General features: G+C 47.6%; 112 protein-coding genes, 1 tRNA gene, 1 other RNA gene and 1 other annotated feature (1 of these 115 only partly in view). Of the genes, 28 read left to right on the plus strand and 86 right to left on the minus strand.

The genetic code is table 11. From position 1 onward, the window contains the following. Positions 1 to 156 (plus strand): LPXTG cell wall anchor domain-containing protein (locus IV45_RS08080; RefSeq protein ID WP_202813211.1); only part of this gene is annotated, 156 nt, incomplete at its 5' end. 193 nt (positions 157 to 349) lie between these two features. On the opposite strand, the gene IV45_RS02285 is transcribed toward IV45_RS08080, so the two are convergent. Then, positions 350 to 712, minus strand: coding sequence for a type II toxin-antitoxin system PemK/MazF family toxin (locus IV45_RS02285; RefSeq protein ID WP_057740316.1), 363 nt, complete (start codon positions 710 to 712; stop codon positions 350 to 352). Beyond that, positions 696 to 926: a type II toxin-antitoxin system PemI/MazE family antitoxin gene (gene mazE, locus IV45_RS02290; protein ID WP_057740318.1), complete on the minus strand. Its 231-nt coding sequence runs from the start codon at positions 924 to 926 to the stop codon at positions 696 to 698. The genes IV45_RS02285 and mazE overlap by 17 nt, the downstream gene beginning before the upstream one ends. 171 nt (positions 927 to 1,097) lie before the next feature. On the opposite strand from mazE, the gene IV45_RS02295 reads away from it, so the two are divergent. From IV45_RS02295 to IV45_RS07750, 3 genes are all read left to right on the plus strand, one after another. After that, entirely contained in the window at positions 1,098 to 2,426 is a 1,329-nt protein-coding gene (locus IV45_RS02295) for a KxYKxGKxW signal peptide domain-containing protein (RefSeq protein WP_162257107.1), read from the plus strand. After that, positions 2,404 to 3,363, plus strand: a complete 960-nt coding sequence (locus tag IV45_RS02300) for an LPXTG cell wall anchor domain-containing protein (RefSeq protein ID WP_162257108.1) — start codon at positions 2,404 to 2,406, stop codon at positions 3,361 to 3,363. The genes IV45_RS02295 and IV45_RS02300 overlap by 23 nt, the downstream gene beginning before the upstream one ends. Before the next feature lie 94 nt (positions 3,364 to 3,457). After that, entirely contained in the window at positions 3,458 to 5,707 is a 2,250-nt protein-coding gene (locus tag IV45_RS07750) for a KxYKxGKxW signal peptide domain-containing protein (protein WP_083487243.1), read from the plus strand. Here the strand turns inward: IV45_RS07750 and IV45_RS02305 are convergent. The 5 genes from IV45_RS02305 to IV45_RS02325 form a co-directional block, all read right to left on the minus strand. After that, positions 5,593 to 7,794: a KxYKxGKxW signal peptide domain-containing protein gene (locus IV45_RS02305; protein ID WP_057740325.1), complete on the minus strand. Its 2,202-nt coding sequence runs from the start codon at positions 7,792 to 7,794 to the stop codon at positions 5,593 to 5,595. The two genes, IV45_RS07750 and IV45_RS02305, sit on opposite strands and share 115 nt — an antisense overlap. A 370-nt stretch (positions 7,795 to 8,164) precedes the next feature. Further along, positions 8,165 to 9,058, minus strand: coding sequence for an alpha/beta hydrolase (locus IV45_RS02310; RefSeq protein WP_057740327.1), 894 nt, complete (start codon positions 9,056 to 9,058; stop codon positions 8,165 to 8,167). Beyond that, positions 9,039 to 10,346 (minus strand): PTS transporter subunit EIIC, encoded by a 1,308-nt coding sequence (locus IV45_RS02315; RefSeq protein WP_057740330.1) that lies wholly within the window; start codon positions 10,344 to 10,346, stop codon positions 9,039 to 9,041. Before IV45_RS02315 ends, IV45_RS02310 begins: the two co-directional genes overlap by 20 nt. 99 nt (positions 10,347 to 10,445) lie before the next feature. Continuing rightward, a complete protein-coding gene (rpsN, locus tag IV45_RS02320; RefSeq protein ID WP_057740333.1) occupies positions 10,446 to 10,715 on the minus strand; it encodes a 30S ribosomal protein S14 in 270 nt (89 codons plus the stop codon). Between the two features lie 111 nt (positions 10,716 to 10,826). Next, on the minus strand, positions 10,827 to 11,678 hold the full coding sequence (locus IV45_RS02325) for a metallophosphoesterase family protein (protein WP_057740339.1): 852 nt from the start codon (positions 11,676 to 11,678) through the stop codon (positions 10,827 to 10,829). A 220-nt stretch (positions 11,679 to 11,898) separates the two neighbouring features. Between IV45_RS02325 and IV45_RS02330 the strand changes: the two genes are divergently transcribed. Then, positions 11,899 to 13,266, plus strand: a complete 1,368-nt coding sequence (locus tag IV45_RS02330; RefSeq protein ID WP_057740716.1) for an MFS transporter — start codon at positions 11,899 to 11,901, stop codon at positions 13,264 to 13,266. 8 nt (positions 13,267 to 13,274) lie between these two features. Then, positions 13,275 to 14,495 (plus strand): MFS transporter, encoded by a 1,221-nt coding sequence (locus IV45_RS02335; RefSeq protein ID WP_057740342.1) that lies wholly within the window; start codon positions 13,275 to 13,277, stop codon positions 14,493 to 14,495. A gap of 113 nt (positions 14,496 to 14,608) precedes the next feature. Here IV45_RS02335 and IV45_RS02340 read toward each other — a convergent pair whose 3' ends face one another. The 3 genes from IV45_RS02340 to IV45_RS02350 all read right to left on the minus strand — a co-directional run bounded on the left by IV45_RS02340 (position 14,609) and on the right by IV45_RS02350 (position 19,132). After that, positions 14,609 to 16,627 (minus strand): KUP/HAK/KT family potassium transporter, encoded by a 2,019-nt coding sequence (locus IV45_RS02340; protein WP_057740344.1) that lies wholly within the window; start codon positions 16,625 to 16,627, stop codon positions 14,609 to 14,611. 166 nt (positions 16,628 to 16,793) lie between these two features. Then, positions 16,794 to 18,167, minus strand: coding sequence for a hemolysin family protein (locus IV45_RS02345; RefSeq protein ID WP_057740346.1), 1,374 nt, complete (start codon positions 18,165 to 18,167; stop codon positions 16,794 to 16,796). 59 nt (positions 18,168 to 18,226) lie between these two features. Continuing rightward, on the minus strand, positions 18,227 to 19,132 hold the full coding sequence (locus IV45_RS02350; RefSeq protein ID WP_057740348.1) for a LysR family transcriptional regulator: 906 nt from the start codon (positions 19,130 to 19,132) through the stop codon (positions 18,227 to 18,229). A gap of 148 nt (positions 19,133 to 19,280) precedes the next feature. Here IV45_RS02350 and IV45_RS02355 point away from each other — a divergent pair, with 148 nt between their 5' ends. Further along, positions 19,281 to 19,697, plus strand: a complete 417-nt coding sequence (locus IV45_RS02355; protein WP_057740350.1) for a cupin domain-containing protein — start codon at positions 19,281 to 19,283, stop codon at positions 19,695 to 19,697. A 73-nt stretch (positions 19,698 to 19,770) separates the two neighbouring features. Here IV45_RS02355 and IV45_RS02360 read toward each other — a convergent pair whose 3' ends face one another. Further along, positions 19,771 to 20,196, minus strand: coding sequence for a winged helix-turn-helix transcriptional regulator (locus IV45_RS02360; RefSeq protein WP_057740359.1), 426 nt, complete (start codon positions 20,194 to 20,196; stop codon positions 19,771 to 19,773). A gap of 115 nt (positions 20,197 to 20,311) precedes the next feature. Here IV45_RS02360 and IV45_RS02365 point away from each other — a divergent pair, with 115 nt between their 5' ends. After that, positions 20,312 to 20,836 carry a YbaK/EbsC family protein gene (locus IV45_RS02365; RefSeq protein ID WP_057740367.1) on the plus strand — a complete coding sequence of 175 codons (525 nt, stop codon included), beginning with the start codon at positions 20,312 to 20,314 and terminating at the stop codon, positions 20,834 to 20,836. Between the two features lie 131 nt (positions 20,837 to 20,967). Beyond that, positions 20,968 to 21,624: an SDR family oxidoreductase gene (locus IV45_RS02370; protein WP_057740370.1), complete on the plus strand. Its 657-nt coding sequence runs from the start codon at positions 20,968 to 20,970 to the stop codon at positions 21,622 to 21,624. A gap of 80 nt (positions 21,625 to 21,704) precedes the next feature. Here the strand turns inward: IV45_RS02370 and IV45_RS02375 are convergent, their stop codons facing one another. Beyond that, a complete protein-coding gene (locus tag IV45_RS02375; protein WP_057740373.1) occupies positions 21,705 to 22,229 on the minus strand; it encodes a GNAT family N-acetyltransferase in 525 nt (174 codons plus the stop codon). A 124-nt stretch (positions 22,230 to 22,353) separates the two neighbouring features. Between IV45_RS02375 and IV45_RS02380 the strand changes: the two genes are divergently transcribed. Both IV45_RS02380 and IV45_RS02385 read left to right on the plus strand, forming a co-directional pair. After that, on the plus strand, positions 22,354 to 23,211 hold the full coding sequence (locus tag IV45_RS02380; RefSeq protein WP_057740376.1) for an alpha/beta hydrolase: 858 nt from the start codon (positions 22,354 to 22,356) through the stop codon (positions 23,209 to 23,211). Continuing rightward, positions 23,211 to 23,852 carry an endonuclease III domain-containing protein gene (locus IV45_RS02385; RefSeq protein ID WP_057740378.1) on the plus strand — a complete coding sequence of 214 codons (642 nt, stop codon included), beginning with the start codon at positions 23,211 to 23,213 and terminating at the stop codon, positions 23,850 to 23,852. The genes IV45_RS02380 and IV45_RS02385 overlap by 1 nt, the downstream gene beginning before the upstream one ends. Here IV45_RS02385 and IV45_RS02390 read toward each other — a convergent pair. Beyond that, entirely contained in the window at positions 23,841 to 24,659 is an 819-nt protein-coding gene (locus tag IV45_RS02390; RefSeq protein ID WP_057740380.1) for a glycosyltransferase family 8 protein, read from the minus strand. The two genes, IV45_RS02385 and IV45_RS02390, sit on opposite strands and share 12 nt — an antisense overlap. A gap of 79 nt (positions 24,660 to 24,738) precedes the next feature. Here IV45_RS02390 and IV45_RS02395 point away from each other — a divergent pair, with 79 nt between their 5' ends. Next, on the plus strand, positions 24,739 to 25,395 hold the full coding sequence (locus IV45_RS02395) for an HD domain-containing protein (RefSeq protein ID WP_057740382.1): 657 nt from the start codon (positions 24,739 to 24,741) through the stop codon (positions 25,393 to 25,395). A gap of 49 nt (positions 25,396 to 25,444) precedes the next feature. On the opposite strand, the gene IV45_RS02400 is transcribed toward IV45_RS02395, so the two are convergent. Genes IV45_RS02400 through IV45_RS02410 form a run of 3 tightly spaced genes read right to left on the minus strand, consistent with a single transcriptional unit; the run spans position 25,445 to position 27,419 of the window. Continuing rightward, positions 25,445 to 25,933, minus strand: a complete 489-nt coding sequence (locus IV45_RS02400) for a prolyl-tRNA synthetase associated domain-containing protein (RefSeq protein WP_057740385.1) — start codon at positions 25,931 to 25,933, stop codon at positions 25,445 to 25,447. Continuing rightward, positions 25,930 to 26,547, minus strand: a complete 618-nt coding sequence (locus IV45_RS02405) for a hypothetical protein (protein WP_157051194.1) — start codon at positions 26,545 to 26,547, stop codon at positions 25,930 to 25,932. Before IV45_RS02405 ends, IV45_RS02400 begins: the two co-directional genes overlap by 4 nt. Then, on the minus strand, positions 26,544 to 27,419 hold the full coding sequence (locus IV45_RS02410; protein WP_057740391.1) for a DegV family protein: 876 nt from the start codon (positions 27,417 to 27,419) through the stop codon (positions 26,544 to 26,546). Before IV45_RS02410 ends, IV45_RS02405 begins: the two co-directional genes overlap by 4 nt. Positions 27,420 to 27,629: 210 nt before the next feature. Here IV45_RS02410 and IV45_RS02415 point away from each other — a divergent pair, with 210 nt between their 5' ends. The 4 genes from IV45_RS02415 to IV45_RS02430 all read left to right on the plus strand — a co-directional run bounded on the left by IV45_RS02415 (position 27,630) and on the right by IV45_RS02430 (position 34,894). Continuing rightward, positions 27,630 to 29,315 carry an Rqc2 family fibronectin-binding protein gene (locus IV45_RS02415; protein WP_057740393.1) on the plus strand — a complete coding sequence of 562 codons (1,686 nt, stop codon included), beginning with the start codon at positions 27,630 to 27,632 and terminating at the stop codon, positions 29,313 to 29,315. A 27-nt stretch (positions 29,316 to 29,342) separates the two neighbouring features. Further along, the gene (locus IV45_RS02420) at positions 29,343 to 30,842 is read left to right on the plus strand and encodes a DUF2325 domain-containing protein (protein WP_057740395.1); all 1,500 of its coding nucleotides are present in this window, start codon (positions 29,343 to 29,345) and stop codon (positions 30,840 to 30,842) included. Between the two features lie 173 nt (positions 30,843 to 31,015). Beyond that, entirely contained in the window at positions 31,016 to 32,917 is a 1,902-nt protein-coding gene (locus IV45_RS02425) for a glycosyltransferase (RefSeq protein ID WP_057740398.1), read from the plus strand. 66 nt (positions 32,918 to 32,983) lie between these two features. Next, on the plus strand, positions 32,984 to 34,894 hold the full coding sequence (locus IV45_RS02430; protein WP_057740401.1) for a glycosyltransferase: 1,911 nt from the start codon (positions 32,984 to 32,986) through the stop codon (positions 34,892 to 34,894). Positions 34,895 to 35,082: 188 nt separating this feature from the next. Here IV45_RS02430 and IV45_RS02435 read toward each other — a convergent pair whose 3' ends face one another. The 5 genes from IV45_RS02435 to IV45_RS02455 are packed head-to-tail and all read right to left on the minus strand — an operon-like array spanning position 35,083 to position 40,495. Beyond that, positions 35,083 to 37,587: an ATP-binding protein gene (locus IV45_RS02435; RefSeq protein WP_057740406.1), complete on the minus strand. Its 2,505-nt coding sequence runs from the start codon at positions 37,585 to 37,587 to the stop codon at positions 35,083 to 35,085. Continuing rightward, a complete protein-coding gene (locus IV45_RS02440; RefSeq protein ID WP_057740409.1) occupies positions 37,577 to 38,668 on the minus strand; it encodes a carbamoyl phosphate synthase small subunit in 1,092 nt (363 codons plus the stop codon). Before IV45_RS02440 ends, IV45_RS02435 begins: the two co-directional genes overlap by 11 nt. 54 nt (positions 38,669 to 38,722) lie before the next feature. Then, on the minus strand, positions 38,723 to 39,637 hold the full coding sequence (locus IV45_RS02445) for an RluA family pseudouridine synthase (protein WP_057740412.1): 915 nt from the start codon (positions 39,635 to 39,637) through the stop codon (positions 38,723 to 38,725). Beyond that, the gene (gene lspA / locus IV45_RS02450) at positions 39,603 to 40,079 is read right to left on the minus strand and encodes a signal peptidase II (protein ID WP_057740414.1); all 477 of its coding nucleotides are present in this window, start codon (positions 40,077 to 40,079) and stop codon (positions 39,603 to 39,605) included. Before lspA ends, IV45_RS02445 begins: the two co-directional genes overlap by 35 nt. 14 nt (positions 40,080 to 40,093) lie before the next feature. Then, positions 40,094 to 40,495, minus strand: a complete 402-nt coding sequence (locus tag IV45_RS02455; protein WP_057740417.1) for an EbsA family protein — start codon at positions 40,493 to 40,495, stop codon at positions 40,094 to 40,096. A 36-nt stretch (positions 40,496 to 40,531) separates the two neighbouring features. Here IV45_RS02455 and IV45_RS02460 point away from each other — a divergent pair, with 36 nt between their 5' ends. After that, positions 40,532 to 40,921: a ribonuclease HI family protein gene (locus IV45_RS02460; protein ID WP_057740419.1), complete on the plus strand. Its 390-nt coding sequence runs from the start codon at positions 40,532 to 40,534 to the stop codon at positions 40,919 to 40,921. Positions 40,922 to 41,018: 97 nt separating this feature from the next. On the opposite strand, the gene pnuC is transcribed toward IV45_RS02460, so the two are convergent. From pnuC to IV45_RS02500, 9 genes are all read right to left on the minus strand, one after another. Then, on the minus strand, positions 41,019 to 41,756 hold the full coding sequence (gene pnuC, locus IV45_RS02465; RefSeq protein WP_057740422.1) for a nicotinamide riboside transporter PnuC: 738 nt from the start codon (positions 41,754 to 41,756) through the stop codon (positions 41,019 to 41,021). A gap of 235 nt (positions 41,757 to 41,991) precedes the next feature. Beyond that, positions 41,992 to 43,125: a THUMP domain-containing class I SAM-dependent RNA methyltransferase gene (locus IV45_RS02470; RefSeq protein ID WP_057740424.1), complete on the minus strand. Its 1,134-nt coding sequence runs from the start codon at positions 43,123 to 43,125 to the stop codon at positions 41,992 to 41,994. A gap of 30 nt (positions 43,126 to 43,155) precedes the next feature. Beyond that, complete coding sequence (locus IV45_RS02475) at positions 43,156 to 43,629, minus strand: NUDIX hydrolase (RefSeq protein ID WP_057740427.1); 474 nt, start codon at positions 43,627 to 43,629, stop codon at positions 43,156 to 43,158. A gap of 1 nt (position 43,630) precedes the next feature. Then, on the minus strand, positions 43,631 to 44,794 hold the full coding sequence (locus tag IV45_RS02480) for an ATP-binding protein (protein WP_057740428.1): 1,164 nt from the start codon (positions 44,792 to 44,794) through the stop codon (positions 43,631 to 43,633). Between the two features lie 107 nt (positions 44,795 to 44,901). Next, the gene (locus IV45_RS02485) at positions 44,902 to 45,366 is read right to left on the minus strand and encodes a hypothetical protein (protein ID WP_057740430.1); all 465 of its coding nucleotides are present in this window, start codon (positions 45,364 to 45,366) and stop codon (positions 44,902 to 44,904) included. A 17-nt stretch (positions 45,367 to 45,383) separates the two neighbouring features. Further along, positions 45,384 to 46,382, minus strand: coding sequence for a LysM peptidoglycan-binding domain-containing protein (locus IV45_RS02490; protein ID WP_057740432.1), 999 nt, complete (start codon positions 46,380 to 46,382; stop codon positions 45,384 to 45,386). A 146-nt stretch (positions 46,383 to 46,528) separates the two neighbouring features. Beyond that, positions 46,529 to 46,905: RNase P RNA component class B (rnpB, locus tag IV45_RS07755), an RNA gene on the minus strand. A gap of 24 nt (positions 46,906 to 46,929) precedes the next feature. Next, complete coding sequence (gpsB, locus tag IV45_RS02495) at positions 46,930 to 47,304, minus strand: cell division regulator GpsB (RefSeq protein ID WP_057740434.1); 375 nt, start codon at positions 47,302 to 47,304, stop codon at positions 46,930 to 46,932. A gap of 98 nt (positions 47,305 to 47,402) precedes the next feature. Further along, a complete protein-coding gene (locus IV45_RS02500; RefSeq protein ID WP_057740435.1) occupies positions 47,403 to 48,005 on the minus strand; it encodes an SLOG family protein in 603 nt (200 codons plus the stop codon). 80 nt (positions 48,006 to 48,085) lie between these two features. Between IV45_RS02500 and recU the strand changes: the two genes are divergently transcribed. Beyond that, positions 48,086 to 48,718 carry a Holliday junction resolvase RecU gene (gene recU, locus IV45_RS02505; RefSeq protein ID WP_057740437.1) on the plus strand — a complete coding sequence of 211 codons (633 nt, stop codon included), beginning with the start codon at positions 48,086 to 48,088 and terminating at the stop codon, positions 48,716 to 48,718. After that, entirely contained in the window at positions 48,711 to 50,936 is a 2,226-nt protein-coding gene (locus IV45_RS02510; RefSeq protein WP_057740438.1) for a transglycosylase domain-containing protein, read from the plus strand. Before recU ends, IV45_RS02510 begins: the two co-directional genes overlap by 8 nt. 52 nt (positions 50,937 to 50,988) lie before the next feature. On the opposite strand, the gene IV45_RS02515 is transcribed toward IV45_RS02510, so the two are convergent. From IV45_RS02515 to IV45_RS02540, 6 genes are all read right to left on the minus strand, one after another. Further along, positions 50,989 to 51,306 carry a DMT family transporter gene (locus IV45_RS02515; RefSeq protein WP_057740440.1) on the minus strand — a complete coding sequence of 106 codons (318 nt, stop codon included), beginning with the start codon at positions 51,304 to 51,306 and terminating at the stop codon, positions 50,989 to 50,991. A gap of 153 nt (positions 51,307 to 51,459) precedes the next feature. Further along, positions 51,460 to 52,410, minus strand: a complete 951-nt coding sequence (locus tag IV45_RS02520; RefSeq protein WP_057740442.1) for a DMT family transporter — start codon at positions 52,408 to 52,410, stop codon at positions 51,460 to 51,462. A gap of 130 nt (positions 52,411 to 52,540) precedes the next feature. Beyond that, the gene (locus IV45_RS02525; protein ID WP_057740443.1) at positions 52,541 to 53,539 is read right to left on the minus strand and encodes a DUF1002 domain-containing protein; all 999 of its coding nucleotides are present in this window, start codon (positions 53,537 to 53,539) and stop codon (positions 52,541 to 52,543) included. Positions 53,540 to 53,631: 92 nt separating this feature from the next. Then, on the minus strand, positions 53,632 to 54,348 hold the full coding sequence (locus tag IV45_RS02530) for a DnaD domain-containing protein (protein WP_057740444.1): 717 nt from the start codon (positions 54,346 to 54,348) through the stop codon (positions 53,632 to 53,634). 57 nt (positions 54,349 to 54,405) lie between these two features. Beyond that, positions 54,406 to 54,924: a cell wall elongation regulator TseB-like domain-containing protein gene (locus tag IV45_RS02535; RefSeq protein ID WP_057740445.1), complete on the minus strand. Its 519-nt coding sequence runs from the start codon at positions 54,922 to 54,924 to the stop codon at positions 54,406 to 54,408. A 42-nt stretch (positions 54,925 to 54,966) separates the two neighbouring features. After that, a complete protein-coding gene (locus IV45_RS02540; RefSeq protein WP_057740718.1) occupies positions 54,967 to 57,843 on the minus strand; it encodes a helicase C-terminal domain-containing protein in 2,877 nt (958 codons plus the stop codon). A 102-nt stretch (positions 57,844 to 57,945) separates the two neighbouring features. Here IV45_RS02540 and mvk point away from each other — a divergent pair, with 102 nt between their 5' ends. The 4 genes from mvk to fni all read left to right on the plus strand — a co-directional run bounded on the left by mvk (position 57,946) and on the right by fni (position 62,121). Next, positions 57,946 to 58,896 (plus strand): mevalonate kinase, encoded by a 951-nt coding sequence (gene mvk, locus IV45_RS02545; protein WP_057740446.1) that lies wholly within the window; start codon positions 57,946 to 57,948, stop codon positions 58,894 to 58,896. Beyond that, entirely contained in the window at positions 58,893 to 59,861 is a 969-nt protein-coding gene (gene mvaD / locus IV45_RS02550) for a diphosphomevalonate decarboxylase (RefSeq protein ID WP_057740448.1), read from the plus strand. Before mvk ends, mvaD begins: the two co-directional genes overlap by 4 nt. Before the next feature lie 26 nt (positions 59,862 to 59,887). After that, entirely contained in the window at positions 59,888 to 60,991 is a 1,104-nt protein-coding gene (locus tag IV45_RS02555; RefSeq protein ID WP_057740449.1) for a phosphomevalonate kinase, read from the plus strand. Positions 60,992 to 61,092: 101 nt separating this feature from the next. Beyond that, a complete protein-coding gene (fni, locus tag IV45_RS02560; protein ID WP_057740450.1) occupies positions 61,093 to 62,121 on the plus strand; it encodes a type 2 isopentenyl-diphosphate Delta-isomerase in 1,029 nt (342 codons plus the stop codon). Between the two features lie 101 nt (positions 62,122 to 62,222). Here fni and IV45_RS02565 read toward each other — a convergent pair whose 3' ends face one another. Continuing rightward, positions 62,223 to 64,499, minus strand: a complete 2,277-nt coding sequence (locus IV45_RS02565; RefSeq protein ID WP_057740452.1) for an HAD-IC family P-type ATPase — start codon at positions 64,497 to 64,499, stop codon at positions 62,223 to 62,225. Between the two features lie 200 nt (positions 64,500 to 64,699). Then, positions 64,700 to 65,620 (minus strand): LCP family protein, encoded by a 921-nt coding sequence (locus IV45_RS02570; RefSeq protein WP_235807656.1) that lies wholly within the window; start codon positions 65,618 to 65,620, stop codon positions 64,700 to 64,702. Positions 65,621 to 65,885: 265 nt separating this feature from the next. Here IV45_RS02570 and IV45_RS02575 point away from each other — a divergent pair, with 265 nt between their 5' ends. Further along, positions 65,886 to 66,740, plus strand: a complete 855-nt coding sequence (locus IV45_RS02575; RefSeq protein WP_057740455.1) for a LysR family transcriptional regulator — start codon at positions 65,886 to 65,888, stop codon at positions 66,738 to 66,740. A 92-nt stretch (positions 66,741 to 66,832) separates the two neighbouring features. Here the strand turns inward: IV45_RS02575 and IV45_RS02580 are convergent, their stop codons facing one another. The 3 genes from IV45_RS02580 to IV45_RS02590 are packed head-to-tail and all read right to left on the minus strand — an operon-like array spanning position 66,833 to position 69,584. Then, the gene (locus tag IV45_RS02580; RefSeq protein WP_057740457.1) at positions 66,833 to 67,246 is read right to left on the minus strand and encodes an OsmC family protein; all 414 of its coding nucleotides are present in this window, start codon (positions 67,244 to 67,246) and stop codon (positions 66,833 to 66,835) included. Positions 67,247 to 67,257: 11 nt separating this feature from the next. Beyond that, on the minus strand, positions 67,258 to 68,628 hold the full coding sequence (locus IV45_RS02585) for an RsmF rRNA methyltransferase first C-terminal domain-containing protein (RefSeq protein WP_057740720.1): 1,371 nt from the start codon (positions 68,626 to 68,628) through the stop codon (positions 67,258 to 67,260). Positions 68,629 to 68,666: 38 nt separating this feature from the next. Then, a complete protein-coding gene (locus IV45_RS02590; protein WP_057740459.1) occupies positions 68,667 to 69,584 on the minus strand; it encodes a DNA/RNA non-specific endonuclease in 918 nt (305 codons plus the stop codon). A gap of 1,752 nt (positions 69,585 to 71,336) precedes the next feature. On the opposite strand from IV45_RS02590, the gene IV45_RS08005 reads away from it, so the two are divergent. Then, on the plus strand, positions 71,337 to 71,540 hold the full coding sequence (locus IV45_RS08005) for a hypothetical protein (RefSeq protein WP_057740461.1): 204 nt from the start codon (positions 71,337 to 71,339) through the stop codon (positions 71,538 to 71,540). A gap of 122 nt (positions 71,541 to 71,662) precedes the next feature. On the opposite strand, the gene rplS is transcribed toward IV45_RS08005, so the two are convergent. The 27 genes from rplS to gmk all read right to left on the minus strand — a co-directional run bounded on the left by rplS (position 71,663) and on the right by gmk (position 99,812). After that, positions 71,663 to 72,028, minus strand: a complete 366-nt coding sequence (rplS, locus tag IV45_RS02600) for a 50S ribosomal protein L19 (protein ID WP_057740463.1) — start codon at positions 72,026 to 72,028, stop codon at positions 71,663 to 71,665. 113 nt (positions 72,029 to 72,141) lie between these two features. After that, positions 72,142 to 72,909 carry a tRNA (guanosine(37)-N1)-methyltransferase TrmD gene (trmD, locus tag IV45_RS02605; RefSeq protein ID WP_057740464.1) on the minus strand — a complete coding sequence of 256 codons (768 nt, stop codon included), beginning with the start codon at positions 72,907 to 72,909 and terminating at the stop codon, positions 72,142 to 72,144. Then, a complete protein-coding gene (rimM, locus tag IV45_RS02610; protein WP_057740466.1) occupies positions 72,909 to 73,424 on the minus strand; it encodes a ribosome maturation factor RimM in 516 nt (171 codons plus the stop codon). Before rimM ends, trmD begins: the two co-directional genes overlap by 1 nt. A 124-nt stretch (positions 73,425 to 73,548) precedes the next feature. Then, the gene (locus IV45_RS02615; protein ID WP_057740722.1) at positions 73,549 to 73,809 is read right to left on the minus strand and encodes a KH domain-containing protein; all 261 of its coding nucleotides are present in this window, start codon (positions 73,807 to 73,809) and stop codon (positions 73,549 to 73,551) included. Between the two features lie 12 nt (positions 73,810 to 73,821). Continuing rightward, positions 73,822 to 74,097, minus strand: coding sequence for a 30S ribosomal protein S16 (gene rpsP / locus IV45_RS02620; RefSeq protein ID WP_057740468.1), 276 nt, complete (start codon positions 74,095 to 74,097; stop codon positions 73,822 to 73,824). Positions 74,098 to 74,230: 133 nt separating this feature from the next. After that, the gene (gene ffh / locus IV45_RS02625; RefSeq protein WP_057740470.1) at positions 74,231 to 75,676 is read right to left on the minus strand and encodes a signal recognition particle protein; all 1,446 of its coding nucleotides are present in this window, start codon (positions 75,674 to 75,676) and stop codon (positions 74,231 to 74,233) included. Between the two features lie 6 nt (positions 75,677 to 75,682). After that, the gene (locus tag IV45_RS07975) at positions 75,683 to 76,024 is read right to left on the minus strand and encodes a putative DNA-binding protein (RefSeq protein WP_057740471.1); all 342 of its coding nucleotides are present in this window, start codon (positions 76,022 to 76,024) and stop codon (positions 75,683 to 75,685) included. A 15-nt stretch (positions 76,025 to 76,039) separates the two neighbouring features. Continuing rightward, complete coding sequence (gene ftsY / locus IV45_RS02635; protein WP_057740472.1) at positions 76,040 to 77,497, minus strand: signal recognition particle-docking protein FtsY; 1,458 nt, start codon at positions 77,495 to 77,497, stop codon at positions 76,040 to 76,042. Positions 77,498 to 77,513: 16 nt separating this feature from the next. Continuing rightward, the gene (gene smc / locus IV45_RS02640; RefSeq protein ID WP_057740474.1) at positions 77,514 to 81,074 is read right to left on the minus strand and encodes a chromosome segregation protein SMC; all 3,561 of its coding nucleotides are present in this window, start codon (positions 81,072 to 81,074) and stop codon (positions 77,514 to 77,516) included. A 15-nt stretch (positions 81,075 to 81,089) separates the two neighbouring features. Continuing rightward, entirely contained in the window at positions 81,090 to 81,791 is a 702-nt protein-coding gene (gene rnc / locus IV45_RS02645; protein WP_057740475.1) for a ribonuclease III, read from the minus strand. A gap of 69 nt (positions 81,792 to 81,860) precedes the next feature. Next, complete coding sequence (gene acpP / locus IV45_RS02650; protein ID WP_057740477.1) at positions 81,861 to 82,106, minus strand: acyl carrier protein; 246 nt, start codon at positions 82,104 to 82,106, stop codon at positions 81,861 to 81,863. Between the two features lie 44 nt (positions 82,107 to 82,150). Continuing rightward, positions 82,151 to 83,176, minus strand: a complete 1,026-nt coding sequence (plsX, locus tag IV45_RS02655) for a phosphate acyltransferase PlsX (protein WP_057740479.1) — start codon at positions 83,174 to 83,176, stop codon at positions 82,151 to 82,153. 18 nt (positions 83,177 to 83,194) lie between these two features. Then, positions 83,195 to 85,225: an ATP-dependent DNA helicase RecG gene (gene recG / locus IV45_RS02660; RefSeq protein ID WP_057740480.1), complete on the minus strand. Its 2,031-nt coding sequence runs from the start codon at positions 85,223 to 85,225 to the stop codon at positions 83,195 to 83,197. 124 nt (positions 85,226 to 85,349) lie between these two features. Then, the gene (locus tag IV45_RS02665) at positions 85,350 to 87,071 is read right to left on the minus strand and encodes a DAK2 domain-containing protein (protein ID WP_057740482.1); all 1,722 of its coding nucleotides are present in this window, start codon (positions 87,069 to 87,071) and stop codon (positions 85,350 to 85,352) included. Positions 87,072 to 87,093: 22 nt separating this feature from the next. Further along, the gene (locus IV45_RS02670; protein WP_057740484.1) at positions 87,094 to 87,456 is read right to left on the minus strand and encodes an Asp23/Gls24 family envelope stress response protein; all 363 of its coding nucleotides are present in this window, start codon (positions 87,454 to 87,456) and stop codon (positions 87,094 to 87,096) included. A gap of 141 nt (positions 87,457 to 87,597) precedes the next feature. Beyond that, positions 87,598 to 87,786 carry a 50S ribosomal protein L28 gene (rpmB, locus tag IV45_RS02675; protein ID WP_057740485.1) on the minus strand — a complete coding sequence of 63 codons (189 nt, stop codon included), beginning with the start codon at positions 87,784 to 87,786 and terminating at the stop codon, positions 87,598 to 87,600. 122 nt (positions 87,787 to 87,908) lie between these two features. After that, entirely contained in the window at positions 87,909 to 88,574 is a 666-nt protein-coding gene (locus tag IV45_RS02680) for a thiamine diphosphokinase (RefSeq protein ID WP_057740487.1), read from the minus strand. Positions 88,575 to 88,641: 67 nt separating this feature from the next. Further along, positions 88,642 to 89,295, minus strand: a complete 654-nt coding sequence (rpe, locus tag IV45_RS02685; RefSeq protein ID WP_057740489.1) for a ribulose-phosphate 3-epimerase — start codon at positions 89,293 to 89,295, stop codon at positions 88,642 to 88,644. 16 nt (positions 89,296 to 89,311) lie between these two features. After that, positions 89,312 to 90,181 (minus strand): ribosome small subunit-dependent GTPase A, encoded by an 870-nt coding sequence (rsgA, locus tag IV45_RS02690; protein WP_057740490.1) that lies wholly within the window; start codon positions 90,179 to 90,181, stop codon positions 89,312 to 89,314. Between the two features lie 12 nt (positions 90,182 to 90,193). Further along, positions 90,194 to 92,122, minus strand: coding sequence for a Stk1 family PASTA domain-containing Ser/Thr kinase (gene pknB, locus IV45_RS02695; protein ID WP_057740491.1), 1,929 nt, complete (start codon positions 92,120 to 92,122; stop codon positions 90,194 to 90,196). A gap of 3 nt (positions 92,123 to 92,125) precedes the next feature. Further along, positions 92,126 to 92,869: a Stp1/IreP family PP2C-type Ser/Thr phosphatase gene (locus IV45_RS02700; protein WP_057740492.1), complete on the minus strand. Its 744-nt coding sequence runs from the start codon at positions 92,867 to 92,869 to the stop codon at positions 92,126 to 92,128. A gap of 20 nt (positions 92,870 to 92,889) precedes the next feature. Then, positions 92,890 to 94,227 carry a 16S rRNA (cytosine(967)-C(5))-methyltransferase RsmB gene (rsmB, locus tag IV45_RS02705; protein ID WP_057740493.1) on the minus strand — a complete coding sequence of 446 codons (1,338 nt, stop codon included), beginning with the start codon at positions 94,225 to 94,227 and terminating at the stop codon, positions 92,890 to 92,892. Further along, positions 94,220 to 95,170 carry a methionyl-tRNA formyltransferase gene (gene fmt, locus IV45_RS02710; RefSeq protein ID WP_191980006.1) on the minus strand — a complete coding sequence of 317 codons (951 nt, stop codon included), beginning with the start codon at positions 95,168 to 95,170 and terminating at the stop codon, positions 94,220 to 94,222. The genes rsmB and fmt overlap by 8 nt, the downstream gene beginning before the upstream one ends. Positions 95,171 to 95,198: 28 nt before the next feature. Continuing rightward, positions 95,199 to 97,622, minus strand: a complete 2,424-nt coding sequence (priA, locus tag IV45_RS02715; RefSeq protein WP_057740496.1) for a primosomal protein N' — start codon at positions 97,620 to 97,622, stop codon at positions 95,199 to 95,201. A gap of 13 nt (positions 97,623 to 97,635) precedes the next feature. Then, a complete protein-coding gene (coaBC, locus tag IV45_RS02720) occupies positions 97,636 to 98,835 on the minus strand; it encodes a bifunctional phosphopantothenoylcysteine decarboxylase/phosphopantothenate--cysteine ligase CoaBC (protein WP_057740497.1) in 1,200 nt (399 codons plus the stop codon). 84 nt (positions 98,836 to 98,919) lie between these two features. Beyond that, a complete protein-coding gene (rpoZ, locus tag IV45_RS02725; RefSeq protein ID WP_057740498.1) occupies positions 98,920 to 99,195 on the minus strand; it encodes a DNA-directed RNA polymerase subunit omega in 276 nt (91 codons plus the stop codon). Further along, the gene (gmk, locus tag IV45_RS02730) at positions 99,192 to 99,812 is read right to left on the minus strand and encodes a guanylate kinase (RefSeq protein WP_057740500.1); all 621 of its coding nucleotides are present in this window, start codon (positions 99,810 to 99,812) and stop codon (positions 99,192 to 99,194) included. The genes rpoZ and gmk overlap by 4 nt, the downstream gene beginning before the upstream one ends. Positions 99,813 to 100,001: 189 nt before the next feature. Between gmk and IV45_RS02735 the strand changes: the two genes are divergently transcribed. Continuing rightward, positions 100,002 to 100,325 (plus strand): hypothetical protein, encoded by a 324-nt coding sequence (locus tag IV45_RS02735; RefSeq protein WP_057740502.1) that lies wholly within the window; start codon positions 100,002 to 100,004, stop codon positions 100,323 to 100,325. Positions 100,326 to 100,436: 111 nt separating this feature from the next. Here the strand turns inward: IV45_RS02735 and recN are convergent, their stop codons facing one another. The 14 genes from recN to IV45_RS02805 form a co-directional block, all read right to left on the minus strand. Then, the gene (gene recN / locus IV45_RS02740; RefSeq protein ID WP_057740503.1) at positions 100,437 to 102,116 is read right to left on the minus strand and encodes a DNA repair protein RecN; all 1,680 of its coding nucleotides are present in this window, start codon (positions 102,114 to 102,116) and stop codon (positions 100,437 to 100,439) included. Between the two features lie 18 nt (positions 102,117 to 102,134). Beyond that, complete coding sequence (locus tag IV45_RS02745; protein WP_057740505.1) at positions 102,135 to 102,584, minus strand: arginine repressor; 450 nt, start codon at positions 102,582 to 102,584, stop codon at positions 102,135 to 102,137. Continuing rightward, positions 102,581 to 103,411, minus strand: coding sequence for a TlyA family RNA methyltransferase (locus IV45_RS02750; RefSeq protein WP_057740506.1), 831 nt, complete (start codon positions 103,409 to 103,411; stop codon positions 102,581 to 102,583). Before IV45_RS02750 ends, IV45_RS02745 begins: the two co-directional genes overlap by 4 nt. Positions 103,412 to 103,431: 20 nt before the next feature. Further along, positions 103,432 to 104,304, minus strand: coding sequence for a polyprenyl synthetase family protein (locus tag IV45_RS02755; protein WP_057740508.1), 873 nt, complete (start codon positions 104,302 to 104,304; stop codon positions 103,432 to 103,434). A 9-nt stretch (positions 104,305 to 104,313) separates the two neighbouring features. Beyond that, positions 104,314 to 104,649, minus strand: coding sequence for an exodeoxyribonuclease VII small subunit (locus IV45_RS02760; protein WP_057740509.1), 336 nt, complete (start codon positions 104,647 to 104,649; stop codon positions 104,314 to 104,316). Further along, on the minus strand, positions 104,636 to 106,024 hold the full coding sequence (xseA, locus tag IV45_RS02765) for an exodeoxyribonuclease VII large subunit (RefSeq protein ID WP_057740510.1): 1,389 nt from the start codon (positions 106,022 to 106,024) through the stop codon (positions 104,636 to 104,638). Before xseA ends, IV45_RS02760 begins: the two co-directional genes overlap by 14 nt. Before the next feature lies 1 nt (position 106,025). Further along, positions 106,026 to 106,877 carry a bifunctional 5,10-methylenetetrahydrofolate dehydrogenase/5,10-methenyltetrahydrofolate cyclohydrolase gene (locus tag IV45_RS02770; protein ID WP_057740511.1) on the minus strand — a complete coding sequence of 284 codons (852 nt, stop codon included), beginning with the start codon at positions 106,875 to 106,877 and terminating at the stop codon, positions 106,026 to 106,028. Between the two features lie 58 nt (positions 106,878 to 106,935). Then, positions 106,936 to 107,349: a transcription antitermination factor NusB gene (gene nusB / locus IV45_RS02775; RefSeq protein WP_057740513.1), complete on the minus strand. Its 414-nt coding sequence runs from the start codon at positions 107,347 to 107,349 to the stop codon at positions 106,936 to 106,938. Beyond that, positions 107,346 to 107,789, minus strand: a complete 444-nt coding sequence (locus IV45_RS02780; protein WP_057740514.1) for an Asp23/Gls24 family envelope stress response protein — start codon at positions 107,787 to 107,789, stop codon at positions 107,346 to 107,348. The genes nusB and IV45_RS02780 overlap by 4 nt, the downstream gene beginning before the upstream one ends. Positions 107,790 to 107,903: 114 nt before the next feature. Next, entirely contained in the window at positions 107,904 to 108,977 is a 1,074-nt protein-coding gene (locus IV45_RS02785) for a M24 family metallopeptidase (protein WP_057740515.1), read from the minus strand. Between the two features lie 118 nt (positions 108,978 to 109,095). After that, positions 109,096 to 109,389, minus strand: a complete 294-nt coding sequence (gene rpmA / locus IV45_RS02790; RefSeq protein ID WP_057740516.1) for a 50S ribosomal protein L27 — start codon at positions 109,387 to 109,389, stop codon at positions 109,096 to 109,098. Continuing rightward, entirely contained in the window at positions 109,386 to 109,733 is a 348-nt protein-coding gene (locus IV45_RS02795; RefSeq protein ID WP_057740518.1) for a ribosomal-processing cysteine protease Prp, read from the minus strand. The genes rpmA and IV45_RS02795 overlap by 4 nt, the downstream gene beginning before the upstream one ends. Before the next feature lie 9 nt (positions 109,734 to 109,742). Next, on the minus strand, positions 109,743 to 110,051 hold the full coding sequence (rplU, locus tag IV45_RS02800; protein ID WP_057740519.1) for a 50S ribosomal protein L21: 309 nt from the start codon (positions 110,049 to 110,051) through the stop codon (positions 109,743 to 109,745). 12 nt (positions 110,052 to 110,063) lie between these two features. Then, positions 110,064 to 110,133, minus strand: a sequence feature (ribosomal protein L21 leader region). 54 nt (positions 110,134 to 110,187) lie between these two features. Then, positions 110,188 to 110,826 (minus strand): TetR/AcrR family transcriptional regulator, encoded by a 639-nt coding sequence (locus IV45_RS02805; RefSeq protein WP_057740520.1) that lies wholly within the window; start codon positions 110,824 to 110,826, stop codon positions 110,188 to 110,190. 172 nt (positions 110,827 to 110,998) lie between these two features. On the opposite strand from IV45_RS02805, the gene IV45_RS02810 reads away from it, so the two are divergent. Further along, positions 110,999 to 111,072 (plus strand) — tRNA-Arg (locus IV45_RS02810). Positions 111,073 to 111,658: 586 nt separating this feature from the next. Here IV45_RS02810 and IV45_RS02815 read toward each other — a convergent pair. Genes IV45_RS02815 through IV45_RS02825 form a run of 3 tightly spaced genes read right to left on the minus strand, consistent with a single transcriptional unit; the run spans position 111,659 to position 114,026 of the window. Beyond that, the gene (locus IV45_RS02815; protein WP_057740521.1) at positions 111,659 to 112,180 is read right to left on the minus strand and encodes a hypothetical protein; all 522 of its coding nucleotides are present in this window, start codon (positions 112,178 to 112,180) and stop codon (positions 111,659 to 111,661) included. Positions 112,181 to 112,192: 12 nt separating this feature from the next. Next, the gene (locus IV45_RS02820; protein ID WP_057740523.1) at positions 112,193 to 113,122 is read right to left on the minus strand and encodes a hypothetical protein; all 930 of its coding nucleotides are present in this window, start codon (positions 113,120 to 113,122) and stop codon (positions 112,193 to 112,195) included. Continuing rightward, on the minus strand, positions 113,115 to 114,026 hold the full coding sequence (locus IV45_RS02825) for a hypothetical protein (protein WP_057740524.1): 912 nt from the start codon (positions 114,024 to 114,026) through the stop codon (positions 113,115 to 113,117). Before IV45_RS02825 ends, IV45_RS02820 begins: the two co-directional genes overlap by 8 nt. A gap of 203 nt (positions 114,027 to 114,229) precedes the next feature. Here IV45_RS02825 and IV45_RS08050 point away from each other — a divergent pair, with 203 nt between their 5' ends. Beyond that, positions 114,230 to 114,355 carry a hypothetical protein gene (locus IV45_RS08050; RefSeq protein ID WP_268872319.1) on the plus strand — a complete coding sequence of 42 codons (126 nt, stop codon included), beginning with the start codon at positions 114,230 to 114,232 and terminating at the stop codon, positions 114,353 to 114,355. A 141-nt stretch (positions 114,356 to 114,496) separates the two neighbouring features. On the opposite strand, the gene glnA is transcribed toward IV45_RS08050, so the two are convergent. After that, a protein-coding gene (gene glnA, locus IV45_RS02830) for a type I glutamate--ammonia ligase (RefSeq protein ID WP_057740525.1) crosses the window boundary here: on the minus strand, positions 114,497 to 115,343 show its 3' portion. It continues 491 nt past the right edge of the window; only the last 847 of its 1,338 coding nucleotides appear in the window; its start codon lies off the right edge, out of view; the stop codon is at positions 114,497 to 114,499.

Below are 115,343 nucleotides of genomic sequence, written 5' to 3' on the forward strand. Positions count from 1 at the left end.
AACGCTGCTAAGAAGAGCACTGTTAAGGCTGCTGCTAAGAATACCAAGAAGAGCGCTTTACCACAAACTGGTAACAACTCTGCTGCCGTTGTAGCATTAGGTGCTCTGTCTGGCATGCTTGGCTTAGGCTTAGCTGCTAAGAAGCGTGAATTCTAATTTGAACCATTTAAATTAGGAATTACCGCCTAATATAGAAAGACGTCATGGTGAAAACCATGGCGTCTTTTGTTGTTTAAAGAGAATGTAAATTTGCAAGCACATCAGGTCTATTATATGGGCATCATAACGCAGAAAAGCCTAGTTGCTAGATAGCTACTTATCTAGCAATTAGGCTTTTTTATGTGAAATTTTAATCAATGCCTAGGATTTGTTGATGAACCTGGAGAGCGGCTGCCCAGTCCTGATCACTACAAATCTCGCCGCTAAATTCAGCTTGCCGTCCCTTTATGCTAAAAGTAAACACCTGCAAAGGATTGATATATCCCTCTAGCTTTTGGGCATGCAGCGGTATAAAGAAGTCACGCAAACGATTGTTGGATGCGTGCGTAATTGGCATGACCATTACTAAACCAGTCATTTCGCTATAGCCTGGAGAACTCAGCACCAGTGCAGGATGGCGCCCACGAATTTCAGAGCCAACTGATGGGCGAAAGTTGATCCAAATTAAGTCTTGTCGCTGTGGCAAATACTGATTGTTAAAGGAGTTCGTCATTGGCTACGTCTCCTTCAACAAAACCAGTTTGATCACCGTTAAAACGATGCTGCTTGATGTATTCATTATCTTCAAAAGGATTCTTCCGCTTTGGCATGTAAACAATCGCACCATTGCGGCCAGAATAAACATTATATTCTTGGTCCGTCGGCTTAATTGATTTTGGAACCGTCAAAACATTTGAAGTCCCAACTTTGCGAATTTTAACTGCCATGAAAGCCGCCTCCTTATATATTTTAAATATATATTATATTAAAAATTAATCATTAACAACCATTTAGCGTTTCAACTTAATGAACACTTTTCGCAAAAAATAAGTTGTCAAATTTATACAACTATTCAAAATTCCAGATAAGCCACAATTTTAATTGACATATACATCAATTTGACTCATTTTTCTCTGGAAAATAGTACATTACATTTTAAGATGTACAAGTCCGGCAAAAACTGGATGGTTGCTGGTTTGATGACCACTGCCGTTCTGGCCGGCTTGACCTTAGGTAACGTCAATACTACTGAAGCACACGCTGCTGTTAACAACACGCCAGTAGCTGCTGCACAAAAGACTTCTGCAACTTCTGCTGAAGTACAGTCTCAACAAACTGTTGTTAATAGTGCTGCAACTGCTGTTAATTCACAAACAGCAGTTGTAGCTTCAGCAAGCTCCGCTCTCGCAAGTGCACAAAACTTGAATTCAGCATCAGCTGCTGTTTCAGGTGCTGAGGCTCAATGGTCTGCAGCTGAAAAGAACGCAGAAAGTGCTCGACAGGCTATGGGTTCTGCTTCACAAAACTCTCAAAAAGCAGCTAAAGAATTGAAGGGTGCTACTAACCTTCAGCATGGTTTCTGGAAGAGTAAAGGGTCAGCAGCTTATGACTACTTAACTAATCTGGTTGCAAACACTCAAAAGGAATTAGACGAAGCTCAAGCTCAATTACCTGATGCTGAGACTGCTTGGAATCTTGCCCATGATGCATACGAAAAAGCTCTTCATAGCACTATTGATCATCATAGTGAAGAATACAAGGCTCTCAAGCTTAATTCCGAAAAGGCTTTCAATGACCTTGACGCTATTCAGAAGACAATTAGTACTGATAAAGGCATTATTAGTTCAGCAAATGCTAAATTGAACGGTAAGGCTAATTTAGCTGATGGCACCCCACACAATTTAATCAAGAACAAGGCATTGGTCGACTCAATTCCTGCTCTGCAAGAAGCTGCTCAAAAAGCTCATAATGCATATGTTGCTGCTTCCGATGCTGCTTCTGATGCTAGCGTCATTGCTTACAATGCACTGGACAATATTTCTGCTGTACGTGACGCATACAACTTACCAGATTCTAATGGCTTAAAGAAGATGCGTCATGACGCAATGGGTGCACCACGTAAGATTAACAGTGACAAGACCGAAATTAATGCATTACGCACTGCAGATCAAACTTATTACGGCGATGCAGTTAAATATGCTTCTGAAGCTGCTATTAAGGAAGGCCAAGCTCAAAGCGCTGTAGCTAAAGCTGAGTCAGATGTTGCTGTTGCTGCTGATCAATTAGACCAGGCTGAAACACAGCAAAAGGCAGCCCAAGCTAAATACGATGCCAACAAGACTTCTCTTAATTTAACTCTTCTTAACAATGCAAAATCATTAACTGGCAGTTGGCAACGCAATTTGCATGCTGCAAACACTGCTCTTGAAACTGCTAAAAACTGCTAAGCAAAATCTTGCTAAGGAACAGGAGCAAGTTGAATACTGGAATGGTCAGGTCAAGTCTACACAAACTACTGATCGTTACCAGAAGCTGAGTGCTGATATTGTCTACCGTCAAGGACTTATTGACGCTTACAAAGAAGCTAAGCAAAACTTCGAGGACGCTAAATCAGCTGCTGCTTTAGTTGCACCTCTTCAAGCTGCCTACGATAATGCAAATAATGTCCTTACCGCATTAAAGAACACTTTGGCTCGTGAACAAGCTAAGTTAGCAGCTATGGAAGGCGAACAACCAGCTGCTAGTTACACGGTTACTCCAGGCGGTGAAACTGTTCAGCCAGATCACACGATTGGCAAGAACCCATCTACTAATGTGACAGTTCAGCCAAAGGGTAACGCTGCTGCTGTTAGTGTTGTAAATGGGAAAGCCATTGCTGCCGTTGAAGGCAACACTCAAAAGGTTAGTGTTGTATCCAGCGAATGGACCAATGGTTACGACGCTGCTCAAGCACAAGTTGCTAAGGCACAGGCTGAACTGAAGGCTGCTAACCAAGCATCTAAGGTTATTTACATCAGTGCTACTTACACGCTTTCTGATGGTTCAACTGTCAAGGCTGATGTTCCTGTAACGGTTCTGAACAACGTTACTACTAACCCTGACGAAGGTCAGACCACTGACAACAACGAGGGTCAAGGCAGCTTCACTGGCGAAAAGGATGGCAAGTACTTTGTAAAGGGTCAACAGGTATCTGCTTACCAATACAAGGAATACGTTGCTGCTCACCCAAGTGCTGTTAAGGCAACCGCTAAGAAGAACGCCGCTACTAAGGCTACTGCTAAGAAGTTACCACAAACTGGTAACAACTCTGCTGCCGTTGTAGCATTAGGTGCTCTGTCTGGCATGCTCGGCTTAGGCTTAGCTGCTAAGAAGCGTGAATTCTAATTTAAATAAACTTAAATTAGGAATTACCGCCTAATATAGAAAGACGTCATGGTGAAAACCATGGCGTTTTTCTTATACACTGGAAAATAGTAAAATGCATTTCAAAATGTATAAGTCTGGTAAGAACTGGATGGTAGCTGGTTTGATGACTACCGCCGTTCTGGCCGGCTTAACATTAGGCAACGTGAATGCTACTGAAGCTCACGCCGATGTTAATACACCTGTTGCAGCTGCTGCTCAAAAGACTCCTGCAACTTCTGCACAAATCAGTGCTGCTTCAGATAACGTTGTTGCTAAGAGCGCTGCTTTAAGCAATGCAAATGCTGCTTTGAACAGTGCACAAAATGATGTTGCTAAGGCTGCTAGTGCTAACTCAAACGTTGCTGTAATCGCTCAAGATTCTGCTAACGTTGATTCAGCATTTAACGCTGTGACTAGTGCTTCTAACGTCCTTAGTAATGCAACTAGTGCTACTACTAAGGCTCGTCGTGCTCATCGTGGTGCGGTTTCTGATGCTTCAAGTGCTGGTATCACTGCTTCTGCTGTAGCACATGAAAACAGTTTAGCTAGTCAACAAGCTGCTTCTGCAACTGCTGCTTCTGAAGCAATGGCTAGTGCATCTGCTGCTGTTGATGCTGCTACTGCAACTGTCAACAGTATCAAGGATCAAATTAACGCATTACAGAAGCGTATTGATAACATGTACCACCAGTTCATTGCTGCCGGTGGTACTGATGCCATGATTACAGGTGCTGCTACTACTCCTGCAAATCTGAAAGGGCAACTTGGTGTCTACAAGCAGCTTTGGGCTGGTAAGCGCAGCTTGAAAAAATCACTTGGCCACGCATCTACTCCAAGTAGAAATTACGCTACTGGTGCATACCGTACATTAGAAGTAGCTGAATCCAACTACAAGACTGCTAAAAAGCAATTATCATTCTACAAGCATGACGCTAAGGCTCATGCTGATAATGCTGCAGCAGGTCAAAAGTACTTAGACAAGATTAACGAAACCGCTGCTGCTCTTGAAGCTGCACGTACTGCTGAAAGTGCTGCACAGACCAACTTCCAGAATGCACTTACTGCATTAAATAGTGCCAAGAGTACACTTCGTGCTGACCGTGATCTTTATGGTGTTCCTACTCATGATCAAGTAAATGCTGCTTCTGCTGTTGCACAAAATGATGAGAACCAGATGCATGCTAATACTAATTGGACTGCCTACAGTGCTGCTTCTGCACAGGCTCAGACTTCTCAAAAGCATGTTGCTGATTTGACCGCTGCACGTCCAGCTGCTGTTGAAGCATTGGCCAATGCTAAGAAGACTTTAACGGATGCTCAAGAAGTATTGAGCAAGACTACTGCAGGTACAGCTGAAGCTGCTGCTGCTAATGCAAAGGTTGCTGAAGCTCAAACTGCTGTTGACGACGCACAAGCTGACCTTGACAGTCTTGATTCTACTTTGCGTGCCGCTCAGACGAACTTGGAGAATGCTCAAAGCACTATGGCTGCTAAATTAGCTGCTACTACCAGTAACGGTACACTTCAACAATGGGTTGACAAGTACAACGCTGATGAAAGTGCTTACCAAGAATTGTTGAAGGAATTCAACAACAACAAGAATCCTATGTTAGCTGCAGCCGTTGCTCAAAACGCACTGACTGAAGCAAAGGCTAACCAAGCCGCTGCTCAAGAAGCTTACAACAAGGCAGTTGCTTACTACAACAGTCTGACTGGTGAGAAGCCTGCTACGCCTAGTTACACGGTTAACCCATCTGCTGTTGAAGTTAAATACGGTCATCAATTAATTGTTACCCCAGGTGGCGATGTTGCTAGTCTGAGTGCTACTGTTAGCTTCGTAAACGGTCACGTAAACGCCGCTTCTGAAGGTACTACTGATGGAGTTACCATCGTATCCAGCAAGTGGACTGACGGCTACGACGCTGCTCAAGCACAAGCTGAACTGAAGGCTGCTAACCAAGCATCCAAGGTTATCTACATCAGCGCTACTTACAAGCTTTCCAATGGCCAGACGGTTGTTAAGGAAGTTCCTGTAACGGTTCTGAACAACGTTACTACTAACCCTGACCAACCTGCCCAAGGCAACCAAGGTTCAACCACTGAAAACACTAACAAGGGTGAAGCTAGCTTTACTGGTGAAAAGGGTGGCAAGTACTTTGTAAAGGGTCAACAAGTATCTGCTGCTCAATACAAGGCATACGTTGCCGCTCACCCAAGTGCTGCTAAGGCTGCTACTAAGAACGTCAAGAAGAACGCCTTACCACAAACTGGTAACTTCTTGGCAGCAGCCTTAGCAGCACTCTTCTTAACAGCGCCCTTGTGAGCGGCAACGTATGCGTTGTATTGAGCAGCGGATACCTTCTTGCCGTTTACAAAGTGTTCACCATTCTTAACACCAGTGAAGCTGCCTTCGATCTTGTTGGTATTTTCAGTGGTTGAACCTTGGTTGTTGTCAGATGGCTGATCAGTGTTAGGGTTCGTAACATCTGGCAGAACCGTAACCTTAACAGTACCATGGAAGTCATTGTAGTGAGCAGGAATGTTAACTACAACAGCGTGACCAGTCTTGTTAGCTTCTGCACGTGCATCAGCAACCATCTGTTGAGCTTCAGCGTAGTTGTCCCATTCAGCTTTAACACCAGTGGTGCCTTCAGTGGCGGCAACAACCTTGGAGCCTAAAACAGCAACCGTAGCAGCGTGATGTTCAGGGTTGAAGGTTGGGTTAGCTGGTAACTGTTCACCATGACCCAGGGTTACATTACCAAAGGTACCGTTTTCAACAACTGGAGTCTGGCCATTTACAACCATGTTGTCAAGAACACCCTTGTCACGATTGTAAATGTCAGTCAATGCAGAAAGACTTTGATTTGCAGCGTTTAATCTGTTCTGCAATTCAGTCAGGTTTGCTTTGCTTTCTTGGAAGTCAGCGTAGTTTTGCTGTGCGATGTGGGCATCTTCAACTACTTGGTTAAGTTCAGCAATCTTAGCTTCAGTAGCGATGTAGTCAGGATCTGCCTTAGCCTTAGCTAACTTGTCTTGGTGATATTGGATACCTTCTTCAGCCTTCTTAACTTCGGCCTTGTCGCCATTAACAAAACGTTGGTATTCACCCTGTTTTCTAGTCCAGAAATCAACGTCGCCTTGTGCTAATGTCTTTTCTGCATCAGTAGTTGCAGCAGCCAGTGCTGCCTTAGCAGCATCTAACTTAGCAGTAGCGTTATCCAAGTAAGCTTGGTTCTTCTTCAAGTCAGCTTGTTTACGACTTAACCAGCTTTGGTCACCCTTGACATCACGTTCTTCAGTAGCAACAGCTTGTACTGATGGCTTACGATTCAAGCGGGTAATCTGAGCTTGTGCAGCATGTGCTTTAGCATTGAATGCATCAACTTCAGCACGACTAGCAGGCATCAGGTTATCAACCCGAGCGTCGGAGTATGCGTTAAATGCAGTTTCAGCAACTTGTTTTGCATCATCACGAAGCCGAAGAGCATCTTGGTATGCGGCCTTTGCTTGGTCAAGAGTAGCTAATAACTTAGCGTAACGGTCATGAGCAGTCTTGTGGCCTTCAAGGTTCTTCAGTTGATCTAAAAGACCATTAGTGCTGTGCAGAGCATTGTAAGCAAAGAAAGCAGCTTGATCAGCATCAGTGTGAGCCTTACGTGCATGACGTAACGTTACATCATAAAGGTTACGTGCACGACGAGCATGGTCTAATGCATAGTTATCATCGTCAAGTACTGAGTGACTTGCATTAGCGCGGGTATCAGCTTGTAACTTTTCTTGAGCTGACTTTACATTAGCCTGTAATTCCTTGTAGTGGAGGCTTGCAGACTTAACAGCAGCTTCAGTAGTTGCTTGATCCTTCTGAGCCTGAGCTAACTTAGCTTGTTCATCAGCAACACTTTGCTGTAACTTAGCGTAAGCTGCGGAATCAGCTCTGTTCCACTGATCGTACATGTTCTTGTCAGTTGGACGACCACCACGACTGACTGCTGCGTTATCAACAGCATTAGAAGCACTGTGGTATGCACGGTAAGCTACACCAGCATTGCTAGATGCAACTACATAGTCGGAGTGAGCGTTGGAGAATGCAGTAGAAGCAGAGTTAACAGCTTTGGCAGCAGAAGTGTTACCCATAGCGGTATCAAGAGCGTTTTGAGCAGCATTAACATTCTTTTGTTGGTTAGCAACTGCAGCAGCGTCTTCAGCAACCTTTTGACTTTGAGCATTGTATTCTGCTTGAGAAACTTTTTGTGGTTGAGCAGCAGTACTAGTAGCAACAGGTGTATTAACATCGGCGTGAGCTTCAGTAGCATTCACGTTGCCTAATGTTAAGCCGGCCAGAACGGCGGTAGTCATCAAACCAGCTACCATCCAGTTCTTACCAGACTTATACATTTTGAAATGCATTTTACTATTTGCCGTGGTAAAAAAACTCCAAATAATAAAGAAATAATTAGTCAAACATGTTTAACATTTGAACTGACATTATAGTAATGCACTTCGGTCAAATTTTCAAGATTTCTTAACAATTACCACTGACATCCCGTCAAATCTTAATAGATCGATCACAATTTTTATTGTTTTCTGAATGATGGAACGTATTGTTCGAAAAAAATCAAGCAATTTCTCAGATCCTTGCCAGGAGTGCATTCTCACCTCGCCCATCCGAAATTTTTACCACGCTCTGTGGCCTACAGATTTTGTGAAGATGAGATGTTCATTAAGAAAAAATAATTTAACAAATATTTTCATTTATCGCCTGCTATCACGCGTCCTACTAGTTTTTAGGCTTGTTTTGCGGGTTGTTACGTTTGCCGTTTTGGTAGTCCATTATATATTGCTCTATCAAGTTTACAATCTGTTTGTTCTGCGGAAGGTCGGAATGTTCCGCATCCTCACCGGTGACCGTCATCGTGGTGAAGTGCTTAACTTGCTTCTGATAGATGTACTTACCTGCCTGCACACTAGCTTCGGGTACCAGTCCGTCAGAATCATAGGTTTCAGTACCGATCACTGAAATAACACTCAAGTTAGAAGGTATCTTGCTTCGGTTATCAACAAAATCAGAGAACATCTGGGTCTTATTGTTGGTCGACGTTTCATTGAAGTTATACGGCGACCCAACTGTCATTAAACGCTTAATGGTTATGTGTTCCTTATAATCGCTGTAATAGTGTTCGAGCCAGTAAGTCCAAATCAAACCTCCGTTGGAATGGCCAAACGCCTTGAAGTTGTTGAACTTATACTCTTCACTCAGCTCGTTGAAGGCACTATCAAACATCTTCGCCTGCTTCTTGATGTTATTGTAGCCATCGTGATTATTTTCAAAGCCAACAACGATGATGGGTTCACGATCACCTCTCCGGATCTTGCCTGAGTAGGTAATCTTCCCGGAGTTCTTCACTTCCAACTTCAAGAGACTATGCTTGTTCTTCGTATCTTCGTTCAGCATTTTGACTAAGGTATTGAAACGTTCCTTGGTCGCTGAACTACCAGGCACCATAATCACTGGTGACATCCGCGACTTCTTGAACTGCTCTGCCCGCCGTGTTGACGATTGCATCCAGAAATAAGCCGGAATGGCCAGCAAAACCAGAAAGATAGTGGTAAAAATCAGCAGACGATAGGTTTTCTTCTGTTGAGCATTCGCTTTATGCTTCAGCATGTTCATCCGCCTCCTGATCTAAGCGTTGTGCTTCGTTTTCAACCTTCAGTGATAACTTAACAAATGGCAAATAGCAGCAAACGTCAATAATTAATAAGAGTAACGAGAAGATTAACGACATCCAATTACCGTTGGTACCTAAGAAAGCAACTAACGGTCCTGGGGTCCCAATCGGCACTTGATAAGCCGGCGTTGGAATAATATGCAAAGCAATGGCCCCAACCGCCAGCATCATGTTAACGACTGGCAACAGAACAAATGGGATAAAGAAGAACAGGTTCAGGAGAACTGGGGCACCAAAAAGCAAACCGCTGTTGCTGTTAAACAGGATTGGCAAAATGTTCCAGCGTACCAGCTTATGGTCTTCAATGGCACGGGCTTCAATGGCTACCGCCAAAAGCAATGCCAAGCACAGACCTGATCCACCAAAGGTCCAAAAACTGTTATAAATAGTGGTCCCCAAGAATGGATACGGCACATGCCAATTATTATGGGTCAATACATAGGATAGGTTGGCGTTAATGGCACTCGAAGATGTTGCATTCATGATGTTATACGGGCCACTCATTCCTAACCATTCCAGGAAAGTGGCAGCAAACGACAACCCAGCTTTGATCCAGGCCGGTTGGTCACCGTTGCTTAAATCCTGCAAGGAACCATAGGCAACGTCGATAATATTGAAGTAGGACATCAGGTTAAACAGACCGTTAATGATCAAGGCAAGCATGATAACTAGTAGCATGATCTTTAATGCCCGGTACATCCGCCGCCGAATGGTAATAACGTGTTCATGAACGGTGAACTTAACTGGCTTGCCTAACCAACGAAAGGCCAGGCCCACCAGATAGCCCACAAGCAAACCAATGAAGAGCAGGTCGCCACTGAACAGGCTCCATACGAATGGCACGGTATTACCACTACGCGGAAAGCGGAAGGCCAGCATTAACATGGCCGCAATACCCGTCAACTCTGCCATCTGGTCATCCCGGTGGTACAGGCGAGCCGTGTACTTGGCCGCCACCATTGCCGCATAGAGACCTAACATGCCAAAAGTGATCCGTGACAAACCGGTAAAGACCATCCGGAAAGCACTCGCCACTTTATCCGGCATCCAGTTGTAAAAATAGGCAATGTTGTAAATAAAGCCTTCCTCACTAAAAAAAGCCTGTTGGAAGACCCGCGAGCAGGCTCCAATCAGTGCAATCGGAAATAGTGTGGCTAGCGTCCGTCTGACAATCCGGATAAAGGTCAAATGGCGAAAAGCCAGACCATATCGGGTTAGCCTCTTATACATATCATCATCTTCTTTAATAAACTTATTTACCTATTATATGGACCCCAAAATGAAAAAGGAAGGCCCCACCAAAAATGGAAACCTTCCTTAAATAAATATTTACCAACTAGCCTTGCGAACACCTGGCAGTTTGCCCTCGTGTGCCAGTTTCCGGAAAGTCAGCCGCGACATACCAAACTTGCGCATGTATGCATGTGGCCGACCGTCATAGTGGTCCCGGTTATGCAAACGAACTGGCGATGAATTTGCGGGTAGTTTCGATAAACCGATGTAGTCGCCGGCTGCCTTTAAAGCCGCACGCTTCTTGGCGTATTTAGCGACCATCGCTTCTTGGTGTTTCAACTTAGCAATTTTGGATTTTTTAGCCATGCAATTCTCCTCTACTATTAAAACCATTAGTTAATAGGAAGCAAAGTGCACTTGCTGGTCAATTCACCCTTTATTATGCCGAACTTCGGATCGGATAACAAGTATTTTGACTTACTTTTTGTCAGCTAAATGGCGGCAGTAGTTGCGGTATTCCTCTGCATAGCCATACTTCTTGTTCTGGGAATCAACCAGTTCCTGATTATGCGTGTCAACCCGGCCGGTCGCCATTGTCCGTTGATAGAGGTAGATGTACGGAACCCCAAATTGTTTAGCCAAATCAAGTTCTGCCTGCCGGTCATAAGGGACGTGACGGAAATTCAGGTTGGCAATGCCCTGCGAATCGATGTCCAAGATCAAATAATGGGCACGGGTGTCTTTCTGCAGCCGGTCCCAGCCATTGAACGGCTCGCCAACTGAACCAGGATTGAGAATCACCCGTTCATCGCTGGCATAACGCAACAAGGCATGATGAACATGGGCGTAGATGGCAACATCCGGCATTTCTCTTTCAAACAACTGGTCAAAATTCTCTGTTGGCTGGGTTGGGAAGAGCGCCTGCCCCATATCTAAGTCCGGCAGGTTGTGCGACAGGCCAAAAGTCAGACTGCCGACTTTCAAGACCCGGTGCAGTGGCCAGGCCGCAAGACGGTCAATCAAATCCTTCGAGGTATGTTCAGCGACATACTGAGCTAGCCGAGCAAAATAGACTCGCGATGGTTTAACTAGTGGCATCTTGCCCCGGGCACCGTTGACGACCAGGTCATCCCAGTTACCACGAACGACGACGGAAGGATTCAATTCGTCAAAGATCTGCCAAATTGTCTTGACGCCCGGTCCTGGCATTAACAGGTCACCGACAAACCAGCTGTCATCGATCCCCTGCTTTTTAGCATCCGCCAGCATGGCCTCAAACGCGTGCACATTGCCATGCACATCCGAAAAAACCGCGATTCGTTTCACCATTATCCCGTCCTCTCTTTTCTCTAACTCCAATTTTACGAAAGCCTGTCCAGAAATTCAAAGAAATCTGGTTAAAGCTTGTGTTAGACTAGTTTGGTATACTTTTTTGGTTGCCCGTTGTCAGTTGATTGACAAATAAATAGAAAGGTCAGGGGAAAAGGTGCAAGAGTACCACGCGGGTTAACCACCAATGGCACCGCCATGCGTTATCACCCTTTTATCTATGGAACAAACAAATAATATCGATACTCATACCCGGCGCATTGTGACGATCATCCTTTTGGTCACCTGTTTCATCAGCTTGATGAGTCAGACGATGATGGTCACGGCCCTCCCAGTTATTCAAAAGGACCTGCATGTCTCGATGAATGCGGCCCAGTGGCTCACGACCGGCTACACTCTCATCATCGGCGTGGTGACGCCACTGTCTTCGAATATGTACGAAAAATTCACTAACCGCCACGTCTTCTTGACCACGCTAGGCATTTTCATTGTCGGCACTGTGATGGGCTGCTTTGCCACTAACTTTTTGACCCTACTGGCCGCCCGGTTGGTGCAAGCCTGTGCTGGTGGAATGCTGATGTCCTTTCAAATGACCACCATGATCTCCATCTACCCGCCGGAAAAACGGGGATCGATCCTCGGTCTGTCCAGCCTGGTCATCTCGGTCGGTCCCGCCATCGGCCCCACCATTTCTGGTTTGATCCTGCAAGTCATGAGCTGGCGTTACCTCTTCATTCTGGTGCTGCCGTTCATGGTTCTAGCTTGGATTTGCGGTTACTTCAAGCTCGCAAACTACAGCCAGCCTCGTGACATCAATATCGATATCTTATCAGTGGTGATCTCTCTGCTGGGGACGGCCTTGACTTTAGGCAGTATGACCGCGTTGACCATTAATCTTTGGCTGGGACTTGGCATGCTGATCAGCGGTCTTCTGGTCCTGACGATCTTTGTCCGCCGTCAACTCAAGCTGGTCAACCCCATGCTCAAAGTCCAGATCTTTCTTAAACCTTCCTTCCGTTTGATGACCATCGTGACCATTTGCGCCTTCATGATCATGTTAGGAACGGAACAGATGATCCCGATCTTCACCGAAAACGTGCAGGGAGTCTCATCCTTCATGTCCGGGATGATCCTGCTGCCGGGCGCCTTATGTAACGCGGTTGTCGCCCCGATCGCTGGTCATTTCTATGATGAACACGGTCCGGTGATCCCCTTGTTTGCTGGCTTTACGGTGATTCTGCTGGCTTCGATCCCATTAGTCACCGTCAACGCTCACACGCCACTTTGGCTATTGACCTCTGCTTATGCTTTACGGATGGTGGGCAACGGCATGATTTTTGGCCCGGCTCTATCAGAAGCCTTCACCAAGTTGTCCCTGGCTGAAAACAGTCATGGCACGGCTTTGAATAACTCGCTACGGCAATGTTTCGGTGCCGTGTCAGTCACCATGCTGGTGGTCATCTCCAACCTGCCTGCGAAACTAATTGTTGGTATTCGGACGTCACTATGGGTTACGGTAGGTTTAACGTTCCTGATGATCATAACCTTCATTTACTATCTCTCAGTTAAAAATCATCTAAAGGAGTGACGCATTTAATGAACGACCTTGCAGACGATAATGAACAGTTGCCCAAAGGCTGGCATCAAACCTTCATCACCCTATGGCTAGGCTGTTTCATCACGGGAATGGGATATTCAATGACGATGCCTTTCATTTCCTTATTCATCAACGAACTTGGTGATTTCACCCGCTTTGAATTAAACATTTATTCCGGCTTAGCCTTTGCGATGACTTTCATCAGTCAAGCAATTGTCTCGCCATACTGGGGCAGTTTGGCCGACCGGAAAGGACGTAAATTGATGTGCATGCGCGCTGCCGGCGTGATGGCCTTCACCATTTTCATCACCGGTTTATCGACCAGCGTCTGGATGATCATTGGTATGCGCTTCTTGCAAGGAGCCTTCTCCGGTTACATTAATAACGCCACAGCTTTGATGGCGGGTGAAACGCCCCATCGCCGGTCCGGCTGGGTAATGTCAGCCATGATGACGGCGGGTGTTTCCGGCAACTTGGTCGGTCCTCTCTTAGGTGGTGCCTTATCCGGCGTCTTCGGCTACCGGATTCCATTCTTCATCACCGGGGGCCTGATGTTCCTGGTCTTTCTGGGTACCTGGTTCTTAACGAAGGAACACTTCGAACCGATTGAGAAGACCAAGATGAAGCCGATGAAGGAAATCATCCACATGATCCCCAACGTCAAACTGATCTTTGCCATGTTCATCACCACATTGATCGTTCAGGCCTCCGTCATGAGTATCGACCCGATCGTCTCCCTGTACGTGCGGGAAATGATGCATAACCGTGGCAACATCGCCTTTGTGGCCGGTGTCGTCGCTGCCACACCTGGACTGGGGAACCTCTTGTCGGCCTCGAAAGTTGGTCATATCATGGACCATATTGGGCCGGAAAAAGTCCTCATGGTCGGTTTAGTCATTGCCACCCTCCTTTTCGTGCCAATGACCTTAACTCGTTCGCCATGGAGCCTGGCATTCTGGCGCTTCCTATTGGGCCTGACCAACGCTGGTCTGATGCCGGCAGCTCAGACCATCCTGACTTTGGACGTACCCCAAGAGGCGTTCGGCCGGATCTTCTCCTATAACCAATCATTCCAAGCCGGTGGTTCCGTGCTTGGTGCGCTGATGGGTTCCGGAATTTCTGGCCTGTCCTCCTACGCAGCGGTCTTCGCCGTCACGGGTGCGAGTCTGTTCATCAACTTCTTCATCGTCCTAGCAACGCGGACCAAGAAAGCTGCCTAGTCGTTAGGAATTGACATTGACTATCAATATTAAAAATGGTGTCGACGTTCAAACTGAACGTTGGCACCATTTTTTCTGTCTCGCTGATGGCAATAATTGTCATCGGCGCTTTTTTATTTCTTGGCTTTAATCGTGTGTTCGACCGACTCTTGATGTAATGGCGTAGTCCGTTGGTCATTCAAGAAGATCGGCACCATTTCCTCACGCGTCTCGGAGAATTGCAGACCGTAGAACTGAACCGGCGACAAGGTATGGTTCTGCAAGAAGAGCCGCAGTTGGACCAGCATCCGCCGCCAGCCATGGATCATGGACGTTGGGGACAGATGTTCTTTGAAGAAGATGAACTCGAAGTCACCAACTTTACGTCCCGGTGTTGTCGTGTATTTTTGTGGTTGTTCGTCAATCACGCCTTGATTCATCAATTCGTTAACGACTTGACGCAGGTAGAGGTTGACGCTCGTTGCCATCTTGAAGCCCAAGTACAGCTGCAGGTTGACGATATTGCGCGTGCCCATCATGTCCACGCGGTAGTAGCAGGTGTAAGGCTGGTCGGTATTGTTAACCGTAACGAACCAGTAGACCCGCGCCCGCTTTGGATTCTTGTCCAAAATCGAATACAAAGTTTCCCGTTTGACCAGGTGGTTGCGGTTAATCCGGGCCATCATGACCAGGTTGCTGACATACATTGGCACGGTATCATCAGCCGACAGCTGCATTAACTTGTCACGGAAGTCAGCCAGACTCAGGTACTTGCTTTCGTCACTCATCTCGTCACGCAGGTTGTCGCCGTAGTACCAGCCTACCATCGTAATCAGGATCAAGGCGGTAATCAGAACGGTGACGTAACCACCGCGGGCAAACTTAACCAAGCTGGAGGCCAAGAAGATACTCTCAATCGCCACATAGAGGATGACGAAGCTCGTCGCCCAAATTTTTGCCCAGTGTTCACGCATGTATTCGTGCAAAAGCAAAGTTGTCATCAGCATCGTTGCCGTGATGGACAGACCATAAGCGGCCTCCATGTGGGCTGAAGTTCTGAACCAGAACAGGATGCTGGAGGTAACGAAACAAAGGATCCAGTTAACCGCCGGAATATAAATCTGTCCCTTTGACAGTGACGGGTGGTGCACCTTGAGTCGTGGCAACATCTTCAACCCGATCGCTTCCTCAACCAATGTGTAGGAACCCGTAATCAACGCTTGCGAGGCAATGATCGCAGCCAGTGTTGCAATGGCCACACCGAACAGGTAGACCCCGTGCGGCAGCATTTGGTAGAAAGGATTGTAACCCGAACCATGCTGGGTCATCGGCAGGTTATGGATCAAGAAAGCCCCCTGCCCCAGATAATTGAGGACCAAAGATATGAAAACAAATGGCCAAGTCAGATAGATGCTGCGCCGGCCGACGTGCCCCATGTCGGAGTAAAGGGCTTCTGCACCAGTAGTCGCCAAGAAGACGGCTCCGAGGATGAAGACACCCATGTGGTTGGATGGGGAGAACAGCAATTCAATCCCATAAACCGGCGATAAGGCCTTCAGGATCCATGGTGCCTTGATCAGGTTGACCAAACCGAAGAGGGCCAAAAATGTAAACCAGATGACCATGATTGGACCGAAGCCACGGCCAATGGTGCTGGTCCCAAAACGTTGAATAAGGAAGAGGACCAGCAAAATCGCGAAGGTGATGATGACCACTTCCTCCTGGTCATGTACCAGCACATTCGAGCCGAAGCTGATCCCCTTCAACCCTTCAACGGCGGTGGTAACCGTCACGGCCGGTGTCAACGTACCATCGGCCAGCAAGGCGGCCCCACCGATTAACGCTGGCACGATCAGCCACTTGGCATGCGAACGGACCAAGGCATATAAAGCGAAGATCCCACCTTCACCACGGTTATCAGCCCGCAGTGCCAATAAGACATACTTGATCGTCGTCATCAGCATCAAAGTCCAGATCACCAGGGAGACCGACCCAATAATATATTCACTGCTGAGCGCATGTGTCCCGCCAGCGTCGTTGATTAAGGCATTCATGACATACAACGGGGACGTGCCGATGTCGCCATAGACAACCCCCAAAGCAACCAGGCTATAAGCAATCAATGCTCTGCCTTTAGCTGGCCCGTTCATCATTTTTTATCCCTCCCCTTTTATACATGGAAGCAATACTAGTCGTTTATTGATAATTGTCAAGCAAGAAAAGCTAGTCAATTGGTCTAACATACAGAAAAACTCCCAATTCAGCGAGAATTGAGAGTTTCAAATGCTTAGCTTTAATTTAAAAACTAAGCCATGCTCTTCATTTGTTAGTCTTATTATCCGCTTCTGACTTGGCAGCGGAATCTTTGCCCGTCTTCTTGTCAGGCTGGGTTGCAATTTGGACTACCCGGAACTGACTAACATAGCTGTTTTGCATCTTAATCGGCGTGAATGAGAAGTTGCCTAAGCGCATCGGCCGGTTAAGCTTCATTGGGTATTCCTCTTCCAGGAAGAAGCCCGTCAGTGTTGCCACATCAGTCTTGTCGAATTGCGGAATTTCAACGTGGAAGTAACGTTCAAAGTCGGACAATGGCGTCTTTCCAGAGATTTGGTAAACTTGGTTGCCCTTGTTGTCCTTATCCAGCATTTGGATCTTGTCGGATGAAACATGGTCAATTTCTTCACGGACGTTACCAAACATTTCTTCGTAGATATCCTTGTCGGTCACGATACCAGAAGTACCACCGTATTCGTCCTGAACCACGGCGATTGGGGCTTCTTTGCGCCGCATCTGCCGCAAAATTTCAACCAATGATTCGCTTTCGTAAACAACGGGGATCTTCCGAATGATCTCACGAATGGAAGATTCAGGGTTGATCCGGTTCTGCCGCATAATGTCGTAAGCGAAAATGTAGCCTAAGATATGGTCCTTGTCACCATTTTGAACAACTGGGTAACGGCTAAACCGCTTCTGGAAGTACAGGTTGGCCGCTTCGGCGATCGTGGCGTCACGGTCAATTACGACCAGCTGGGTCCGGTCAACCATGATGTCCCCCGCGGTCCGGTCGTTCATTTCAAAGGCCCGCCGCATGTAGAGCACGTCTTCCTTATCCATTTCACCGGCCTTTTCAGACTGCCGTGACAAGGTCAGAATTTCATTTTGCGAGTAAGTATCCTCTTCCGGACGCACGTTGTAACCCAACAGCTTGGTGAAGCCAGCCGCTGCGACAGCGAACAGCCAAACGAATGGGTAGAAGATGGTATGGAAGAATTGGATTGGGTGAACAATGGCCAACAGAATCGGCACTGGCCGGTCAATGGCCATGTTCTTTGGTACCAAGTCAGTGAAGACGGCATGGAAGAAGGTGAAGATCAGCACACCGATCACTGGTGCCAACGGCTTTAAAACGTCAGCCGGGATAAACCTCAGCTTCAAGAGCAAGTTGGTAATGTATTCGTCACCAATCCACCCTAAAATCAGGGAAGTCATCGTGACCCCAACTTGGGCCGTTGACAGATATTCGTTCAGGTTGGCCACCATGTGCTCAGCCCGCTTGACTTTCCGGGTCTGTTTCAGTTCCTGAAGTTCGCTCGGCCGCACCTTGACAACAGAATATTCAAGCAAGGTGAATAGGGCCGCCAGCAGTAAAATTAAGATAATTACAACTAAACTAACTAAATTATTACTTAGCAACTTTCTTCAACATCCTTTATTGTTCTTTAAACCTATTGTAGCAAGCTTTCAGTGAGTGGTTAATTTTTTGGCGATCTTTTTTCAGCGACTGCCATTTGCGCCGTGATGAACTGCAAAAAGATCTGGGCAACCGTCCCTAATTGGCGATTCTTGCGCCAAGCCAACACGTGGCCGGCAACCTTTTCGGGACTGAACGGGACAAAGGCTAATTTACTATCATCATATTGATCAAAGACCCCCTTAATTCCTAAATGATAGTAGTGACCACTCTCAATTAGCGATTTGGCGTTCTCGGGCAAGTTAACCATTACCTTGATGTTCAACCGTTCCGGATCCAGTTTCAGCACGTCGGTCAAGTCATCGCGAACAATATTACGCCGCCCGATAATTAACGGCAGCTGATAGATATCCTTGGCCGTCACCGCTTTTTTCTTTGCTAACGGATCGTCCTTCTGCATGATCAAGCCCCAGCAATCGTTGACCGGCAGTTGCAAGTAGTTGTACTTAGCAACTTCCACTGGCTGGATTAACGCGGCCATATCGCAAACGCCCTGGTCAATCCGCTGGCGCAGCGTATCACCATCGCCGTCAAACAGGCGGAAGCTGACTTGCGGATACTTTTCCTGGAACTTTTGAACGATCGCCATCATATAAGGGGCAACGCTGGATTCAACACAGCCTAGATTGATCGTTCCTGACAAGCGGTCACGGCCCTGCTGTAATTCATCTTCCGTATGATCAATTAAAGCCAGAATCGTTTGGGCCCGTTGCTGGAACAACACACCCGCGTCATTCAAGTGCAGCTGGTGTTTTTCCCGGTCAAACAGCTTGACACCAACTTCCTGCTCCAATTCCATGATCTGCCGCGATAAAGTCGGCTGGGTCACATGCAACTGTTGCGCAGCTTTCGTGAGATTATTGAGTTCAGCCACTTTAATGAAATAGCGTAAAACCCGTGTCTCCATCACCACAAGACTCCTTTCGCTCCTTTTTGTTTATTATAGCAAAGCTTGGACCTTAATTCATTATCTGCATAGCTTTTTAATATAAATAGGTATTTTACATCAAATTAACCATTCCTTAAAATAATAAGCAAATAAGGAGGAATCAAACATGAGTAAAAACGAAGAAGCAGTTAAAAACGACCTGTTTGGCTTTGGCGACAAGAACGTTGCTTATGCCAAATACTTCATCGGCACCTGTTACCTAAACGGCCTGGTAGCCCCTGACGACAACATCGACGTCAACATCAGCAACGTAAACTTTGAGCCTGGCTGCCGCAATGATTGGCACATCCACCACAATGGCTACCAAATCCTGCTGGTCACTGCCGGTGAAGGCTGGTACCAAGAAGCTGGCAAACCCGCTCAGCTGCTCAAGCCCGGTGATGTGGTGGTCATTCACGAAGGTGTCAAGCACTGGCACGGCGCCACCAAAGACTCCTGGTTCTCCCACATTGCGATCACCAAGGGCAGCAGCGAGTGGTGCGAAAAAGTTGACGACGAATACTACGAACAATTAGGCAAATAAAAGCATTCAAAAAAGGCACTTCAATCACGGTCCAGCCGAGGTGAAGTGCCCTTTACTTTCGATATCTTAACTATTAATTTTGATGGAGGTCTTTTTTCCATTCCTTCAGGTGTTCCTTGGTCATCGCACAAACACCGTCAATCCCCAGTTGGTGCATCTTATCGGTACACATGATCTTGACCTGGTCACCCTTTGACTTGGCCCGCGTCTCACCCCAGAAATTCAGGTAACGCATGGATGCATACAGGTCCTCACCGGATGGCGTTAATGAATACTCGACGTGCGGCGGGATAGTCGCAAAACTCTTGCGGGCGACCAAACCAGCTTCGGTTAAGTCATGCAGACACTGCGACAGGACCTTTGAGGAGATCCCCAGTTGTTTCTCCAATTCGCCGGTGCGCCAAGAATGACCAGCGAGCAAGAATATGATGACCGGCTTCCACTTGCCACCAACGATGGTCAAGGCATAATCAACACCGGTGTTATACACTTGTTTCATCGCAAACCCTCCTTCATCCTCCTTCATATTTTAACATGCGTTCTCGCGTTCTCGCTCCCCCCCTAAGCTCAAAACGATCGTGATAAAATAAGGATGATCATAAGGAGGTTTTATTATGACACTGAAATTTGTTCCTTTTAATGAACACCCCGAATATGCCGGCAAGAAAATGCAAGACTACCTGCGCGAACACCAGCTGGATTCATTGATCAAGATTGCCAAGATTAGTCCTGATCAGGCTAACGGTGGTCAGGTTGCCAAGGCCGCCAACATCGACCCAAAGAAGGAATTAAATTGCCTGGTCTTAACCGGCAAAGGTCATGGCGTTGTCAAATATGCCGCCGTCCTGGTTCCCTTCCAGAAGAAAATCAATACCGGCTCGGTCTTAAAACACGCCATGGAGGTGCACCGCGAGTCCTTTGCTGATCTGAAGTGGGTCACCAAGGTTACGGATATGGAATATGGCTCCATTGGTCCGGTCGGCCTGCCTGAAGACTGGAAACTGCTGATCGATAGTGGGATCAAGGACTTAGATGAAGTCATCTTTGGCAGCGGCCGCGTTGATTCCAAGATGTTAGCCCCTGTCAGCGTCTTTGATAAGGTGCCAAACGTCCAATTCGTGGATGGCCTTGCCAAATAATTTAGACATGACTTTCTTACGCCACCGCTAATTCCAACCTCAAGGTAAGCAGGTTACCTCAAAGTAGCTACTTACATTTTGTAAGCTAGTTGTCTATACTGATGATGAAGCAAACAAAGGAGGAATTAAGCATGAGTAAGAAAGTATTAATTCTGGGTGCCACCGGCCATATCGCCCACTTTGCCATTGAGGCATTAATCGACCAAAGTGACTACCAACTGGCATTGTTCACCCGCCATCCGCAGCACTTGCCAGAATATGACCAGTCGCGGATCAACGTCATTCAAGGCAATACGTTGAATCAAAGCGACCTAGACCAGGCAATGAAGGGTGTCGACATGGTCTATGCCAACCTGGCAAACCCTGAGATCAAACAGCAGGCCCAAAACATTGTGACCAGCATGGACAAAAATGGCGTGAAGACCTTAGTTTGGATTTCCACCTTGGGCATTTATAACGAGGTGCCGGGCAAGTTTGGCGAATGGAACAATAATATGTTGGGCTTCGGCAAAGCAGATGGCTACTTAACCACCTACCGGGCAGCCGCCGATGTCATCGAAGCTTCCGACTTGAATTACACCATCGTCCGCCCTGCCTGGTTGACCAACAAGGACGAGGTTGACTACGAAACAACCGACAAGGGCCAAGACTTCAAGGGCACGGAAGTCAGTCGCAAGTCCATCGGAAACTTTGTCGCCCGTGTTTTGGAAAATCCGGCACCGTTTGCTAAACGTTCCATTGGTGTCAACAAGCCACATACCGACGGCGACAAACCTGCTTGGTACTAATTGACCACCATACCGTCATAAAAACACGCAAAAAGGCTGCAGCAAAACTACAGCCTTTTTATCATATATTGATTGTAAGATTAATTGCCCGTCAGGTATTCATAAACGATGCAGGTCTCATCTTTACGATAAACACCGTGCAACTTCCCGACTTCCTTAAAACCACTCTTAACAATCAGGTGTTGCATGGCCTGGTTGTCCTCGTGAGTGTCGATCCGGATTGACTTAATGTCGGTCCGGTGAGTCTTAATGTAGTCAACCATTTGCGTGAAAAGCCCCGACGCATAACCATGGCCGGCATGATTAGAATGGATAGCGACGCGGTGGACCGTCAAGTAAGCATCCGTGTCGACCAGCCAGTCACCATCCAGCTCGTCGTAAGCGTGGTCCGGTGAAGGCATGATCGTGAAAACCCCAACGGTTTCGTCATCATCAGAATGAACCAAGTACGCATAGCCATGTTCAATATCTTCTTGAACGTGGGTCGGGTTCGGGTAGTCACCCTGCCACTGGTCAATTCCCTGCTCAGCGAGTTGGTTGCGACCGTCCTGGAGAATCTCCACGATCCGGTCAAAATCGGCGGTGGTTGCCTTTTCTAAATGCATACAATCATTCCTTTCATTTTGACATCAATGCAAATAATTTATCAAAAATTGCTTGGTCGCGCAAATGAAAGGCTCATTGACAGTTTTTTTGAAATAACTAGCGATAAGTTAAGGAGGTACCAACATGAGTAAACGAGCAACACACTGGCTGAGTGCGATCATCATCTTGATTATCGTCGGCATTGTGGGTTTTGCCTGGTATAATCAGCACCGCGCTAATAAATTCGTCCAATCAACCACGCCGACCCTGTTCTTCCACGGTGGCGGCAGCAGCTACCATGCCGAAGAGCACATGGTCAATGCGGCAAAGAAGGCTGGCGTCACCAAGACCGTGATCCGCGCCAACGTTGACAAAAACGGCAAAGTCACCCTGCACGGCACGATGCACAAGAATTCGATCAACCCGATCATCGAAGTCAACTATGAAAACAACCGGCAGTTTGACTTCAACAAGCATGGTGAGTGGGCCACGGCGGTCGTCAAAGAATTGCGCGACCAATATGGCGTCAAAAAGATCAACATGGTTGGTCATTCGCTAGGCAACATTTCCATCATGTACTACATGTTGCAGAACGCTAACAACAAACAGATGCCTCAGCTGCAAAAAGAAGTCAACATGGCCGGGCACTTTGACGGCCTGGACTTTAAGCAACTGCCAGCGCCAATGCGGCAGCCGGCTGATCTAAAGCTAGACAAGAATGGCAAGCCGAATCATATGAACGCGACTTATCAACAAATGACTGCCCTGCGCCACCTTTACCCGAAAAACCAGGTCCGCGTCTTGAACATCATCGGTGACATTGGCGGCCATACCGATGGCACCGTCAAAAATGTATCCTCGCTAAGCCTCAAATATTTGGTCGCTGACCGGGCAAAGTCCTACCAGGTCAAGGTCTTCCACGGTAAGAACGCACGCCACAGTAAGCTGCACAACAATCCCGATGTCGACAAAATCTTAATTAAATTCTTGTGGGGCAAATGATGAAACTAACACTAAGACAACTGTACGATAAGATGCATGAGCACATGGGGCCCAGCGGCTGGTGGCCGGCAGAAAGCAAAGAGGAGATCATCTGCGGTGCCATCCTGATTCAAAACACCAACTGGCAAAACGCTGATCGGGCTGTCGCCAATTTGCGAGCAAGTACCGGCTTTGATCCGAAAAAGCTGCATACATTGACGATCAGCCAATTGCAAGAGCTGGTCCGGCCAGCGGGTTTCTTCCACAACAAATCACTGGCTATTCAAACCGTCTTTGACTGGCTGGCCCGGTTTGACTTTGACTATGGGCGAATAGCGACAACCTATAGAGCTCAATTAAGAAAAGCCCTGCTCGACTTGCATGGGGTCGGCCAAGAAACAGCCGATGTGTTGCGAGTCTATATCTTCGATCAGCCCGCCTTTGTGAGTGACAAATATGCCCGGACGCTGGTCAGTCACCTAGGTGCGGGCACTTACAAGAGTTACCAAGACCTGGCGCGGCACTGTCAACTAAGTGCTAATTTCAGTGTTGCAGACGCCCAAGATTTCCATGGCTTGATCGACGAGTTCGGCAAACAGTATTTCCGCGGAAAAGATCGGTTCGACGATAGCTTTTTAGCCACTGATCGATTAGTCCTTTAAATAACGATTGGCCATCTGATAATAATTCTTGTACAAAGCCGTTAAACGACCATGGTTAACTGTTGTTAGCCATGGTTTTTCACGTCCGCAGTAATGTAGAAGAACGGTATGTTTCATCACCCAATCTAGTGTCCATTCACCGAGCGAAATAGTTTGATAAATAGCCAGGTTACGACAGTCAAAATTGTAAAGCTGGTCGGGAACCGACAGAATCTGGTCACCATACAGGGCATTCAAAACGTCCTGATCAGGCAATAATACCAAGTGGTTCCGCAGGTAATCAAAAATATCCTGGGCATGCACCCGCTGGCGAATCTTGGGCAGGTTCATCAGCAAAACACCCGAATTGTAGTACCCGTCCGCATCAAAATTTTGCAGACGGATTTTATTAATCGTCTCGGTCACGTTAGTCAGGTTGGTGTGGATTGCCGAAGCGTACATGTAACGGCTAAGATCAGTCTCGTACAAGGGCTGCAAATCATTGATACAAAGAATGTCGGCATCCAGGTATAGGATCCGGTCCAGATCTGCAGGCAGATATTTGTGAGCCAGCAATCGATAATAAATGGTAGTTGGATAACGGTCAGTCACCGGTGCATTCACAAAATCATCGCGCGGAATGCGGACAGGGTGGAAGGTCATGCCTAGTTTCTGGATGCCGCGTTTAAGCACGCCTTCATGGTGGAATTGACCATTGTAAATGACATAAACGTCAATTCTTTGTGGCTGACTGTTCAGGTGAATAGATAACAAAGTTGTTAGCATCTGGCGATAGAAACGATCGTCAATTGAAAATAAGAGATTCATCATGTCACTCCTGTTTAACTTGCACTCAATTTAAAAATGGCTTAGTCTGGTTATATTGTACATGAGAGGAATTAGAAATATGGAACCGGCAACGCAATTAGATGCCATTAAACACTACACAATTCAGAAATTAGGCAATGACGAGACAGGTCATGGCATTGACCACATCAAGCGGGTGGTCCGCATGGCGCGGCAGTTAGCGAAAGAAGAAGGGATCGACCCCTTCATCCCCGTGGCAGCCGCCTACCTGCATGATACGATTGATGAAAAGCTGGTCATGTCCGTCAAGGAAGCTCAAAGCGAGCTGCGTGAGTTCTTGCGCAAGATCGATTTTCGCAATGACCAAATCCAAGCGGTCATGGACATCATCACGCAGATGTCATTTGCCAACACCTTAGAGGGTCAACGCCCACAGTTAACGCTGGAAGGACAGATTGTACAAGATGCCGATTGGCTGGATGCCATTGGCGCCATCGGGATTGTGCGGGCCGTTTACTATGGCGGCAAGCATGGTGAACGAATTTATGATCCGCTCATCAAGCCGCGGGAAAACATGGACCGCAATGAATATCGCAACCTGTCTCACGAAACGATTATCAATCATTTCTATGAAAAACTACTCAAACTAAAGGACATGCTTAACACCAAAGCCGCTAAGCGCGTGGCCGAGCACCGGCAGCAGATCATGCTGGAGTTCCTGGACGAATTTAAGCAGGAATGGGACGCAGAAAAATAAGTGTAAACAATAGGAGCTAGCTTCAACCATGAAGCTAGCTCCTTTTTGTCTATATTTTAAGAATATGTGGCGTAAAGCCCTGACCTTCCAAAACTTTTAAGAGGTCCGTCGTCTTCAAGATAACCGTCATCGTATTGTCATTGGGATGACCGCCAAAGTATTGAGCCTGGGCAACATCCGCATCAATGTACAGCATTACGTCATGCTCTTGGTTATTGAGCAACCCAAACGGCGAGACTGACCCCGGCGTTACACCGAGTTTTGCCTGCAACTGATCTTTGCTGGCAAACGAGAGGCGCGGCAGACCAGTTAGCTGACTAAAAGCATGCGCATCGAAGCGTTTATCTTCCGCCATTAGCAACAAGACGTACTTAGTGTGGTGCTTGTTTGTCAGCAAAAGATTCTTGGCCCGCGAAAATTCCTCGCTTTTGACGTATTCATCCGCTTGGGCGACCGTATAGACAGCCGGATGGTGGACCACACGATAAGAAATCTGGTCATGGTCCAAAACAGCAAAGACTCTTTGTGCTTGATTCATCGTTGGTCATCCTCTTTCTTATGCTGGCTCAGGTCGATGATTTTGGAGGTCTTGTCCGCATTATCATTGTTGGTCTTCGGCGGTAGATCCTCAGAGAAGAAACGCAGTAGTAAAACAATTGGTGGGACGAGAGCGGCATACAACAGACCCTCTAAGAGTGCCCCTGGTGTCGCCGTTTCAATAATCCGGGGAACATCATTGAAATTGCCGGTCATCAAAACGACCTGGATGGTTAATAAGACCAGTTTGCCGGCCAGTTGACTAGTGCCCGCAATCAAACCAAATGAGATTGCTTGCTGGTGATGTAAGTGAACTCGGTTGGTCATACTCCAACCATTGACACCAGCCAGGACAAACCAGTCAAGCAAGATGGGCAGCCAGAAAGTCCAGCTGGTAATCTTCAGGATGGTCGCCAGAACGCCCACAATCACAATCAACAGGAGCGACGTCCAGATCCCGGCGGCAAACATTGCGGCGATAGAAAAAATACCTGCCACAGCGATGGTCTGTGTCCCGGTCGGCAAGACATGGTGCCACTGGACAAAGGATAAGCCAAAAGTGGCCAGGCCGCAGACGATCGAAATGATTAAATATCTTGCACGTTCATTCATCATAACGGTTGCTTATCGGTGTCCTGCATCCAACCGATTGCGAGTGCCCCCTGTCCCAGGTGTACACCGATCACGGGACCAAAGTAAGACAGCTCAAACTTGATGTCCGGATGGTCAGCTTGCAATTTTTCCATCCACTTCTGCCCTTCTTCTTTGGCATTGGCGTGGATTACCATTGCACGCACTGGATAGTCAACTGCGGCCACTTTCTGATCAAAAATCTGCTCAACCCTGATTTTGGCACGCTTCATTGACCGCACCTTTTCAAAGGCTTCGATCGCATGGCGGTCATTATCAAAGGACAGTAAAGGCTTAATCCGCAAGATGGAACCAACAAAGGCAGACGCGTTAGACAAACGGCCACCGCGAACCAGGTTTTGCAGATCATCAACTACAAAGTCGTCCCGGATGGTTGAGCGCAGTTTAACCAGTTTATCCAGAACGGTGTCGAGATCGTCCCCTTGGCGAATGAACTTGGCACAGTCGAGCGCTAAGATTCCCATCAGACGAACCGTCACATAAGAATCAAAAGGCACAATCTTGATCTTGTCCTTCATTTCCTCGGCAATCTGGGCCACCGTGTTCAAGAAGCCTGAAATGGTTTTGGTTAAGTGAATACTAATTACCGCATCGTAGCCATCATCCGCCAGCTGCGAGTAAAGCTGCATGAGTTCACCAATCGGCGGCTGCGAGGTCGTGGGAAAACTCTTGGAAGTCTTCATCTGTTCATAAAAATCGTCAGTCGTGATGTCGACGCCTTCCTGATAATTTTTACCATTCAGGGTAAACGGGATCGGTACCACGTGAATATTGTTGGCAGCTGCTTCTTCTGGGGTTAAATAAGCAGTACTGTCTGTAACAACGGCAATCTTCATATATTTTCAATCCCCCAACACTTTTAGTTAATTTAATGGACTTAATGATTGGTCATTTATAGACCCTAATAGAAATAAAATACCATATTCAATGGTGGAAAACAAACGATAAAAGGCGCGTCATTTGCGGCTTAATAGTGCAAACAGTTATACTAGTAATTGGACTTTTTTGAGATAAATGAACATCTTCACACATGAGGAGGCGCAACAATGTCATTTGATGGTTTATTTACCCGGGCGATCGTCAAAGAGTTAAACGATACCCTCAAAAGTGGCCGTATTTCACGGGTTAACCAGCCCTACCCGGCAGAAATGATCATGGTGATCCGCGCACACCGGCACAATTATTCCCTCTTGATCTCTGCCAACCCGTCCTATCCGCGGATTCAGATCACGAATACCCCATATAAAAATCCGGCGGTGCCTTCAAAGTTTGCGATGAACATGCGTAAATACCTGGAAGGTTCATTGCTGGAAGCCGTCAGCCAGGTGGATAACGACCGGATCGTTAAACTGACCTTCTCTAACCTCGACGAATTGGGCGACCAGGAGCACTTGGTCATGTACGTTGAAATCATGGCCCGCCACAGCAACATTTCCCTGGTCAACGAAAAGACTGGCAAGATCATCGATACGATCAAACACGTCGGGTCCGATCAGAACCGGGTCCGCTTGCTGCTTCCCGGTGCAACGTTCAGAATGCCACCGAAGCAAGACCGGGTTAACCCTTACCTGCCGAACCAAGGTTACACCGACCTGATCAAACAAACCGACGACGTAAATGAGCTGGCCCATGGCTTGCAACAGTATTATCAAGGTTTCGGCCGCGATAGTGCCCATGATTTAGCCAATCGCTTGTTGAAGTCTGATGATTTACCAACGACCTACCATGCCTTCCTGAAGGGCTTTGACTACCCTGACCCCGTCATCGTTAAGACCGATCGGGGCAAGCAACGCTTCAATGCCTTTCCGCCAATGGGAGTCGCTGAAGATCAGCTGCAGCATTTCGACAGTCTGTCCGAACTGCTCGACGCTTACTACACGAGCAAAGCCGAAGCTGACCGGACCAAGGAACTGGCTGGTCAAGTGCTCCAGGTTATCCACACCGAATTGAAGAAGGATAAACGGAAGGTCAAGAAGCTGAACCAACAGCTCGACGACGCCAGAAAGGCCGACTATTACCGAATTCGCGGTGAAATCTTAACGACCTATTTAAATAAGTTGAAACCGGGCATGCAGACAATTGAGTTGCCGAATTTCTATGACAATAATCAACCACTCAAGATCACGTTATCGCCGGAACTGTCGCCATCACGCAACGCACAGAAATACTTTACGCGTTACGACAAGCTCAAGACTTCAGTTGCCTATGTCAACGAGCAGTTAAAGCTCACCAACGCGGAGATTGACTACTTCCAAAACATTTTGTCGCAGATTGATCTGGCTGCTCCCGCCGACGTGCAGGAAATCAAACTGGAATTAGAGGAACAAGGCTACATTCGCCAACGCTCACACAGCAAGAAGCGGCGCAAGATCAAGGTGGCAAAGCCGGAAGAATTCAAAACCAGCAGTGGCAAAACCGTCCTTGTTGGCAAAAACAACCTGCAAAATGACCGCTTGAGCTTCAAAATCGCCAATAAAAACGATACTTGGCTGCACGTCAAGGACATCCCTGGCTCACACGTGGTCATCCGCGATCCACATCCTTCCGAGCAGGACATCTTGGAAGCGGCACAACTGGCGGCCTACTTCTCCAAGGGTCGTGAATCTGATCATGTCCCGGTTGATTACCTGCCAGTCAAAAACCTGCATAAGCCAAACGGTGCCAAGCCTGGTTTCGTTACCTTTCGTGCTCAATCGACGTTGCGGGTCACACCAAAACTACTTAAAAAATAATTATTTACTCAGGAATGGAGTATTAATATGTACGATTATCGAAACGATCTTCTGAATATTATCGAAAACATTGAAAACACAGATGAAGGGCTGATTCGCGGCCGGGAAACGTTACGCGCTGCCATGCACTTGATCGATGCTTTACCAATCGACGGCTACCAGAAGCCCCGGCCATTTGTTAAGCGCAACAACCATCATCACGAACCCATTCACTTTCAGAGTGCCAGCCAGCCTGCGAATGACTCAGCCAATCACCACCCTGAAAAGAAGCCATTAAGTGGTGATCAATACACTGCTTTAAACAAGCTTAAGGGTATCCGTCAAGGACTGGATCAGCTCAAAAATGGTCACGAAGCCGATCATAATTCGATCTCCAAGTTAGCTGGTCGTTACCATAAAATCACTCAGCGTTTGTCAGCTGATGACAAGGATGCGCTGGCCGATCAATTACGGCCCATTCATCACGACCTCAACCGCCTGGGAGGCAAGCCACAAACGGCAGTTGACCAGCCACAACCCCACTCTACCAGTGTCAACAAGGCACAAGGCAGTGATCAAGCACACCATTCATCGGCAAACAAAGCCATTAAGACTGAAGAGGCTGCCATTCAACAACCCAAAGCCCCATCTGCGCCATTTTCCAGTCAAAAGCGGCAGTATGTTGTGCAACGCGAACTGACGGGAGCAACCCTGTTGACGGAGAACGGCCAAGATGCCGGTCACATCAGTGAAAGTATTGTCCGGAAGATGAATTTAACGTCGGGGACGATTGTCAAAGCCGACATCATGCCCAATGATATCTTTGTTCACAAGGCATTGCGGCATATCGATCACCTCGGTAAGATCAAGTTTGATGATCAAAAGCGGTTCTCGACCTTCGAATTCGGTGTGGTTAAGAAACACAAGCACCACCTCCGCGTGACCTACAATTCAAATAATGAGCCCTTGTTAGTTAACGGAAAGAAGCATGCCTTTTTGCTGGACCTGGACAATCCGATCGTGGGTAACGGATCCATTGTGGAACTCGCCTGGTACAAGGACGATCCGGACTCGATGCGCATCCGCTGGACTTACCCAACCGAGAAGCCGGAACAAACCAAGTCCGGCAAAAAGACCCAGCAAGCTGATAAGAACGAGACGGATAAAGACAGTCAAGAACCATTGGCTAAACGTTATACAGATCTCGATCTTCATGGCAAAACAGTTGCCGTCCTGGTTGGCAATCGGCAAGAACACGAAGATTATGAACGCCAGATCAAACTCTATAACGGTGTGCCAACTGTTGTTGATAGCTTCAAAACGCAAAAGAGCTATCTGAAAGACAAACTCAAATCCGCTGACATTGTCGTTTTGGTCAAGAGTAAGTCCCACCATGGTGCATCGAAAGCCGTTGCTGAATTTCAGAACCAGTTTGGCTTTGCTTTTGCGGTGGCAGACACCCTTGCAATGGGCCAGTTTGAAGATGCCCTCTACCGTGCCAGCCATGGTCTACCGGCAGATGTCGCTAGCATGGCCAACCTCCATTAGACGTTTCATTGATATAGCAAAAGAGCAGGAATTGGATGAATCCAATTTCTGCTCTTTTCATTCGATAATAACGAGAAAAAAACGATAAACATGTTAAAATCACTCTGTAATATTAATTTAGCTTTATAAGAAGCTTCTTAATGATAATGAATAGGAGTATTTTCAAGAGTCCAATGAATTTAGTCTTTATTGCTAAATGGGAAAACGTTCCGCAGCTTGAAACCTGTGTCAAATCAATCGCTTATTACAATTCAGATGTTAACTACTATGTTCTAAATGCTGATATTGCTCAGGAATGGTTTTTCCATCTCAACCAATTATTGAAGCCATTTAACAGCCGGGTCATTGATACCAAAATTCCCAGTGATCAGTTGGCTACCCAACTCCCTGTCCAAATTAAATTAGGCCAAACAAAGCAACTGGCTCACCTAGATAAGGCATTGTTCTTAAGCCTTGATACACTTGTGACGGGCAATTTAGCTGATTTATTTCACTATCAGCTAGGCGAAAAACTATGGGCGCTGAGTCTGAACCAACAGGCTATATTAATTAACCTGCAAGCGGTCCGGCAAAATGAATTTCTTCAAGAAAATCAGCTCGGTCCTGATTCTTTGACCAGTCCACTTGTGGATAAGCTGGCTGAATTAGGCCGTGACCTACCCACAAAATTTATCAGCGACTCAGGCGATTCGGTTGTTCAGCTCCTGGACCAGCCTTGGAAAGACGAAATTAACGATCACAATCAATTGTGGTGGCAATTTTTTGCTACTGATTGGCCAGTCATTCAAAAAAGGGAGTTGTTAGTCCCTGCTCAAACTCTTGAAAATTCAACACCAAAAACTGCTGATAAGGACAATCGCATGCAGTTCATCATGGCCGCCAACTATAATTACCAACCGGCTTTTCTGACGACGATCAAATCACTGCTCTTCCACAATCAAAACGTCGATATTCATTTAATCAATCCTGACATTCCACAAACTTGGTTCAATGCAATTAATCACCAAATCTGGCCTAGTCGGCTGATTGACGTCAAGATCAGTCCAGACATGTTGAACGTTAAGGATGTTAAAACCTACAGCTCAGATAAACTCGGCCACGTTAACAACATGACCAACGCCTTGCTTTATTTACACGAGTTGATTAAGTGCCCGCGGGCTCTCTATTTGGACAGCGACGTCATTGTGAAACGTAACCTGCGTGCATTTTATGATCTTGATTTAAAGGGACATCCTTTTGCGGCAAGTCGTGAATTATTCAATTACCCGATGATCAATGTCGGTGTGATGCTGCTTGACCTCGACCGACTGCGCCAAATCCCACAATTAAGTGCCAAAATGGTTGACTATTACCAGCATCATGATGTATCAACCGCATCCGAAAGCATCATTTCCCATTTCTTCCTTAACCAATATCTCGAGCTAAGCTTCACTTATGATTATCAAATTGGTAGTGAAAAGGAATGGGAACAGACCTATGATTTCAACCAAATGGACCGGCATTTTGAGCAATGTTATTGTCTGCACTATGTGACTGGTGATAAGCCCTGGAAAACTGTCTCAATTACTCGCCACCGCCAACTATGGTGGAGCTACTTCGACCTATCCTGGTTGGCCATTAGACACCAGCGTTCTCTGCCGCTCAAAACCCGTTTTAACAGTTCGCAGCGCGTGATGATCTGTACTGGTGCTGAAAAGATCGAACACTTTGAGCAAATTGTTAATACTCTTCCGGAGATTGAATTCTATGTGACCGCACATACCCCGGTCTCTTGGACGTTAATGAGAATGATTCAATATCCGAACGTTCATATTTATCCAGAGGTTCGGATGCCGGTTCATAAGCGGATCAGTCAAATCAGCAGCGTCATCCTCGACATTGGTTATGGCGATAAAGACAATCAACTTATGTTAGACGCCCTTAATGACGGTAAATTTGTTTTATCATTCAACACTACACAGGCTTCAAGCAAGCTAACGAGTTACCCTAATTACTTGGTCTTTGATTATGATCAAGTACAAGACTTCATCGACACTCTTCACTACCTTGTTAGCTATGGCGATTTGAGTAACTAACCATAGATTTGTCGCTTGCCTATTGCCTGGATGATCGATCGATTTTATAAAGCAAGGAGAAACTATATGAAAGCTATGAATATAGTATTGATTGCTAAATGGGAAAGCGTTTCGCAGCTTGAGACCTGCATCAAGTCAGTTGCTTACCATAATTCCGAGGTTAACTACTATGTTTTAAACAACGACATTGCGCAGGAATGGTTTTTCCATCTCAACCAATTATTGAAACCATTTGACAGTCAGCTCATTGACATTAAATTACCTAGTGATCAGTTAAATGCTCAACTCCCCGTCCAAATTAAATTAGGTCAAATCCCTCAGCTGGCTCACCTGGATAAGGCACTATTCTTAAGCCTTGATGCACTTGTGACGGACAATTTGGCTGGTTTATATCACTATCAGCTAGGCGAAAAACTTTGGGCAGTGAGATCGAACCAACAGACTGTCCTGGTTAACCTGCAAGCGGTCCGGCAAAATGCATTTCTTCAACAAAATCAGCTCAGTCCCGAATCTTTTACCGGCCCACTTGCGGATAAGGTGACTGAATTAGGCTGTGATCTGCCAGCAAAATTTATCAGCAACTCAGGCGATTCGGCCATCCAGCTCCTGGACCAGCCTTGGAATGACGAGATTGACGATCACAACCAATTGTGGTGGCAATTTTTTGCGACCGATTGGCCAATCATTCAACAAAAAAAGTTGCTAATCCCTGCTCAAGATCTCGTTAACGCACCTGAGAAGGTTGAAGGCCAGGAGAATCGCATGCAGTTTATCATGGCCGCCAATTATAATTACCAACCGGCTTTTCTGACGACGATCAAGTCGCTGCTCTTCCACAACCAGAATATCGATATTCATCTAATCAATCCTGACATTCCCCAGACCTGGTTCAATGCCATCAATCGGCAAATCTGGCCTAGTCGGCTGATTGACGTTAAGATCAGTCCAGACAAGTTGAACGTTAAGGATGTCCAAAAACATAGTGCTAAGGAATTGAGCCACGTCAATAACATGACCAATGCACTCCTCTATTTGCACGAATTGATTCATTGTCCACGGGCAATCTACTTGGACAGCGATGTCATTGTGAACCGCAACCTGCGTCCGTTCTATGATCTCGATTTGAAGGGTCACCCCCTTGCGGCTTGTCGTGAGCTCTTCATTGACCCGCTCATCAACGTGGGTGTCATGCTTCTAGATTTGGACAAGCTGCGAACCATCCCTAACTTAACCAGTCGGATGATTGATTATTACCAGCACCATGAGGTTTCGACCGCTTCCGAGAGTGTTATTACCCACTTCTTCTTTGATCAGTATCTCGAGCTGAACTTCACTTATGGCTACCAAACTGGCAGTGAAAATGGCTGGTCATACTTGCATGACTTCAAGCAAATGGATCGTTATCTTCCGCAATGCTATTGTCTGCACTATGTAACTGGTGATAAACCCTGGAAAATGCTTTCCGTCGTTCGTCACCGACAACTATGGTGGGCCAATTTTGATCTGTCTTGGGCAGCAATCAAGCAACATCACCTCTTGCCAATCCAGACCAAATTCACCAGTCCTTACCAAGTGATGATCTGTACTGGTGACCAAACGATTGAAAACTTTGAAAAGATTGTGCAAGCAACTCCGGATATTGAGTTCAACGTGACTGCCCATACCCCAGTTGGGTTCCTATTGAAGAAAATGATTGCCTATCCGAACGTTCATGTGTTCCCGGAAGTGCTGATGCCTGTTCACCAACAATTGGCACAAAGAAGCAGTTTGATCTTAGATATTGGCTATGGCAACAAAGACGATCAACTTCTGAAAGCGGCTTTGGAAGACGGCAAGTTTGTGATGTCTTTCAAGAACACACAGGCTTCGAGCAATTTAACCAGTTATCCTAATTACCTGGTCTTCAACGACGATTCAGTGCAAGAATTCATCGATACCCTAAAACGGTTAGTAGTCTACGGAGACTTGAGTAACTAATGTAAACAAAAATAAAGGCCTTGTGACATAATTCCTTTTGCATACATCGAAAGTTTACAGGCGGTACAACAATAGGCCCCCAACGTTCTGGCAAAGCCGAACGTTGGGGGCCTATTGTTGCTCGCGGGGGCGTGACTACGAAGCCATTAGTAGTTTCTGTCACGCTCCCTTTTCATAATCAAATTCAGTTATTCAACGAACTGCATTTCGGCACCCATCACTTTGGCTGCCGTTGGCGGTTCTTCAATATGCAGCGACTTGAATGGGAACAAGGCCCGGTAAAAGGCTGCTTGACTTGCATTCCCCGTCTGCCGCATGGAGTCCATCAAGAGCTTGCCGCTAAACTTCCCTAAATCCAGTCGCAGGGAAACGGCGGGCAACCCCAGGTGTAGCGCTTTGGACAGGAAGGCAATGTCGACCACAGGCATCGGTCGGCAGAGACTGACCTTAAAACGGTTGTCAGGATATTCCTTGATCAACACCTGGTAGAGACCAGGCTTATCCAGTTCCCGCAGCTTGCCCTCACCTAACGCGGTCACAGTGGCACCATCATCCGGGCTCAGGGTAGTCGGATAACGCTTGGCCACCGTCCGGTAATTCAGCTGATGGTTGGCCTGCAATTCAGCGGTCGTCCCCAGCTGGTAGACATATTCACCATCATAGAGGGCGTTAAATTCCAGCAGTGGTTCTGAGGAAACGACATCTTCAACCTGGTCATTTAACGGAATGATCTGGATCGTCCCGCCGGCAATGACTTGAGACAAGCGATCTTGCAGACTAGCCAATGTGGATGGCAGTAGAACCAATTCCGGCTTTTCTAGCTTTGCAATTGACAGCAATGACTCCGCCAGCAATGGTTCGATATAGCGCTTGCCCGCCACTTGTTCCGATAACAGTAAGGAACTGGGATTATCATCGACCGTAATCGGTAAGTAACCGAGCCGCTTCAATTCAATGCACATGGCGGCCAAGCAGTAGTCGTTGGCCGTGCCATTGCCTAGATGACGGGCGCCGGTCCCAATCACCAGCACGCGTTTACCATCCGCAGGCGAGCTCTCATTCTCCTGCTCAAAGGTCGCATAGAAGCAATGGCTATGCTGATCATATTGGCCTGCTGAGGGATCAACCTCTTTATAGGTCCGCGCAATCTGGTTTTCAGTTTCCAGTTGTGCCACCTCGTTGGGTTGACTCTGCCAACAGTCAGCAATCCACTTGTCGCTCAAGCCCCAGTACTTGGCCCGTTTCAGTTGGTTGACGGAGCCAGGATTCTCACACAGATCCTTTTGCAAATGCACTAAGCGCCGTAATTGGTTGAAGTAGTAGGCATCGATCTTGGTCAATTCAGCTAATTCCTGACACGAATAACCACGACGAATAGCCTCCAACAACGAGAAGATCCGGTTGGTCTGCGGGTGAATGAGCAGCTGGTCTAACTGGTCGTCGCTCATGGCGTGAATTGCTTCGGCCTGTTTGCCATGCCAGCCCAGGTGCGGATCTTCCACGCCTTTGATTAACGCCTCAATAAAGGAACGCCCAATGCCCAGCGACGTGCCGACTGACTTCTTTTCGGTGATTAAACGCTGGTCACCGCTGTCCAGTTGACTGAACGGAAAGATTGGCACGCGCACTGCGGTACGATCCATCACCGGTTCAGTGACGGCGGTGTGTTTGATCATCCCGTGATCCAGGTGAATGTCGCGTAGACGTTGACCGGCATAGAGATAACCACACACCCGCGCCAACGGGTAGCCAGTCGCCTGCTCGGTCATGTTGGCGATGCGGTCAAAGTAAGGACTGATCTTGATCACGTAGAAGCGGTTGTGTCGCCCGTCAAAGGCAAATTGCAGGTGGTTGACCCCGACAATTCGCAGCTTACGGGTAATGGCAAAAGCCGTATTCCGCATGTCCTGGATTTGCCGGTCCAATAACGTTTGCGCCGGTAAAACCGTCATCGAGTCACCAGCATGAATACCGATTGGGTCAATGTCTTCGGCCACGCCAAGACTCATCATCGTCCCCGAGGCGTCACGAATGACCGTAATCTCGATTTCTTTCAGGCCGGCCAGACTCTGTTGTACTAGAACTTGGCCGCTTTGCGATAACTGAATGCCACGACTCACGGCATCGCGCAATTCATTATCATCGTGCACAATTTTGCGCAGCCCCACTGTCCGCGGATAGACGGAACGCACGATGACGGGATAACCAACCTCGCTGGCCATATCCCGAGCATCTTGGAAGTTATTGATGGTCCGAATGATCTTCGTTGGTACTTTCAATTTGGCCAACGTCTGGTTCATCAGGACCGCGTTGTTAATTTGGCGAACGGTGGCCTCGGGCACCCCCGCAACTTGGATACTATGCTCAGTCATGACGCCCGTTTCCGAAACTGATTGGAGTAAACGGAAGGCACGACGACCGCCCAACGTTGGCACGATCATGTCCGGTTGGTAACGTTTGATGACGTCTTCGATATTCTCGGGCGAGAGCGGCATGATGCAGCTGTCATCAACCGCCGTTTTAACGTCACCCGCTAAAGCAAAGGGGTTGTCATCGATCAAAACGGTGTGAAAACCACACTGCTTCATCGTTGTGAGCACGCTTAATGCCGCGGTGTCCAATTCGCCGCCACGTTGGAGAGTGTTGCTGCCAGCACCGATCACCAGCACTGTCTTAGCTGCTTCATCGCTCATTTAAGTCGCCTCCCCGCTGATTCATCATATCAACGAACTGGTCGAACAGGGGATCAGTCTCATCCGGGCCCGGCGCACCATCCGGGAAGAATTGTACCGAAAAGGCTGGATAACGCAGGTGGTGCAGCCCCTGTACAGAATTATTCAGCAAGTCGACGTGGGTCACGAACAACTTGCTGCGGTCGACACTGTCGCGCTTGACTTCATAGCCCTGGGCCTGACTAGCATAGTCGATCTGGTCGGTCATAATCTCCTTGATTGGGTGGTTCATCGAATGATTTTCGATTGGCATGCGATCAACCTGGGCCCCGTTAGCCAAGGCAAACAATTCATGACCTAAACCGATGGCCATCAGCGGCACCTGTGACTGCACTTTGCGAATCATTTCCAGAACGCTGCCCTTCAGGCTGTGCGGATCGCCGGGGCCGCTGGAAAGAACCACCCCATCAGGATCCAAGCGCAGGATCTGATCGGCACTGGCCGTATAAGGCAGAACCGTGACGTTCAGACGGCGCCGGGATAATTCCCGCAAGATACCGTTCTTCAAGCCAAAGTCGACCACTACGACCGTCTGACCGACATCCGGGTTCGGGTAAGGCTTTGGTGTGGCCACTTGAGCGACTTGTTGATTGGTCAAAACAGTGGCATGCAGCTGATCGAAGGCATGGTCATCCGCCACCGGCACGATACTTCCGCGCATCGGCTTGCCAGCCGCCCGCAACTTGTGGACCAGCGCCCGGGTATCAATGTTGGTGACCCCAGGAATGTTGGCCCGCTCCATGTACTGGCTCAGGCTGATGTCACGAGCATTGAGGGGTGAGAAGGCAGCCAAGTCACGCACGATCACGCCCTTAATGGTGGGGTCAATGGATTCGTAAATATTCCGGACAATTGGGTAATTACCAACATTCGGCTGGGTAAAGACAACGATTTGGTTGTGGTAGATCGGGTTGGTGATGATTTCTTGGTAACCAGCCATACTGGTGTTAAAAACGAGTTCACCAAAAGTAACCGCTGGCGAACCAAATCCCTCACCGGCAAATACCGATCCATCTTCCAAAATGAGATAACGTGCTGACATACTAAGCCACCCTTCTGCCAAAATACCGTGTCCGATTATAGCACTGATTATTGATTAACTATCGACCCTTTTTAAATGCTCGATCATTTGTTGGAAATTAGCTGGTAGCGGGGCAGTGAACAACATTTGCTTACCGGTCCGCGGGTGTTTAAAGCCCAATAAACCGGCATGCAAATACTGGCCGTTGCCTGGTAGCGTTTTGCGCGGCCCATACAGAGGATCCCCCGCCAGCGGATGGTTGATATAGGCCATGTGGACCCGGATCTGGTGGGTGCGCCCGGTCTCCAAACGACACTTGACCAGGGTGTAGTGCTTGAAGCGGTGGATCACTGCAAAATGCGTCACCGCGTGCCGGCCATCATTGACGACGGCTTGCTTCTTGCGATCCTTCTTCGACCGCCCAATCGGAGCATCGATGGTCCCCTTGTCTTCTTTAATCACACCATGGACCAATGCCGTGTACTCACGTTGATTGCTTTTGGCCTTCAACTGCGCCGCCAAATTCCGGTGGGCCTGGTCGTTTTTGGCCACCATCAGCAAGCCTGACGTGTCCTTATCGATACGGTGAACAATACCAGGCCGAAACTCGCCATTGATGTGAGACAGTGGACAGTGATAAAGCAGTGCATTGACCAGCGTATGATCGGGATGACCCGGTGCCGGATGAACCACCATTCCTTGTGGCTTGTTGACCACCAGCACATCATCATCTTCGTAAACGATGTCCAGCGGAATGTTTTCCGGCTTCAGGTCGATGTGTTTAACCTCTTCCGGTGTAACCGTGACCCGGTCGCCAACATCTAATTGATACTTCGGTTTTTCTACCTGACCGTTAACCAAAACGTGGCCATCGTTGATCCACTTCTTCAACTGGGAACGGGAAACGTCGGCCAGGAAACCGGCAATAACCTTGTCTAACCGCCCTGTCTGTCCATCATGAATGTTTATGACTTGCTTTTTGGCCGGCATCGGCGTGCTCATCCTCCTTCAATACTTTGATCACAATGATAATGACACCCACCGTCAGGCAAGCATCCGCAATGTTGAACACCGGAAAATTGATGAATTCCGTTTGAAACATGTCCACCACATAGTGAAAACGGAGACGGTCGATAAAGTTCCCGATGGTCCCAGCCATAATCAGGGCCAAACCAATCGTCAACCCGCGATTTTCACGATAACGATACAACAAGGCCCCCAAAATGGCGATGGCTAGGATGGAGATCAGGGTGAAGAACCACTGCTGTCCTTCCAGCATCGACCACGCTGCCCCGTCGTTATGCAAATTGGTCAAGCCCATCAAGCCGGGCAAGAGCTGATGAAAGCTTGACATACTGATGTGGCTCACAACCCAAGCCTTCATGACTTGATCAGCACCCACCATTAGGCAGATAATTGCGATAGCATACATAAAATAATCCTCACTTACTGTTGTTCTAACACGCCTGCCTGCTTCAGAAAATGCTTAATGGAATTCAATGACCGTTGAGTGAAGGAGAAGGTCATCACTTCACCATTCACAGTGATTGACAAACTATGCTTGGTGAACAATGGTTGCCGGATGTCCTTCAAGGGAATGGACAAGAAATTGTGCGATAAGATCCGGCTGAAAACCATTTTGGTCGGCGTGACGGTAACGGTGCGGGTGAAGATCTCCAATCCCGCCAGCACGAGGAAGACCGCGATAAAGGCCGCCGTGATCCAGTTAAAGTGGGTGATTTCAAAAGCGATGATGATGCCAATCACCAGCACAATCAAGGTCCACGACCACTCGATGATCGCCGTTGTCATATCCGGTTGATAAAAGTAACGTTTTTCTTCTTCCATGTTTTTAACTCTCCAACTTCAAAGGATGTGTAATTAATGATTAAAGTTTATTCTGATGCGGCCACCAGGCATAATCCGGGTCCCACTGGCCTGGGCGCCCTCATCATTAATCAAGGCAAACAGACCCAGTTGACCGCCAGCCTTGAGCGCGCCGACAATCATGAAGGTGAATTTGCCGCAGCTAAACTGGCCTTCACCTATCTCAAAGAACATTTCCCGGCACAAGAAACCATCCTTTTCTACACTGATAGCCGCCTGTTGAGTGATGCAATTGGCAAAAACTATGCCAAGCACTATGCAGACGAACTGGCTGAATTGACCAGCTTGATGGATTACTTTCAGCTAGTGGTGACGCAGTGGATCCCAGATAGTCAGAATCACGGTGCCCATCACCTGGCAAACGAGGCCTTGCACCGGCTCGAATAAGACGCACATCTGCTTTCATATTATAACAAAAGGGAGCAATTCCGTTGGCACTTTGCCCGGATTGCTCCCTATTTTTAACCATAATGCAATAAAATGGCTACTTAATACTTGCTAAACCTTGCTTCTTCCGTCCGGCATTGAACCATGGACTCACAGTAAATGCCAGGATGTCATTCGTCACATAAATCAGTGAGTTAACCGCCATGGCCAGCGTTGAATCACCCTGGGCAAAAGTAACGCCCCACAGGATCAATTGAAAGATCCCAGATGCTAACCACCAGTAATATTGGTTATTGTAACGCATGAAGCACATGATGCCGGCCGTCAAACTGATGGCAAAGCTGATTGCATCGATCCATGGCCGCGGATCGTTAGTGAATTTGCCGATTAGATAACCGGAAACAACATAAACCAGTAAGGTCCCAACAATGGCAATCAACCATTCCTTGCCGCCAAACTTCCGCAGGTGATTCTTGGTGTCATTGTTCCATGACTTCACTGCCAAGATAACGGGCAGGTCAAGCGTTACCACGTAAGCCAGCTGTTCAAAAATGCTCAGGTAGTTTTTAGCCGACCAGCCGGCGTAGATGAAGCAGGCCGCACTGATAAGACCTAACCAGCCGTTGATCGCCTTGGTTGCGTTGATCGCTAAGACACACAGGGTCCCCAGCAGTGTGCCGATAAAGGTGATCACGGTCACACTGGTTAACTTGGTCCCGATCAACAGGGCCAGTTGGAAGCCAAAAGCAAAGAACCACAAGCAGTAGTTCTGTACCGGCCAGCCCTTTAACTGGTTAAAGAGCCATACAAAATAATTCTCATTCTCTGAATTCAAAACAAATGTCTCCTCACATATCGCAAATTCATTAACTCACTTTCGGAGCCAACACAAAATATGGTATCACGATGAGTAGGCAGACACAATATGTGGTGGTTAGTAAAACATTTTAAATGATCAGTAGATAAAAAAAGACCATCTTAGCAGCTCCCGCCAGTACCAAGATGGTCAATGATTAATTTTAATTTATTTGAGTGCTAAACTTTGAACTCAGCTATTGATTGAAAAAGAATTAACGCTTTTTATGACCCCAGTATTGGAACAAGTCGGTCCGCAGCGCACCGTTGTACAGTTTGCGCCGCTTGGTTGCCGGTTCCCCGTAAAACTTTTCAAATTCCAGGTCCGCCGTCAGGATGTACTTGCTCCAAGTTGTCAATGGCCGGTAAAGCTGCCCCATCTGCCGGTACAACTCACGGACGGTTTCACGGTCACTCAGCCGTTCACCATATGGCGGGTTGGCGACGATCACCCCATTGATCTGGTCTGTATGCCAATCCTTGACCGCCAACTGCTTGAAGGTGATGTCATGGGTCAACCCAGCTGCCTGGCAGTTACGACGGGCAATATCCACCATGTTTTGATCAATATCGTAGCCATGAATATCCAATTTGACGTCGTAATCTGCCTGGTCGTCGGCCTCATCACGGACCTCATCCGCCAACCCTTCCGGAACCAGGTTCACCCACCGTTCACAAGTAAAGTGGCGGTTCACGCCTGGGGCAATGTTATGACCAATCAAGGCTGCTTCAATGGGAATGGTGCCGGAACCGCACACTGGGTCAACGAATGGGTTGTCCGGGAACCAGTGCGCCAACAGGACTAACGCAGCGGCCATGTTTTCCTTTAACGGGGCCCCACCTTTTTCCTGCCGGTAGCCACGCTTAAACAAGCTGTCGCCGGTGGTATCAAGTGTCAATAGAACATGGTCCTTGTTAATGGCAACTTCCAGTGGATACAGCGCACCCGTCTCGGGCAGGTTCGTCCGCCGATGATAGACCGCCTGCATCTTCTGCACAATGGCCTTCTTCACGATTGCCTGCACACTAGGAACGTTGTGCAGTTGTGAGTGGTGACTGCGCCCCTCAACTGGGAATTGCGCGTCTATGGGCAGAAATTGATCCCAGGCCAGTGCTTCGGTTTGGTCAAATAACTCATCGAAGGTCCGGGCATCGAATTCACCCACAATGATTTTGACCCGATCGGCCGTTCGTAACCAAATATTGGTCGTCAAGATATCCTTCATATTGCCGTCAAAACGAATCCGGCCGTTTTCCACCCGGGTCTGGTAGCCTAGGCGGCGCAGTTCTTTGCCGACCAAGGCTTCAATGCCGGCGGCCGCGGTTGCCATTAAATGATAATTTTGCAAAACGATTTCTCCTTATTTTATGTTTCTTTATTAGTGCTTCTCGTAACCCCAACATTGGCTTGCGTAATCACGGGCCAATTGCCAGATCTTTTCGTGTTGTTGATTGAAAAAGCGTGGGTCCTCATCCAGGCTAACAAACGCGGTCTTAACCGTCTCAGTCGGCTTGGTGGAAAACTGCTGTTGGCTTTGCAGTGTCACCACGTAAACCGCGTTAATCGGCTGGACCCGGTCGCCGTTGGGATAAGTGTAAAAATCCTGATCCAAGATACCGAGAAACTTGACCGGTTTGACCAACCAGCCCGCATCTTCCTTAAACTCACGCATCAAGGCCGTTTGAAAACTTTCCCCATAGTCAAGATAGCCGCCGGGAAAGCCCCAGTCACCGGTATCGGCACGGGCCTGCAATAGGACTTCGTGTCGCGAATTGAAGAGGACGCCTGACGAGGAAGTCATGATTAAGGGCATGTGCCCCACCTTTGCACGAATGTCATGAATATATGCCATTTTATACTGAATGCTCCTTTTGCCACCACTGTGGTTCGGTAACCTTCACCGGTATCGAGCGGCCCGCACTGAAATATGTTGCTTGACCGATAGCCTGGTTGGCAATTGTTGACCAATCTAAACCAGGCCAGAGCCGGCTTTCTACGGGTTCCGCCAACCGATGTAGCAAAACATTGGCAAACTGTGAGCGTAGCCGCGGGACCAAGTCTAACGGTGACTGGGTGGTCAGCAACATGGACAAGTTGACTTTGCGGCCCTCACGCAGAATCCGGAAGATCCCGTTATCCGTTAATTTAGCGTCGTCATTCGGTAAGTAACGATGGGCCTCATCAATGACAACGGTCACCGGGAAACTCGTCTGTGCACTTAAACGCAGGCGAAGGATCGTCTGGCAAATCAATGATACCAACAACTGTTGCAAACGGCCCTGCCCCTGTAATAGTGATAAATCCAAAACCAGGGATTGGTGTTGCATGGACTGGTTCAAAAACAACTTCAGCACATAGGTCAGTTCATAAGCCGGACTCGTCGAACCATTGCCAAACAACTTTTGAAAGCGGCTCGTGGCTAGCTGCGTCCGCAGATGGTTGATAATGGCCCAATGATCATGAATGCGGTCAGTGTCATAGACTTGACCGAGCAAGTGATGTTGAGGGAGGTCTGGATCAGGCATGATCATTTCTTCAATCAACTGTTCGGGCAGCAAATCAACGTCATAATCACGACCCCAGTTACCAAGGGATCGCACCTCATCTTGCCATTGGCGCCGTTCCCTGCCCACTTTCTTAAGCGTCGATGTTAGGCCCAACAGATTATGGGCCACCCGCAAGCCTGCGATTGCATCGGCTAGCGTCATTTGCCACTCACTTGTTGCCGGCAGTCCCAGCGCAAAGAGAAGTTGATCAACGGTGAGCCGGCCCGCTGATAGGTAGCAGTTATCGCCCAAACGATAGACACTGGCGTTGGGCAGGTGCTGGTACTCGCCAGTCGGGTCCAAAATGAAGGCGGCTTGGTTGGCCCGCTGCAGGTCACTGAGCAGGGCCACGGTGCTGGTGGTCTTGCCACTACCCGTCTGACCCGTAATTGACAGGTGCTGGTTCAACGAGTTTTCAAATAAGTGAACCGGTTGTTGATTATTTGCGTTGATCAAACTACGTGCTAACAAAAGTCGCCCTCCTATCTCTGCATATTATGACACGTCTTCTCTAATAATGTGAATACAAAAACACAAACGGCATGACCGAATTCGGTGCCTGCCGTTGTTTTTGTTAATTACTTAATGCGAACGAAATTCGTTGCCTTATGGTCAACCCCTTGACCAGCGTTGATGATCTGGTAGGTGAAGGAGCGTGAATGAATGTGCTTGCCAAACGCAAAGCATTGGTTGTATTGCCAACGCGATGTCTTACCATTTTGGGTCTTGGTCAGGGTCAGATGACTGCCTTTAGCCAGGTACTGCCAACGACCGTTTTTCGAATCCTTTTGGTAAACGTCGTCAAAATCACTCTTGCTTTGTGCCGATTTCAAAGCGTCACTCTTCTGCGGGGTCACAATCGCTTGGTCGGTCGTTTTGGAGAAACTCATGTAAACCTTATTGTTGCCAGAAACGCTGGTGTATTGGTAAACATGACCGGGCACTTTGGGGGCCACCGCATTAGAACCATAGAAGTAACCACCGACTAAGACCAAAATAATGATAACAATAATCGACCAAATCGTTTTTGCTTTCTTACTCATTACTTACCACGCCCCAACTAATCATCGTCTTCTTCACTGTCACTATCGTTAGTATCGGATTGACTGTTGCTGCTTGAGCTGCTGGATGATTGACTGCTGCTCGAACTACTATCGTCCTTACTACTGTCATGATGCTTGACGTAGACATGGACTTCGCCATCTTTGATTTCGACCATGACCGTCTGATCTTTGTCATTCAGATGGGACTTGATCAACTTGACGGCCTTCTTATATTGCTTCTTGTTGATGGCCTTATTCAATACCTTAGCGTCATCGTCAAAGTCAACCTCTTTGACATCCTGATCGGCTTCTGGATCATACTTTTCAAAATTCAGGTCAATGTCGTTCTTGTCGGCCGCCTTAGATAACTTATCGGCCAGCTTCTGTGATGCGTCATCATTAGTAGAAGAGGTCTTCGTTGACTTGTTAGATGACTTATTGGATTGACTAGCCTGCTGATTGTCATCGTCAGACTCTGCCGGTGCCTTCGAATTGCTGTTGGCACTGTAATTATTGGTCGAATTATCGCTATTATCCTGGTTTTGATTAATGGTGATCTTTGGACTAACAACAATGTTCACATTCTTGACGTCATTATTGATGGTCTTCTTCGTCTGGGCCACCACGTAAGGATTGACATTCGGGTGGTAGTCAGACGGAACTGAGCCATTCCGATTCAGAATCAAAATGTCGCCAGCATAGATCAAGTTGGCATTCTTGATGTGGTTGTCATAGCAAAGCTTAGCCACCGAGATGCCGGTTGCTTGAGAGATGCCCCACAGAGTATCTCCCCACTGGATCACGTAGCGGGTACCGTTCAGATTGTTACGGTCAATGTGCTGCATGGCCATGTTGTCGGAAATATGCTGTGGTGAATTAGCCACCCAATTAGTAATGTCGGCTTGTTCTTCAACCGATTGGCCCATGTTGCTAGCCATCGCAATCGGTGTCGCCATCAGTGGCCCTGCCAATACAGCCGTCATTGCGACCGTCAGCAGTTTTTTCTTCGTATCCATTACAAAATCCTCCCAAAATAAATGTGCCTTCAGTCTAACGCCGTTTATTACGCAATTCAACGTTCTTATTACTTAGTTAATATGGTGTTTTTGCCAAAAAAAGCAACAAAAAAGCCCGGCATAAAACCGGGCGCCTGGATGCAGACCTCTGTAGGCCATGTTTTGTCAAAGCACGAATGTCAGGCGTAAACGTGCAGTGGTAATCATCTATCTCAGCGTAAAAATACGCTCCCCTGGAATCACTTCAATTTGTTATCCAAAGCTCCCCTACCGTAAGTTTGGGTTTCCCGCTTGAGGGGTTTACCGCGTTCCATCAGGCTTGTTTCCAAACCTGCTTCGTCACTGTGGCACTTTTCAGGAATACTGGGGCATAGCCGAAGCCTTAGCCGCTTTTTCCGCCGTCACCGGCATCACCGGTGCCCCGCCTTATCGTTTCAGCGAGCACAAACACTACGGGCATCGCAGCCCGTGCGAGCATGGACCTTCCTAACACGACAATTGCCGCGCTCGATTACCCAAGGCCTGCATCATATTCAATTATTAAAGACTAGAGCAAGTGTGAATCGTGGTCGTTCTCTTCGCCATCTTGGCCTAACTGAGAACCAAAGACACGCCGTTCAAGATTGGACAGCCGCTTCAGGATATCCATGTTAGTGGCATTTGAAACTGGCTGGCTAGCACTTGGAGTATGTGAACCAATGGAAGAACCAACTTCCACTTGCCGGTTCAGTTCGTCAACTTTAGCCTTCAGACGATCATTTTCGTCCTGCAGGCGCTGAACTTCCTTGTTGAAAGTGTCGTAATCCTTAATGACATCATCAAGGAATGAATCAACATCATCAACATCGTAGCCTTTCCCAATACTCTTTTCTTTGAACTGCTTGTGAAGAATATCTTGAGCAGTAAATTTAATATTGTCCAATCATTACACCTCGCTCGTGAACAATCTATTAACACAATCAATATTCTACTGAAATGAACGCCCAATTACAAGGATCTGAGCCAATTCGCTTGATTTTTTTAAGATTTGTGCGTTCGTTTGAGCAATTCAGGATGGTTCTCGGCCATCTCCTCGGCAGCCTCTTGCAACTCATCAAAATCAATCACTGTGATCGGATAATTGTTGTCTTGGGCGTACTTCTTTGCCGCCCGGTAGTCCCAAAAAGGTTTGCTCTTCTTGTCCGGATTGTTCTCCATGTCCGGATCATAAATCAGCAGCATTTCATCAGTGTGGTTGAGCATGAATTGCTGATAAGCCCGTAATTGACTGGCCGATTGATAATCGTGATTGCTGATGCTGGCAGAATAATCAACCATTGCCCGCAGTTGGGCCAGCTGAGCCTGGTTCTCCTCTTTCCACCGTTTCTCCACATTTAAATAGGGAGACATCAGGGCCAGTTTTAGTTGTTCGTAATCACTCTGCAGCTTCAAGCCCACTTGAAGGGTCCAACGTTCCACCCCACTCTGGGGACCCGAAATGAGCCAAAAGGTGTCCGTACTCTGATTCAAACGTGAGCGCAGCTGCTCAGCAATCACTGACTTGATGACCGTGACTTTGGGATCATCGTCGTTAAAGACTTCCAATTCATAAGCACGATAACCAGTTACCCAAATTCGGTGCACTTTTCTGCCTCCAGACCTATTCTTAACAGCGTTGCAACATTTATTTGGTATAATAGCACGTAGTCAAGGGAGGATCCAAAATGAGCATTCACTACCCGGCCGGTCAAGGACCGCAACGGCTAGCAAAGAAGACCATTGATATTCCGACTCCGCATAAATCAATTTACGCTAAGCGGGGCATGTCGTTGGAAAAAGAAATCAACGAAAGCAATCAATATTATTTGGCCACCCACCAAGCCGTCATCCATAAGAAGCCAACTCCCATCCAGTTGGTCCACGTTGACTATCCCAAGCGGAGTGCGGCTGTCGTGCGTGAAGCATATTTTCGGCGTCCTTCAACTACTGACTACAACGGCGTTTACAAGGGTTACTACATCGATTTCGATGCCAAAGAAACGCGCAATAAGCGTTCTTTTCCCTTGAAGAACTTTCATCAGCATCAAATCACGCATTTGAAAGAGTGCGTGGCCCAAGGCGGAATTTGTTTTGCATTTATTAAATTCACTGAATTAGATGAGTTATATATCCTGCCGGCCACGATTGTCTTTCATTATTGGCACTTGAAAGAGCACCATCATCGTTCGTCGATTCCGTTAACCCAAATCAAAGCTGACGGCATCCGCGTCCACTATGGTTTAAATCCCCGTTTGCAATATTTGCCGGCAGTTGATCAGTTAATTGCCAGCGTCAACAAAGGAGTAACACATGAATAACGAAGATTATCCTAGTCGTCGACGTGACGATGACTTCCAGGATGACAACAATAACGGTCGTTCGCTCACCAAGCGGATTATCGTGTGGGTCTTAGGTGCCCTATTGTTAATCATCGTAGCATTGGCTGCGCTTTTCTTCTTTTGGGCTTCGAGTGCGCCAAAAATCAGCCGGAATGAACTGGCGAGCCAGTCAACGACGGTTATCTATGACCGCAATGACAAGGTGATTTCCCGCTTAGGTGCGCAAAAACGTGAATACGCTAAGTCCAATGAAATTCCCGATGCACTGAAGCACGCGGTCGTGTCCATTGAAGACCGGCGTTTCTATAAGAATCACGGTGTTGACCCAATGCGGATTATCGGTGCTGCAACCAACAACATCTTCCACCGTTCTGATGGAACCCAAGGTGGTAGTACTTTAACCCAACAACTGGTTAAGCTGTCAGTCTTCTCGACCGCCGCTTCTGACCGGACTTTCAAGCGGAAGGCACAGGAAGCTTGGTTAGCAATCAACGTTGACCGTCACTTCTCCAAGAACGAAATCCTGGAGTTCTACATCAACAAGGTCTACATGGGCAACGGTGTCTACGGGATGAAGACCGCCGCTCAGTACTACTATGGCAAAGATCTGGACGAATTATCGCTTTCACAGATCGCCACTTTGGCGGGGATCCCACAGTCACCAACCTATTACAATCCGGCAGTGAAGGACACCAAGGCCCCAACCGTCCGGCGTAACGAGGTGTTGGATGCTATGGTCCGCAGCAAGTACATTAGCCAAGCCGATGCCACCAAGGCCAAGGCGCAGAGTGTCACCCAGGGCTTGGATGATCACCATGGCAATACATCCAGCAACAGTGTGGGCGTGAAGGAACCGGTTGTGGATGCTTACGTCAAGCAGGTGTTGGCTGAACTGGAAGCCAAGGGTTATAACCCGAACACTGACGGCTTGCATGTTCACACCAACATGGACTTGGGTGCCCAAAAGAAGTTGTACGACGAAGCCAACAACTCCGTACCGTTCCAAAGCGACGACATGCAAACTGGTGTAGCCGTCACGGATCCTCACAACGGACAGATCATCGCCATGCTGGGTGGCCGGCATACTGGCAAGGTGGTTTACGGTCTTAACCGGGCTACCCAAACCAACCGGTCAACTGGTTCATCCGCTAAGCCGTTAATGGACTACGGCCCAGCCATTGAATACCTGCATTGGCCAACCTTCCATTCCGTTTCCGATGACAAGTTCTACTGGCCAGGTACCAACAAAGTTCTCCATGACTGGGATAACCAGACCAAGGGAACAATGACGATGCGTGAAGCCTTGGTTCAATCACGGAACGTCCCAGCTATTCGGACCCTGCAAAAGGTCGGCATGAAACGAGCCACGACCTTCTTGAATGGTTTAGGTATCAAGCAAAAGAAGCCGTTCAACCTGCAAAACGGGATTGGTTTGTACATCTCACCATTGCAAGTCTCAGCTGCTTATGCTGCCTTTGCCAACGGTGGTACCTACTACAAGCCTTACTACATCTCCTCGTTGACGACGCAGGATGGCAAGACGATTACCTACAGCAAGGATGGCCACCGCGCAATGACCAAAGGGACCGCTTATATGATTACCGACATGCTTAAGGGTGTCATTGATGATTCCCAAGGGACTGGTAATGCAGCTAAACTGTCCGGCGTCAACCAAGCCGGCAAGACTGGGACGACCGATTACCCATCTGGCAAATCTCAAGGTGGCGTCATGGATTCTTGGATGGCTGGTTACACCAAGAACTACTCGATCGCCGTATGGACTGGCTATGATCAGCCAATGAGTCACTCCATCAGCACCAGCTACGAAAAGTCAGCAATCCTGCTCTACAAAGCCTTGATGGATTACTTAGACAACGAAAACCACGCCAGCAACTGGAAGCGGCCAGACAGTGTCGAAGCCGTTCGTTGGCATGGTCATCGTGAATTGGTATTGAAGGATTCTAAGTGGGCACTGGACTTCACCGCAATGGATGATGACGATGATAGTAGTCATTCATCATCACATTCCGATTCTTCATCAAGCTCCAGTTTATCGGCATCCGAGAGTTCTTACTTTGATAAGCATTCTTCCAGTGATGCCAGCTCAAGTTCTTCTAGTCAACCAGCGGATACCAATAAACCTGGTCCCAACACTGATTCGTCCACAGCGGGCGACAACCAAGCACCAACTCACTAGTTAACTGGGATAACTCAAAAGCTCCATGTAGTGACAACTACATGGAGCTTTTTTAATGCGTTGTTAACTTGATGCCAACGATGCCAACAACCAATAAACAAGCAAAAAACAATGTGGTCAATGATAAGTGCTCATGAAAGAAGAACATCCCTACCAAAATGGAACCCACAGCACCAATCCCGGTCCAAACGGGATAAGCAATGCTGAGCGGCAAATTCTTGCTCGCCGTGATCAACCCAGCAAAAGAAGCCAGCATGCCAACAATGGTTAAAACTGAATAAAATATATTGGTAAAACCATTACTTAATTTCATAAATGTTGCCCAGACTGTCTCAAAGATCCCGGCAACAATCAAATATAACCACGCCATTTCGTACCTCCTAGAAAATAAAAAAGCCAAACAATTGCCCCTCTTCAGCGACCTAATGAGGTGACAGTTATTTGGCTTCCCCGGTGGGAATTATTCAAAATATTAGATACTGTTTATTGTACTCACAATACTGCCTTTTAACAACGAATAAGCTTAATAGTGCATTTTATCTTCTTCGCTATCGACTGGCGTAAGATCTGCCGGAGGCTCACGACGACCACGCTGCAATACGTAAATTGCGACCAGCACGATGATAATACCGACAATTTCGTACAGATTAAGGTGCAAGTTGAAAAAGATGACACTCAAAATAGAGGTCGTAATTGGTTGCACAGCGTCCATAATGCTGACCACATCGGACGGTGCAAACTTTGAAGCATGCAGGAGCATTCCGAATGGCAAGATGGTGCCAAAGAAAACCACTGTGGACACGGATGCCACCAGCACCGGCGTAATATGCGGCGTGTTGATCCAGAAAGGATGGTACAGGTTGAACAAAACACCAGCAATCATACTACCCCAACCCAGCACAACCAGCGGCGGGTTCTTGGCCACTGCGCGCTGCGGCAGTACAACATAGAAGGCGGCGGTCAATCCAGAACCCAGACCCCAGAGAAACGAAACCCATGAGACGGACAAGTGATCAAACTCACCCCGGGTCAGGCAAAGAAAGACTCCCAGAAGCGCCAGCACAAAGGAAATCACATCACTGCGTAAGGGCATCTGCCGCTTGAAGATGACGCTGCCGGCAACGATGAAGAGCGGCGCCAGGTATTGCAGAATCGTTGACATTGAAGCGTTCCCGGTCTGCACAGAGAAATAGAAAGTCAAGAGATTAAGCCCCAAACCGAAGATGGCGTAAGAGAGAACCGAAAGACAGCTGGCTTTATCGCGGAAAACGTTGAAAGTCGCTTTGCCATAACGAAAGGCACAAAAGACGAGGATAATCATCCCCGTGAAGGAAAGCCGGGTTGATAACATCCAATCGGCAGGAATCGACAGGTTTTGTGAAATCAACTGTAAAGTGGTGCCGGAAATTCCCCAGCTAAATGATGCGAAGGCAGCCCAAATGATCCCCTTCATTACATGACTGTAGTTTCTCATAATCAATCTCCTTACAAAAAATAACTAGGCATTAATTTAACATGTTCCAGCATTTTTCGCATTAAAAAAACCAAAAGCCGTGAATAAATCAGCTTTTGGTTGAATAAACTTAATTTTATTAACTAGAGTCTTAGAACAACGAACGAATCCAGTTGATCAGCCGTTGGAACCAGTTGGCAGCTTGCTGTTGCGTTTCCTTGCCGTCCTTGCTGTTGACCCAGGCCTTAGCCTTATTCATCAGGTCACCGCTGGAATTCTTGACGTTGTTGATCGTGTTCGTCACGTTGTTGACATAGGTCTTGCTGGACGAAATTGGTGAATTCTGGAAAGTGACCAGGGAATTAACGATCTTGTTGACTTGCGTATTGCTTGTCTTGTTGTCGATCCCCCGCTTCTTTAAAGCATCATTCAGCATGTCTTGAATGTCGTCCTTAGAAACATTTTGATTCTTGGACTGCTTCTTCTGGGCAATTTGCTTGGAAACATCACCAACTGCCGCCATCAGTTTGCCGGCATAGCTGGAGTCCCCGCTGTTGGCATCAATGGCGCCTTGTGTGGCATTCATCACGGAATTAGCCGCGCTGGTGTTCTGCGGATCCAGCTGGTGACCATCGGCAGCGAAGGCTTTGTATACCCCGGTCAGTGCTGATTCACCGGTCACAGGTTTGTTAGAGGTAACATCGATGGTGATGTCGGTGATTCCGGCCATTTGGGCAACCATGGCGTACTGTTGAGCCGTTACCTTGGTGATGTTGCTGTGGCCGTTGTACTTACGGATATTAACTTTGATCCCCGATCCGGCACCTGCAGGGGTGATGGATACCGATGAGATCATTGCTGAATCAGTCGTCGTCCCGTTTTTATCCAGGTATTGCTGGTAATCGGCGGCCGTTGCGGTGAGCTTTTGATAGGAATTATCGACGTCCATCGTGTCGTTCAATTCACTGTAGGCACTCTGCGGCGCACCGGCCCCATAGACAACATATGACTTGCTTAAAGTGTTAACTTGACTGCTCCCATTCTGACTCTGTTCAGCAGCATAAGCTACATTGTGAACTGTCGTAGCAGCTGCCCCACTCAAAGTTAATGCAATGAGAATGGCCGCAATTGTCCGACTAGTTTTGTTCATCATTTAACCCTCCAAAAATGAATTTATTTAATTATACCTAACTGCCAGCTAAATCGGTCTGAGCTTAGCAAAAGCTTAGAAATCTTATATCCTTATTCATCTTTTGAATTTAATTTGAAAATTGGGATGTGGGAAGCCGGCGAATTCTTAGGCTGAGTGTTATTGGCCATTGGACGGCGACGTTCGTTAAAGCGTTTCTGCTCAGCCGCAACCGCTTGCGGTGTCTTCAAACCCTTCTGCTCCCAGCTGGCTAAGATACGGTCCATGTAACGGAAATTGTAATTCCCACTCAAGACCGTTTCCCGTAGTGCCAGTTCGATGACTTGCGGGTCATAGTGGTCCTTGTCCAGCCAATCATTGACGATACTCATTTCAGTCGGGTTCAGCACCCGGCCAAAATCAGCCTGGATGGCAGTAAACAACTTCTGCCGCTGGTTCTGCTGCTGGGCGTGTTGTTTCTGTTGACGACCCTTCTCCAGCAAACGGGCCAGCTTATGCCACAGCGGCGAAAAATCGTAATGGGTTTCTTCCTTGCCCTGCTCATTCTTCTCCAGCGTCTGCTTTAAGAACTGATCGTTGCTTAATTGCTGAATCAAGTCATAAATCTGGTCGGTTTCAGCTCCCAGATGATCGGCAATCACCGCAATGCTGGGGTTCACATCACCACGGTCAATGTAGGAGCGCAGTTCTAAAAACACCATCAATTCACTGGTGGACATACCGATCTCGTGGTAGTGATGGAGCAAAAGGTTACTGATGGTGGTCGTGCCCTCTTGCATCATTTTGACAAATAAGTCTGCTTCACTCATTGTGGTCTCCTTTAACAAAATAGGGGTGAAACCAAACGTGTAGTTCCACCCACTTTTTTACAGATTATCAATTTGTTGAACGTAGTTGCCGGTCTTGAAATTAATCAGGTCGTAACACATCGAACCACGCCGATTGACGTAGGTGACTTCCCAAACCAGGCGATCATTGAAGTAGCCAGGAGCGGCCTTCATGATTTTCTTCGGTCGTTTGTCGGACTTAACCTTGTTGATGGCGTCCTGACCGGAGATACCCTTTGATTGCTTAACAACGTGAATATCACCGCCGTTTTGCGGCACAATGACCAAGGTCTGCTGACCCCGCTTGTTTTTACCAGCAACCGTGTAGTAAGTCTTTTCCCGGTTGAAGATGTAAAAGTCATTGGTACTCGTCAAGTGACCATAACGACGTGCCATTTGGGTGGCCTGACGTTGGGCTGCTTGCTTCGGGTGGTTAGCAATGGCTAGCGAGCTCCAGACTACCAATATCAAAACCAGAACGGTAATCAATGTCCACTTGAGCGTGTGAACCGCCCGACTATGATCCTGTTTGCGTTGAACATCGCGTCGACTTTGCATGTCATTATCCCTTCTAAACAGTATGCATCGATTATAGCAGATTTACTTTTGTCCGCTAACACCATGGTGCTTTTTAAGAAATTTTTTGGCTTTGCTTGGCAGTTGGCTACTCTTGAGTGTTTCAATCGGCAACTCATCGGGTAGTGAGCGCTGGATCGTCTTGCCATAGCGGCGGGAAGCTAAGCGTGAGTCCAAAACGACGCACAAGCCGTAATCCTTTGGCGTTCGTAATAGGCGTCCCATCCCCTGTCGCATCCGAATGATCGCTTTGGGCAGTTCGGACTGGTAGAAAGGATTCTTTCCTTGCGCACGCAACAGCTGATGTTCGGCTTTGGTATAAATCTCATTGGGCGCGTCGAATGGCAGCCGAGTCACGATCAACATTTGCAGCTGATCTTCCGGCAAGTCGATTCCTTCCCAAAAGCTGCTGGCACCCAAGAGAACAGAATTCGTACCGGTGGCGAACTGCTTCAAGATCTTTTCACGGTTACCGTTGATTCCCTGTGCCAAAATATCGCGTTGGTCAAACAAAGGTGTCTTATGAAGTAGACTATAAACCTGTTCGATCGTCACCAAGGAGTTAAACAAAACCATCGTCTGACATTGAGTGGCGTCCGCTAATTGGTAAATCGTGTCGCTCAGGTACTGCAGGTATTCCTGTTTATCCGGCGCCGGAGCATCTTGCGCGATCAGAAGGCTGGCGTTGTTCTTGAAGTCAAAGGCTACGGGCAGGCGCTTGCTCTTAACCTTCTGCGCGTCCAGATCCAATTGCTGGTAGAGGTAAGTTGACCGGTGGGAGGTAAATAATGTGGCCCCCACAAAGAGCTGCCGGTAAAAGTATGCATAGACATTTTCTCGCAGGTAGTGGTTGTTGACCAACAAGCCCCCACTCAGCCGCATCGTACTGCGCTCGTTAAACTGCCGGACGGTCAACCAGTAGACAGCACTATCCGGGTCGTGCGACAAAGTCTTGATGATTGAATGTAACTGCTCATCCGCTGACAATAACAAGTCGACCTGGCTGGCGAACTGGTTCATCAAATAACGATCCGCAGTCAGCCAGTGTCCTGGGTGGTTATTAAACAGGTGCTGCAGGGCTGTGAAGTGTAACTGCAGGCTGGCCAACCCCGACTCCAGCTCCATCACCAGCGGGCTTTCCGGGTCAAGGATGTCCAACAGCTTCTCATTATCCACAGCCACTTCGATAAAGTCCTCACCATTGGCGGCATTCACGTTGTTCAAAAAGTCGCGGTACAAGGTAACCTGGAATTCATTCAAACCTTCACGAACACGGTCCAAGTCGTCATGAATCAGGTCCAGGTTATAACGTCCCAACGGCAAATCGTTAAAGACATCGGCCAAATTTTCGCTGTCGCCATCGCTAACCAATGAATTCAGTTGATTAATGCTGCTGAACAAACGCTGAAAACGCAGCTCGGTCCGCGAGTGTTTAAGTGCGTTCTCGTTCAGGTGCTGGGCCTCATCAACCACCAAGTAGGTCAACGGGCTGGTCGCCCCCAGTTCACGCGCATGTGCCACCAGATAAGCATGGTTGGTAATGATGATGTTGGCATTTTGCAAGCGCTGTTCCCGCCGCACCAAAAAATCGTCAGCATAAAATGGGTCGTCGTGGGCCAAGGATTTCACGCCATGGTGGGCAATCTCCATGAATAGCGGTGAACGGTGAGCATTCAAATTCAACTCATCCATGTCCCCCGTCGTGGTCGACAGGAGCCACACCAGAATCCGCGCCTTCAGCAACTGGACCAGGTGGGAATTCTCATTAATACTCAACGAATGGACGAACTTGGAAAGGTTGATGTAGTGGGCATCACCCTTCACCATGACCGCCGTCATCTTAAAGGGCAACACCTGATTTAATTGCTGAATCGGTGTTCCAATCAACTGTTGCTGCAAAACGTTGGTCGCGGTGCTGACCACAATCTTGTGTTGGGGGTACGCTAGGAAGCTCAGCGGAAACAGATAGCCCAGCGTCTTACCAACCCCAGTCCCGGCTTCCAGGACAACTTGATTCACACCGTCACGGCCAAAGTAGTTATAAATGCTGTTCATCATCCGCGACTGCAGTGGCCGGTATGTCAGCGTGTTGCCATAAGCACGCAGTTTCTGCCGCTTGGTAAGTGGGTAGTGGTAGTCGCGTGGCGAACTGCCCGATTCGGCTGGGTGAATTTTGTGCAGCACCATGCCATGGCTGATATACAGATCATCGGTCAAAGGCAACGGGTGCCGGTTGCGGTAGCGCAGTTCATCTTTGAAGAGTTGAGCAGTTTGTTCCGGTAATTGCAGGTGGAGGTTGACAATCTTTTGCAAAGTGACGGTCGGCAACTGGCGCAGGCGTTTAATCAAATCAGTCAGCAGGTGGCCTGTCGCTTCAGCATCCGAAACCGCACTGTGTGGGTGATCGTGTTCAATATGCAGGTAGTTGGTTAAATCACGCAGGCGGTAGCTCTTCGCCGTGGGCATCAGGATTTGGCTTAAAGTCACGGTGTCAATGGCTTTGATCTTCAAGGGTTCGTAACCCGCGGCCACCAGTTCATGGTTTAAGAAAGGAAAATCGAAGTCCACATTATGCGCAACGAAAATGGTGTTGGAAAGCAGACTCTCGATACTAGCCGCCACATCATCAAACAATGGAGCGTTTTGAACGTCACTGTTTTTAATGCCAGTGAGCTGCTCAATATTATGCGGGATCCGGGTTAACGGGTTAATCTTCGTCTCAAAACTATTGATGACCTGCCCAGCCTGAACCAGAACACAGCCAATCTGAATGATCCGGTCGCCATTTTTGACACTGGTGCCTGTCGTTTCCAAGTCGACAACCGAATAAATAGGCCCCTTCAGTACGTGCTGCTTTTTCAAAACTTTCACCTGCTTATAATTCACTTCACCGACTATCATACAATAGATAGGAAAGTAATGACTAATCAATCCGTACATGTGATGATTAATTCGGTGATATGTTAAAATAAAGATTGGACTTTTTTAGAAAGCGGGTTGAAAATGACAAATCATCAAGAACGAGGCGTTGGTACAAGCCACGCAAAGATCATCCTCATCGGTGAGCACAGCGTGGTGTATGGGCAACCAGCCATTGCCTTGCCGCTTAAAGATATCAAGACTAAAGCGACTTTAACGACTCAAGCGGATGGGCAGACCATCACCAGTCGTTACTTCCAAGGCAAGATTAACGAACTGCCAGATTCAATGGCCGGGGTTGGCAAGTTGATTGCTGAATTGACCAAACATTTCGCCGCGGAGGATGACTCCTTTGAATTGACCATTGAGAGTGACATTCCGGCAGAACGGGGCATGGGTTCCTCAGCTGCAACGGCGGTGGCCATCACCCGGGCCTTTTTCGATTACTACCGGACTGATTTGAGCCGGAAAGAGTTACTGAAATGGGCCGATGTCGAAGAACAAATCACCCACCGCAGTCCCAGTGGCCTGGATGCTGCAACCGTCAGTTCTGATTCGCCACTATGGTTCATCAAGGGCCAAGCTGGCAGTCAATTTAGCTTACAGCTCGACGCCACGATGGTGATTGCAGACACCGGTATCCAGGGCGCCACTAAAGAGGCAATCAACGCTGTCAAACAGCGCCTGCACGACCAACCTGAATCAACTAACCAGCTCATTGAACACTTGGGTCAGCTAGCAACCATTACTAAGTCGATCTTAGCCAACAATGAGGTCATGAAGTTAGGGACCGTTCTGAATGCTGCCCAAAACGATTTAGGCACATTAGGGGTCAGCGATGCTTCGCTTGATCATTTAATTGACGCCGCCAACCAGAACGGAGCCCTCGGTGCTAAGTTAACCGGTGGTGGTCGTGGCGGTTGCATGTTTGCCATCACCCATACCGCAATGGGCGGCCGAAAGCTCGCAGCGGCATTGACCAACGCTGGCGCCAAAGCCACCTGGATTCAACCATTAGGAGGAGAGCAAGCATGAAGGCGACTGCCCGTGCACATACAAACATTGCCCTAGTCAAATATTGGGGCAAACGTGATCAAGAGCTGATTCTCCCCCAAACCGATTCACTTTCCTTAACACTGGATCCCTTCTACACGGATACGACGGTGGAAATCGATCCAACATTGGCTGCGGATCAGTTGTCAATTGACGGAAACCAAGTAGATCCAAGTAAAATGGGAAAAGTTGAACGGGTCATGGATACGATTCGGTCGTGGAGCCAGCAAAACCATTTTGCCCGCATTACTTCGACCAATCACGTCCCAATGTCGGCTGGACTGGCATCATCCGCCTCTGCCTTTGCTGCCCTGGCCGCTGCGGGAGCCAAAGCATATGGACTTCAACTGGCTCGCCGTGACCTTTCCCGTTTGGCTCGGCGTGGTTCTGGTTCAGCGACCCGGTCGATTTTTGGCGGCCTGGTCCAGTGGCACCGTGGCCATGATGACCAGTCATCGTATGCCGAACCCATCATGGAAAAGCTTGATTTTGGCCTGGAAATGATCGCCATTTTGGTTGATACCTCTGCCAAAAAAGTTTCCAGCCGCGGGGGCATGCAATTGACGGTGAAAACTTCACCCTTCTACAAAGCTTGGAAGGAAGTTGTTCAAACCGACATGAGCAACATGTTGGCAGCCATTAAGGATAAAAACATCAATGCTATCGGACATATTGCTCAAGAAAATGCTTTGCGGATGCACGCGTTGACATTATCTGCCGACCCAGGCTTCACCTACTTTGATGGGGACACCATTAAGGCAATGCACCTGATTGATGACTTGCAAGCTGCAGGGATAAACTGCTATTATACGATGGACGCTGGTCCGAACGTTAAAGTTCTTTATGACCGGCGAGATCGCAGTTTAATTTTGCAACGGTTGGGTGATGTCTTTAACCCCGATCGTTTAGTCGTTGCATCCGCGGGACCGGGTGTGACCTACCTTTAATATCCGATGTGAAAGGATTTTTTATTTTGATTACGGAAAAAGCTCCGGGAAAACTTTACATTGCCGGCGAGTACGCGGTAGTTGAGAATGGTTTCCCGGCGATTTTAGTTGCATTAAATCAATTTGTGACCTGCAAGATCGAGCATAGCAATGCCGAAGTCGGTCGCATTATCAGTCACCAGTACCAAGACAATTCTTTGCTCTGGCGGCGGCAAGGTGACCAAATGGTGATCGATAAGCGGGATAACCCCTTTTCCTACATCCTGTCGGCCATCAGTGTCACCGAAGAATACGCACGCAGCCTGAACCAGCCACTGGCCATTTACGACATCACAATCGACAGCCAGTTGGATTCGGCTTCGGGCAAGAAGTATGGTTTAGGCTCATCCGCCGCGGTAACGGTTGCGACGGTCAAGGCCCTGTGTCACTTCTATCACCTGCCAGTCAACTTGGATCGTATCTTCAAACTGGCGGCGATCGCGCACTTCTCAGTCCAGGGTAACGGTTCTCTGGGTGATGTGGCTGCCTCAGTGTATGGCGGCTGGATTGCCTACCATTCATTCGATCGGCAGTGGCTGGCTGAACAACGCCATTACTTAGACCTGCCCACGCTGTTAAACCTGCCTTGGCCTGACTTGAAGGTAGAAAAGTTGACCGCTCCGGACGACCTCGCATTGGTGATCGGTTGGACCGGTAAACCGGCGTCAACCTCACAGCTGGTGGACCGGATCTCACTCTTCAAGGCTCAGCGACAGAGTGAATATCGCGAATTCTTGACCAAGAGCCGTCAGTGCATCCAAGCAATGGTGGAAGGCTTTCATGCCGGCAGCTTAAGCATGATTCAGGCTGAAATCCGTCATAACCGTGCCTTGCTTCAACAACTTGGTCAACGTTCGGGTGTCCAAATTGAAACCCCAACCTTGCTCCAGCTGTGTGAGATTGCGGAAGGCTTCGGCGGTGCTGCTAAGACGTCCGGTGCTGGTGGCGGTGACTGCGGCATTGCCGTAATTGACCGGCAGGCTGATCTGCAGTCAATGATTGCACAGTGGACTAAAGCGTCAATTGAGCACTTGCCACTGCAGGTTCACTACCTGGATTCAGCACACCAGTACACCATCAAATTAAAATAAGCTATACTATTAGGGTTAAGAAAATTCGACACTTGGCCCTTTAACGATATTTAACAAAGCGTGACCAAGTCGACGGCCGCGCTTTTTGTTTGGGAGGATTTATGGAATCACAACAGGCCCAACGAAAAAATGAACACTTATCATTGGCGGAGAAAGACTACCAGCTCAATCACCAGCACGACTTCTTTAATGACGTCCAATTAATCCCCAACGCCCTGCCTGAATTGGCTGTTGCTGACGTTGATTGTGCCATTCAACTGGCGGGAATTAAGCTTGACTGGCCCTTCTACATCGAGGCCATGACCGGCGGCAGCAAACAGACTGGCAAAGTCAACCAGCAACTGGGCAAAATTGCCAACGACAAACACCTGGCGATCGCCACCGGGTCAATGTCCATCATTTTTAAGGAACGCGATGCTGCCAGCTCCTTCTTGACTCTGCGGGAAGCGGATCCGCACGGGGTGGTCTTGGCCAATTTAGGTGCTCACGCCACCCCTGCTCAGGCCCAACAGGCTGTCGACCTCATCGATGCCGACGCTTTAGAGATCCACGTCAACGCCGCCCAAGAATTGGTCATGCCTGAGGGCGCCCGCGACTTTCATTGGCTTGACAATATTACCCGTATAGTTGACGCATTGACGGTCCCAGTGATTGTCAAGGAGGTTGGCTTTGGAATGAGCCGGCACAGCATTGAGCAATTGCTTCAGGCCGGGGTTTCCTGGATTAATATTAGCGGCCGTGGTGGGACGAATTTTGCCCGCATTGAAAATCGGCGGAACCATGAACTGGATTTAAGCGATCTGGATAATTGGGGGTTGACCACCCCAGAAACGTTGCTGGAAGCACAAAAGACGGCTGCGCAAGTCGTCGCTTCCGGTGGCATCACCTCGCCGCTCGATGTTGTCAAAGCGGGCGTGCTGGGCGCACAGGCAGTCGGCGTTGCCGGTTTCTTCCTTCACCAATTAATCACCGCGGGTCCAGAAAAGTTGGCAACGGTGATCGACCAGTGGCAGGCAGAACTCCCCCGCTTGTTAACCCTTTTAGGCTGTCAGAAATTCCATGACTTGAAGCAGGTTGATTACGTTCTCCATCAACAATTATGGGAATACGCTCAGCAGCGGCGGCTTTAATTGCGGCACTAATTCACTGGCCCAATCAAATATAGAAATAAACACCTGACAATTGTTAACGCATAACAGTTGTCAGGTGCTTTTATTTTTAATAACTTGAATCACTGCTTCTTCCCCATCAAGGGTTGATAGAACAGGTCAATAATCACGGCAGCTACTAGGGCACCTACGACGGTTAAGAGCAGGTTTTGCAGGTTGATTTTGGTCATCGCAATCCCAGCTAATGCTAAGACAAAGGTGATCAGAACATCCGCAATTTGAACTAAGGCCACTAACTTAGCCGGGTAGTCCTGCCAGAAGAAGCGCTTGGTTCTGGTAATCAAAACAATCAACATCGCACTTAACACTAGGAAGACATAAACCATTGTCGAAATCGTACCATGTGACCAGCCGTGGGTATTCAGGTAGGCAACACCAGCAAAACCAATCACCGTCCAACCAGCTGCCAAGGAAAAGGCAATTTTAGCCAATTTGGCCATATCCCAATCTTCGGGGTGCTGAGAAATTTCGACACGGTCGGTCCCGATCATCATCGTCACCATGTTGTTCATGATTGTGTAGATAACCATCGCATTCAGGGCCATTGGCAGGTAGCCAAAGAAGAGGTAGCCCAAAGTTAGGAGCATGGTCAATTCGGCGGTTCGGGACAGTTTCGTCAATGACCACGTCGTCATTCGTTGATAGACGCGGTGGCCAGCGTCCAAAATCTTAACGATAGACGTCAACCCGTCATCCAAGAGCACCATCTTACCAGATTTCTTGGCAACATCGGCAGCGTTGGAAACGGCAATCCCGACTTCGGCTTGCTTCAGGGCCGGAGAATCATTGACCCCATCGCCAGTCATACCAACGATGTAGCCCTTCTTTTGGAAGAATTTGACCATCTTGAGTTTATCCTCTGGCAAAACGTCCGCAATGCCGGCAAGGTTATCAATATCCGTCTGGTCGTCAAAGTCATGAATTGAAATGACCTCACCATTCAAGTCAACGGTCTTGGCCACCGCCGCGGCAGTCCGTTGGTTGTCACCAGTCAACATGATTGGCCGTACGCCACGGCGCTTAAATTCCTGCAGGGCAGCTTTGGAATCGGGCCGCACCTGATCCTGCAAAATAAAGACGCCTGCCAATTGATCATCAACTAAGGCCGCCACTGAACGACCGGCCTGAAAATCAATTTGTGTTACGACATTATCAGCGTTGGGGTCAATCAGTGATAACTGCTTGAACGATCCTAATTTAACATTGTGGCCTTTCACATCCGCCATGGAATAGCCTGTGTCAGAGGTGAAGGGCGTGAATGATTCGGCGGCTAAGGGAGTGATCCCCTGAGAATTTATGTACTCATCTACGGCACGATCGATGATGCCTGGGTTGCGCCGGTCAGTAGCCGCACTCACCAGGGTCAAAATTGCTGTATCATCTTGATCACTAGTGTTGGTAAAGGAAGCCACTGCCGTCTTATTTTCGGTAATGGTCCCCGTTTTATCCAAAAGCAGCAGGTTAAGGTTCGCTGCATCTTGAATCCCTGTTAAGTCAGCGGTTAAAACGCCCTCCTTACTCAGCCGTGTCGCTTCAAAGGAGTTTGATAAGGCAAAAGTTGACGGCATCGCCACTGGTATGGAGGCGATGAACATCATGCCCAAGAATGGGAGCATTTCAATGAAGGTGTTTAATGTGCCGCCCTTAAAGAACGAAGCAACGATGATTACCAAAGTCAACACCCCGTCAAGCAGGCACAGGTAATAGATGATCTTGGTCAGTAATTGCTGTAAGTGGCCTGGCGCCGCCGAATTGTTAATCAGATTAATCGTCTTACCAGACCGTGAAGCTGATCCAGTGGCACAAACCACCGCCAGTCCGGATCCTTCAACGACCGTCGTTCCAGCATAGGCACTGTCATCCCGATGCTTCTTGACCGCCTTTGATTCACCGGTAATTGAGCTTTCATCAACTGCGATCTCACCGTCAACTATTTTAACGTCGGCAGCCAAGACATCACCACGCTGCAAACTTACAAGGTCGCCAACCACAATGTACTTTGAATTTACCTTAGTCCAGTGGTGGTCACGCTTAACGGCAACCGTTGGCGTCAATTGATGCGAAATATTGTTCAACACCCGCCGTGATTGCTTCTTTTTGGCAGCACCATTCCAAGCGGCAAATAGGAGCATGGCGAGAACAAACAATGATTGAACCCACTTACCCAGGACACATTCCAGAATAATCGTTGCTTCTAGAATCCAAGCAGACAGGTTCCATAACTTGGAAAGAAACTCCTGTACAAAGTTAAATTGTGGTTCCGGAACCTCGTTTAACCCTTGCTCTTTGATTTTTTGATCAACTTCCTCTTGTGTGAGGCCGCTATATTCTTTATCCATGGTCTTCCTCCTTCATCTACTAGGGCTAAGGTAACATGCAACTCTTAGTAAATAAAATACATAATTCTAGTCTGTGATATTTAATAATTAGATATCACGTTTTTAGTTAAACAATGGCCAGACTAAAAAAGACTCCAGCAATCGACAAAATCGTTGCTAGAGTCTCGACACTTTTGAAGAGGAACAAGGCTCATTAATTCCTATTCTTGCTGATAAACGTTGTAGCGGGCCTGGTGCGGCAGTTGGAAATTCAATTCACGATACCCGTCCCAGCTAGTCTGTTGGTGATACATCCGGCTTTCGTTATTCGATACATGCTGCGGATTCAACCCTAACGCCATTCGCACTTCACGCGACACACGATTCATTTCATGCGGCGTCGCAATTTGAAAACTGACCCCTTGTATCAACGCATCCTTTCCCTGCAAGTGGTCCCGGTTAACATGATTCATTGCCACCCGGTACTTGAGGTAAATTGGCAGCGGATGGCTGATGGGCATGTCAGTGCGGACACCATCTTTAGCGGCCGCCAGGACCTGATTGGCGACTGTAATTGAACTACGCTTTTTCAATGATAATAAGACCGAATTGATCACCTGCTGGCCACGCTTTTGACGCCCATAATCATTGTTGGGATCGTCATAACGCATCCGGCTGTATTTTAGTGCTTCGTTGCCATTTAAATGTTGACGACCCTTCTTAAAGTGGTGGCCTTCATAAGTAAAAGCAAACGGATTGTCGACATCGACACCGCCAACCGCGTTGACCACCCTTTTTAGAGCGCCCATATTCACTAGGGCATAGTAATTGACGGGCACGCCGAGCAACTCAGAGACCTGTTTCTTTGCCATGGACGGTCCGCCAATCGCATAGGCTGCGTTGATTTTGACATATTTATCGCCGTGTTTGCTGTGTACTTTGACGAGCGTGTCACGTGGGATCGCCACCATCAAAACCTTTTGCTGCTGCGGATTTACGGTCAAAAGTTCCATCGTGTCGGTATTGCCGGCATAACTAGTGCCACGGCCTAGCGCTCCAACATCAGTCCCCATCACTAATACGCTAAAGGGCCGTTTTTCTTTCAAACGCCGGGGCAATGACTGTTCATGACTGACATCCACCGATTTAGCCGTTGAATGAAACGCTTGAAACTCATGAAATGCAAAACCCAGAAAAGCTAGCCCAAGGAGCAACATTAATAAGCGAAGCGAGAGATGATGTTTCCTTGCTTGTGCGTGTTTTGGCCGCTGACGAATATTCATTATGAATTGCCCTTCTTTCAACTGATTCGATGTTTATAAACTAGTTTAAGAAAAGCTCAGCCAAAAATAAAATACCGTTTTATAATACATGATATAAACTTTTTATATATCAGTGGTGATTAACATGAATATGAAACAGATTCATTACTTCTTAGTCGTGGCGTCTGAACACCAGATTACGTCAGCGGCTAAACTTTTATATATGGAACAGCCGCCACTTTCCTACCAAATCAAGCAACTTGAAAAGGAATTAGGCACCAAGTTGTTCATCCGTAAGCCGCATGGTCTGGAACTGACAGCTGCGGGTGAAAGCTTTCGTCACTATGCCGCAAAAATAGAACGGTTGAACTTACAGGCCAAAGAGGAATTAACCCGGACTAATGACGGCACAATGGGCAGCTTAAAAATTGGTATTATTTCTTCTGCTGCACCACAACTCAACAGTCCCTCAATTCACCAATTCACGACCTACTACCCAAATGTTAGCTTCCAAGTTACGGATGCCAACACTTTCAAGTTGCTCAAACAACTGAAAAATGGGCTCTTGGATTTGGCAATCATCCGAACACCCTTTAACCAACAGGGGCTGAACACGAAGAATCTGGCCAGTGACCAAATGACCGCAGTCTTCAATAGCAAATTTTATTCTTTAAACGAGGGCGTCACACTAAAAGAGCTCAGTCAAGTGCCGCTAATCATTTATCGGCGCTTCGAGTCATTACTCAATGATAGTTTTGCCCGTCATGGGATCCGCCCATTTTATGCCGTTAAATGCGACGATGCGCGAACAGCCATTAATTGGGCAGATCAAGGAATGGGGGTCGCCATTGTTCCTGAACGGGTTGCCCATCTCTACTCAAAGCAGACGATCAAAACGATCAACTACCCAGCTTGGCAAACAAAGCTAGTCCTCGCTTGGTCGCCAAATAAAAACGAGAGTCCCCTCCTAAAACGTTTCATCGCTGCCTTTTCAGATTGAAAAACGGGCCTCACCATGCTGACAATGCCAGCTGCTGAAGCCCGTATCTTATATCTAAACTTTTATTTGAAATAACTCTAGTCGATCAACTTTTATTCGGCAATCGTCACAGTCATCGCTACCGCCTTAGCAACCGTTTGGTAGACCGTTGAAACGGCGAGAACGTGGTCGACAAAGGACTGCTGTTCCTCCTTTGACAGGTCGGTGTCCATCGCCACTTGCAGGTGCATTTTCGTGACAATGGATTGGCTGTGGCCTAAATCCTTTGTCGTGGCCGAGGTTGTCAAATGGAAGTTCTTAATTGCCAACTGATGCGACTTAATTACCATTCCCGCCGACATCGTGACACAAGAATTCACCGCTCCCGTCAAGTATTCAACTGGGTTCGGACCAGTCTCCTGACCATCGCTCTTGATTGTGTCACACATAAAGGTATGCTCACGCGCTTGATTTTTGATTGCCCATTCGGAATCACCCAAGCAAGTTGTTACTTTGTATTCTGACATAACAACACCTCCTAGAAACGTAATCCTTTCGGGAAGAAATTCTTAATTGTGTGGTTGACCAGCTTGCCCCAACCGCAGCTGTGGCCTTCACAAGTCAGCAAGTACCAACCGTTGCCAGCAAACGAATCACTGACATTCACGACATCACCATGGACATATTGCCGCCATTGATCTGGCGTCAATTCAATCTGACGTTTAACTTCACTCGAGGTCAACGTCAAAGCCCAGGCCAAAGCTGGTTCAAACCGCTTCTTCTTAAAGGTCCCCAAGTGCAGCCCTGGGGAAATCAGGTCAAGACCACTTAAGTCAATCATCTGGTCAGGCAAGGCATACAGCTGGTCGCCAAATTTGACGAGCCGCCGTTCAGCAAAGTCAGGTACGTTTTTTGTCTGCCACTGCTTGAACAGTTGTTGCTCGTCGCGACTGACCTGCCATGGCTCCTGCCCACGACGCTTCTTTTTCTTGCGCTTTGGCCGTGTTGTCGCAGCCGCCGTTGACAATTGCAGCTTAGCGATGAAATGGCCTTCCCCTTTGAAGTGGTGAGGGAATAAACGAACAGCCTTGGCCAATTCCGGATTGTTATCCGCCCACTCTGGCCGTGCATGATCCATTCCGTCAACTAGCGGGATCGGCAGCATGCGCAAGTCTGGATACTCTTTCAACAGCCAGGCCATGTTTTGCTCATCTTCTTCTGGAGCAAACGTACAGGTGGAATAAACCAGGACGCCACCCGGTTTCAGCATCTGCATTGCCGAAGCCAAAATCTTGCGTTGACGATTGGCACATTCGCTCGGATAATCTGGATTCCAGTAGCTGATGGCCTGCGGATCCTTACGAAACATCCCTTCACCAGAACATGGAGCATCAACTAGAATCCGGTCAAAAAAGCCGGCAAACTTGGGAACCAATTTTTGCGGCTCTTCGTTGGCCACAACCGTGTTCGCCGTGCCCCAGCGTTCCAAGTTGCTGGCAAGGACGCGAGCACGCTTGGTAAAAATCTCGTTAGCCACTAACAAGCCTTGGTCATGCATCTTGCCAATTAAGTGGGTACTCTTGCCGCCTGGAGCCGCACAGAGGTCCAAGACTTTTTCACCTGGTTGCGGGTCGACAACTTCACCCACCTGCATTGCGGATGGTTCTTGACTGTAAACCCAGCCGGTGACATGATCCAAAGATTTGCCATCGACCGACCCATAAAAGCCAGTGGCCACACCTGGTACCGGTCCAGCGGCCTTTTCCAGAGTCTGTGTGGGACGGCCATTCTTCAAGGGATTGATCCGAAAGCCACTATAACTGTCCCCTTGCAGCGCTGCTAAGAAATCATCGGCTTCGTCACCCATGAGTTGACGATATTTTTTGATAAACGTGTCTGGCAGTTTAATCACTGTCAATCACAACTCCTTTTATGCTTTTTCTTATTTTACCATGCTCGATAATAGTGGCGTGGAGCCCGTGCAATTGGCCGCGGATAATGTCCATAGAAATGAAACTGTCCTTCGTTGTTCGCTTTGCTATCTTCGGCCGGCTCAGCGTTGGGCGGAACGGGAACTGCCATCGTCGAATCAAAGTAGTAGCTACCGTCACGATAGTTGATAACGACACCCGGCTCCACGTTTTGCAGGTAAACGTTAAAGTTCAGCCGGCCATCCGTTGAAATTGCCTGCAGGTTGATCCCACGCGGCACTAGTTCGTTACCCCGAAAAATCGGTGTCGCTTGGTAGATTACTTTTTGCCCATGTTCAATGGCATGGCGAACTTTGGTCTCATAGATGGTTTGGATTTCCTGGTTGACAAAGTCCGTCTCCGTAAATAGATTTCGTGGATTGTCTTGATCGCCGACAACACCCGCGCTGTATTGACCAGTTTGAGGATTAATCCCCGCAGTCAATGAATAGGCAATCAAGTGGCCACGGTTGTAGACTAGTTGACCATCACTATTATGGTGCCAACCAGCTGGCTGCACCGACTGATCCGTCCGCAGATTGGTGTCCGCATGGTTGCGTCGTTCCAAAAAGGCCGTATTTCCGGCTGAGGTCCGTCCTTGAGCATCCAGCGGTCCGTAAAGCACCTGGTTCTTCCGCCATGATTTCGGGTTTAAACTTGAGCGACCATTATTGACATAAATGATCACTCCCTCGCCAGGTTGATAGGTATGGTTAGCTAACTGCAACTTCTGCTGGGCAGTTAATCCGCCCACCTGGCTGTCAGGACGTGATTCTTTTTTAATTAACTGATTTGCTTCCTGCTCTTGATTGTAATAGTGATCGGCAACGAGCAGGCCAACACCAATTGTCATCCCCACAACGAGCAATAACAATTGCTTAAAAAACTTGCGCAAATTTCATCACCTATTTGTCGTAATTATCATTATTTTAGCCACCAACCCGCTGTCGCCCAAATGATTCGCCTGATTTTTGCCTAATTTTTAGCAGCGTGATGAAAATTTAAAAAAATACGCGGATAACTTACGATCATGTGTTTGATAATGGCGTATGATTCATTTAATGGTGGTATACGGTAATAGAGTCGTTAACTTAAATCAAAATTCGTATCTTAGTTTTTGGATGATTTGGGCATTCTACTTAGCCTGCTTTTCAGTCTCAACAACTATAAACTTCGATCTTCAAAAGCTAATATGATATACTAGAAATGCAAAAGGACAAGAGGTGTGAGCTCTCGTCCCTTTGCGTTCCGGAAATAACAAGCTAACCTGCTAACCGCTATTTGCGATTAGCTTTTTTTATTATCGCGTAAGCTTTAGCGAAGTTGATCGCCGCTACCGACAATAACAATATCGTCAGTGCGATAACTTTGCAGCCTCTCTTTCCGGAGATCTTTATTATCCATCAGATCATCCCCTTTCCGGATTCAGGGATTCACTTCCGGAACGCTGTAACCAATTTCAGGAGTAGCAAATTCCTTCCCTTGATTACATCTATCAACATACCTTATTAATGTATAGAAGACAACGATAACCTGTAACCTTTTATCTCGTGAATTGATATTTCAAACAAAAAAATAAGCCATCAAGTATCTGCTTGATGACTTATCTTTTGTTAAACAAGAAACGTTTAAATTTCCTGTTACTCTAAGGCTCTGCTTACTTGTCGGCGTCGCGGCGCTTTTCAGCGATACGGGTAGCCTTACCAGTACGTGCTCTGAGTTGCTTAATATTTCTGTGAATATCTCACGGTGGGGTCAGCGCCTTGGCAACGCCATAAAGCTAACGCAGAAATTATTATTTGTCATCATGATTAGTTCATGTATATTGCATACAACTGACAATGAAGTGACAACAAATTAATAGGGAGAAAATCATTTACAAATAGCTATACATGCCCCTATTACGTATAATTTCAGGTACAAAAAAAGAGCGCCTATTAAGCGCCCTAACCGGTTCGACAACAAGTAGCTAACTTGAAATCATTTTGCACGCCGGCATAATCTTATTGACACCTGTATTATAGCATATAACATCTATGTTACAATACAAAAGCACGCTGAAAGGTAGCTCCTTTCAATGTTAGTGTGTGTTTGGAGGTGACTCCAATGCACCATTTGTGCATAATCTTATTGATTGTGTCTAGTAAGCACATAAAACACTTAATTGCATGGCTACTTAAGCATTGCCTTAAATAGTTTTATCAGCGCTCAGTTTAAACTGGGCGCTCTTTTAGTATAACGCAAAAAAGTCCCCTTTGAAGTGAACCTTATAGTTGGACAAAATAATCCAACTATGGGGTTCACTGTAAGGATTATCCTTAACAATAAGATATTAAGTGACTCAGAGAACGGAAAAATTGTCCATGGTGTTTCTTTGCATACGCTACTAGAAGAAATTATGCTCCATGTACGTAAAAAGTATCGAAATGCAACTTACTATAATTATCAAACAATGCGGCGAATCTTTTAGCGGAATTATGTGATAACGTTCTAGTTGAACGAATTACTCCACGGATAATGTCCAAATTAATTGAGAACTTAATGTATAGTGAACGAAGTATACCTGACGCCTGCGCATCCAAATATAAGTATTTTTTCATGAAGTTATAGGATAAGCAGCTGAGAACGCCATATTAAAGAAAATCCAATGGATAAGGTGAAAGTGGATTATAAGACCATCAGTTCAAGGAAAATTGAAAATAAGTTTCTGGAACGAGATGAGCTTGGCGTTCCTCTATACGTAATTCAAAAACGCGTTGGCCATGAAAACAGCAAAATAACTCAACAGATATATTTACATGTCACCCAAAAGGCAATAGAAAAAGAGGTAGCAAAACTCGATGAATTGTAATTTTGACAATAATCTGACAATAATTACATTCAAAGAGAAAGGTTGCCTCTTTTTATTTAGCAAATTTTTATCGCGTAAACAAAAAAAAGAACCCTTGTATATCAAGGATTCTTTCAGTCGTCTTACTTGTCGGCGTCGCGGCGCTTTTCAGCGATACGAGTAGCCTTACCAGTACGTGCACGCAGGTAGTACAGCTTTGCACGACGAACACGACCATGACGGATAACGTCGATCTTTTCAACCCGTGGTGAGTTTACTGGGAAGGTACGTTCAACACCAACACCGTTACTAATCTTACGAACAGTGTAGGTAGCAGAGATACCGGAACCGTGACGCTTGATAACTACCCCTTCGAATAATTGAACACGTTCACGTGAACCTTCGACGATCAGTGCGTGTACCCGAACGGTGTCACCGGCGCGGAAGTCCGGAATGTCGTCACGTAATTGGCTAGCAGTGATCTTTTCAATCAATTGATTTTGACGCATAACTATTCTTTCCTTTCTCCGACATTCATTCTTCCCTCGGGACAGCGGAATATCGTTTATGCGGCTAAACAGCCATAAATAAATATACCACAGATAATAAGGGCACTCAAGCCTTAATTGTCCTCATCATCCTTTTCTTCCATATCAAGTTTCAGGTCCTGCAACATGATCTGCTGCTCACGGTTCAACGGGGCGGTCTTCAAAAGGTCGGGACGGCGCTCTAAAGTCCGCTTTAACGACTCCCGCATCCGCCATTCCTTGATCTTCTGGTGGTTGCCGCTCGTCAGAACTTCAGGCACCTTCATCCCCCGGAAGTCAGCCGGCCTTGTGTATTGAGGATATTCCAATAAGCCGTTGGAGAAGGAATCGCCCATTGGGGACGCTTGATTACCCAACACACCAGGAACGAAGCGCACGGTGGCATCGATCATCACCATTGCCGCCAATTCACCGCCAGTCAGTACATAGTCGCCTAAGGAAGCCTCGTCGGTCACCAGGTGACGAATCCGCTCGTCATAGCCTTCGTAGTGACCACAGATAAACGTCAAGTGCTCCTCTTGGGCCAGTTCTTTGGCATAGGCTTGGTCAAAGCGGCGGCCAGCCGGATCCATCAAAATTACCCGACCTGGTTCATAATGGGCTTCTTTGGCCTGTTTTTGCACCGCGTCCATGGCATCAAAAATTGGCTGGGCTTGCAGCAGCATGCCGGCACCACCGCCAAAGGGTGCGTCATCAACATGATTGTGCTTATCAGTCGTGTACTGACGAAAATCAGTAACATTAATATCGATAAAGCCATTTTCCTGCGCATGGCCAACCATTGATTCACCCATGGTCGCCTTAAACATATCAGGGAAGAGACTGAGAATATCAATCCGCATTATTCAAGACCCTCCATTAATTCAACAATGACCTTTTGCTCATCCAAGTCGACCTTTTTGATGACATCCTTGATGACCGGTAACAGGAGGTCCTTTTTATTTGGTCGTTCAACAACCCAGACGTCATTTGCTCCGGGAGCCATAATCTCCTTGATCTTGCCTAAAGGACGGCCATCAGTAGTTTCAACCTGCAGGCCAATGATCTGGTGGTAATAATAAGCACCATCCTCAAGTGGCTGCTGCTGATCCTCAGCGACTGATAAGAAACAATTGCGGAATGGTTCAACGTCATTAATGTTGTCGTATTCGGCAAACTTCAGCAGCTGCATGCCCTTATGCGGCCGGGCTTGTTCCACGGTGACTGGAACCAGTTGATCACCCTTTTCAATCATCAGTGAAGCACCCTGCTTGAAACGCTCATCGGCAAAGTCAGTGATCGAGACCACCTTTACTTCGCCACGAATCCCATGCGTGTTGACAATCCTACCCACATGGTAATAGTGATTCTTTTCCATAATGGCTCATCCCCTTCTAGCATTTTCGTGTCGTGCAAATTATAACATTGTGGATTAGTTACGCTCAGTTGATTAACTATGGGCAAATTAAAAAGGATCGGCAGACGTGCCGGTCCTTTTTGTTTTAATGGCGGTGATCATTAATGACTAACCTGATCTTTTTGTCATTTACCCGCTTATTACGTGCACCTTCAACCACCGTGCGTAACGCGCTGGCTACGTGCCCCTGCCGACCAATTACCCGACCGACATCAGCAGGATCAACATCGAGAACATACTCATGATAACGATTGCTGTCGCGCTTAGTGACGTTTACCCGGTCTGGATAACGTACTAAAGGCTTCACCAAAGTCTCGATGAGTTTTGGAAAATCTGTTGTCAACATGACCATCATCCACTACTTCTTAGCGTACTTAGCTTCGTGATACTTCTTCATCACACCAGCCTTTTGCAGCATGTTGCGAACAGTATCAGAAGGCTGTGCACCTTTTTGCAACCAATCCATCACAGCGTCTTCGTCGAACTTAATCTGCTTTGGAGTAGTCAATGGGTTGTAGTAACCAAGACTAGTGATAAAACGGCCATCACGTGGTGAACGTGAGTCGGCAACCACGATCCGGTAGAATGGGCGCCGCTTAGAGCCCATCCGCTTCAAACGAATCTTAACTGACATCAATGACACCTCCTTGAATTTATTTCTAACAGCTAATAATATAACAAGTTTTCAAATGAATGTAAAGGGATTTTTCTTGACAGTCTTCAGCATTTTTCAAAAAGCAGTTAACTGCCCATTACAATAGCGCATTCTAGTGTTTACGGCGCAATCGACGCAGCTTCTTGATCCGCTTCATCTTATCCTTCTTCATCTTCCGGGCCATCCGGTTCATTGCCATCTGCCCCATCTTGCCACCCGGCATGGCGCCACCCATCATGTTCTGCATGGCACCAAAGTTACCGTTAGTGATCTGCTTCATCATCTTGCGCATCTGGTTGAACTGCTTGATCATCCGGTTGACTTCCACAATCGGGCGTCCAGAACCGGCTGCTAAACGACGGCGGCGACTCGGACTCATCAAGTCAGGGTCTTCCCGCTCGGCCGGTGTCATCGACTGAATGATGGCCTTAATGTGGACAAAGGTCTTGGGATCCATGTGCATGTTCTTCAAGGCCGGATTATTGGCCATGCCCGGGATCATCTTCATGATGTTTTCCATTGGGCCCATCTTTGTGACTTGATCCAACTGGGCAACAAAGTCATTGTAGTCGAATTCGTTGGCCCGCATCTTGTCCATTGCTTCTTGGGCCTGTTCTTCGTCAACGTTCTTCTGGGCCTTTTCAATCAAGGTCAGCATGTCACCCATGCCCAAGATCCGGGAAGCCATCCGGTCAGGGTGGAAGACGTCCAAGTCAGACATCTTTTCACCTTCACCGACAAACTTGATCGGCTTGCCAGTAACGGCCCGAATTGACATGGCAGCACCACCACGGGTGTCACCATCCAGCTTGGTCAGAACAACACCAGTAATATCCAGTTTGTCATCAAAGCCCTGGGCAGTGTTGACTGCGTTTTGACCAGTCATCGCATCAACAACCAGCAGGATTTCATCTGGGTGGGCCAGCTCTTTGATTTGGGCCAACTCATTCATCAATGTTTCATCGATTTGCAGACGACCAGCGGTATCGATGATGACGTAATCGTTCTTGTCTTCGTGGGCCTTGGCTAACCCTTCTTTGACGATCTGAACAGGGTTTTCATCCGTCCCCTTTTGGAAGACTGGTACATCGATGGAATCCGCCACCTGTTGCAGTTGAGTAATGGCGGCTGGCCGGTAAACATCGGCGGCGATGAACAGTGGGCGGGCATGCTGCTCCTCTTTCAGGCGCTTGGCCAGTTTCCCGGCAGTGGTCGTTTTACCGGCACCTTGCAGCCCAACCATCATGATGACAGTCGGAATATGGTCGGCTTTGTTCAACGGGACAGCTTCCTGACCCATCAATTCGGTCAATTGTTCATCAACGATCTTGACGATTTGCTGTGCCGGGTTCAGGCCCTTAAGCACTTCGGCCCCTGCCGCCTTTTGACGAACGGTCTTTACGAAGTCCTTGACAACCTTGAAGTTGACGTCGGCTTCCAAGAGGGCCATCCGGATTTCCCGCATTGTTTCACGCAGGTCTTCCTCCGTCACTTTCGGTTTGCGGCGTAATTTTTCCATCGCCTTCTGCAGGCGTTCGGTTAGTCCTTCAAATGCCATGAATCTTTACTCCTCTTCCAACGTTTCCATCCCGTTAACCAGCTTATTCAAGTATTGGTCATCCGGGTAATGATCTTGCACATACTGCTTAATCTGGTCCGCTTGCTCATTACGCTTAACAAAGTCGCGGTACAAATGCAGCTTCTGTTCGTAGTCTTCAAGCGCCTTCACTGTGCGTTTGATATTATCATAAACTGCCTGTCGTGACACGGCAAAGTTCTCAGCGATTTCTCCCAGCGAATAATCATCCGCATAGTAGAGTTCAATATATTCCTCCTGCTTATCGGTCAAGAGGGGCTGATAGAACTCCAGGAGAGCATTCACACGTTCATTTTTGGCTAGTTCCATGCGACCACCTGCTTATTATTCATTGACTAAGCCCTTGAAGAGCCCATAGACAAACTCGCTAGCGTCGAAGTCAGCTAAGTCATCGACATGTTCACCCAAGCCCACCAATTTAACTGGTAGGTGCAGTTCATTACGGATTGCCAGTACGATGCCGCCCCGGGCAGTCCCGTCGAGCTTGGTCAACACAATCCCGGTGACGTCGGTACTTTCCTTGAACATCTTGGCCTGGGTCAGCGCATTCTGACCAGTCGTGGCGTCCAGAACCAGCAAGACTTCGTGCGGTGCGTCTGGAATCTCACGTGACAGAATCCGCTTCATCTTGGCCAACTCGTTCATCAGGTTGACCTTATTCTGCAGCCGCCCGGCAGTATCAACGAGCAAGAAGTCGTAATTCTCTGCCTTGGCCTTCTTAACACCATCAAAGACTACTGCCGCTGGGTCGCCGTTTTCTGGGCCGGTAACAATATCGACCCCGTCACGTTTTGCCCAGACATCCAGCTGTTCAACGGCACCCGCCCGGAACGTGTCAGCAGCCGCAAGCAAAACTTTCTTGCCCTGACGCTTGTAACGGGCGGCCAGCTTACCAATGGTGGTCGTCTTGCCGGCACCGTTGACACCGACAAACATGATCACCGTTGGGCCACTCTTGGCGTAGTTAATTTCGTTGTTCTCACCGTTGCCAGCTTCTTCATATAAAGAAACCATCTTTTCGATGATCACGTTGGAAACTTCCTGCTTGCTCTTGGCATTTTGCAGCTTAACTTCTTCCTGCAAGGAGTCGCTGAGCTTCATTGCCATGTCGTAGCCAACATCAGACTCGATCATCAAATCTTCCAGATCATCAAAGAAGTCTTCGTCAACGTGGCGGAAGTTGGCTAAGAAACGGTTCAACCGGGCACCAAAGCCGGTTCGTGACTTCTCCAGTCCCCGATCATAACGTTCCTCTTCGGTCTGCTTTGGCTCTTCACTCTGCTGTGCCTCCTCGCTTTTGGCACTGCTGGAAGTAGGAGCTTCGCTATTGGCTGCTACACTGGCCGCTTCAGCTTCATCAGCTTCACTAGTCGATTCAGCAGACTCACTTGCCTCAGCACTGACCGCGGATTCTTCTGAAGCAGCCGCCGATTCAGCTTGAGCAGCTGAACTGGCCTCATTGTTTTCACTATTGGCGCTTTCGGTTGCTGTTGACTCAGCGGCACTGTTTGCTTCACTAGTGTCGGCTTGACTGGCGCTTGCGGATGCTTCCGGCTCAGTACTTGCCGACGCCACTGAGCTTGATGATGCACTTTGGCTCACTGCTGCACTGGAACTGGTTGTTTCACTGGCAGTTGATTCAGCAGGCTGGGCAACACTAGCAGATTCAGCACTCGTGACACTGCTAGCTGCTTGCGATTCAGTAGATTCAACAGGCTTTTCGCTGGCCGAACTAGCGGCCTCCGACTTTTTCTTACGGCGGAAAATATCAAATAATCCCATTGTTCAACCTCCGTCTTTATTGTTCTTTTTCTGATTCCAGAGCCTTTTTGACATCCACCGAGACTACTCGAGAAATGCCTGACTCCTGCATGGTTACCCCGTAAAGGACGTCCGCATTGCGCATGGTCCCTTTCCGGTGGGTGATCACGATGAACTGTGGGCCACTGTTGCCAAACTTATCCAGATAGTTGGCAAATCGATCCACATTGACATCATCCAATGCGGCTTCGGGTTCGTCAAGGATGGCAAACGGTACCGGCCGCACTTTCAAGATCGCGAACAACAATGCGATCGCGGTCAAGGCCTTTTCACCACCTGATAACAGGCTCAATTGCTGGTTCTTCTTGCCCGGTGGTTGGGCCATAATCTCGACCCCAGTAGTCAACGGCTGATCTGGTTCGGTCAAGACCAATTTTGCCTGGCCGCCAGCAAAGATCTGCTCAAAGGTGGTGCTAAATGACTGCGACACCTTGTGATATGCGTCCATGAAGCGGTCCTTCACCTGCTGGTCCATTTCGGCCATCGTCTTCTCCAGCTGTTCCTTGGCTGATAAGAGGTCGTTTTGCTGACCAGTCAGGAAGTCATAACGCTGCGAGACCTGCTTGTATTCTTCGATGGAACCCAGGTTAACATCACCCAGGTCGGCCAAGCCACGATGCAGCAGCTTGATCTGCCGGTTCAGTTCGCTATCCGGCAAATCACTCTGATCGATCTTGGCCTCATCCAGGGTCATGCTGTAGCGTTCACTTAAGCGGTTCAGGCCGTTGTCAATCTGTGCTTCCAGCCGGCCTTTCTGGTCATTGTGCTTCGACAGATCGTTCAAGGCTGCCTTTTCGAGTTCCTGCAGGCGTTCGTTTTCTGCACTGGCTTGTTGCATGTCATCACGCGCAGTTTTCAGTTCCTGATCCAGACTCTGAATGGCTTCCTTTGCAGCACTCAACTTTGCCTGGGCAGTGGCTAATTCCTGCTTACGGTCGGTCTGCTGGCCCTCCCGATCTGCGTTATCCTGTGCCAGGTCATCCTGGGTCTTTTGATTGGCCGCCAATTGGGATTGCAAATCTTGACACCGGTCCTGCAGGCGCTTGACGTTGTCTTGGTATTGCTTCAACCGTTCACTAACAATGGCCAGTTGCCGCTCCAATTCGTGCTGTTGGTCTTGCTTGGCCGAAGTATCTTCGGTTAACTGATCTAGCTGCTGCTTAACCGCTACACTTTGCGTCTTCAAGTCACTCAGTTTCTGATTGGCAGCCTGCTCATCGTTAGCATTCTGCTTCAACTTGGCCGCATAGTCCTCATCACTGGCCTGGTTGGTGGCAAAGGTCAAGGCCTGGACCTGCCGTTTCAATTCTTGTAAACGACTTTGCCCCAGTTTAACCGTAGCCTGCAATTGACTGTTAGCCGACCGTTGTTGCTGATACTGATGCTGCAGCTGCTGAAAGGCCTGTTGACTGGCATCCGCGGCCTGCTTTAATTGACTGACCTTTTCTTCCAGTTGACTGGCCGTTTGCTGATTCTGACGCAACTCAGCCGTCAATGCCTGTTCACGTTGCTGCTGGCTTAAAAGACCGATCCGCTTCTGATGGCTGGCCCCACCGGTCATGGCACCACTGGCGTTGATCAGTTGACCATCCAGGGTGACAACCCGTAATTGGTGCCGACCTTCGTTAGCGATAACCGTCGCGTGCTGCAAGTTGTCAGCGACGACCGTGTTAGCCAATAAGTGGTCGATCACCACCTGAATCGATGAGTCATATTTAATCAACGACGGCGCCCAACCACAGAAGCCGGGCAGATTCCGTACCTGGCTGAGGGTCCGTGGTCGAAAGCCGCCCCGCAACGTGTTCAGCGGCAGGATCGTTGCCCGACCATCACGGGTTTTCATCAGATAGTGGATAATTTCCTGCCCATCGCGTTGGGTCCTAACAACCAGCTGTTGCAACTGGCTCCCCAGCACCGTTTCAAAGGCCTGCGTGTATTGCGTTGGCACATCGATCAACTCGCTGACGGGTCCCAACAGGCCGGGAAACTGTTGCCGCTGCTTCAAAACGTGGGCCACCCCGCCATAATAACCGGTGTAATCGGCCATCATGGCTTTGAAGTTTTGCAATTGGCGCTTGACCGACTCGGCATTACCTAACGCCTGATACCAATTCTTTTGCTGTTGTTGGTAGGATCCGGCCAGTTGCTGGGCTTGTCCCTGTTCCTTCTGCAGTCGTGCTTGCAAGTCATTCAGCTTACTCGTCGAAGTCGACAATGACTGCGTTTGCTCTGCAAGATCTTTTTCCTGCTTGTTCAGCAATTGCTGACGCTGGTTCAGCTCCTCTTTGCTTTGGGAGGCCTGGTTTTGAGCCCGGTCATGGGTCTGCTGGATAAAGGTCTTCTGGTTGTGGATGCTGGTCAGCTGTTGCATCAAGTCGACCTGCTGCCCCTGCAAATCTTCCAGCTGCTGGTTTAGTTTTTGGGCGCGTTCCTTGGTCCCCATCGACTGCAGGTCTTGCAAATCCTGCTTGAGTTTTGTCTGCTGATCACGCTGAGCTGCCAACTGCTTCTTGGCCGCCGTTAATTCAGCGTTTTCGCTAGTTAACTGCTGCTTAAGTGCGGCTGCTTCGTCTTTTAAGCGCTGGCATTCCTTTTCCCATTGTTGGTGACGAACAGTGGCCAACGACTGCTGATTCTTTAAGGCCGCAATTTCTTCGACCTTAGCGGTGACCAGCTGCTGTTGCTCATCCTTATCACGACTCAATTGGTCATTTTGGGCTTGCAACTGGGCAACGCGTTGTTTGCTGGCATCCGCCTTTTTCTGGTAGTCTTCGGCCATCTTCTGTGAGGCAGTCAATTCTTGCTTTAGTTGATCGAGTGCTTGACGGTGACTGATCACGTCCCGAACGGTTTTCGTCCGGTCAAATTGATCCAGCCGCTTTTTCTGTTCCAAGTAATCTTGGGCCAATGACGACTGTTCCTCTAAGGGGCCAATTCTTTCTTTCAGGTCCGCAATGATATCGTTGACCCGGTTCAGGTTATCGGTGGTATCAGCTAACCGCTTTTGCGCCGTCTGCTTGTTGGCCTTGTATTTGGCAACGCCCGCCACCGTTTCAATGATTTGACGACGATCAGATGGTTGACCGTTGAAGACGGCTGCCACCCGCCCTTGGGAAATGATGGAGAACGATTCTCGGCCGATGCCGGAATCCATAAACAAGTCGACAACGTCTTTCAAACGCACTTGCCGATCATTGATCAAGTACTCACTGTCGCCATTACGATAAAGTTTGCGTGTGACGGTGATTTCAGAAAAGTCGCTTTGCAGGTAATGGTCACTGTTATCCAATGTGATCTTGACCAATGCCCGGTTTAGCGGGTGGTGGTCCTTGGAGCCGTTGAAGATCACGTCGACCATCTTGCCGCCCCGCAGCGTCTTGGCCGATTGTTCACCCATCACCCAGCGGATGGCTTCGATAATGTTACTTTTCCCACTGCCATTGGGACCGATTATCCCAGTCATCCCTGGCTGGAACTTTATCACTGTCTTATGGGCAAATGATTTAAAACCATCGATTTCTAATGACAATAATCGCATTCAACACTCACCATCTTATTTTTTCTGTTTCCGCAAAGTCGTTAATGCGGCTTTGGCGGCGGCCATTTCGGCATGTTTCTTCGAACTGCCGCTGCCCATTCCAATCACTTTACCATTGGCGCTGACGTTGACCTTGAATACGGGGGCGTTTTCGGAGCCCGTTTCTGCCAACAAGTGGTATTCGATGTCCACATCGCCGTCACGCTGCAAGAATTCCTGCAGACTGGTCTTAGCGTCCACTGCATGGTCAAACCAACCCATGTCTAGCTTAGGGAAGATGACCCGGTGAATGAACTTCTCCACCGCATCACGGCCTTGGTCCAAGTAGAGCGCACCGATAAAGGATTCAAAGATGTCGCAGAGTAAACCCGGACGTTGACGGGCACCGGCCATTTCTTCACCGCGACCTAAACGGATGTACTGGTCAAAATGACATTCCTTAGCAAATTTAGAAAAACTATCCTCACAAACCATTGCTGCCCGCAGACGGGTTAACTTTCCCTGAGGCAGTTGTGGATAGCGTTTATAAATATACTCAGAAACGAATAGCTGCAAAACAGCGTCACCTAAGAATTCAATCCGTTCGTAGAATTTCAGGCCCTGGTTCGGGTGCTCATTGACGTAGGAAGCCTGGGTGAAGGCCTCGGCTAAGAGTGAAGGATCCTTGAATTCAATGCCGTATTCTTTCTTCAGATATGCTTGTAACTCGCTAATCATTTACCTTTCCTTTCCGAAAAAAAGCCGCTGACGAAGAATGCTTCATCGCGGCTCGTAATTGTATGCCAGTTATTTGGCTTGGTGATCGTAGATGTAATCAACCACTTCACCAATAGTGCTTAATTTTTCAGCTTCATCATCATCGATGGTCGCCCCGAAGGCATCTTCAACCTCCAGCACGAATTCAACAAAATCAATCGAGTCAGCGTCTAGATCCGTCTTCAAATTTAAATCATCGGTAATCTTTGCCCGATCAATATCGAAATGATCAGCCACGATAGCTGATACTTTATCAAAGATTTCTTTCTTCTCCATCGCTATTACCTCTTACAGTTGTTTAAGCTAACGTTCTTATTTTATTAGTTTTTTTGGTCATTGTCCACGTTTTTAGGTTTAAAGTATGCAACCGTCTTTTCAATCACATGTGAATTGATCATTTCGTGGATCTGTTCAATGGTCTTATCAACCGCCTTGGCATCGGAGGCACCATGCGTCTTAACGACTGGCGCATTCAATCCCAGGAGGACTGCCCCGCCATACGTGGACGTTGACATCAGGTGGCCGATATGGTGAAAGACCGGCTTCAAAAGCAGATAACCAAGTTTAGCTCGCAAGCCGCCATTCATGATGCCGTCCTTAATAAGGGTGAGAAACATCTTGGCAGTTCCTTCAGTAGCCTTCAAGGCCGCATTAGCAGTCCAACCATCAGAAACCACCACATCGGCCTTGCCAAACAGGAGGTCCCCACTCTCGACGTTGCCGACGAAATTCAGATCTTTTTGTTGAGCCAGTTGAGCGTGAACTTCCTTATGCAGAGTATCACCCTTATCGGCTTCGGCACCGTTGTTTAACAGTGCGACCCGCGGATGGTCAACTCCCAAGACGTTTTCGGCATAGAAGCGACCCAGGTGGGCGAACTGCAATAAATTCTTCTCCTTGCTTTCGGCATTGGCACCCGAGTCAAGGTAAACAAAACCATGCCGCTTAGAGCCGGGCTGGGTGATTGGCAACACACTGGTCAGCCCAGGACGATCAATCCCCTTGATGCGACCAACAATGAAAATACCGGCAGCCAAGACCGCACCAGTATTACCAGCAGAGAAAAAGGCATCCGCTTCGCCCTTCTTTACCGCCATTGCGGCCCGCACGATTGACGAATCCTTCTTGTGGCGAATTGCCCGTACCGGTTCTTCGCCCATCGAGATCGTTTCGGTGGTCTTCACCAAGCTGATCCGTTCGTCATTGTGCACCAACGGCTTGACCTGTTCCGGATCACCATAAAGGAGAAATTCGATGTCCTTAAAACGGTCGCGCGCTTGCTCAACTCCTTGAACGATTGCTTGGGGAGCATTGTCGCCACCCATTGCATCAACAGCAATTTTCATACTCTTCCCTCATTTCGTTTAATCAAAGTGTGTACTTAGTTCATGCCGCTGCAGGTAAAGGACCAGGGGCTGGTTCTCATCTTTCTTGTCCCAGTCAGGCGTTTTCAGAAGGTTTTCTGCATCCGACCGAGCCACCTGCAGCATTTTAAGATCAGCAATCGGATCGCCGACTTTGAAGTCTGGAACCCCGGACTGCTTTTTGCCCAGGATATCACCTGAACCACGCAGTTCCAAGTCTTTTTGGGCGACCACAAAGCCATCCGTTGTGGCCACCATCGTCTTCATGCGTGCGACCCCCTCTTCCGTCTTAGGGTCCGCAACGAGCAGACAGTAGCTTTGCTTGTCGCCACGACCAACCCGGCCACGCAACTGGTGCAGCTGAGCCAGGCCGAAGCGATCGGCGTCATAAATCAGCATGACCGTGGCATTGGGGTTATCGACCCCCACTTCGATCACGGTCGTGGCCACCAAAACGTCGATCTTGCCATCCGCAAACGACCGCATGGCTTGTCCCTTCTCGTCTGCGTCCATACGCCCGTGCAAAAGCCCCACTTTGTATTGGGGTTCAAAATACTGGGCATAGCGCTCATAGAGGTCGGTCGCGTTTTGGACATCCAACTTTTCCGACTGTTCAATCAACGGCGAAACAACGTATGCTTGAGCACCTTGAGCCAATTGATTCTTTAAGAACATTAATGCTTGTTCGGACTGATCGGATTTCAACCAGGTGGTCTTGACCGGCAGCCGGCCCTGCGGCATTTCATCAATGACCGAAACATCCATTTCCCCGTAACTGGTAATTGCCAAGGTCCGTGGAATTGGGGTCGCGGTCATGGCCAACACATCGGGTGACTTGCCCTTTTCCCGCAAAAGCTGGCGTTGTTGAACCCCAAATCGGTGCTGCTCGTCGATAATTGCCAGGCCGAGGTTGGCAAAATGAACCGGATCCTGAATCAAAGCATGCGTTCCGATGATCAGGTTGATCTCTCCTGACGCCACCTTTTCCAGAAACAGACGGTGTTCCTTAGCGGTCATGGAACCGGTCAACAGGCCAACATGAACATGGGTGCCGGCAAATATTTTGGCCAGCTTGGTCGCATGCTGGTTAGCCAGAATTTCAGTTGGCGCCATCAGAGCCGCTTGATAACCGGCAATGATCGTCGCATAGATGGCAATCGCGGCTACGATCGTCTTTCCGGAGCCCACGTCACCTTGCAACAGGCGGTTCATTTGATAAGGACTGCGCAGGTCACGACAAATCTCATTGACAACCCGCTTCTGGGCATGCGTCAGCTCAAAGGGGATAGTCTTGATGAAGTCCCTGAGTTCTGAATTGTTGTACAAGATTCGATTGCCATCTTCTTGACGGTGTGCCAGACGAATGGCCTGCAGGCGGAGCTGAAAGAGGAAAAACTCTTCATAAGCCGCAGTCCGGCGTGCTGCCTTGGCTGCCGCCCCATCTTTTGGAAAATGCATGTCATGAATCATCGTCTTGCGATCCAACAACTGATACTGTTGGCGCAGGTGAATGGGCAACAAGGTGGCAATCACGTCGCTATACTTGTTGAAGGCTTGTTTGATTAGCTTCCGTAACGTTGCTTGCCGCACATGCTTGTTGACGGGGTAGATGGCCCCCATTGACTGCTCATTATTCGCACTCACCAGCTTGGCCCCCATGATCTCCTGGCGACCACGGTTCCAAGTTCCCAGAACTGTGACATCCGCATTCAAGACCGCCTGCTTCTTCAAGTAGGGTTGGTTGAAGTAAACCACATTGACCACACCATGACCAGCCGTCAAACGGAATGCCAGACGATTACGGTGGTAACCAAACCGCGTCAACAAAGGCTCGGAAATGATCGTGCCATGGACCGTCACTTTCTGTTTGTCAGCGGCCTGCTCAAGGTTGGTCGGGGCAAAGTCATCATAGCGGGAAGGAAAGTAGGTCAACAGGTCGCCAATTGTGTTGATTTCCAAAGTGGCTAGGGCATCCGCGGTTTTCGCACCGACACCCGTCAGTTTGGCCACTGGGTCTTGCAAACTTTTCATCAGACTTCCCTCCCTTGCTCAATATTCACAATGTCCATTTTAACATTCTTGCGATCTTCTCGCGATGTCAAAAAACGGGCCGTGATCGTAACCACAGCCCGTGAACTTTTGTTAATAAGAATGATTATTCAACCGAAACCAGGTAAGGATAGACTGGTTGATCGCCTTCATAGACTTCAACGTCTAATTCATCATCCATCTTGCTGATTTCTTTGGCTAATTGATGAGCATACTTCTCGTCGCCATCTGCACCATAGAGGATAGTCACAACGCTGCTTTCGTCGTCCAGCATCTGTTTAACCATCGACTGTGCAGTCGCATCAAGTTCGTCATCATTGGCAACAATCTTACCGTCAACGATGCCCATGTATTGGCCTTCTTTAATTTCCTTGCCATCGATTGAACTATCCCGGATGGCTTTCGTCAACTGACCACTCTTTACCGTATCAAGTACGGATTCCATGGCCTGTTGGTTGGCCTTGATGTCTTCTTCCGGATTGTAGTCCATCAACGAAGAAATGGCCTGCGGAACCGATTTAGTGTGAACCACGGCGACTGGGATGTCAGCAACATTAGCGGCCTGGTCAGCAGCCATAAAGATGTTGCCGTTGTTTGGCAGAAGCAGTGCTTGCTTTGCGCCGCTAGCCTTAATGGCATTAGCAAGGTCGGCAATGCTTGGGTTCATCGTCTGACCACCCTGAATAATTTGGGTGACACCCAAGCTCTTCAACAGTTTTTCGATTCCGGCACCGCTGGCTACCGCAATCACTGCCGTTTCAGGAGCAGGAGCAGCAGCTTGTGCAGGCTTCTCCTCTACCGGATTCTGACTTGCTTCTGCTGGTGTCTCGCCGCTTTCTTCATCCTTTTCCATGATTTCTTCTTGTTGCCAAACCATGTTGTGGATTTCGATCGTCTGCAAGTCACCAAATTCTTGACCCCATGACAAAACCTTGCCTGGGTGTTCAGTGTGGACGTGGACCCGTACTACTGAATCGTCGTTTAAGACCAGCAAGCTGTCGCCAAGTTTAGCCAGGTAATTGTAGAAGGTGTCGTAATCAAACTTCTGCTTAACCTGCTTACCCTTGCCAATCCGGACCAACATCTGGGTACAGTAAGTGTACTTGATGTCTTTAGGATCCAGTTTGCCTTGGACGCTTTCATGATCCATTGCATGAACCATTTGATCAACTTCCGCTTGGTCCGGCTTGTAGTCAGCCTTGCTGATCTCCTTGCCGCTCAATGCGTCATCAAAAGCTTCCAGCACAAAGACCAAGCCTTGACCACCGGAGTCAACCACGCCGACCTGCTTCAAAACCGGCAGCAAGTCAGGGGTCTTCTTCAGTGATTCTTGAGCCGCCGTTGAGATGGTGTGCATAATTTCAACCAAATCATCGGTTTCCTTGATCTTATTCAGACCGGCCTGGGCGGATTCACGCACAACCGTCAAGATCGTCCCTTCAGTCGGCTTCATCACCGTCTTGTAGGCCGTCTTGGCGCCGTTAGCATAAGCGTCCACAAAGTCAGCCGACGTTAATTCTTTATGTCCCTCAGCGGCCTTTGCAAAGCCACGGAAGATTTGGGATAAGATCACCCCAGAGTTCCCACGGGCGCCCATCAAAAGCCCCTTTGCAAATGCCTGGGCCAGGTCGCCAACGTTGGTACTCGTTTCGTTACGTTCATACTTGGCACCACTCTGGATAGTTGATGTCATGTTGGTTCCAGTATCACCATCAGGAACCGGGAAGACGTTCAGCGAGTTAATAAATTCAGCTTGCTGACTTAACCGGCTGGAAGCCGCTTGGACCATTTTGCCAAATTCAAGATTTGTGATTTTCGTAATTGCCAAAACTTTTTTCCTCCTGCATGTATTAGTCATCCATGACCCGTACACCCTGGACGTAGACGTTCACGGAGTTGGCCGTGATGCCAAGCATGGATTCGAGATTATATTTAACCTTACTCTGCACACTCTTTGAAACTTCGGAAATCTTGGTGCCATAGCCAACGATAATGTTGACCTCCACAGCAATGCCATTCTTTTCCTGGCGAACAACTACACCCTTGCTGTAATTGTCACGCTGTAAAATGCGGTTAACACCGTCACGGACCGGTTTACGGCTGGCCATACCAACCACGCCATAGTTGTCAGTTGCTGCGCCGCCAACGACCGTTGAAATTACATCGTTTGCAATATCAATGGTTCCGGAATTGGTTTTAATCTTCACTGCCATGCAGATGGCCTCCTTATCATGATCATGTTTGATAAAATCTCTCTCATTTTAACATAGGAAATCCTAACGGGCACCACCTATTGTCTTCCTCAAAAGGTCTGGATAAAAAAATAAGCCACCCAGAGGGCAGCCACTTTTTATTTAGTTAACCCGAGTCACTTTACCCGACTTCAAAGTACGTGCTGAAACGTAAACCTTCTTTGGCTTACCGTTAACCAAAATGGTTGCTTTTTGCAAATTTGGCTTCCAGCTGCGACGACTTGAGTTAAGGGCGTGGGACCGCTTGTTTCCAAAAGCAGTCTTCTTGCCAGTAATAAAATCCTTAGCCATGGTGGACCCTCCTCTCCTCATCAAACATTTCGTAGCGCAATGCGCTGTAACTCACCTAAATAATTTACCATAGCAGGCGGCGCAATGCAAGATTTTCTTTCAAGTAAATTTCCTTGACAGCATTAATCATTGCCATGCTGCTGGTCAACACTTTGGATTACAGCCACAATTCCCGTCTTTAACGAAAAATGGTTGACCGGTCCGTTAAACTCATTGCTCGACCAGCAAAACGGAATCTGTGAGTCAAAATCATGCAAAGGATACTTCTCATCCGGCAGATTCAACCCTGTGCACGGGACCAGGTTGACAAAGGCTAAGTACCGCATTTCGGCCCGCTTTTGAATTGCATAGTTGCCCGGCCCATAAAAGCTCACATGATTTTCTTTATCAATGAAGTTGAGCCGCCGCAAGTAAGGACGATAAGCCGCTTGCAAAGGCAAGAAAAGGTTGGCTAACAACTGGTCGAGGCGGCCGCCAGTGGCTCCATAGATATTGATCTGGTCGGGTTGAAATTCATGCAGCGCCGCCAGCACCCCTAATTGAGTATCGGTATGCTCCGTTTTGTTTTCAAATACCCGGACAGCCGCGACTTTTTGCTTGAGGGTCGCCAATTCAGTGGCCGAAGTTGAATCAAAATCACCCAGCGCCATGACCGGCACAATCCCCTGTTTCAACAGGTAGGTGGCGCCATAATCGACCCCAATCCACTTGCCAACCTGCGCTACTAATGCTGACTGGGGCGGAATCATATCAACGGGGCCACCCACCATCAGGTTAATCACCTTCATGATAAATCCTTTCTGTATGACAAAAGGGCTGGTAATTGCCAGCCCTTTGAAAAACTATCAACCTTGACTATTTAGTAGCTTCCTTCAAGGTCTTGATCCGGTCTGCAGGATCGTTAGCTACGTAAACGTATGAACCGGCAACAGCGACCGTTGCGCCGGCCTTGTAGCAATCAACAACTGTCTTGTAGTTGACACCACCATCGACTTCGATGTCGAAGTTGTAGCCACGGTCCTTCTTGATTTGGTCAAGTTGAGCAATCTTTTCAACCGTGGAGTGCAGGAACTTTTGACCACCAAAGCCTGGGTTAACGGTCATAACCAGAACTTGGTCAACCATTGACAGAACTGGTTCAATCATCATAACTGGCGTACCTGGGTTGATGACAACTTCAGCCTTAACCCCACCGTTCTTGATAATTTGCAGAGCACGGTGAATGTGCTGGGTAGCTTCAACTTGGACACCAATAATGTCAGCACCGGCGTCAATGAAGCTTGGCAGCAGGTGTTCTGGGTGTTCCACCATCAAGTGGCAGTCCAAAGTCAAGTTAGTGATTGGCCGAATTGCCTTTACAAAGCCTGGGCCGAAAGAAATGTTAGGTACAAAGGTTCCATCCATGATATCGATGTGCAACAGGTCTGCGCCACCCTTTTCAACGCGTTCGATATCATGCTGCAGATGCATGTAGTCAGCACTCAAAATAGAAGGTGCAACTTTGATCATAAATAATTACCTCATTTCAATATTTTGGTTTTTGTTCACGCAACAGTGTTTGAAACTGAACGTAGTTATCATACCTTGACTGTCTTATTTTAGCATTTTTGACGGCACTTTTCACCGCACAGCCCGGTTCTTTTAAATGTAAGCAGCCACGAAACTTGCATTCTGGCGCCAACGCAACCATTTCAGGGAAGCAAGCGGCCAGTTGTTGCGGAGTCATCGCAAAGTCCTCATAGGAAGAAAATCCCGGTGTGTCAGCGACGAGTGCCTGACCAACCTGCAACAACATCACCTTACGCGTCGTGTGCCGACCACGCTTCAAGGCATTCGAAATTTCGCCGGTTGCCAGATCCAACTGGGGGTCCAAATGGTTCAAAAGTGTGGACTTACCGGCACCAGTTTGCCCCATCATCGTCACCGTCTGATTCTTCAAGTTAGCCAACAAAGACGATAGTTGATCGGCGTTGAATGGATCACGGCTTGCAAACACCTGGTAGCCGATTTTTCGATAATCACCGGCCACCTGCTGGATTTGCTGCCATTCGTCGGGACTCAACAAGTCGGTCTTGGAGAAATAGATCACCGGCCGAATCTGTTGCAATTCAAGTGCGATTAGCTGCCGGTCAAGCAAGTTGGCTGAAAAAGCCGGCTGGGCAGCGGCCGTCACGATGACTGCCGTGTCGATATTGGCTACTAACGGCCGTTGCAAAGAATTGCGCCGCGGCAACACTTTCAGCAAATAACCATTTTCAAACTCGACATGGTCGCCCACAACCGGTTTAATCCCACGCTTGCGGAAATTCCCCCGCGCGCGGGTCCGGTAGATTTGGCCATCGCTATAAATGTCATAAAAACCGCTTAATGATTGTTGAATTGTTCCAGTCTGCAAGTTTGACCTCCCTTAACCGGTAATGTTGGTTGCACTCATGATCGCCCGGCCGTTCCGAATCACTTTGTAGGCACCGTATTGGTTTTCACGAAGCGTAAATGGCACGTTGATCGTAGTTTCTTGATTAATAGTAATGTCTTGGTATTCCATCGTCAGGTTATGGTAAGCATCAGCGATATAAACCTGAACCCGATTTTCCTTACGTCCACCATTGCCATCAAACGGGATATTAATCTGAATATTGGTGGTCCGCATCTGGTTACCTGAACTGGCGACCTGGACCGTCAGCGTATCGCCCTCATTGAGCTTCGAACCCTTCTTCGGTGTTTGCTTGATCACGTGGTTTGTTGGCACCGAATCAGAATGTTTGTTGGTAACCGTCAGTTGCAAATGGTGCTTGTTGGCAAAGGACTGGACATCGCTTATGTCTTTGTTCCGGAAATTAGGAATCTTGACAGCCTTTTTACCCGCACTAACAGTCAGCACAACCGGTTTATCACTCGGCTTGACGGTTGAACCAGCACTAATGTTTTGCTTTAAGATTTCGCCCTTGGATGCGGAATCTGAATACTTTTCTTTCTTCTTGACCGTGAAGCCACGATCACGCAGGTCGGCAGCCGTTGAATCATAATCATTACCGACATAATCGGCCATCTTCCAGCTGGTGACTCCGTCGCTCACGACGACATTCACTTCTTGGCCGAATTTCAGCTTGTCAGGACTCGCAACGCGGACGATCTTGCCCTTCGCGACCGTTCGACTATGTGTCCGAGTGATGTTGCCAAGACGTAAGTGCCGCTTTCTCAAGGTGTTCTGCGCCTGGACGGCTGTCTGGTTCTCCAAATTAGGCACGGCGATCGGCCGGTTAAAGTAATAGCCAGCACCACCGGCTAAGACGATTAAGCCCGCCGCTGTGCCAATCAACCACCGCTTGCTGAATTTATGTCCTGTATGCTTTGGATTAGACTGCTGCTGATCGTTTTCATCTGACTGCTTTTCAGCGTCTGAATGCTCCTGATGATCTTGGTTTTGGGCCTGCTCATGCATATCCTTGACGCTCAAAACCTTCGTTTCATCATTGTCATGGTCGTTAATCACTAACGGCTTTTCATTGGCCCGTGAAGGATCCAGACTAGTCTTTAAGTCTGACCCCATCTCAGCCGCCGAAGCATAACGCTGCTGCGGGTCTTTGGCAGTAGCCTTAATCACAACATTCTCTAGTGCTTGTGGAATATTAGGGTTAATTGCCCGTACCGAAGGAATTTGTGAGCGGAAGTGCTTGATCGCAATCGAAACCGCATTTTCACCCTCAAACGGTACCTTGCCAGTCAGCAATTCAAACAGAATAATCCCCAAAGAATAAATATCGGAGCGTTTTGTGGCCACACTGCCCCGTGCCTGTTCAGGCGACAGGTAGTGAACTGAGCCCATCACCGTATTGGTTTGGGTCATTGTATTTTCCGAACTGGCCGTTGCAATTCCAAAGTCGGTAATTTTAACGTTTTTATTTTCGTCAATCAGGATGTTTTGTGGCTTCAAATCACGGTGAATAATACCATGCTCGTGAGCTGCTTCCACGGCCGACAAAACCTGTTCCATGATGTCGATCACTTGCGCCAGCGGAATTGGGAAATGCTTACTGATATATTGTTTCAGATCGGTCCCTTTAACATACTGCATGACCATGAATTGCATGCCATGATCCTCACCAACATCGTAAATACCAACGATGTGTGGATCATTTAAACGTGTCGCAGCTGTGGCTTCATGCTGGAAACGCCGCTTGGTCTGCGGATCATCACGCAGATCCAAACGCAGTAATTTGACAGAGACTTCCTTATCTAATACTAAGTCGCGTGCAAGATAAACATTTGCCATCCCGCCCTCACCAAGTGGTCGAATAATCTGGTAACGACTACCTAGTTTGTATCCGGGTTCCATGTATTATTGCCTCTCTTGGTCGTTCAAACTAATTAAGACGGTCACATTGTCCGGTCCACCAGCCTCATTGGCCATGTGGATAAGCGTTTGACATTTACTTCCTAAATCAAGCGAATCATTGGTTAACACTGTCTTCATTTCTTGGTTCGACAGCATTTTTGACAAACCATCACTGCATAATAACAGCTGATCACCCATCTTGAATGGAAAAGCGTTGACATCCGCTTGTGCATCATAGGAAACACCAATCGCCCGCGTGATGATGTTGTTCTGCGGAGAAAGCCGCGCATCACGCTCAGACATGTCACCTTTTTTGACTAATTCGTTTACTAAGGAGTGGTCATTGGTAATCTGGGTTAAGTACTGATCGTGGAATAAGTAGCCACGACTGTCACCGATGTTGGCAATTACTAATTGATTGTTTGGGAAAATAATGGCCGCCACCAGCGTAGTGCCCATTCCTTGGTAAAGATAACTTTCAGTAGATTTTTTCAATACTAATTGGTTAGCTAACTGCACCTGATCGATAAACCACTTTTTGGCATGTTTAACGTTCTTCGGTGCACTCGCTTGGAAATGCTGACCGATAAATTTAACGGTTAATTGGGCGGCGACATCGCCACTGCGATTGCCACCAATTCCATCAGCGATGATCGCTAAAATGCGGTCATCATGCTTATACACGTTCACGCGATCCTGATTTTCAGAGCGCTGCTTTCCAATGTCAGTTTGATAGGCTGTAATCATGAGTGTCTCCCAATAAATTATTACTTCATGCGCTTTAAGGACGCGATGAAGAAACCATCAGAACCGTAATCACTCGGCAAGATCGTGAGTGTATCTGAATGACGGTCAGACTTAATCGCACGTTTGGTTTTCACTTTTAACAGCTTAAATGATGACTGCTCTTTTAAAAATGCTTGAACTGTCGCATCATTTTCCTGCCCTAAAATAGTGCACGTGCTGTAAGTAATTATACCGCCTTTTTTGACTTTCGGGGCGATTGCACGCAAGATTGCCAACTGAATTTTATGCAAATGCTGACTGTCAGCTAAAGTCTTGTCATAACGAATTTCCGGTTTACGGCGCATGAGACCGATTCCAGAGCATGGCGCATCAACCAAAATGCGATCAAAACTTTCATCAGCAAAGGTCGAATCCACCTTCCGCGCATCCAGTGCCTGAGCATCAACAACTTCTGCCAATCCCAGCCGCTGCATGTTTTTCATAATCAGTTGCACCTTATGGGGATGAATGTCCAAAGCGGTAACTCGGCCCTTACCCTTAGCCAAGCAGGCTGCAATCTGCCCAGTCTTACCACCTGGCGCTGCGCAGGCATCTAAGACTGTTTCATCACCATTCAGTTGCATTGCTTCAACGGCCAGCATGGCACTTTCATCTTGCACGGTCACTAAGCCATTCTGAAAGGCTGCTGAATGCAAAAGGTCACCCTTGTCGACAATCAAGCCATCTTGGGCAACTTTGCTCGGTGTCGTTTCAATTCCTTCCTTAGCCAATTGTGCTTGAGCAGCGTCAACATTAAGATGGGACGTGTTAACCCGCACCGAGATTTTGGCGGGTTGATTAATGGACGAGAGAATGGCCATCATCTGCGTTTTGCCATACTGTTTTTCCAGTTCCTTAACCAGCCATTCTGGCACACTCTCCTTGATTGACCAGTACTGGATCGGATCAGTGATTGCTTTTAAGTCTCGCGGCCCTTGCTTCAGATAAGCATGTAAGACCCCGGTAACAAAACGCCGAATCCCGGCATTGCCACGAAAACGAGCGATCTTAATGGCTTCGTTGGTCACCGCCCAAGCAGGCACCCGGTCTAAATACTGATACTGGTACACAGACATCAACAAGAGTGCATGCACCCAGTCGTCCAAATTCTGGTGAACCAGTGGTGCCAGGTAATAATCCAAAGTAAGGCGATGTTGCAGGACCCCATACACCAGATTAGTGATCAGGCGCCGATCGGCATCGTTGTTGGCCTTCTGCAGGCTGCTATTTAATTGCAGGTTAGAATAAGCGCCCCGCTGTACTCGGTCCAATACGGCCAAAGCAAGATAACGGGGCGTAGTTGTGATTGATTTAGTCATCGGTAATTGCAGTTACTCCTGGTTGCAGATTTTGGTGGCCGTTCAGGTAGGCAGTGATATCCATCACCGACTTACCTGCCGGCTGCAAACGATTGATCTGGTAAGTCGTACCATCACCAGCCGAAATTACTAGCGTATGCTTATCAACCCGTACGACTTTCCCGGGTTCCAGTGATGTTCCTTCCTTCAATGGGGTCACATCATAAATCTTCGTCCGCTGATTATCGAGGATCATATTGCCGACCGGGTCTGGACGGAGGCCCCGTACCAAGTCATCGATACGGTCCGCCGGCAGTTGGTAATCAATTCGTTCTTCTTCAGGTTTAATGTTTGGTGAGAAGACAACCTTACTCTCATCCTGCTTAATGGATGGAGCAGTGCCATCAATGATTTGTGGCAAAGTCTTCATCAAGAGATCGCGGCCAACCAAACTTAATTTCTTAAACATCGTGCCGCTATCATCGTCCTTGGTGATTGGCTCAGTTTGCTGGGCAATGATATCGCCTGCATCCATCTTCTTGACCATGTGCATGATGGTCACACCTGTTTCCTTATCACCATTCATGACAGCATACTGAATTGGTGCTCCACCACGATACTTAGGCAGGAGCGAACCATGCACATTAATTGCCGCAATCTTGGCAGCCGCCAACATTTTGGTCGGCAAAAATTGACCATAGGCAGCTGTGATCATCAAGTCAGGTTGTAGATCAATAACAGTTTGCATCTCAGGACTGCCGGATAGTTTTTGTGGTTGTAAAACTTTCAGGCCATGCTCTTTAGCAAACACTTTCACTGGTGATTCAGTCAGTGTATGTTTGCGGCCCACCGGACGGTCTGGTTGGGTCAACACTGCCTGAATTTCGTATTGTGGAGCGTCAACCAGTGCCTCTAAAATTGGCACCGCAAATTCCGGTGTCCCCATAAATACAATTGTTGTCATTATCTATAACCTCCGTTTCAAGGTTTCATTACAAGAAGTATTGCGGGTCTGGATCAATCACTAATTCCACATCGCGCGGATATTGCTGCTGAGCGTATTGTAACATTTTTGTCAAACATTGATGCAAAGCAGGGTCGTGGCGATACTTGATAATAATTTGATAATAATACCGTCGCTTTAGTCGCGCAATAGCTCGGGGTGTTGGTCCAAGAATGATTGTATCCTTTGCCAGTCCCGTTAAGTGCGCCTTCAAATCATAAATAACTTTAGCGGCCTCTTTTTCCTCAGGGTGGCTGGCCATCAGTTTAACCGTATAGAAATACGGCGGATAGCCCGCCTGTGAGCGAATATTCATTTCTGTGGCAAAGAAATGATCATAATCATGAGCCTGAGCCAACCGAATCGCATAGTTATCAGGGTTAAAGGTCTGGATGATCACCTGCCCCTTTTTATCTGCCCGGCCAGCTCGGCCACTCACTTGTGACAGCAAGTCAAATGTCCGTTCACTGGCCCGAAAATCGGGAATGTCCAAGCCAGTATCTGCATTTAACACGCCGACTAAGGTCACGTTGGGGAAGTCCAGGCCTTTGGCAATCATTTGCGTACCCAGCAAGATATCGGCTTCATGATTGCCAAATTCCCGTAACAGTTTTCCATGCATCCCCTTGCGCCGGGTAGTATCAACATCCATGCGGATCACCCGTGCTTGCGGCAACAAGTGATGCAGTTCCATCGCGACTTTTTCGGTGCCCGTGCCATAATAACGAATTTGCCGACTATGACAATTGGGACAAACCGATGGGATCGGCTCCTCATGACCACAATAATGGCATTTCATCGTATGCGTGTCCAAATGCATGGTCAACGAAATGTCACAATTAGGACACTTCAATACGTAACCACACGACCGGCACATCATAAATGATGAAAAGCCACGCCGGTTCAACATCAAAATACTCTGTTCGTGCTTTTGCAAGCGATCATTTAACGCGCTCAGTAATTCAGTTGAGAAGTTGCTCTCCCCACGGGCCTGAATCTCAGGACGCATGTCAATTACCTGGATTGGGGGTAACGGTTGTTGGTTGATCCGGTGAGCCAAAGTTAGTAGTTGATAATTACCTGCCATGGCCCGCGCATAACTTTCCAAACTCGGAGTGGCCGAACCCAATAATAAGGGACAGTGATGGTAGCGACTCCGCCATTTTGCCACTTTGCGGGCATGGTAACGCGGCACGTCATCTTGCTTATAACTGCTTTCATGTTCCTCATCCATAATGATGATGCCGATGTTTTTTAAGGGCGCAAAAACAGCTGAACGCGCGCCAACCACGACAGATGCCTCTCCGCGCTCGATTCGCCGCCATTCATCATAACGTTCCCCGCTAGATAAAGCAGAGTGAATAACGGCCACTTGTTTGCCAAAGCGGCCACGCACCTGGTCAACAATTTGCGGAGTTAACGAAATTTCTGGTACTAGCAAGAGAGCGGATTGGCCCTTCTTTAAGGCATGGGCAATTGCGTGCAAGTATACTTCAGTCTTGCCGCTGCCAGTGACACCACGCAAGAGAAACGTCTGCGCCTGTTCTTGATCGATGTCTTTGACGACTGGTGCCAAAACCTGTTCCTGGTCATGGGTCAATTTTAAGGGCTTAGTCAGTTCACGTTCGCTAGGAACCCGCCCTGAATCAGGGATTCGATAACGTTCAATCTGGCCCTTTTTCAGCCAGCCCTTCTTCATACCCATGCTGAAAGCAGCACTGTTTAAACCGCTCTCCTTCTCTGCTTGCATTAAAGTCACAGTATGTCCCTGAAGGTTCTGCAGGTAGGCAGCTAGGCGTTGCTGAACTTTGGCATTTTTGCGCAAATCATGCAGTACATCTTCAAGCTGCAAAAAGTCCATGGCCGGTGTGATGGTGGTTACCATCTTGACTTTGGCCCGGTCAACTACCTGGTACTCAAAGCGAATCTTGCCCGCTCTTCTCAATTTCAGCAATTGACTGACAGCATCCGGGTCATTTTGGACATCAGCAAAATCCAGCTCATCACCACCCTTAAATAAATTCAGGCTGGTCTGCTCGTCAATTTCATCGACAATCCTTACGACTCGTTTGGACTGAGCCTTCAGCACATTGGGCAGCATCGTATAAATACAAGAAATCCAAAATGAGTAGGTATCGTCGGCCATCCATTTGCTCAGCTCGAGCAACTCTGGGTTCACTACGGGCGTCAGATCCATTAAACCGGATAAGGGTTTCAGTTGACCATCATATGAAGTCGGCTCATCCAAGCCAACGATAAATCCTTGTACTTCCCGCTGGCCCTTGCCAAACGGGACGATTACCCGCATGCCAATCTTAACTTGGTGGGATAGGCGGTCCGGAATTTGATAAGTATATGGACGATTAGTCTGCATTGTTGGTACATCAACAATCACTTGCGCTAATTCCGGCATCGCTTACTCCTCCTTATTTTGACAATTCCTTCACGACTAATCTCATCAGCCGCTGGGCAACCGCGTCTTTGGACAACAGTGGCCAAGCATCCGGCTCCTGATGGGGTTGCAGAATAGTGACTTGATTAGTGTCGACCCCAAAGCCACTGCCTGCTTTGGCCACATCGTTTGCAACAATCATATCCGCATGTTTGCTGGCCAGTTTATGCTGAGCGTTGGTCAATAAATCCTGCGTTTCTGCCGCAAAACCAATCACCAGCTGTGACTGTTTCTTCTCACCCATCCGCTTCAAAATATCTGGGGTAGTGCTAAGATGCAGAGTCCAGGTGTTTTCACCCGCATGCTTCTTGATCTTTTCATCCGCCATCTGTTGTGGCTTAAAGTCAGCAATTGCCGCCGCCATCACCAAGGCATCACAATCGGCAAATTGCTGGTCAACTTGCTCTAACATTTCTTCAGTCGTGCGAACCCGAATAGTCTGCAAACGCGAATTTTCAGGGACGGGAACCGACATCGTACCCGCAATTAAGGTCACGTTGGCACCCATCATAAGAGCGGCTTTAGCGATGGCTAGTCCCATTTTGCCAGAAGAACGATTACCGATAAAACGAACTGGGTCAATGTATTCAAGGGTACCACCAGCAGTTACCAGGATTTTACGACCGGCTAACGGCCCTTCTTGACTATCAAGCTGCTTTTCGACAAATTGAGCAATCACATTCGGCTCTGGGAATCGACCCTTGCCGGCATATCCTTCAGCCAGTTGTCCAAAAGCTGGATCCATAACTAAATAGCCATCTGTTTTTAATAAACGTAAATTTCGTTGCGTTGCATCTTTTTCCCACATATGAGAATTCATTGCTGGGACGACAATTGTTGGCGCATGAACTGCTAAAAGCGTGCTGGTCACCGCGTCATCGGCGATTCCATTTGCCATTTTTGCAATAACATCCGCACTCGCAGGGGCTACGATGGCTAAGTCGGTCCAGTCAGCCAATTCAATATGGCCAATTTTTCCGTCGTTTTGGTCAAACAAATTGGTTAATACTGGCTGGTGAGTCAAGGAAGCAAAGGTATCGACACCAACAAACTTAGTGGCCGCACTGGTCATTGCAACGCGGACTTGATGCCCATCTTTTTGCAGTTGCCGCAGCAGATAAACCGTTTTGTAAGCGGCAATGCTGCCGGTGACGAAAATCGTGATATGAGCCATAAGAGCCTCCTTTTATTAAAAGTGGAGAAATAAAAACGGGGCTAGGCAATACCCAGCTCCCGTATGCCTGACTTATAGCCAGGATTAATCCTGTTTATCTTCGGTGTGGTCAGGGTCAATAGTGACCTTCCCCGCTTCAATTTCTTCGAGTGCCATGCCGACTGACTTAGCGGACTTGTAGTGGTCAAGCAGTAACGGCTTGTCACCTTCCATGTTTACCGGCTTGTCACCATGATCAGCATCCCACTTATCACGGAAGTACTTATCAATTTCATGAGCACGCTTGCTGGCCAACATGATTAATGAGTAACGAGAATCGACCCGCTTGAGTAATTCATCAACTGAAGGAAATAAAATCATTTTTTCGAATCTCCTAACATCTCTAAGTAATCAGGCATTACCCTTTGGACACGCAACCGTTCTGTCTTAATGATGCCCTTAATCTTTTCAACGGCATTGTCGACGGTGTCATTAACGACTGCATAGTCATAATTCTGCATCATTTCAATTTCACCAACAGCCTTGTGGATCCGCTTATTGATCACTTCCATACTGTCAGTTCCACGATGAATGAGGCGGTGTTTGAGTTCCATTAAGTCCGGTGGGGTCAAGAAAATGAAGACGCCATCTGGCCGCTTGGAACGAACCTGCATTGCACCATTGACTTCGATTTCCAAGAATACATCCTTGCCTGAAGCCAAAGTCTCATCAATATACTTTAATGGGGTGCCGTAATAGTTGTCAACATACTTGGCATATTCCAGCATCTGACCACTCTGAATGTTCTTCTCAAACTCCTCTTTGCTGACAAAGAAGTAATCAACACCATTCTTCTCGCCTGGGCGCGGCTTCCGCGTCGTCATCGAGATTGAATACTGAAAATCATTGCCAGGCTGGCTAAACAGGGCCTTGCGCACTGTCCCCTTACCAACACCGGAAGGTCCCGAAAGAACAATCAACATTCCACGTTTTGTCATAACTAAGCTTTCCCCTCGTTTATATCAGAAAAGTATTATTAATATTGTGCCTTAAAAACGCCGTTAATTCAAGTCATCCCAGATATTTCAGCTGTATTTTCACACCTTTGCCGAAAGAAAATCCTTGCATTCTTGAACATGTGTTCGGTATACTAAGAATGCAAACAAATGTTCGGGAGGACGATTCTTATGCAAATGTCGGCACAATCACTTTTTTCACGCAACAACCGCTTAGCAAACTATTTCCAAGATTTCTTTGATCCAGCTCCACAAACAGACGACGAAGTTCAATTGCTGCCCGTTGAACCACTATTTCAGCGTCGCCTTTTCTTAAAGAAGGCCATTGAAGCCAAACGCCCCGTCTTTCTTCAATTAGACCCTGTTACTGACGAAGGTCACACCATTAACATCCGTGGGTTAGTTCACCCCATCGACCATGGACGTTTTTGTGTCACTGCCCGCAATCTTACTTACATTTTTCGTTTAGACCAGTTGCGTTACATCGCTGGTTAACATTTCTGCCATTCGGTTAGTATAAGAATCATAAAAAGCAGGTTACTTGATTTTCACCCTTAAAGTCACGCTCCAACTCTAAGGTCGTCAATCAGTACGCCTGCTTTTAGTTTAATGTGCCATATCCAATAATTCTTGCGCGTGTTCGCGTGTTAACTTCGTAATTTTTTCTCCAGCAAGCATCCGGGCCAATTCATCGACTCGTTCTTGATTGTTCAGGTGTTTAACTTCCGTCACCGTCCGTTGCTTTTGCAGGTGTTTGCTAATCAAGAAGTGGTGCTGAGCAACTGCCGCAACTTGTGGCAAATGCGTGATACACAGAACTTGCGAATTAGCCGCAATCAGCTTGATCTTATCAGCAATCCCTTGAGCCACTCGACCGCTGACCCCAGTATCCACTTCGTCAAAAATAATACTCGTCACACCTTCGACACGGGCAAAGATGGTCTTCAAAGCGAGCATTACCCGTGATAATTCACCACCAGATACGATTCGGACTAATGGTCCCAACCGTTCGCCAGGGTTGGTTTGAATATAGAATTCGACGTTGTCCTGGCCAGTTGGGGTAAATGTGAGCTGGTCTTTTGCTTTGAACTTAACTTCAAAAACCGCTTTATCCATATACAGGTCGCTCAATTGAGTATGGACTTTGCGTTCCAGTTGACTAGCAGCTTTCACCCGCATCGTATGCAGCTGGCCGGCCAATTCGCTTAATTGCTTAGTTAAATCCTGCAACTGCTGCTCTAAGTCATCATTTGAGTCAGCCGCGCCTTCCATCTTAGCCAGCTCTTTCTTGATTTGATCATAGTAATTCAAGACATCGGTTAGCGAATCACCATACTTATGTTCGAGGTCCCCAATCAACGTCAGCCGATCGTTAATCTGTTGCAATAGGCCATCGTCATAAGCCAAATTATCCAGTTCATGTCCTGCCTGGTTAGCAGCGTCTTGCAGATTATAGTATGAATCAGTAATGCTCTTCGCCAAATCATCATACTGGTCGTCAAACTGACTAATCTGACTGGTAGCATCCATCAGTGAAGCCAGTTGGTCTAACACTGGTGCACCTTCATCACCATTCAGCACGGTGATCACATCCTGCAAGGTTTGGTTGATTTGCTGAAAATGTTCCAGTCGGTCACGCTGGGTGGTCAGCTGTTCTTCCTCATCCGGCTTCAGCTGTGCATCTGCAATTTCCTTGACCTGGTAGCGCAGCATGTCAAGCCGTTGCGCCCATTGCTGCTCGTTAGCCTGCTTTTTTTCCAGGGTTGCCTTCACTTGTGAATAACGTTGGTAAAGAGACTGGTACTTTTCTCTCAAGTTGAGCAAGTCAGCCCCGGCAAATTGATCGAGCATTTCTAGGTGCTGATCTGGCTGCAAGAGCCGCTGACTGTCGTTTTGTCCCTGAATATCGACTAAGGCACTACCGATCTTCTTGAGGACAGTGGTATTAATCAGCGTTCCATTGACCCGGATTGTGTTACGGCCACTGCGGTGAATTGTCCGTGAAATGATCAGGACCCCGTCATCATGGTTGATGCCTAAATCATCCAGTTCCTGCAAGTAAGCTGGACGATTGGGAAGTGTGAATTGTCCTTGGACCTCTAACTTATCGCTACCCTTACGGATCAATTCCTGTGATCCACGCCGACCAGCTAAGAGGCTCACTGCATCAATGATGATAGATTTACCGGCACCAGTTTCACCGGTCAACACCGTCATGTGGTCATCAAAATCAAGTGACAAGTGCGGAATAATCGCTAAATCATCAATCGTTAATTCCTGGAGCACAGCAAACCCTCCTCTTCTTTATTGTAACGAAGTCAGTTTACGCTCAAAGGCAATAGCATCAGCTGCTGATTGACAAACCACCAGCACACTGGTGTCGTCACCAATTGCCGTAAACACTTCCGGATAATTCATCTGTTTAATCAACATGGCAGCGACCGGACCGTTGCCTGGCTTCAACGCTAATGAGAGGAAACGATCGGAGCGCTTCAGGGAAATCAAGCCATGCTTCAGTGTGTCAACTAATTGGTTGCTCCGGTTCCCGCCCTGCTGAATGGGCAGACTGTAATGGTAACCGCCGCCCACACTGGGCACCTTCACCAGCTGCATTTCCTTAATGTCTCGGGATACCGTTGCTTGAGTAACTTGAATGCCTTCTTCTTGCAGCAAACGCACCATATCTTCTTGGCGCTCAACCTGCTGATTAGCAATTAAATCTTTTATTTTGGCTTGACGGATAGCTTTTTTCATTTATTCTGTCCCTTACCTTTCAAATCCTCATAGGCGCGATCGATTACCTCATTGATGTTTACCGATGGGTCCATCTTCCCGGTCGAATCGCTTAAACGCAGGTGCACTAGGAATTCTATGTTACCTTGACCACCCTTGATTGGTGAGTAATCCAAGGCCAAAACATCAAAATGGTCCTCCAATGCAAACTGCAAAACGTGTTGCAATACCGCTTCGTGAGTCGATCGTTTATGAATGATCCCGTTTTTGCCAACATGATCGCGACCGGCTTCAAACTGCGGCTTGATCAAGGCAACCACCGATCCGCCTTGTTTCAAAATATGAGCCAGTGGTGGCAGAATCATACTCAACGAAATAAAGGAAACATCAATTGAGGCAAATTCCGGCTGACCGTGAGTGAAGTCTTCCAGCTTGCTGTAACGGAAATTAGTTTGTTCCATTACCACCACCCGGGGATCCTCACGCAGTTGCCAGACCAGCTGATTGGTACCCACGTCTAAGGCATAGCTTAATTTGGCGCCGGCTTGTAGCATGACATCGGTAAAGCCGCCAGTGGATGAACCGATGTCTAAGACCGTCAATCCGGAGACGTCAATATGAAAGACCTTTAACGCCTTGGCCAGTTTCAAACCACCACGGCTAACGTAAGGCATCTTCTTACCCTTCATATGCAAAGTCGTTTCAATCGGAATCTTTTGACCCGGTTTATCCAGCCGTTCGTTGTTTTTACCTAAGATTTCACCGGCCATCACAGCCCGTTTAGCCTGTTCACGAGAGTCAAACAAGCCCTGTTTAACTAATAAAACGTCAACTCGTTCTTTTTTCATCTTTTTTCCTTCAATAAAGTTTAATACTGAAAATATGCCAAAAAGTCGTCTAACAATTTAAAGTCGCCAACACCGCTGGCGATCAGTTGCTGCTGATCATCACGAGCGGCACTAAGCGCCTGGTCCAATGCCTTTTTGGTGCCTTCTACACCGACTAGGCTCGGATAGGTGTTCTTTTGTTCATCGGCATCTTTATGGACAGCCTTACCCATTTTGGCCTCACTACCAATGACGTCCATCAAATCATCATAGATCTGGAAGGCCAAGCCATAATGAGCACCAAACTGTCCCAATAGTTGGCAAGTTTGTTCAGACGCCTGGGCAATCACCCCACCAGCAAGAACACTATATTTTAGTAGTGCTCCTGTTTTCTTAGCATGCAACTTTTTCAGCTGAGCAAGGGGTAATTGGGTACCTTCATAATGAATATCCATTGCTTGACCAGCCACCATCCCGGCTGGACCGGCAGCCTCAGACAACAGTTGAACCAACTTTAAGCGAACTTCAACAGGCAAATCATTTTCACTGACCCACTGAAAGGCTAAGGTTAACAAGCCGTCACCAGCCAGAGTGGCCATTCCTGCACCAAAACGACGATGGTTAGTCGGCAAAAAGCGCCGCAAATCATCATTATCCATCGCAGGCAGGTCATCATGAATCAAAGAATAGGTGTGCAACAATTCAACTGCACAAGCAGCCCGCTGGACATTTTCATCCAACTCCTGCCCCAAAGCGTGCGCCACGGCCAGTGTTAATGTTGGCCGCAAGCGTTTGCCACCGGCCATCAGCGAGTAACGCATTGATGAATAAAGCGTTGCTTGATCACAGTCGGCTGCCAGGTGCTTGGCCAAATACTGGTCCACCAATCTTTTCAATTCCGCAATTGTCATCATGCCACCTCGTTAAGCATCTTTGAATGGCAGGTTATCATCATCGTCTTGGTCATCCGCCTTGTCGACGAATTCGGATTGGTAACCTTGATTTTTAACGCCATTATTGGCGAGGTCTTCACCTTTTTCTTCGGCCGGTTTAACATTGCCATTTTCGTCCACTAACTGGGCTAAGGTCTTTTGTGACTTGTCTAATTGGGTCTGCAGCTTGTTAGCGAGCTTGGTGCCCTCCTTGAAATTTTTTAGGGCGTCTTCCAATGACAAATCCCCTTGCTGCAAATTGTTGACGATCGTTTGCAACTGGGCCATCTGTTCTTCAAAAGTAACTTTTTTTCTAGCGGTTGCCATGATTTGTCCCATCCTTCTTTATTAATTTAATCTCTGCTTCTGCCGTTCCATCTGCCAGGTGGATCACAACTTTATCAGCCGGCTTTAGTTGCGAGACTTTCTTGACGACTTTATCTTTCAGGGTCACGTAACTATAGCCGCGCGCCAAAATTGTTGTTGGGTTCAACGCCTGCAACTGTTGCTGCAAACCAGCTAAAATCCCTGTCTTTTTCTGCAGGTTCATCTGTAATCCAGCAGCTAATTGCGAGCGCAAATGCTGGACTTTTCCCCAGTCGCGAACTAATTGAACTCGTGGCGCATTCTGATTCAACTGTGCTTGCAATTGCTGGAGATTACCTTGCTTGTCAGCCAGCAAATTTGAGAAGGCCATTTGCAATTTCTGCTTGCTATCATCAACTTGTTGCTGATACTGAGTCAATAAACGCTCAGGTTGCTTAAAAACATAGTTATTCTGTAGGGCATCCAACTGTGTCTGGGCCTGGCGAAGGATATTCACCGTGCCGGTATAGAGTTGATGTTGATACTGCTGCAACTGAGCTAAGACATCATCCAACAACCATGCAGATGCCTTCACCGCCGCACTAGTTGGCGTCGCTTCACGATCATCCGCTGCCAGATCGGCGATGGTGGTATCGACTTCGTGGCCAACAGATGAAATCACCGGAATAATCGAATCAGCAATGGCTCGGCCAACGACTTCTTCATTGAAAGTCCAGAGATCGGCTCTTGAACCACCACCACGGGCAACAATCAACACATCAAAATTACCGTCTTGGTTGACCCGTCTGATTTGTTTTGCAACCATCGGGGCGGCATCGTCACCTTGCACTTTCGTCGGATAAAACACCAACTGGATCAAAGGGTTCCGCCGCCGAAAAGTGGTAATCATATCATGCTTGACGGCCGCATCGTTGCTGGTCACGATGGCCACTCGTCTAGGAAATGGCGGAATGATTTTCTTCGGCCGGTCAAACAGTCCTTCCTTCTTTAGCTTGGCGTACATCTGACGGAAGGCAATTTCTAATGAACCGGTGCCAGTAACCTCCATTCGGCTGACATAAAATTGGTAAGAGCCACGGTTGGGATAAACGTCAACGTGCCCATAAACCAGGACTTTCATCCCGTTTTCTGGCTTGAACTTTACCGATGAAAACTCGCGAGCAAACATTACGGCGTCAATTTGGTAAAGCTCTTGGTCGGGCAGGTCGGCATTATCGTCCTTCAACGAAAAGTACTGGTTGCGGCTGCGTAAACGGAAGTTGGTCAGTTCACCCTGCAACCAAAAATTTTGTTGATAAATATACGGGTCAGCCCGAAATTTACGGCGAATATACTTTGTCAGCTGATTCACCGTTAACGGCTTTTCTGCGGGCATATTACTCACTCCACTCTGCTAAATCAACCGTCTGTTCCATCAAACTAGCAATCGTCATCGGGCCAACACCACCAGGAACCGGCGTAATTTTTGCGGCCACTTTTTGAACGTCTTCAAAGTCGACGTCGCCAACCAAATGACCACTAGAATTACGGTTAATACCCACGTCGATCACGGTCGCTCCCTTCTTGACATCTGCAGCATGAATGAAGTTTGGCTGTCCAACACCGACAATTAAGAGGTCAGCATTTTGGGTATAGTACTGCGGGTTCGGTGTCAGGTGGTTGAGCATTGTGACCGTCGCGTTGGCGTTGGTCAATAACGACAGCATCGGCTTACCTACTAAGTTGCTGCGGCCAATAATGACGGCATTACTACCAGCAATCGGCACCTGATACTTGCTCAACATCGTCATGATGCCGCGGGGCGTACAAGGAATCGGGTAGTTGCCCTCTTCATTGCCGTACAATTTACCCACATTCACCGGGTGAAAGCCATCAACGTCTTTGGCCGGGTCAATTGCTTGCACCAGCGTCGTCTCATCTAATTGAGATGGCAGGGGTGACTGCACCAAAATTGCATTGATACGGTCATCATTATTGAACTCCTGGATGGTTGCCAACACTTCAGCTTGACGGGCATCCGCCGGAAAGCGTTTGAGAATTGAGCGAATTCCTAGTTTCTTGGCTTTACGGTCCTTGTTGCGGGTATAGATCACACTAGCTGGATCATCCCCAACCAGAATTACCGCGATTCCTGGAACAATCCCTTTTTTCTTCAACTGGGCCACGCGCCGAGCAGTAGTTGCATTCAATTCTGCCGCAGAATTACGGCCATCGATTATGGTTGCCATGAGAACCTCCTTAGATGAAACAAAGGACCCCTGTCACGTAGCAGGAGTCCATTAGCTATTATTTATTTGCGTGCTCTTGTTCGTAATGACCTAAAACGCCGTTAATGAACCGCCGCGATTTATCATCACTAAAACTCTTCGCTAATTGCAATGCTTCATTGATTGCAACTGCAACCGGCAGCTTTTCATATTGTAGTTCGTATAAGGCCAGCCGCAAAATAACTAGGTTTGGGCGCTCCAGACGATCAATTGTCCAACCAGTAGACAGATAGTGGGCGATGGTTTGATCAATTTCATCTTGATGATCCAAAACACCATCGACCAGTTCTTCTAAATAAGCTGGCACGTCTTCATTCGGCCCTAATTTCAATAACTGACGATAAAGCTGGTCACGGTCTTCATCAGGAGTTGCCACTAAGGCAAACAGTGTTTGGAACGCCGCAATCCGGATGGTGTGTCGACTAAAACTCACTTTGCGTCCTCACTTTCCTGTGCATCTTGACCAAAGATATCATTTGGATCGATTTCCTGGTCCGGCTTGGTTGGGGTAATGCCCTGCACATGAACATTAACCAGCCCCACCTTCAAGTCGGTCATCAAGGCCACCTGCTGCTTGATCTTGTTTTGGATTTCAGCGGCAACCTGCGGCACATCTTTGCCATAGTCAACGTAAACCGCAACATCAAAAGTCAATGAGTGGTCGTCCTCAATCGTCAAGTGAACGCCACGACGATAATCGGACCGTCCCAGGATTTCACCAACATTATTAGCAAATGTCCCATGCATGCGGGAAACTCCATCCACTTGGCTGGCGGCAATCCCGGCGATAAATTCTAACACTTGTGGTGCAATTTTGATCGAACCCATGCTCTGATCTTCATTGCTTAACCGAATTGCTGTATCTTCTGCCATTATTTGACCTCCATTGTGGTGGAATGCCACCGATTTTTCAGTTCATTATTATTTAGCAATATCCATTTTATTTTGCACTAAGCCAGCGCAAAATGCAACTCTCGACCGCGGTTATTAATCAACAACCACTAAGTCTGTTGGTGTCTGCGTCAGTTGCTGGGCCGGGCCATGACCAATCACTAAGTCATCCTCGATTCGTACACCACCTAACCCAGGGACGTAGATACCAGGTTCAACCGTAATCACTTCATTGGTTTGCAGGTGCAAGCGTTTGGAGTTTGGTCCATAGGCCATTGGCATTTCATGAACGGCCAGGCCAATCCCATGACCCATTCCATGAATGAAGCGCTGGCCCAGGCCGGCTTCTTCAATTATTTGACGGCCATATTGATCAAGGCTGGCACCATCAATCCCGGTTTGAGCATGCTCAATCACCGCATCATGAGCTGCCAATACCAAGCCATACATTTCTTTGAGTTCCGGAGCAACGGGCCCCATCGCAAAGGTCCGGGTCATGTCCGCCGTATAACCATTGAGATAATAGCCAAAATCAAGGGTCACTAACTCGCCGGCTTGGATTTGCCGGTCGCTTGCCGTTGCGTGTGGCTTGGCACCGTTGATCCCACTGGCAACGATGGTAGGAAAAGAAGCCGCACTGGCGCCCCTCTCTTTTAACCAGAAATCCAGACGGTTGGCAACCTCCCGCTCGGTCATCCCTGGTTGGACAATACTCAGAACGTAGCGATAGCCGTCATCCAATAAGCGCGCCGACTGAGTCAATTGTTCAATTTCGTTAATGTCTTTAATCTCCCGCATCTGCTCAATCAGCTGTTTGAAGGGGACCAAGTCAGTCAGCATCAAGTCATCGAGCAGGTCATACAGCGCATAGGACATCGACTCTTCAAAGCCTAAAACCGCAATGTCCATCCCCTGGCAAATTTTGCTTAGGCTGCCATAGTAATCGCTGCTGATGGTGGCCACCACTTCATCATTATCAAATTCCGCCAACGCTTCTGCATAGCGAGCGTCAGTGACGATAATGGCATTCTCTTCTGTGATCAGGAGGAAACCGTCGCCAGCCTCTAAGTGGAAGCCGCTTAGGTAATAAATGTTGAGCGGATCGGTTACCAAAAAGGCATCGATATACAATTCAGGGAATCGTTTCTGTAAACGGGTAATTCTGGTCATAATACCTACCTTCGCATCGTTATTTAATGACTTTATTCTATCACCAAGCGCTTAACGACTCGTAATTAGCCACAAAAAAAGACCCGTGCAAGAACACAGGTCTTTTTCAATGAATGATTTAGGCTTCTTCAGCTTCAGCAACTGGGTATACAGAAACCTGACGCTTGCTACGACCAAGGCGTTCAAACTTAACAACACCATCGATCTTTGCAAACAGGGTGTCATCACCACCACGGCCAACATTGGCACCTGGGTTGATGTGAGTACCACGTTGCCGGTAAATGATTGAGCCGGCAGTTACCATCGAACCATCAGCGGCCTTGGTACCAAGACGACGACCAGCTGAGTTCCGACCGTTGGCAGTGGAACCGCCCCCTTTGTGGTGGGAGAAGAATTGGAGATCCATAATCATAGTTGTTCACCTCCAGCATGAACTTCATTTAATTTAATTCTAACGAAATTTGGATACTGCTCTTGAATATCTTCCATGGCATTCAAGAAAGTATTCATCAAGATTTGCGCATCATGACCAGGATCAATATGGGTGACCAGTAAATAACCGCCATCAGCTGCATCTCTTTCAACTTCTGGATGATCATGGACAACCTTCGTCAATCCATTCACCGTTGAAATCGACAACACCGAGACAGCTGCACAAACAATGTCGTGACCATAATCACCGGCATTCGCATGGCCAGTCAGCTTAAACGCAACGGTTTGGTGATCAGGAGTTATTGAAAAAATAGCTTTAATCATCTTTCAACCTTAGGCGTTAATCTTATCAACAGTCAGCTTAGTGTATGGCTGACGGTGACCCTGCTTGGTGTGGGTGTGCTTCTTTGGCTTGTACTTGAAGGTAACAACCTTCTTGTCCTTACCCTGCTTTTCAACAGTAGCTTCAACTGAAGCACCATCAACATAAGGTTGGCCGATCTTAACGTCGTCACCACCGACAAAAACAACTTTATCGAAAGTTACCTTGTCGCCAGCCTTGACGTCAAGCTTTTCAACAAAGATTGACTTGCCAGCTTCAACCTTGTATTGCTTACCACCGGTAACAATAATTGCGTACATCTTGTGCACCTCCTTAAATCTCAGACTCGCCGAGACAAGCAGCAATTGCTTTTAACTTGTCGTCGTGCGGTTGTAGTTGTTGGTTCACAAATACAACGTTTGTATATTACCAGTAAATGTGACCAACGTCAAGGCTTTACAGCCGGATTTGTGGCTTAACATCATAATCAAAGAAAGATGTCAATAATAACTTTTCACCGCTATATGCATTCAACATTTTGGCTACGCTGCTGGTCATGTAACGAGAAGTATAAATAAGGCCATTATTCAGCCACTGTGCAATTAGACCTAGCAAAGCAGACGTCATGAACGCAACTTGAACTTTCAATGGAACATCCAGTTCGTCCAACTCATCATGCATGATTTTGCCATAATTGATCATTTCGTCAGACAAACGGGTATACAGTTGCCGGTAGAAATCATTGTTCTGCGTCCGATCCAATAAGATAGTAAAGATGTCCGAGTTCTTTTCGATGTAGTCGAAGGCCTTATTCAATGAGAATACCTTGACCGGCTCGGCGATACTGTCAACATCATGAGTGACCATCACATTATCAAACAATTCGTCAATGATTTCTTGCATTGCCCGCCGGATGAAATCATGCTTATCTTTGTAATGCAGATAGAAAGTTCCACGGGTAATATGAGCAGTTTCAGTGATCTTCTGGACACTGATATCGTCCAGTTTTTCACTTTGCATTAAAAATACTAAAGCATGCCGCAAGTTCAAACGTGTTTTGACCACTCTTGGGTCTAATTTACTACTATTGGCCATAAGCTAGACCTCCATTCAATATTCTATTAATTAAATCTCTATCACTGAACAGTGTAAGCTAGGAAAGCGTATTCGTCAAAGAAAAAGTGAACATTTACGAACTGCATATCTATTAGGGACGATTAATAATACTTGACTGAAAAATTTAACGATTATAACATATTAGATGTTTGGGGGGATAGCTCAACTGGATAGAGCATTGGTCTTCTAAACCAAAGGTTGTGGGTTCGATTCCCACTCTCCTCATGCTTAAAAGGGCAAAAAGCTTGTTGTAACAGGCTTTTTGCCCTTTTCTTTTGGTCGTGACATTTTGTGTTGACCAGTTTTATGACCAAATATCCGCCCAGAAATCAATCATAAAGCAACAGTTAACCGTCACCCTGTTACAAGTCAGACTTGTGTATTATACAAAAAGATGGTGAATTATTCAGCAAAATCCATTAAAACTTTTAAAAAATATTTTTTAATAGTAATAACAATAAATACTACCGTCAAAAGCATGCTTTGAAAACATCTACTTAAATCATAAGAAAATGTTAAATTCAAATATCTTTTATTACAGAAGTGTTGCAATATTGAAATGATTTAGTAATAATAATAACTAGACAATGCTTTTGTGGAGGTGTAGCAATGTTACCGTTCTTTATTATTGTGTTAATCCTTTCTTTATCTGTAGTTGCTCAAGTGAAGTATGGTAGTCGGCCGTCATCCTCCACCAGCCGGATTGGCAAGCATGCTATGGAATCTAGCCGTCGGAAAGCATAGCCTAATATTTCTTTTATCTTATCAACGTAAAAAGGCACTGCAACTTTGCAGTGCCTTTTTTCATTGATTAATTGTTGTCACTCAATAAGGAACTCACCAGCTGGTCGTGGGATTGCATGATTTCTTTTTCGGAAAGCTGCAGGTCAACTAAGCCCCACTTCAAGAAGAGGTGCCATGCATGGCGATAGTAATCTTGCTGGTGGGTCGTGTAAGCAGAAAACATAAACTGCTTGATTGCCAAGTATTGTTGATCAGCGGTCGTGGCTTTATCAACTGGATCAGCGCCAACTAATCGCTCATAATCTGCTTTTTTCATTACGACCAAGTGGGTCCATTGTTTGCGGGCACTGAAGATCAGCATCCACTGCAACGCAACCGTGTAATTTTTTACCAGCTCGTCATGGGTTAACGAATCGTGCTGAGTGAGTCCGTAATTGAAACCCGGTTGATAACACTTGGCCATCGCCTGGTCAAAGCGAACCATAATCTCACGCAAGTGTCCCTCGGGTCCCAACAACAAGTCTCGTTGGTCAATTAACTGATTGTCCAAATAAATTGCGTCTTGTAACAACTTAGTGATGTCTAACATTCAATCACTCCATTAGTCTGCAAAAATCAACGGATCAGACCGTACCGCCAGTGCGTCACGATTATCCAAGTACCAATCGCGGATCAACTTGTAATGCAACAAAACATCAAAGAATGAGACGGCACTGTCATCATCAACCACCCTGAACGACCACTGCTGACTGTAATCATCCGGATCAAAGCCCAGTTCAATGTGCACCTGACGATCCAGCTGCAGTGAAGCACCGTTATTGTGCGGCAAATTGAGCAGGCGGTAGTCAGAATCGGCAGTTTCTACAAAGAGCTTGTCGATCACTTTCAGATCCAATTCAGGCTGAGCCAACCGTGCCAGGAAGTCATTCTCCGTGTCCAAAATACCCAAGTCAATGTGGAAGTGCAACTGATCCTTCAAAACGTGGGCGAAACTAATCAACGGTTTCACGGCCGCAGCTAAATCAAGATCGCTGTAATGCTTAATTTCTCTGACAATGAAGAAGTTGACCAGCGCCCGGTTGCTGAAACGCAGGGCCGTCTTTTCCAAGTTGATGTAGAAGAGCGGCTCATGGTCATCTTGTTCGGCAAAGAAAGCACCGCCCTGCTTTTGATCCAGCTCAAATTTGAAGCTGATCTTGTCGCCAAAGTTCGCCAGCTGCATAGACAGCGAGTGATCGTCTTCCTCTTGCACACTGATGCCTTCAACCTGGTTCAATTCTAACAAGCGATCCATGAACAAGAGATAGTAATCAGCCGTTTCGTAATGTTGCGGGAACTTCACAAAAGGACTGGTTAAATCGATGGCAGCCAACTGCTTCATTGCATCCAGCAATTCGTCAGCTTCCGTCGTGGATGCCAGCTGGTTCAACAGCGACACGTATTTTTCACCGATCGTCAAGCCGCTCTTAATGGACTGGCTCAAGGACAAGACTTTATTACTGGTGAGCGTAGTATCTTTTTGCTCAGTCATTGTCGCTCACCTGCTTTCCATCATTATCCTGTGCCTTTGCTTCACCATTATCCTTTTCGAGGCTCTTCAGGTAGTTGGCGTAAAGGTTGCGGTTGGCAAGTGCAAAGTCCTCAAAACTGCCGAAAACATCCACAATGCTCTTCTGTTCATAGCTTAAAATGGTGTTTTCCTTGGACAATTCTAGGACTGCTTGATTATTCTTCTTAATGTTTGCGGCAGCGTTCCGGGCCTCTTCATCCTGGTCTTCAAGTTGGCTGATTTGGTCTTTGATGTCTTCCCGCGTTTCACGGTTCTTGGCTGATTCGAACAAGCCACCACGGTTGGAAGCGTCCTTCAGCTCGTTTTGCAACTGAGCCCGCTTCTGGCTCCGTTCTTCAGTGGAGTCGATCAAGGCCTGCAGGTGGTCGTTTTCAGCGGACAGGTCTTCAATCCGCTTACTGTTGTAACGTTTACCATGGTTAGCAAGCTCAAACGATTTCTCCAGCTTCTTGTATTCCTTCTGGTCAAAAACAAAGCGGATATTCAACACGTCCAGTTCACCAAACTGACGGCGATCCCACCAGTTACCGAAGTAGATGCGGTAATGACCGGTTTGGTATTCCTCGTAATAGAAGAACGGGTAAGCCTTGCCTAAGTAGTCAATCAATTTGCTGCTTAAGTAACTGGATAACTGATCAGCTAAGTTATCAACTAAGTTCATTACCCCAGCATCGTTTGCCTGCTGCTCGCGATGTTCAATTTCGGCTGCATAACGCTGATTATCCAGCAAACGGTAGATTTGACGATCGTCATGATTCTTCAATGCAGTCATTAACTTCTGCAGATAGTCGATTTTTTTGGCAATCTGCTGGTTAATGGCTTCGCTGATTTCAAGCGCACCGTGCTGTTTCTTTTCACTTGCCATGGACCATGTCTCCTTAATTATTCAAAGTCATATAATTTTATTTTAACCAGAAATAAATTGGAATTAAAGGTGATCTGCGTATGATGTATGCCTTTTTTAACATTTAACCAGCTGATGTTGCATTTATCCTGTTCAGACGTATAATTATTAGTAGCTAGTTTGTTTTTGTTAACTAGCCGCATTCTGGAAAGAGGCGAATTATTATGGCTTTAAGCAAACAAGAACGTAAGGAAATGGCCCGTAAGGCTATGGAAAAACGTGGTAACAAGAAACCAGATGGCTCTGGCTTCGCTAAGATCGACGCAGATGCCGAGAAATTAGAAAACTAATTCCTTCTGACAGAATCAAAAAGCTGCTGTGAATTTTCACAGCAGCTTTTTTGTTTGCCAAAAAAAGACAGCCGCAAAGCAAAACTTTGCGACTGTCCAATAATTTTGACTTAATTAATGTTTCTTTGTTGCGCCAAGAAATTAGTAAGACATGTACTTCTTGGTTTCCCAGCTAGAAACATCGAGACGGTATGAATTGTATTCACGGGTCTTAGCTTCATAGAAGTTCTTGTACAGGTGTTCACCCAGTGAATCCTTGACCACATCGTCAGCAGCCAAACTCTTCAATGCATTGTGCAAAGTGTCTGGCAGATCGACAATCCCCTTGGCCTTCCGTTCTGCAGGGGTCATCTTGTAGATGTTTTCGGAAACTTCTGGGGCTGGAGTCAACTTGTTTTCGATCCCATCCAGGCCGGCATTCAACACGGCAGCAATTGCCAAGTACGGGTTGGCAGCTGGGTCAACGGACCGTAATTCAAGCCGCGTACCAACACCACGGTCACCTGGTACCCGGACCAGTGGTGAACGGTTAGAAGCGGACCAAGCAACATAAACTGGAGCTTCATATCCAGGAACCAGTCGCTTGTATGAGTTAACCAGTGGGTTGCAGATGGCCGTCAAGCTACGAACATGCTTCAGCAGACCGGCCAAGAAGTGGTAAGCCGTTTCTGACAACTGCAGTTCACCCTTTGGATCATAGAAGGTATTGCCATCGTTGTTGAACAGTGACATGTTCAGGTGCATTCCGGAGCCGTTGACACCAGCTAACGGCTTAGGCATGAAGGTGGCAAACAGGCCGTGGCGCTTAGCAATGGCCTTGACCACCATCTTGAAGGTTTGAATGTTGTCAGCGGCTTCTAAGGCATCCGCGTACTTAAAGTCAACTTCGTGTTGGCCAGGAGCAACTTCATGGTGGGCAGCTTCAACAGAGAAGCCCATCTTTTCCAAGGTCAAGACAATGTCGCGCCGGCATTCTTCACCGAGGTCC

The sequence above is a fragment of the Limosilactobacillus secaliphilus genome (genome assembly GCF_001437055.1).
Lineage (GTDB): Bacteria > Bacillota > Bacilli > Lactobacillales > Lactobacillaceae > Limosilactobacillus > Limosilactobacillus secaliphilus.

Bases quoted from the DNA above. Each gene is read 5' to 3' on its own strand.
- IV45_RS02540 (WP_057740718.1), bottom strand. From the start codon at position 57,843: ATGATAGTCGGTGAAGTGAATTATAAGCAGGTGAAAGTTTTGAAAAAG.
- IV45_RS02380 (WP_057740376.1), top strand. From the start codon at position 22,354: ATGAGTAAACGAGCAACACACTGGCTGAGTGCGATCATCATCTTGATT.
- ffh (WP_057740470.1), bottom strand. From the start codon at position 75,676: ATGGCATTTGAAGGACTAACCGAACGCCTGCAGAAGGCGATGGAAAAA.
- rplU (WP_057740519.1), bottom strand. From the start codon at position 110,051: ATGTACGCAATTATTGTTACCGGTGGTAAGCAATACAAGGTTGAAGCT.
- IV45_RS02415 (WP_057740393.1), top strand. From the start codon at position 27,630: ATGTCATTTGATGGTTTATTTACCCGGGCGATCGTCAAAGAGTTAAAC.
- recU (WP_057740437.1), top strand. From the start codon at position 48,086: ATGAGCATTCACTACCCGGCCGGTCAAGGACCGCAACGGCTAGCAAAG.
- IV45_RS02520 (WP_057740442.1), bottom strand. From the start codon at position 52,410: ATGAGAAACTACAGTCATGTAATGAAGGGGATCATTTGGGCTGCCTTC.
- IV45_RS02535 (WP_057740445.1), bottom strand. From the start codon at position 54,924: ATGCAAAGTCGACGCGATGTTCAACGCAAACAGGATCATAGTCGGGCG.
- IV45_RS02525 (WP_057740443.1), bottom strand. From the start codon at position 53,539: ATGAACAAAACTAGTCGGACAATTGCGGCCATTCTCATTGCATTAACT.
- ftsY (WP_057740472.1), bottom strand. From the start codon at position 77,497: ATGGGATTATTTGATATTTTCCGCCGTAAGAAAAAGTCGGAGGCCGCT.
- IV45_RS02680 (WP_057740487.1), bottom strand. From the start codon at position 88,574: ATGAAGGTGATTAACCTGATGGTGGGTGGCCCCGTTGATATGATTCCG.
- IV45_RS08050 (WP_268872319.1), top strand. From the start codon at position 114,230: ATGGCTTTAAGCAAACAAGAACGTAAGGAAATGGCCCGTAAGGCTATG.
- coaBC (WP_057740497.1), bottom strand. From the start codon at position 98,835: ATGGCTCATATCACGATTTTCGTCACCGGCAGCATTGCCGCTTACAAA.
- IV45_RS02425 (WP_057740398.1), top strand. From the start codon at position 31,016: ATGAATTTAGTCTTTATTGCTAAATGGGAAAACGTTCCGCAGCTTGAA.
- IV45_RS02395 (WP_057740382.1), top strand. From the start codon at position 24,739: ATGGAACCGGCAACGCAATTAGATGCCATTAAACACTACACAATTCAG.
- IV45_RS02315 (WP_057740330.1), bottom strand. From the start codon at position 10,346: ATGTATAAGAGGCTAACCCGATATGGTCTGGCTTTTCGCCATTTGACC.
- rimM (WP_057740466.1), bottom strand. From the start codon at position 73,424: ATGGAAAAGAATCACTATTACCATGTGGGTAGGATTGTCAACACGCAT.
- IV45_RS02340 (WP_057740344.1), bottom strand. From the start codon at position 16,627: ATGATGAACGGGCCAGCTAAAGGCAGAGCATTGATTGCTTATAGCCTG.
- IV45_RS02530 (WP_057740444.1), bottom strand. From the start codon at position 54,348: ATGAGTGAAGCAGACTTATTTGTCAAAATGATGCAAGAGGGCACGACC.
- IV45_RS02770 (WP_057740511.1), bottom strand. From the start codon at position 106,877: ATGGCAACCATAATCGATGGCCGTAATTCTGCGGCAGAATTGAATGCA.
- IV45_RS02745 (WP_057740505.1), bottom strand. From the start codon at position 102,584: ATGAAAAAAGCTATCCGTCAAGCCAAAATAAAAGATTTAATTGCTAAT.
- smc (WP_057740474.1), bottom strand. From the start codon at position 81,074: ATGCGATTATTGTCATTAGAAATCGATGGTTTTAAATCATTTGCCCAT.
- gmk (WP_057740500.1), bottom strand. From the start codon at position 99,812: ATGACAAAACGTGGAATGTTGATTGTTCTTTCGGGACCTTCCGGTGTT.
- rnc (WP_057740475.1), bottom strand. From the start codon at position 81,791: ATGATTAGCGAGTTACAAGCATATCTGAAGAAAGAATACGGCATTGAA.
- IV45_RS07975 (WP_057740471.1), bottom strand. From the start codon at position 76,024: ATGGAACTAGCCAAAAATGAACGTGTGAATGCTCTCCTGGAGTTCTAT.
- IV45_RS02760 (WP_057740509.1), bottom strand. From the start codon at position 104,649: ATGGCAACCGCTAGAAAAAAAGTTACTTTTGAAGAACAGATGGCCCAG.
- mvaD (WP_057740448.1), top strand. From the start codon at position 58,893: ATGAAGGCGACTGCCCGTGCACATACAAACATTGCCCTAGTCAAATAT.
- IV45_RS02420 (WP_057740395.1), top strand. From the start codon at position 29,343: ATGTACGATTATCGAAACGATCTTCTGAATATTATCGAAAACATTGAA.
- IV45_RS02440 (WP_057740409.1), bottom strand. From the start codon at position 38,668: ATGTCAGCACGTTATCTCATTTTGGAAGATGGATCGGTATTTGCCGGT.
- IV45_RS02385 (WP_057740378.1), top strand. From the start codon at position 23,211: ATGAAACTAACACTAAGACAACTGTACGATAAGATGCATGAGCACATG.
- IV45_RS02825 (WP_057740524.1), bottom strand. From the start codon at position 114,026: ATGGCAAGTGAAAAGAAACAGCACGGTGCGCTTGAAATCAGCGAAGCC.
- IV45_RS02365 (WP_057740367.1), top strand. From the start codon at position 20,312: ATGACACTGAAATTTGTTCCTTTTAATGAACACCCCGAATATGCCGGC.
- IV45_RS02815 (WP_057740521.1), bottom strand. From the start codon at position 112,180: ATGTTAGACATCACTAAGTTGTTACAAGACGCAATTTATTTGGACAAT.
- IV45_RS02475 (WP_057740427.1), bottom strand. From the start codon at position 43,629: ATGGCATATATTCATGACATTCGTGCAAAGGTGGGGCACATGCCCTTA.
- rpe (WP_057740489.1), bottom strand. From the start codon at position 89,295: ATGATCAAAGTTGCACCTTCTATTTTGAGTGCTGACTACATGCATCTG.
- IV45_RS02335 (WP_057740342.1), top strand. From the start codon at position 13,275: ATGAACGACCTTGCAGACGATAATGAACAGTTGCCCAAAGGCTGGCAT.
- IV45_RS02460 (WP_057740419.1), top strand. From the start codon at position 40,532: ATGATTAAAGTTTATTCTGATGCGGCCACCAGGCATAATCCGGGTCCC.
- IV45_RS02735 (WP_057740502.1), top strand. From the start codon at position 100,002: ATGCAAATGTCGGCACAATCACTTTTTTCACGCAACAACCGCTTAGCA.
- IV45_RS02755 (WP_057740508.1), bottom strand. From the start codon at position 104,304: ATGATGACAATTGCGGAATTGAAAAGATTGGTGGACCAGTATTTGGCC.
- xseA (WP_057740510.1), bottom strand. From the start codon at position 106,024: ATGCCCGCAGAAAAGCCGTTAACGGTGAATCAGCTGACAAAGTATATT.
- mazE (WP_057740318.1), bottom strand. From the start codon at position 926: ATGGCAGTTAAAATTCGCAAAGTTGGGACTTCAAATGTTTTGACGGTT.
- IV45_RS02670 (WP_057740484.1), bottom strand. From the start codon at position 87,456: ATGGCAGTGAAGATTAAAACCAATTCCGGAACCATTGATATTGCAAAC.
- IV45_RS02575 (WP_057740455.1), top strand. From the start codon at position 65,886: ATGAATATGAAACAGATTCATTACTTCTTAGTCGTGGCGTCTGAACAC.
- IV45_RS02510 (WP_057740438.1), top strand. From the start codon at position 48,711: ATGAATAACGAAGATTATCCTAGTCGTCGACGTGACGATGACTTCCAG.
- IV45_RS02805 (WP_057740520.1), bottom strand. From the start codon at position 110,826: ATGGCCAATAGTAGTAAATTAGACCCAAGAGTGGTCAAAACACGTTTG.
- fni (WP_057740450.1), top strand. From the start codon at position 61,093: ATGGAATCACAACAGGCCCAACGAAAAAATGAACACTTATCATTGGCG.
- IV45_RS02390 (WP_057740380.1), bottom strand. From the start codon at position 24,659: ATGAATCTCTTATTTTCAATTGACGATCGTTTCTATCGCCAGATGCTA.
- IV45_RS02285 (WP_057740316.1), bottom strand. From the start codon at position 712: ATGACGAACTCCTTTAACAATCAGTATTTGCCACAGCGACAAGACTTA.
- IV45_RS02490 (WP_057740432.1), bottom strand. From the start codon at position 46,382: ATGGATACGAAGAAAAAACTGCTGACGGTCGCAATGACGGCTGTATTG.
- rpoZ (WP_057740498.1), bottom strand. From the start codon at position 99,195: ATGATTTTATTTCCTTCAGTTGATGAATTACTCAAGCGGGTCGATTCT.
- rpsN (WP_057740333.1), bottom strand. From the start codon at position 10,715: ATGGCTAAAAAATCCAAAATTGCTAAGTTGAAACACCAAGAAGCGATG.
- recG (WP_057740480.1), bottom strand. From the start codon at position 85,225: ATGAAAAGTTTGCAAGACCCAGTGGCCAAACTGACGGGTGTCGGTGCG.
- acpP (WP_057740477.1), bottom strand. From the start codon at position 82,106: ATGGAGAAGAAAGAAATCTTTGATAAAGTATCAGCTATCGTGGCTGAT.
- rplS (WP_057740463.1), bottom strand. From the start codon at position 72,028: ATGCGTCAAAATCAATTGATTGAAAAGATCACTGCTAGCCAATTACGT.
- IV45_RS02350 (WP_057740348.1), bottom strand. From the start codon at position 19,132: ATGGAGACACGGGTTTTACGCTATTTCATTAAAGTGGCTGAACTCAAT.
- IV45_RS02445 (WP_057740412.1), bottom strand. From the start codon at position 39,637: ATGCCGGCCAAAAAGCAAGTCATAAACATTCATGATGGACAGACAGGG.
- IV45_RS02820 (WP_057740523.1), bottom strand. From the start codon at position 113,122: ATGACTGAGCAAAAAGATACTACGCTCACCAGTAATAAAGTCTTGTCC.
- IV45_RS02700 (WP_057740492.1), bottom strand. From the start codon at position 92,869: ATGATTACAGCCTATCAAACTGACATTGGAAAGCAGCGCTCTGAAAAT.
- IV45_RS02785 (WP_057740515.1), bottom strand. From the start codon at position 108,977: ATGACCAGAATTACCCGTTTACAGAAACGATTCCCTGAATTGTATATC.
- IV45_RS02410 (WP_057740391.1), bottom strand. From the start codon at position 27,419: ATGAAGATTGCCGTTGTTACAGACAGTACTGCTTATTTAACCCCAGAA.
- IV45_RS02430 (WP_057740401.1), top strand. From the start codon at position 32,984: ATGAAAGCTATGAATATAGTATTGATTGCTAAATGGGAAAGCGTTTCG.
- rsmB (WP_057740493.1), bottom strand. From the start codon at position 94,227: ATGACTAAATCAATCACAACTACGCCCCGTTATCTTGCTTTGGCCGTA.
- IV45_RS02330 (WP_057740716.1), top strand. From the start codon at position 11,899: ATGGAACAAACAAATAATATCGATACTCATACCCGGCGCATTGTGACG.
- IV45_RS02325 (WP_057740339.1), bottom strand. From the start codon at position 11,678: ATGGTGAAACGAATCGCGGTTTTTTCGGATGTGCATGGCAATGTGCAC.
- IV45_RS02515 (WP_057740440.1), bottom strand. From the start codon at position 51,306: ATGGCGTGGTTATATTTGATTGTTGCCGGGATCTTTGAGACAGTCTGG.
- rpmB (WP_057740485.1), bottom strand. From the start codon at position 87,786: ATGGCTAAGGATTTTATTACTGGCAAGAAGACTGCTTTTGGAAACAAG.
- IV45_RS02565 (WP_057740452.1), bottom strand. From the start codon at position 64,499: ATGGATAAAGAATATAGCGGCCTCACACAAGAGGAAGTTGATCAAAAA.
- IV45_RS07750 (WP_083487243.1), top strand. From the start codon at position 3,458: ATGCATTTCAAAATGTATAAGTCTGGTAAGAACTGGATGGTAGCTGGT.
- IV45_RS02795 (WP_057740518.1), bottom strand. From the start codon at position 109,733: ATGATTAAAGCTATTTTTTCAATAACTCCTGATCACCAAACCGTTGCG.
- IV45_RS02310 (WP_057740327.1), bottom strand. From the start codon at position 9,058: ATGAACATGCTGAAGCATAAAGCGAATGCTCAACAGAAGAAAACCTAT.
- IV45_RS02455 (WP_057740417.1), bottom strand. From the start codon at position 40,495: ATGGAAGAAGAAAAACGTTACTTTTATCAACCGGATATGACAACGGCG.
- lspA (WP_057740414.1), bottom strand. From the start codon at position 40,079: ATGTATGCTATCGCAATTATCTGCCTAATGGTGGGTGCTGATCAAGTC.
- mvk (WP_057740446.1), top strand. From the start codon at position 57,946: ATGACAAATCATCAAGAACGAGGCGTTGGTACAAGCCACGCAAAGATC.
- IV45_RS02375 (WP_057740373.1), bottom strand. From the start codon at position 22,229: ATGCATTTAGAAAAGGCAACCACCGCCGATTTTGACCGGATCGTGGAG.
- priA (WP_057740496.1), bottom strand. From the start codon at position 97,622: ATGCCGGAATTAGCGCAAGTGATTGTTGATGTACCAACAATGCAGACT.
- IV45_RS02485 (WP_057740430.1), bottom strand. From the start codon at position 45,366: ATGAGTAAGAAAGCAAAAACGATTTGGTCGATTATTGTTATCATTATT.
- trmD (WP_057740464.1), bottom strand. From the start codon at position 72,909: ATGCGGATTGATATTCTCAGTCTCTTCCCTGATATGTTTAAGGCGACC.
- IV45_RS02370 (WP_057740370.1), top strand. From the start codon at position 20,968: ATGAGTAAGAAAGTATTAATTCTGGGTGCCACCGGCCATATCGCCCAC.
- IV45_RS02400 (WP_057740385.1), bottom strand. From the start codon at position 25,933: ATGAATCAAGCACAAAGAGTCTTTGCTGTTTTGGACCATGACCAGATT.
- IV45_RS02360 (WP_057740359.1), bottom strand. From the start codon at position 20,196: ATGAAACAAGTGTATAACACCGGTGTTGATTATGCCTTGACCATCGTT.
- IV45_RS02435 (WP_057740406.1), bottom strand. From the start codon at position 37,587: ATGAGCGATGAAGCAGCTAAGACAGTGCTGGTGATCGGTGCTGGCAGC.
- IV45_RS02750 (WP_057740506.1), bottom strand. From the start codon at position 103,411: ATGAAAAAAGAACGAGTTGACGTTTTATTAGTTAAACAGGGCTTGTTT.
- fmt (WP_191980006.1), bottom strand. From the start codon at position 95,170: ATGACAACAATTGTATTTATGGGGACACCGGAATTTGCGGTGCCAATT.
- IV45_RS02355 (WP_057740350.1), top strand. From the start codon at position 19,281: ATGAGTAAAAACGAAGAAGCAGTTAAAAACGACCTGTTTGGCTTTGGC.
- rpmA (WP_057740516.1), bottom strand. From the start codon at position 109,389: ATGATTATGGATCTCCAATTCTTCTCCCACCACAAAGGGGGCGGTTCC.
- rpsP (WP_057740468.1), bottom strand. From the start codon at position 74,097: ATGTCAGTTAAGATTCGTTTGAAGCGGATGGGCTCTAAGCGGCGCCCA.
- IV45_RS02780 (WP_057740514.1), bottom strand. From the start codon at position 107,789: ATGGCAGAAGATACAGCAATTCGGTTAAGCAATGAAGATCAGAGCATG.
- IV45_RS02615 (WP_057740722.1), bottom strand. From the start codon at position 73,809: ATGTTGACAACAGATTTTCCAAAACTCATCGAGACTTTGGTGAAGCCT.
- IV45_RS02305 (WP_057740325.1), bottom strand. From the start codon at position 7,794: ATGCATTTCAAAATGTATAAGTCTGGTAAGAACTGGATGGTAGCTGGT.
- pknB (WP_057740491.1), bottom strand. From the start codon at position 92,122: ATGGAACCCGGATACAAACTAGGTAGTCGTTACCAGATTATTCGACCA.
- IV45_RS08005 (WP_057740461.1), top strand. From the start codon at position 71,337: ATGGATAAGGTGAAAGTGGATTATAAGACCATCAGTTCAAGGAAAATT.
- IV45_RS02405 (WP_157051194.1), bottom strand. From the start codon at position 26,547: ATGATGAATGAACGTGCAAGATATTTAATCATTTCGATCGTCTGCGGC.
- plsX (WP_057740479.1), bottom strand. From the start codon at position 83,176: ATGAAAATTGCTGTTGATGCAATGGGTGGCGACAATGCTCCCCAAGCA.
- IV45_RS02580 (WP_057740457.1), bottom strand. From the start codon at position 67,246: ATGTCAGAATACAAAGTAACAACTTGCTTGGGTGATTCCGAATGGGCA.